Origin of the sequence: Arthrobacter luteolus NBRC 107841 (assembly GCF_001552075.1) — a bacterium.
Classification (GTDB): domain Bacteria; phylum Actinomycetota; class Actinomycetes; order Actinomycetales; family Micrococcaceae; genus Arthrobacter_B; species Arthrobacter_B luteolus.
Genome location: NZ_BCQM01000007.1, coordinates 1 through 114,384, shown reverse-complemented (window position 1 = coordinate 114,384; position 114,384 = coordinate 1). Strand labels below are relative to the sequence as shown.

Sequence of the window (114,384 nt, the reverse complement as noted above, 5' to 3'; positions counted from 1 at the left end):
GGAACAGGCCATCCGGGACCTGTTCGGACTGTCTGCGACCAGCTATTACCAGATCCTCAACGCACTGATCGATACCGAGGCAGCACTCGCCCACGATCCCATGCTGGTAAAACGGCTGCGTAGACTACGTACTACACGCCAGCGCGCGAGGACCGCCCGCCGTATCGGTACAGACGCCTAGGCCGAGCCACAGACCAAGGACAACAACACAACCATGAGCCAATACCCCAGGGACGAGTTCGATAAGGTCCCGGAGACCTCGACGCGGCAAGGTGTCCACCGTGAACGCCTTATTCCCGCACGCTCCAGCGGCATCGGACTGATCATCACCGTTGGTGTCCTTGCTCTCCTCGTCGGACTGGCTGCCTACTTCGTGCTGCCCCGGCTGGGGATCGGCGCTGAGGGAAATGCCACCCCTGCCGCGTCCGACACACCCGCCGCAGAGCAGAGCGAATCCCCGTCCGGTTCCCCCAGCGATTCGCCGTCTCCCAGCCCGTCTTCGTCAGCGCCGTCCGCCTCCCCGTCAGCGACTCCGTCGCCGACCCCCTCGGAACTGGCCGCCGACCGGACGCAGCCGGTGGTCGTCCTCAACGCCAGCGGTATCTCCGGTCTGGGAGCCGGCATCTCTGCCCGGATCGGTGCCGACGGCTGGGTCACCGCGCAGGTCGGAAACTGGGCGGGAACACCCCTGCAGACCTCGATCATCTTCTACAACGGCGAAGCGCAGCGGGCCAACGCGGAGGAACTGTCCGCACTCCTCGGAATCCCCACGCTGAGCGAATCTCCCGAGTTCACCAACGTCACCGTCGTGGCGGGCCCAGGTTTCCAGTAGGCCGCACAGCGGCTGCCCGGCCCATAAGTAAAATCTCGATAACTATCCTCCCGGCCCATGTGTGAAGTTCACGCGTGTGGCTAAAGTAAGGGCCAGCCGCCCGGAATCAGAGACCTGGCCTACCTCGGCCAGGCTCGATCGGGCGGCTGTTCCGGTGGATCAATGGCCGCCGGAACGGAGCCGAAAAAGGGGAGAGAAGCATGGCGCAGGGGATCGTCAAATGGTTTAACGGGGAAAAGGGCTACGGATTCATCACCGTTGACGAGGCCCAGACCGACGTTTTTGTTCACTGGTCAGCGATCCAGTCCGCAGGTTACCGGACGCTGGAAGAGGGTCAGCGGGTGGAATTTGAAATCGGCGAGGGACAGAAGGGTCCGCAGGCCGAAGACGTCAGGACTGTGTAGTTCGATTTCCGGGTGAGAGCCCGGTTCAACAGCAGCGCCGGCAGCCGAACATCGGCCGCCGGCGCTGTTTTGCTGTCTGGCCTGGAGGGTGAGGCTGCACGATTATTCGCGCAGCGGTACTCCGCGGGCATCGGTGCGGAACGTCTGGGCCCCTGCCAGGATCATGATGCCCTCCACGAAACCCCACACTGCGCCGATACCCCAGGTGAACACCGTCACCAGGATCTGGACCACACCAATCGTGGTGTACCCGAGATAGAACCGGTGGACGCCGAAGCCGCCGAGGAAGATCCCCAGCAGTCCGGCGGCCAGCCGGGACTTCGGCGGATCAACCGCGTAGTAGTAGCCGGGAGGGTACTGTCCTTGCGGTGCCTGCTGGTAGTATCCGCCGGGCTGACCCTGCGGGTAAGAGCCCTGCGGGTAGGAGCCCTGCGGCTGGGGTGCCTGCGGGAACGGCGGATGTCCCTGGGTGCCGTATTCGGACTGCGCCTGGGTGCCGTATTCGGACTGCCCCTGGGTGCCGTAGCCGGGCTGTGCCTGCTGGTTCCAGCCGGCGGGCGGCCCCTGCTGCGGGTCCGGTGCACCGTACTCCCCGGGTGCACGGCCGTAGGGAGGTGGGGGAGGAGCAGCACTCGCGCCGTGCGGGGACGGCGCAGGCGATCCGCCGGTGCCATCTCCCCCTTCCTCAGAAGGGCGGTGATTCGGCGGCTGGTTCATGGACATGATCCGTCCTCACGGGGTTCGGGGAAGAGCTGCCGGCCTGCGCGGGCAGGCAGGCTCCGGGGAGCTGCTGCAGAACCAATCTACGCCGCCCGGAGGCCAATCGGGTGAGGCGTCAGGCAGAATGTCCGCGCGTGTTCGCCGCGGGATGGAATTAACACTGAAACCCGGGTCACAAGCCTCCGTGACTGCTTGCACTCAAAGGGCGGGAGTGCTAATTATTGACTTAGCACTCTTACGGGTTGACTGCTAAGTCGCCGGTGTTGAGTGAACCAGCAAGCCACTGGGGTGAGGGGCCGGGACGCACGTAAAGAGATCGTGCGCTTCGCCCCGTCCGTCGCGGGCACCTCAGCCAGGAATGCAACATCCAAGCATGACTGTTCCGGAAGGACGATAGCCGTTATGGCCAAGATCATTGCATTTGACGAAGAGGCACGCCGCGGCCTCGAGCGGGGCCTGAACACCCTCGCCGACGCCGTGAAGGTCACCCTCGGCCCGCGTGGCCGCAACGTCGTACTCGAAAAGAAGTGGGGTGCCCCCACGATCACCAACGACGGCGTTTCCATCGCCAAGGAGATCGAGCTGGACGATCCCTACGAGAAGATCGGCGCCGAGCTGGTCAAGGAAGTTGCCAAGAAGACGGACGACGTCGCAGGCGACGGCACCACCACGGCTACCGTCCTTGCCCAGGCCCTCGTGAAGGAAGGCCTGCGCAACGTTGCTGCCGGCGCCGACCCGCTCGGCCTCAAGCGCGGCATCGAAAAGGCAGTCGCAGCCGTTACGGCTGAACTGCTTGCTTCGGCCAAGGAGATCGAAACCAAGGAGCAGATCGCTGCCACGGCTTCCATCTCCGCCGGCGACCAGCAGATCGGCGACCTGATCGCCGAGGCACTGGACAAGGTTGGCAAGGAAGGCGTCATCACCGTCGAAGAATCCAACACCTTCGGCCTGGAGCTTGAGCTCACCGAGGGTATGCGCTTCGACAAGGGCTACATCTCCGGCTACTTCGTCACCGACGCTGAGCGCCAGGAAGCTGTCCTCGAGGACCCGTACATCCTGATCGTCAACTCCAAGATCTCCAACGTCAAGGACCTCGTTGCCGTCCTCGAAAAGGTCATGCAGTCCGGCAAGCCGCTGCTGATCATTGCCGAAGACGTTGAGGGCGAAGCCCTGGCCACCCTGGTTGTCAACAAGATCCGCGGCACCTTCAAGTCCGTTGCCGTCAAGGCTCCGGGCTTCGGCGACCGCCGCAAGGCACAGCTGGCCGACATCGCCATCCTCACCGGCGGCCAGGTCATCGCCGAGGAAGTTGGCCTCAAGCTCGAGAACGCCACGCTGGACCTGCTGGGCAAGGCACGCAAGGTTGTTGTCACCAAGGACGAGACCACCATCGTTGAGGGTGCCGGCGACGCCGACGAAATCGCAGGCCGCGTCAACCAGATCCGTGCCGAGATCGAGAACTCCGATTCCGACTACGACCGCGAGAAGCTGCAGGAGCGCCTGGCCAAGCTGGCCGGCGGCGTTGCAGTCATCAAGGCCGGTGCGGCAACCGAGGTTGAGCTCAAGGAACGCAAGCACCGCATCGAGGATGCTGTGCGCAACGCCAAGGCAGCAGTCGAGGAAGGCATCGTTGCCGGCGGCGGCGTTGCACTGATCCAGGCTGGCCAGAAGGCATTCGCCAACCTGAAGCTCGAAGGCGACGAAGCAACCGGCGCCAACATCGTCAAGGTTGCCATCGACGCCCCGCTGAAGCAGATCGCCTTCAACGCCGGCCTCGAGCCGGGCGTTGTCGCTGACAAGGTCCGCGGCCTTCCCGAAGGTTTCGGCCTGAACGCGGCCACCGGCGAGTACGAAGACCTGCTGGCAGCCGGCGTCAACGACCCGGTCAAGGTAACCCGCTCTGCACTGCAGAACGCGGCTTCCATTGCCGGCCTGTTCCTGACCACCGAAGCCGTTGTAGCCGACAAGCCTGAGAAGGCTGCGCCGGCAATGGGCGGCGGCGACGAAATGGGCGGCATGGGCGGTATGGGCGGCTTCTAGTCCCCACCCCCGCCGGCGAGAGCCGGTGAGCGTTCCAATCGCTGAGAGGGCGCGGTACCCCGTTGGGTGCCGCGCCCTTTCATGTTCGCTGTACAGCCCCTGAGCGGGCCGTCCTGGGCCGCTCAGCGCATAAAGAGCGCGGTGTTGGCGGCCTCCGTGTCCGCGTACTGGGCCGAGGCGTACGCCAGTGCCTGGTTGATGCTGGCCAGGGACTCCTCCACCCTTGCCTGGGTCGCACGCCAATCGCTGATCAGCAGTTGGAAGTTTGCCGATGCCTGCCCCTGCCAGGATTCACCCAGTGACTGGAGCCCGGCCTGCATAATGTTGACGTCCGCCTGCAAACGGTCGATGGTGCCGCGTACCTCAGCACTCTTGGCCGCCAGGATGTCACTGTCAACGTAGAAACCCGCCATGGAAACCCTCCAGTCCTTTTGGTCCGCCGGGTGCGGTCCTGCTCAGATCCTAGGCCGGGGGCGCTCGGCAGCGCGGAGGCTGTGCGCAGGACTGTGGATCAGCCGCCGGCAGGGGAGCTGTGGAACTGGGTGTGGAGGAGTGCACGTCACCGGCCAGGCACGGATTACTGCTGGTGCGGCGGTTCTTCCCCTGCTGCCGGGTTCCCGTTCGCCGAGGCGCCGGGCTCCGGGCTGCGTGGCACGTCGATGTTCCGGTCCGCGGTCTCTTCCCCGGCGCCGGGCGGGCTGCCCACCTGGCTGTCCGCCGCTGTCCCGCCCGTGCCGCCGTCGTCCTCATGGTCCGGAATGCTGTCCGGCTGCTGGTAGGGGAGCCGGATGGACATGGTGGCGCCGCCGCCCTCCGTCTCCGTCAGCCGCACGGTGCCATCGTGCTGGGCCACCAGGGCTGCAACGATGGCCAGGCCGAGTCCGGTCCCGCCCGTTTCCCGGTAGCGCGAAGAATCGGCCCGGTAGAAACGCTCGAAAACCCTCGCGGCGTCTTCGTCGGAAATACCCGGACCGTGGTCGCGGACTTCCAGCACGGCGTCCATGCGGTCATGGATCACCGGCGCGACGCCGACGGCCACTTCGATGGGTGAGCCGGCCGGCGTGTAGCGCAGGGCATTGGTCATCAGATTGGCCACAACCTGCCGCAGCCGGGCTTCATCGCCCATGGTGGGTGCGCTTCGCGGAGAGCTGCCACCCAGCCCGATAACCTTGATCTCCCGGTCCGGCGCACTGGCCCTGGCATCGAGAGCGGCGTCATTGCCCAGGATCATGAGGTCCACGGGGCGGTATTCCAGCGGACGCTGTTCATCGACCCGGGCCAGCGTCAGGAGGTCCTCGACGAGCTGGCCCATCCGCTTCGCCTCGCTCTCGATCCGGCCCATTGCCGCCTCCACATCCTCGGGTTTCTGCAGCGCCCCATGCCGGTAGAGCTCGGAGAAACCGCGGATGGTGACGAGGGGGGTGCGGAGTTCATGGGATGCGTCCTGGACGAAGCGGCGCATCTTCTGTTCGGACTGGGTCCGGGCGGCGAAGGCGGTTTCGATGTGCGCCAGCATGGCGTTCAGGGAACGTGAGAGCCGGCCGATCTCAGTGGCGGGGTTGCCTACCTCCACGCGCCGGGACAGGTCTCCGGCAGCGATGGCTGCAGCTGTTTTCTCCACCTGGCTGAGGGGGCGGAACTGGCGGGTGACAGCCCAATAGGCAATGCCGGTGGCGCCAAGAGTGCCAAGGAGCCCAACGGAGAAGACCAGCGAGGCTGCTTCGTCCACTGTCTCGGCCACCGAGTCCAGCGGGACGGCAACGGCCACCGAGCCCGGGAAATTGGCAATGTGGAAGACCTGTACCCGCCAGCCTTTGCTGCCCGGGGCGGTGCCCGGCACGTCGAAGCCGCGGCCGTTGATCTCGTCAACGGTTCCCGAATCGATGGTGCCGAGCATAGGGGTGTCGAAGTTGTCCTCGGAGTGGGTCTCCGGGCCGTGCTCGCCGTCCTCGTTGAGGTAGAGGCCGTAGAAACGGAAGAGCGAGGTGTCAGCGGCGGGACCGCCGGAAATGAGGTAGCGGGAGATCGCGGTGGCGTTGTCCTGGATGTCGGCGTCCAGGCGGGTGACGAGGATCTGCCGCAGCACGTAGATGGTGGCCAGGCCGGTGATAGTCACCGTTACGACCATCAGCACGGCCATGATGGCCACCAGCTGTGATCGCAGGGAGGCCGATTTCCAGCGCCGGGTCAACGTTTTAGCGCTTCTCCGTCGTGCGCAGCAGGTAGCCGACGCCGCGCTTGGTCTGGATCAGCGCCGGAGCGTCCGGGCTGCGGTCGATCTTGCGGCGCAGATAGGAGATGTAGGACTCCACGATCGAGGCGTCACCGTTGAAGTCGTACTCCCAGACGTGGTCCAGGATCTGCGCCTTTGAAAGCACGCGGTTGGGATTGAGCATCAAGTAGCGCAGCAGCTTGAACTCGGTGGGGGAGAGGTCGATCGTGACACCGCCGCGGCGTACCTCGTGCGCATCGTCGTCGAGCTCCAGATCTTCCACCCGGATCACCGCGTCATCGTCGTCCAGCGGCTGGGTCCGCCGGAGCACCGCCCGGATCCGGGCGACGACCTCGTCGAGGCTGAAGGGCTTGGTCACGTAGTCGTCGCCGCCGACCGTGAGGCCGGTGACCTTGTCCTCCGTGTCATCCCGCGCGGTCAGAAAAACGACCGGGAAGTGGCGTCCGGCAGCACGCAGCCGGCGCGTCAGGGTGAAACCGTCCATATCAGGCAGCATCACGTCGAGGACGGCCAGGTCCGGGCTGTGCTCATCAACCGCGGCGAGGGCTTCCCTGCCGTTTCCGGCCGCGACGACGTCGAAGCCAGCGAAACGCAGCGACGTTGAGAGCAGCTCGCGGATGTTGGGCTCATCATCGACAACAAGGAGGCGTGCTTCGGGTGCAGACGATTTGTTCACCCGCCTAGTTTCTTACATTTAGCTGGACGTTGTCTGTAGACCGGCCTTAAGCCAGCTGGAAACATCCAATATGACCCTGTGGGGTGAAGCACGGGGTGAAATCCAGTCAAACGGTCTTCTCCCGATGCCCCGGATTGGAAGCATCAGAGGGTAGGACACCCCGGAACTCGGCGTATTGCCGGTCTCCAGTTCCATCGGCAGCAGTTCAGTGGCGGCCGCGGGGCCGTCCTGCCGATGATCACTGGGGGACGGAAAGTTGCTGGGAATTGGGAAACGGCTGGTGGCGGTCGCCGCAGCGGCGCTGGTGCTGGCAGGTTCGGCTGGAACAACGGCGTATGCAGCCGGAATCGGCAGGCCCTTGGCCGCGGTCAGTGCCCAGCTCCCGAACACCGCGGTTGCCCCGGCCAACACCGCCGCCCTTAGCGTGACGGCGGTCAGTGAGTCCACGGCTCCGGTCATTGCAGGTGATTTCGTTGTCAGCAGGTTCACTGTGACGAACACCAGCGCCGAGCGGTTCCAGGCGTATGCGAATATCTTCTGGACGAACGCCCGGTTCTCCTTCGCCGAACCTGTTCAGGGAAACCTGTACCAACTCGACACCAGTCACGTGCATTGGGCGGGGATGCTGGACCCCGGAGCTTCAGTGACGGTGTCCCTTCGCTTCGAGGTCCAGGCAGGATACCCGGCGGGAGCCACGCTCCATGCGGACATGACAGCCACCGCGAACCATTCATCGGGAGCCGCTTGGGTGTCCACATCCACCACGACTCCACTGGCCAGCTTGGCCGCCCGCCTCGACCAAGGGGTGTACCAGGGTGCGACGATGGACCCGGTTGCCGTTGGATCGGTCCGTCCCGGCGATGTGCTGCGGTACCGGGTCAGCTTGCAGAACATAGGTGATTCTGCGTTTGGGAACGGCCATCCAGCCTCGTTCGAAGGCATCACCAGCGGACTGGCTCCCGGCGCAGCGATCAGTGGGGAACCGGTCATTATCCAGGGCGGCGGGAGCCTCTTGCCTGCGGCCGGCGGGTGGAAATGGAGCGGGGCCCTCAACGTGGGTGAGACGGCCGTGGTCGAGTTCAGTGCCGTCGCGGGTTTCCCTTCGCGCGATGCGTCAGGAAACCTGATCCGCAGCGTGCTGGCATCCACCGTGTACTCACGGTCCAGCGGATTCACCATTACTAGTTTTTCCTACGTTGATGCCCCGGAGATTACGGTAGCCAAAGCAGCAGACCGGGCGCGGATTATGCCCGGGGAAACCGCGATGTTCACCTACACCGTGACCAACACCGGAACCTTAGGCCTAAGGGGAGTGAATCTGACTGAAGCCGGCTTCGTCAACGCTTCCGGGGACGCCCTGCAGCTCGACGGGTACGGCAGCACCCCGATCCCCCTCCCGGACCTTGGACCGGGCGAAAGCGCAACCATTTCCGCCGGTTACACGGCCCGGGAAGCTGACGCCGGCAAGGGCGGCATGATCAGCAGCCAAACAACTGCCACTGGTTTCGCCGGCGCCGAACTTGTCACGGGCACGGGGATCTCAGCTCCGGTGCAGGTTCTTCCGAAACCGGCGCCTACACCGACGCCGGAACCGACACCAACGGCGACACCGAAACCGACGCCGGCACCGACGCCTGATCCGACACCGACGCCGGCACCGACGCCTGATCCGACACCGACGCCGGCACCGACGCCTGATCCGACACCGACGCCGGCACCGACGCCTGATCCGACACCAACGGCGACACCGACACCGACGCCGGAACCGACGCCGGACCCTTCACCGACGTCGGACTCGAAACCTGAACCGACGCGGGATCCCAAACCGGCGCCGTCGTCTGCTCCGGCGCTTCCTGCACCGGCGGTGCCACAGCTGCCCGCACCTGCGGCGCCGGCGGCACCTCTGACAGTGCCCACTCAGGTGCTGACACCCGCGCAGTCCACATCAACGCCCGCACCGGCTGCCGCGGCATCCGCTGTGGCTAAGCCGGCCCCGGCAGGGACTGTTCCCGCTGCACCGGCTGCGGTTGCTCAGGGTGCCCGCGGCCCGGCGGCAGATGAGCCGGGCGCCGGGAGTCCTGTCCCCGCGGTCCTGGCCGCAGCAGCCGGCCTGCTGGTGCTGACGGGGGCAGGCTATTTGGTCTACCGCCGGCGCATCGGCGGATAGCGCGGAGACGCTGCTGAAGGACTAGAGCAGGCCTTGGCGGACAGCCTCCGCCAGGGCCTCCTCCCGCCGGGAGACGTCCAGCTTGCGGTAGAGGCTTCGCAGCTGTGATTTCACCGTGTTGGTGGAAACGAAGTTCAGTGCCGCGATTTCCGAGATCGAACCCGTGAGGGCGAGGGCCTCGAGAATGGCCTGCTCCCGTGAGGTGAGGGCCAGCGGCGCCGGGCTGGCCTCCACAACGCCTGCAAACCCTCCCGGCACACCCAGCTCCAGCCCGGCGTCCATGGCAGCAGAACGGACCCGTTTGAGGTCCGGAATGGGGAGCAGGCCGGTGGCCAGGGTCAGGCCGTAGTCCGAGTGCAGTCCCGCCAGCCGGACCAGCACCAGCCGGGAACTGGACGGCTGATCGGCCAGGGTATAGGCAGCGGCTGCCAGAGCGGCGATCTCCGCCTGACCTCGGGGCGTATCGCCGAGGCCCAGCGGAGCCAGCGCTGCCAGGGTCTTGTGCGGCAGGCCGCTGGCCAGCTGGATGTGGGCAAAAAGCAGCGCGGCACTGTCACCGCCCTTGTGCATCCGGTTCACCAGTCCAACAGCTTGGCCCGGACTGCCGACGGCGATCAGCAGGTGCGCCTGCACCGTGTCCAGCATCAGCCGCTCCGCCCGGCCGATGGGCGGCAGATGCTGCAGGCGGGTGAGCAGGCCCTGGAGCCGGCTGAGAGCCTCGGCAGGGCGCCCATCCGCCAGATCCACCAGGGCCTCGCAGCAGCGGATCTGCGGCCACAACTCGCTTGTATCTGCGTCAGCGAGAATGTTCCCCAGCGGTGCCCGCGCGGCAGCGGGGTCCAGGCTTTCGAGCGCCACCATGACTTCGGCCAGCCGCAGGGGTGTTTCCGCGTAGCTGTGCACCGGCTCGCTGCACCAGCCCAGCGCCCGGCTCAGCTCCAGGAACCGGACAGCGCCGGTGATGTCGCCCTCCCGCACCAGCATGCAGGCCGAGAGGCTGTGGTAATAACCTTCGAAGTCGGGCTGGCCCAAGGCAGCGGCCACGGTGGCTGCCTGGCGGAAGGACTCTACTGCTTCGGCATGGTGGCCTGCCCGCCAGAGGGTTATTCCAAGATGCGATACCAGGGCGGATTCGAGCGAACCGATCCGCTCACGTTCCAGGAGCGGCATTTCAGCATAGCTCCGCAGCCCCTGCCTGGCACGGGCCGCTGCTGTCTCCACCTGGCCGCTGAGACGCAGCGCTATCACCTCAACGAATGTCAGCAGCAGCTTTTCCGCGGGTGGCATGGAGCGAAACAGGGTCCGTCCCGCTGCCGCTGCCAAGGCACTGAGTTCCAGGCCCTTGAAACGGCGGAACGCAGACGAACTGTAAAGCACGGCCAAGGCCAGTGCCGGTGCTGGCTGCCGGGAAAGACGGAACAGCGAAATCCGTTCCAGCTCCTGGCGGGTAGCCGTGCTGTGGTGCGTGAAGAGAAGGATGGCGTGGCGCCGCAGCACCTCAGTGACCAGTGCCAGGTCATCAGCACCGATTGCGTGGCGCAGCGCATCGAGCGGCTGATCCTGCGCCAGGAAGAACTCCGCCGCGGTCCGTTCGAGCGTCCGCTGCCGTGCAGGGTCCTGTTTTTCGAGGGCTTTGGCCAGGGCGTCCCGCACCAGCGGCACATATTCGCCGCCGCCGTCGGGGGTACGGCTGAGCAGGCCGGCCATCTCCGCCCGGCGGTGCAGCTCCTCGGTCTCCGGCCCCGGATGGAGGATCTGCGCCAGCTCAGCGGGCAGCGACTCCGGCACGCTCGTGGCGAGCAGGAAGGACCGGGTCTCCGCCGAAACTTCGGGGGGCGAGGACAACCGGAGAATGTCAGCGGAGGCAGCCGCTGCAACGCTCCTGAGCGTACTCCGGGAGGGTGGCGCGCCGCCTGCCTTGATGACCAGCAGCCGCACCCAGAGCGGCGATCCGCCGGTCAGTTCCCAGACGGCCGAGGCGTCCGCCGACAGGGGAGTTCCGGAAAGCGCGGCGGCACACTCCTCCTGCGTCAGGGAGAGTTCCTCCGGGCCGATCACCGCGATGTCCAGGTTGATGGTTCCCCGCTGCCGCTCAAACCGGGTCAGGCTCCGGGTTGACGCGATGATCCGCAGCAGTGGAAAGAAGCGAAGCAGCTCGAGCAGGGCATCCTGGGCCCGCTCATCGGTCACCACATGCAGATCGTCGAGGAACAGCAGGAGCCCGGTCCCCGGGCCGGGGACCAGGGACAGCGAACTGGCAAGGGACTCGCCCGAGGCGAAGGCCGAGGCGGCCTGCTGGCAGCCGGCCGCCTGGACGGCCGAGGCACCGCTGGAAAGCGCGGTCAGCAGCGCGCAGACGAGTCCCATTTCCGTGTGGACGGGATTCTGCCCCGGGGCGGAAACCCGGGAGAGGGAAACCCACGAAGCCGCTTCGGGGTGTGTGGCGGCGTAGCCGGCCAGCAGTTTGGTTTTTCCGGTGCCCGCGGGTCCGCGGACAATGGTCAACGGCGACGCAGCCGCCTCATCCAGCCGGCGAAGGAGCCGTGGGCGGGCCGCGGCATCCGGTCCCGGCCCCGCCGGCCCGGATACGGGTGCAGGGTATGGCTGGTTGGCGATCGCTCTTCCGGTTTCTACGACTGAGTACCGCTGGAACCGGAAAACCCGGTTCAAGGTGCTGAACGGCGGCCCATGGTGGAACGGCTATGGGCCGGATCCGCTCCCGGACTGGAGGCGATCGCTTCTAATCTAGACCGGTTTCCCGATGTCCGCCGCGTCCTGGATGGAATACGCGTAACCTTGCTCCGCGAGGAACCGCTGCCGCTTGGCCGCGAAGTCCTGGTCCAGGGTGTCGCGTGCGACGACGGTGTAGAAGTGCGCTGCCCGGCCGTCGGCCTTGGGGCGCAGCAGGCGCCCCAGCCGCTGTGCTTCCTCCTGGCGTGAGCCGAAGGACCCGGAGACCTGGATGGCCACGGAGGCTTCGGGCAGGTCGATGGAGAAGTTCGCGACTTTGGAAACCACCAGCGTTTTGAGTTCGCCTTCCCGGAAGGCCGCGAACAGCCGCTGCCGTTCCTTGACCGGAGTCTCGCCCTTGATGACCGGGGCATCGAGCCGTTCGGCGAGTTCATCGAGCTGATCGATGTACTGCCCGATCACCAGGATCTGGTCCCCCTCGTGGCGGTGGACCAGCTGTTCAACCACCTTGGACTTGGTTTCCGACGTCGAACACAGCCGGTACTTGTCGCCGTCCTCCGCCATGGCGTAGGCAACCCGCTCGTCCCGGGGCAGGTCCACCCGCACCTCGATGCAGTCGGCGGGCGCAATGTAGCCCTGCGCCTCGATATCCTTCCACGGGGCGTCATAACGCTTGGGCCCGATGAGGGAGAAAACCTCGCCCTCGCGTCCGTCCTCGCGCACCAGGGTAGCGGTCAGGCCGAGGCGGCGGCGGGCCTGCAGGTCAGCGGTCATCCGGAAAATGGGAGCCGGCAGCAGATGGACCTCGTCATAGATGATCAGGCCCCAGTCGTTGGCGTCCAGCAGCTCCAGGTGCGGGTACAACCCGCCGCGCTTGAGCGTCAGCACCTGGTACGTGGCGATCGTGACGGGCCGGACTTCCTTGACCGCGCCGGAATACTCGCCGATCTCGTCTTCGGTCAGGGACGTCCGCTTGAGCAGCTCGTCCTTCCACTGCCGGGCGGAGACGGTGTTCGTGACCAGGATAAGGGTGGTGGTGGAGCTGGTCGCCATGGCCGCAGCCCCCACCAGGGTTTTCCCGGCCCCGCAGGGCAGGACGACGACGCCGGAGCCGCCGGCCCAGAAGTTCTCCGTGGCCAGCTTCTGGTAGGGCCGCAGCGCCCAGCCGTCCTCGTTGAGCAGGATGGGGTGGGGTGTTCCGTCAACGTAGCCGGCGAAGTCCTCCGCAGGCCAGCCGAGCTTGAGCAGCAGCTGCTTCAGCTGGCCGCGCATGGCCGACTGCACCACCACGGTTTCACCGTCGATCCGCGGCCCGAGCAGCGGCTGGATCTTCTTGGCGTGCAGCACTTCTTCCAGCACGGGGTAATCGTTGGTCCGCAGCACCAGTCCGTGCTGCGGGTCCTTCTCCAGGCGCAGCCGGCCGTACCGGGACATCGTGTCCTCGATGTCGATCAGCAGTGAGTGCGGTACCGGGAAGCGGGAGTAGGTCAGCAGCGTGTTCAGCACCTGCTCCGCATCCAGTCCCGCGGCCCGGGCGTTCCACAGGCCCAGCGGTGTCAGCCGGTAGCTGTGGATGTGTTCCGGGGCCCGTTCCAGCTCCGCGAAAGCGGCGATCGCATGGCGCGCTTCCTGGGCTTGTTCGTGGTCCACTTCCAGCAGGATGGTCTTATCACTCTGGACAATCAAAGGTCCGTCAACCATGTGCCGGGCTGCCCTCCACTATTTCCACGTCCATTATCCGATGTATTGACACTACGCGCTCAACGTCGCGCCGCGGATCGAAGACCCGTACCCGGCCTTCGCCCACTGAGAGGGGAACAAAGATCTCCTGCCGCTCATTCCCCTGACTGTCCACCACGCCCATGCGGACTGAACTTTTGGTCCGGATGGCCGTGCGCAGTGTTTCCAGGCCCACAAGCGGCATCGACTCGTCGTTTTTCGGGGCACCGGCGGGACCGCGGCCGCGCAGGGCGGCGAGCTGCGCGTCCAGGTCCGCTTGGGTCAGTTCCCACTGGTTCACCCGGGTGCGGGACGACGACGGCGCGGGCACCGGCGGGCGGGCGTGCGAGCCGTTCGCTTCGCGTGCCCGGCCCTCCATCACCGGGGCGTAGCCCAGGTCCCGGATCGCCAAAGCCAGTTCCTGCGGCGTCGCTGCCGAGGAGATCACCGTCGGTGCAAGCCGGGTCAGGCCGAGGGACGCGGAGCGCGGGTCGGCCATCAGGGCGTTCAGCCCGGTTTCGTCGTCGCTGCGCAGGTAACTCCACGCCGCCCCGATGCGCAGGCGTCCGTGCCGGGCGGCGGTGTCCTCCACCAGGTAGCGCAGCGGCTGGGGGATTTCGGTGGCGGAGTAATGGGCCAGGAATTCCAGGATGGATGCCGCATCCATCTCTGCGTCCAGTGCCCGCCGGATGGAGTCGGCAGAGAAACGGTAGATCGCCGCCGGCCCCTGGCCCTCGGGGGTGGAGATCAGCGCCAGCTGACGGGCTACTGACGGCTCCAGGTAGCCGGGTGCAACTGCGGTGAGGTCAGCCTGCAGCAGGAAGGAGCTGAGCGGTTCCGGCAGGGCTTCGCGCAGGCGGCTGGTGGCCCGCTCGAAATCCGCCGCAGCAACTGCCTCACCGAGTTCGGTCAGGGCTCCGGACCCGATCAGCCCGAGCTGGGCGGCTTCTTTCAGGATCCCGGGAACCAGGCGGGCGAACCGCCGCTGCAGGCGCGGCTGGTGCCAGGTGAGGGCGCTGAGCAGATCCTCGACGTCGAAGGCACCGGAATGCGCGTCCTGGCTGTCGCCGCCGTCCGCGGTGAGCGCCGCGAGCATTTCCAGTGTCCGGCGCCGCACCAGCGGTGCGTCGGGGCGGGAGAGTTCTCCGGCGAGGGCGTTCAGGGATCCTCCGCCGGGCAGCGGTCCGCCCACCAGTGAAGGCGCCCGTTCTGCTTCCAGCCAGGACTCCACCAGGCGGCGCCACTGCTGTTCCCGGTCCAGTGTCAGCCAGTCATTCTGGGCCGTTCCCCACCGGGCGGTGGCTGCGTCGAGGACCAGGAGCCCGGAGAGCGCCGCCAGCTCCAGCAGCCAGGCGGTGGCACCGATGTCCAGCCGGAGGGCTTCCGAGACCCGGCGGACCTCCCGGACCCCGACCCCGCCGGACCGCAGGGTGCCAACCGGAGAAGTGCTCGCCAGGGCCAGCAGCTCGGTGACCAGGCGGAGGGTTTCCGCTACAGCGCCAAACGCTGCATTGTCCCGCAGTGTGTGCGGCACGGGCCGGGGAGTGGGCGCCACGGGTTCCAGCTGGAAATCCGAGACGATCACGTGTCCGCGCGATGCCTGGCCCACCGGCCGGGGAAGTTCAACGTGCAGTGCGTCCAGGGGAACCAGCAGGCCGTGCGCCACGAGCCATTCCACCGGTGTGGGGGAGGGGTTGTCCAGGACGGCCCGGCTGATCGCGGCTTTCTTGGGGATCGTCCCGACCGGGGAGTACTTGAAGCGCCGGAGCAGGTCTTCGGTCTGCGGCGGAGCGTCAGCGATCAGGGCTTCCCAGCCGGCCGGGTCTGAGACCAGATGATGCAGGGAGTGGGCGGCGGTTGCCGGAGTGTCGGCCTTCTCCAGGGGGAGTCCGCGCTCGCGCAGCCCCTCGACGATCCCCACCAGGCGCTGGCCGAACTCCGGCTGCTGGGCAGCCAGGGTGGAATAGGGCCGCCCGAGCCCGGCCGGATATGCACCCAGTGCGTCCCCTAGGACGGAGACGGGCAGATAAAAGCGGCGTCCGGCGTCGGCCTTGGGGGCGCCCGGATGCGGGGTGGCCCGGCGCAGGAGGGCGAGGCTGTGCAGATAGCCCAGGATCGAGTCCAGGGCCTTGATGGTGGAACCTGCAATGGAGGCCTTGAGCCAGGACGCCGTGGTGCTCAGGTGGGAATCTTCGTTGGTGGTCAGATCCAGTGCTTCCAGGACCTGCAGCTGCGGGGCCGTGAGTTTTTCCAGGGCACGTTGTACGCTGATGCGCGTTGATGCACGGGCTGCCAGGGCCTGGAAATCCGGTACCGGAGGCAGTGCCAGATCCGGCCGGGCGGTCAGGAGCTCACGCAGCTGTTCGTCACTGCGCGCTGCAAGGTCTTCAGCCAAGGCTCGGATCGCGGACATCGTCCAATACGTTACCCGAGTGGGACCAAAAACAAACGGGTTAGCCGCGCCGCCGGTGCACGATTGAGTCAATTACCAGCCCGGCCATCAGGAGAAACGCGACGGGCAGGGCGTAGAAAGCTCCGGCAGCGAACCCGGGCCAGATCTCCGCTCCGCGAAGCGCTTCGAGGAGGAGGAGGCCCAGGCTGGCGACACCGGCCACGGCCAGGACAGCGGCTACAACAGTCAAAACCAGCCGCAGCGGGGACCGGCGGGACCGGGGCGGAGTGTCCGCGCCGTTATCAGAGTTTCCAGGCGCGGAATCGGCGGTGCGGCCGGTTGATTTCCCGGAATCGGGCGTGCGGGGTTCCATGGTCTTAAACGCTAGCAGCTAAAATTCCACGCCCACAAAGCTGTGTCCGGGGGCAGGAACCGGGGCAGGGGATATTCTAAAGGGAACAGACTTCACCGTAGTATCTCTGAAGGTGCCCGGCCATTACCGGCGGGATACAGCAGGTTGCCGCAGGCGGGCCTGTGCAGTATTCGGGACGTGCCGTATTAATGTAACCAGTACCGGTGCGGCACGGAGGCACCCCAGTTGCAGTACGGCGAGCAGTAACAACGTGCGGGCGAGCGCGCCGCATCCATTACACAAGAACGAGGTAAGCGAAGTGCCCATCGGCAAGGTCAAGTGGTTCGACACTGGCAAGGGATTCGGTTTCCTGGCCACTGACGACGGCCAGGAAGTTTTCCTGCACGCCTCAGCGCTTCCCTCCGGTGTGACCGAGGTGAAGCCCGGCACCCGCATGGAATTCGGCGTGGCAGACGGCCGCCGCGGCCCGCAGGCGCTCTCCGCCCGGATCCTGGAGGCGCCGCCGTCGGTGGTTAAGGCCACCCGCAAGCCTGCGGATGACATGGCAGTGATTACGGAAGACCTGATTAAGCTGCTGGATGGTATTTCCAATGGCCTGCGCCGCGGCAGGTACCCGGAGAAGAAGCATGCAACGAAGGTCGCCGCGGTTCTGCGGGCCGTAGCCGACGACCTTGACGCCTAGGGGCAGAACCTCCGAGTGAACACCAACGACACGAGCGCTCCAGAAGAACAGCCCGCCAAGTCCGCTGTCCGGAAGGCACCCCGCCGTCCGACGAAGCCGGATGCCGTGCTGGCTGCTGCCATCGAAACGGCACGGGCCGGCCTGCTCGAGGTTGTCCCCGAAGCCCAGATCGGCGACCATATTGGTGCCGTGCCGGAAGCTGACCGGCTGGTAACCCACCGGTTCCAGGCGAACCGTCCCGGCTACCGGGGCTGGCAGTGGTACGCCACTGTGGCCCGCGTTCCCCGCGGGAAGGTGGCCACTGTCTGTGAGGTGGGGCTGCTGCCCTCGGCAGACTCAGTGCTGGCACCTGAATGGGTTCCCTGGTCCGAGCGGATCAGGCCCGAGGATGTCGCCGCTGAGGCCGCCCAGGCCGCAGCTGAGGCTGCCGCCGCCCAGGCCACCGCGGACGCAGCCGCTGAACGTGAGCAGAAACCGGCAGACGGGGAACCTGAACAGGCTGCCGAACCCCAGGCTTCAGTGATGGAGGACGAATAACCGGTGAGTGTTTGGAACACGGTTCATCATCCCGATAGGGAGGAGTGAACCCACATGTTCCGTTCGCTTCACATCTTCAACTACCGCATCTGGTTCCTGGGGGCACTGGTCTCCAATATTGGTACCTGGATGCAGCGCACCGCCCAGGACTGGCTGGTCTACGACATCCTGACCAATCAGGATGCGGCAGCCATGGGCATTGTGATGGCCCTGCAGCTTGGCCCCCAGCTGCTGCTGGCGCCGTGGGCCGGACTCATCGCGGATACCTACGACCGCCGCAGGGTCCTGTTGATCACACAGGTGGCCATGGCCGCCCTCGGAGCGGGGCTTGGCCTGCTGGTGCTTTCCGGCCATGCCCATCTCTGGCATGTCTACGCCTTCGCGCTGGCTCTCGGCATTGTGTCCGCCATCGATGCCCCGGCCCGCCAGAGCTTCGTCTCCGAAGTGGTCAGCGAAGAGAACCTGCCCAACGCCGTCGCGCTTAACAGTGCCTCCTTCAACGGTGCGCGGATGATCGGTCCGGCCGTGGCCGGCCTGCTGACCGTTGCCGTTGGTCCCGGCTGGGTGTTCCTGATCAACACGGTGACATTCGCTGCCATGGTCCTGGCGCTGCTGAAAATGCGGTCCGGAGAACTGCGGATCCTGCCCAAGGCTCCGGCCGGGAAGGGACGGATCCGTGCCGGACTGAAATATGTGCGGTACCGGCCGGACCTGATCATGGTCCTGGTGGCCATTTTCATTGTGGGGACCTTCGGGTTGAACTTCGCCGTGTACATCGCAGCGATGGCCCGCACCGAGTTCGGACAGGACGCCGGGATCTTTGGACTGCTCAACTCGATCATGGCCATTGGTTCGGTCGCCGGAGCACTGCTGTCCGCACGCAGGGACAAACCAAGGCTTCGGTTTATCTTCGGGGCCGCCGGCGCGTTTGGCCTCTCCTGTGCCGTGGCAGCAGTCTCGCCAACGCTGTGGATCTTCGCGCTTTCCCTCATCCCCACCGGGCTTTTTGCCCTCACCCTGATGACCAGCGCGAACGCGTACGTGCAGACGACGACGGCGCCGGTGATGCGCGGACGGGTCATGGCCCTGTACTTCGCCATCTTTATGGGCGGCACCCCGCTGGGCGCCCCAATTGTCGGCTGGGTTTCCAATTCCTTCGGGCCGCGGTGGAGCCTGGGGGTCGCCGCGGCATCCGGACTGATCACCGCCGTGATCGGCCTGGTCTGGGCCTGGCGGTCCCACCACCTGCGGCTGCACTATGACCGCACGGTGCGCCGCCGGCTGGTGGTCACGAGCCGGGAAACAGAACAGGACCCCAAAGCGCAGTAGCGCGTGGGGTCCTGTCCCGGGACATGACCGGTCGGTTCTGCCCGGTGCTTAGCCTGTTTTGAGGCCTAGGAGTGCTCGATCACGTAGTCGATGCAGTTCAGCAGGGCGCTGACATCATCCGGCTCGATCGCCACAAACGTGGCAATGCGCAGCTGGTTGCGGCCGAGCTTGCGGTACGGCTCAACATCAACGACGCCGTTGGCGCGCAGCGTCTTGGCGATTGCCGCGGCGTCGATCGAATCATCAAAGTCGATCGTGGCGATGACATTGGACCGGTCCTGAGGCCGGGTTACGAACGGGGACGCTACCGGCGAGGCCTCGGCCCAGGAGTAGATCCGGCCCGCTGAATCCGCCGTGCGGCCCGCGGCAAAGGACAGACCACCATTTGCATTGAGCCACTGGACCTGGTCATTGAGGGTCACCAGGGTGGCCAGCGCCGGCGTGTTGTACGTCTGGTTGAGACGAGAATTATCGATCGCCGTCTGCAGGTTCAGGAAATCGGGAATCCAGCGGCCGGAGGCATTGATCCGGGCAGCGCGCTCAACCGCGGCGGGGGAGAACATCCCAAGCCACAGGCCGCCGTCGGAGGCAAAGTTCTTCTGCGGCGCGAAGTAATAGACATCCGACTCGGCGAGGTCCACGTCGAGGCCGCCCGCAGCGGAGGTGGCATCAATCAGGACGAGGGAACCGTCATCGGCGCCGGCAACGCGGCGCACCGGTACGGCAACGCCGGTGGAGGTCTCATTCTGGGGCCAGGCATAGACATCCACGCCGGCTTCGGCGCGGGCTTCGGGCCGGGTACCCGGCTCCGCCTTGATGATGCTGGATTCGGCCAGGAAGGGAGCCTTGTTGGTGGCGGCGGCGAACTTGGAGCCGAATTCACCGAAGGACAGGTGCTGTGCCTTGTTCTCCACCAGGCCGAAAGAGGCGATGTCCCAGAACGCTGTTGAACCACCGACGCCCAGGACTACTTCATATCCTTCAGGCGCGGAGAACAGGCTGCTGAGCCCTTCGCGGATGGAGCCAACCAGGTTCCGGACCGGTGCCTGACGGTGGGAGGTACCCAGGAGCTTGGCGCCGGCCGAGGACAGTGCCTCGATCTGCTGGGGGCGCACCTTGGAAGGACCAGCACCGAAACGCCCGTCCTTGGGAAGAAGTTCTGCGGGGATCGTAAGCGTGGCGGTTTCGCCCATTTTTGTTTGCTCCAAGCGGATTGGCAGGGTGCTGTAGATACATCTCTATTCTGCACCTCCGCCCCCTGCCGCCGGTATTTATGAACGGGAGTTGGCATCGGGCCGTGAAAGTGGATAATTGCCCCCGAATTGGTGGCATGGGCTAACGTGGAAACGAACCTGCGGCGCAGTCTGTGCCACCTTGGTTTTCAATCCTTTCTTCCGCACGAATTCTAGGAGCGGCTGGTCATGACGGACCTCATCGACACAACTGAGATGTATCTTCGAACCATCCTTGAGCTCGAAGAGGAGAACATCGTGGCCCTGCGCGCCCGGATTGCCGAGCGCCTGCGCCATTCCGGCCCAACAGTCTCGCAGACCATCGGGCGGATGGAACGGGACGGGCTGGTTGTGGTGTCGGGAACCCGGCAGCTGGAACTGACCGAACTGGGCCGCCGGCGCGCCACGGAGGTAATGCGCAAACACCGCCTTGCCGAACGGCTGCTGGCTGACGTGATTGGGCTGGACTGGGCGTACGTCCACGATGAAGCGTGCCGCTGGGAGCATGTGATGAGTGAGCGCGTCGAGCGCCGGCTCTATGACCTGCTGGGGCAGCCCACGGAGTCGCCGTACGGCAACCCCATCCCGGGCCTGGAAGCGCTGGGCGGAACCACCGCCCTGGCCCCGGCCGCCGGCTACACGGACCTGGTCTCCGCAGTCAGTGCAGCCACCCCCGGGGCGCAGATGAACCTGCTGCGGCTCGCCGAACCGATCCAGGTTGACCCGGAGCTGCTGGCACAGCTGGATGAGGCCGGGCTGCGGCCCGGTGCCACGATCACCGCCGAGGTGGTCGGAGGCTACATTTCCGTCCGTGTTCCCGGGATTGAAGGTGCGCTGGAGCTGCCCACCGAAGTCGCGGCGCACGTGTTTGTCACCGGACCGGCCTAGCCGGTCCGCTGCCGCCGGAACCCGCAGCCATTCACCGGCAGCGGCCGGCGCCGGCTGCGCCGCCGCCTGACCGTCGGTAACGGAATGGTATCTTTTGGCATTTTTCCCCTATAGTGACATCTGACTACAGCAACAACACCGTTCACCGGTCCGACAGCCTAACCCTGCCACTGGACCGCAGGTGCAACCGTTCGCAGGCAGGGGCGGAGGACCCATCAACCGGCAGTGGCAGCACTGCCTTGGGGTGAAGCCTCCGAGCAGCGCAGGAGTATCCGCACAGCAGATACCCCCGTGCGTCGTGGGCCGAGTTCTCTACTCGAATCCGACAGCTAACTTCGCAGGCTTTGTAGAGAGGGAACCACTTGTCGAAGCACACTGCTTCGGGCAGGCGCAGGGCCGAAACCTCGGCCGCTCCACTGCGTCAACGCGCTGCCGCCGGGTCCACGGGCCGGCGCCGCGCTGAACCTGTCCGCCGCCCGCTGGGGGGATCAGCCCAGAAATTTGCCATCACCGCTGCCGCCTCCGGGCTGGTGCTGACCGTTGCGCTTCCGACGACCGCGGCGGCCGTGGATCCCCTGCCGGCACAGGAGCCCGCCGCGGCTCCGGCCCCGGTTTCGGCTGATCCCAACGCCACCGTGGAGTTTGACCGGGCCGCGCTGACCAGCAAATTCGATCCGGATGCGAAACTGCAGGGACTCACTGTCGCCGGTACGGACGTCACGCCGGCAGCCGCGCAGGGCACTCTCGCCACTCCGCTGGACTCCGAACTGGTGCAGACCTCATCCTTCGGATACCGGGTCAGCCCGATCACCGGAGCAGCAGGCGAGCTGCACACCGGGCAGGACTTCGCCGCGGCCTGCGGCACGGAAGTCAGCGCCGCCGCCAGCGGCAAGGTCAAGTCTGCCGGCTGGCATGCCTACGGCGGCGGGAACCGCGTGGTGGTGGACCACGGCAACGGTGTGGAAACCACCTACAACCACCTGTCGGCCATCAGCGTCTCTGTGGGCGACGAAGTCCAGCGCGGGGACCTGGTGGGAGCCAGCGGCACCACGGGTGCCTCCACGGGCTGCCACCTGCATTTTGAAGTACTCGTCAACGGCTCGCCTGTCGACCCTCTCGGCTGGTTGTGACCGCTCCAACACCCTTTCGTGACCTGAGCGTGACATTTCCTTGATGTTGTTATATTCTCGTCACCGTGCCTGATTGGCCAAAGATCAGGCACTCTCAAACAGATCGCCGAGCTCTGCCACCGTTTGAGATCCGTTCGCAAAATCGCATGGCAGAGGCGGGGGAACCAATTTCGGGTTTCGCAAGAAGCCCTAGGGGTTAAGTTGCCGGACTTAGCGGTCCAGCAACCGGGTGACTCCCATCCGAATCCGACAGCTCACCTCGTAGGCATTGGGAGAGGCAAAAACTGTGTCATCAATCAATTCCGGCCGCCATCGTGCTGCCTCGGTTCAATCCAGCCCGCTTACGGCATTCTCCAAGGCCGTAACCGCCAACGCAGGTACCGTCGGCCGCCAGGCCGCCGTCGTCGTCGCAGCTTCCGGCCTTGTTCTGGCCGCTGGCCTGCCGGCACAGGCCGCACCGGTTTCCACCGACCGCCAGGCCCTTGAATCAACTCCCCTCAACGTTGTGACCTCCAACGGGACCGTGACGGTCTCCGAGCAGGCACCCTTCGACCTTCCGGTAGCTCCCCTTGCGGGATCGCTCTCCGGGGCCGAAACCCGCGCACAGATTGCAGCCGCCGAGCTTGCCGCGGCAGAAGAAGCCGCTGCCGCTGTTGCCGCCCAGCAGGAGGCATACGCCGCCCAGCAGGCCGCAGCCGCACCGGCACCGGCCGCCTCCGGCGTCACCACCGCCTCCTCCGCACCGGCAGCAGCTGCTCCCGAAGTCAGCGCCAGCGGCGTTGCTGCGGGCCTGGTTGCCTCCGCTTACTCACAGATCGGCGTGGCGCAGGACTGCACCGCAATGGTCGAGAAGGCCCTGCGCTCCGTCGGCAAGTCCGTTGGTGACCTCGCCCCGAGCCAGTTCTACGCCTTCGGCTCCGTAGTTGGCACCCCGCAGGCCGGCGATCTGGTCATCACCGGCGGGCACGTCGCGATCTACGTCGGAAACGGCCAGGTCATCAGCGGTGGCCTCAACGGTATGAACACCGGCCTCCACTCCCTGTCCGACCTTCCCGGCGCAAGCTTCGTCCGCGTCAGCTGACGCTGCCAGATAAACGGAGCACACCGTCATGACCTCGACAACTGAGCGCGCCCGTCACCGTGCGCCCGTCCAGCGCACCAGCTCGCTGACTGCACTGGCCGACGCCGTCACTTCCAACGCGGGAACGGTGGGCCGCCAGGCCGCCGTCATCGCCGCCGCCTCCGGGCTGGTGCTGAGCACCGGCGTCGCCGCTAATGCTGCGGCGCCGGAACTGTCCCGCGATGTGCAGACCAGCAAGCTGGATCTGTCCTCCATTCCGTTGCAGGTTCCCGCAGATGCCGTAGGCCCCGAGCTCAAGTTCGCTCCGGTCCCGGGCGTTATTGTGGCCGAAGCGCCCGTAGCCGAGACCGTGACCGTGCAGTCGCAGGAAATCAACACCCCTGCAGCTGATGCTCCTGCCCAGGCGGCAACTGCCCAGGCAGCGGCCGCTCCGGCGGCTTCCGCTGCCCCGGCTGCCTCCTCCGGGACTGCCGCCACTATCGCAGCGGCTGCCTACGCCCAGCTCGGTGTGATGCAGGACTGCACCATGCTCGCGACAAACGCGCTGGCAGCAGCAGGGATCAACTTCCACGGATGGCCGGCGGGTTACCTCTCCCTCGGCCGCACCGTGAGTGCGGGTGAAGCGATTCCCGGAGACCTGATCTACTACGCCGACGGCGGCATGGGCATGGCCCACATTGCTGTCTACGTGGGCAACGGGCAGGCCGTCCACGGCGGCTTCTTTGGCAACCAGACGGTTGTAGCACCGGCCGAGCTTGGCTCCGGCGGCGTCTACATCCGCGTAGGCGGCTAGCAGCAAACCCAGAACCTGACACAGTTCGCCAAAGGACCCTCCCCTGTGGGAGGGTCCTTTGTTGTTTCCTGCTGCTACACAGGGGTGCAAAGCATCCGGAGTTTCGCGGCCGATAAATAGCGGGAATCCCCGGTCGCGGCTTACCCTTGCAATGAAGATTCGAAGTACCGCAGTGTGCCGGTGAACTTTTTCTCTCGCCGGGCCCGCGGGCAGGCGAAGAGGAACGTGCATGCGAACGCTGGTTCTGAATGCGGGCTACGAACCGCTGGCAGTTGTCACCTTCCGGCGCGCACTGGTCCTGGTGCTGACCGGGAAAGCGAGCGTGCTGGCCGAGAGCGGTGTGCCCGTGGTCAGCCCGGCCGATGTTTTTGGACGGCCTTCGGTCATCCTGCTCAACCGCTACGTCAACATTCCCTACCGTGCGGAGACCGTTGCCACCCGCAGGGGAGTCCTGCGGCGCGACGGCCATTCCTGTGCGTACTGCGGCAAACAGGCATCCACCGTGGACCACGTGGTAGCCAAATCCCGGGGTGGTGAGGACAGCTGGGAGAACCTGGTCGCGTGCTGCCTGCGCTGCAACAACAACAAGGGGGACAAAACGTTGAACCAGCTCGGCTGGAAGCTGCGCTTCACGCCACGGCCGCCGATCGGTGTCCGCTGGCAGATCCGCGAACTCGAACAGCCGGCGGCGCAATGGAGTCCTTTCCTCGGCGATACGGCTGCCTGATGGCGCCTGCCGCCGCCCAGCCACCCGCCTTCAACGCCATCATCCTTGCCGGCGGGAGGTCCTCGCGGCTGGGCGGAGTGCCCAAGGCCGAACTCCGGATTGACGGACAGAGCCTGCTCGAACGCACGCTGGGCACTGTCCGCCAGGCCCGCAGAGTCGCCATTGCCGGGCCCGCACAGCTGGAAGCTGCCCTGCCCGCCGTACCGCCGCAGTGCTTCTTTGTCCGCGAGGAGCCGGTCTTCGCGGGTCCCGCTGCCGCCGTCGGGGCTGCCGTGACCGCCCTCTACGGAACCGATACCGCCGGGAGCGCTGAGCCTGTCCCTGGTCCCGGCGATCCGGCGCCGCCCTGGACCCTGGTGCTGGCCTGCGACATGCCCGACGCCGGCGGTGCTGTCCGGGCGCTTCTTGCCGAGGCCGCCGGTGAGGCAGGCCAGTCCATCATGGCGAAGGACAGCGGTGGTTCACTGCAGCCCCTGGCCGCCCTGTACCGGACCGGCGACCTGCGCACTGCCGTGGGCGGACAGCCCGGCAGCCTGGAGAATCTATCAATGTTCCGCCTCCTTGCTAGGGTGCAGTGGAGAGAGGTTGCCGTGCCGGAGGGAAGCACCGCTGATGTGGACACCTGGGCTGATGCCGGAAAGTGGGGGATCAGGCCGGGTAACCGCACTGCCTGAGACCCTGCCGGTTCCGCAGCGACGCCCAGGAACAAAAGGAGCCATGATGGGAAGCCAGCAGGAAACACTTGAGGCCTGGACGCAGCAGCTGCTGCGCTCCCTGGAGCTTGAGGGAACAGCAGTCGACATTGACGCCGTCCTGGACCTCGCAGCGGCAGCAGCCCATAACGTTGTCCGTCCGGCGGCGCCGCTGACGACGTTCATCGCAGGCCTCGCCGCCGGTCTGGCGGCGGGCAGCGGACAAGCCGACGAGAACCTCGCCATGCGCGCGGCTATCCGGGCGGCCCAACGGGAATGCGACGCCGCCGCTCCGGAGGCAGGCAAGTGAACGGGCCGGTGCCGGTGATCCTTCCGCTGCAGCCCAACACCTCCTGGGACCAGGCCCGCAAAGCGGCCTACGCAGCCGCCCGTCCGCTGCCGTTTGAGACCGTACCGCTTGCGGAGGCACTGGGACTGACCTTGGCGGTGGATGCCCCCGCTCTCCAGCCGGTTCCGCACTATGCCTCCTCGGCCATGGACGGCTGGGCCGTGGCCGGCCCGCCGCCCTGGAAGATCGTCAGCTCCGAGGAACCCGAGCACGAACGCTGGCAGATCCACAAGGAGTCGGGCCGCCGGCCGCTGCAGCCCGGCGAAGCGGTACCCATCCTCACCGGAGGACTGGTTCCTGCGGGAGGAGAAGCCATCCTGCGTTCAGAACACGGCCAGCTGAGCACGGAGGAACCTGCAACACTGGTCCCGGGGCCCTCGGCCCGGAGCGACGAGCCACGCCCCGGCGAGCACATCCGGCCGGCGGGAGAAGAAGCAGCAGCGGGGGAGACCGTCATTGCTGCCGGAACCGTCCTGAACCCGGCGCATATTGCCTTGGCCGCCGTCTGCGGTCATGACACCCTGCCAGTGCTGCGTGCTCCGCGCGTGTCCCTGCTGCTGACCGGTGATGAAGTGATCGAAGCCGGGCTGCCGGATTCGGGGCAGGTCCGGGACACTTTCGGGCCGCAGATGCCGCAGCTGATCGGCATGCTGGGAGGCCGGGTCGACGCCGTTTGCCGCCTCGCCGACCGGCTGGACGACGTTATTGCCGCGCTCAGCACCGACGCCGTCGACGAAGCATCGCTGGCCATGTCCTCCGGGGACGTACTGGTGACCACCGGCGGCACGGGGACCTCCGCTGCAGACCATCTGCGGCGTGCGCTCAGCGAAGTTGATGCTGAACTGCTGATCGACGGGATCGCGATGCGTCCCGGCCATCCCACTCTGCTGGCCCGCCTGCCCGACGGACGGTTCGTTGTGGCACTGCCAGGGAACCCCCTCGCTGCCATGATGGCCGTGTTCACCGTGCTGCAGCCGCTGCTGGCCGGGCTGCGGGGTGAGGAGTTCCCCCGGGAGCGCCACGTCCTGGCCGGCGTCGACATCGATCCGCTGCCCGGCCGGACCCGGCTGGTTCCGAGCCGGATCCAGGACGGACGCTCCGTACCGTCGCAGTATTACCGTTCGGGGATGCTCCGCGGCCTGGCGGACGCCGACGCTGTGATGGTGATCCCCGAAGCCGGGTGCACCGCGGATGAGACGGTTACCGCGCTTCCCCTGCCATGGCAGGTGCGGCAGGCTCCAGCCGGATAATCACCGACTTGGAGGTGGGGGTGCCGCTGACATCGGCGACGGAGTCCAGCGGCACCAGCACGTTCGCCTCCGGGTAGTAGGCGGCAGCACAGCCGACAGGCGTGCTGTAGGCGACGGCCCGGAAACTCTCGGCCCGGCGCTCTACACCGTCCTCGTACTCCGAGACCATGTCCACCAGGTCTCCGTCCTGCAGGCCGGCCGCAGCCAGGTCTTCGGCGTTGACGAACACAACGCGGCGCCCGCCGTAAATGCCGCGGTAACGGTCGTCCTTGGCGTAGATCGTGGTGTTGTACTGGTCATGTGCACGCAGTGTCTGCAGGATGAGCCTGCCTTCGGGAACCTTCGGGTACTGCAGCTCATTTGCCGTGAAACGGGCCTTGCCGGTGGCCGTGGCGAACTTGCGGCCGTCCCGGGGGCCGTTGGGGAGCACGAATCCTCCGCCGCCGCGCTTGAGCTTGCCTTCGAATCCCTCAAAGCCCGGGATCACGTTTTCGATGTGGCTGCGGATCACCGAGTAGTCAGCCCGGGCGGCGATCCAGTCCAGTTTGGGGGCGTTCGAGCGGAACGGAGCCCGGGTCCCGGTGAAAAGCCGCTCGGAGAGCTCGCACACGATGGCGACCTCCGACCGTACCTGCGGCCCGGGCGGGTCCAGCCTGCCCTGGGAGGCGTGGACCGCGCTCATGGAGTCCTCCACGGTGACCCGCTGGTCGCCGCCGGCCTGGGTGTCCCGGTCCGTGCGGCCAAGTGCCGGCAGGATCAGTGCACGCCGCCCGTGAACCAGGTGTGATTTGTTCAGCTTCGTCGATACCTGCACGGTCAGTGCGGTGTTGCGCAGGGCCTCTTCCGTGACGTCGGAGTCCGGCGTGGCCCGGATGAAGTTCCCGCCCATGGCCATAAACACGCGGACCTTGGAATCCCGCATGGCCCGGATCGCGTTGACGGTGTCAAAACCGTGCCTGCGCGGGGACGCAAAGCCGAACTCGCCGTCGAGCCGGTCATGGAAGGCCTCGGGCATCCGCTCGAAGATGCCCATGGTCCGGTCGCCCTGGACATTGGAATGGCCTCGGACCGGGCAGACACCGGCCCCGGGCCGTCCCATGTTGCCCTGAAGGAGCAGGACGTTGACGACGTCGCGGAGCATGGGCACGGAATGCTTGTGCTGGGTCAGTCCCATGGCCCAGCAGACCACGGTGGACTTCGCGGCAATCATGCGCGCCCCGGCCGACTCGATCTGAGCCCGGGTCAGGCCGCTGGCCTTGCAGATTTCCTCCCAGGACACCTGGCGGATGGCGGCAAGGTACCCGTCCAGTCCGTCGGTGTAGGAGTTGATGAACTGGTGGTCGAAGACGTTGCCGTGCTCTTCCTCCTGCTCCAGCAGGTACTTGCCCAGGCCCTGGAACAGCGCCTGGTCCCCGCCGAGTCGGATCTGCAGGAAGTCGTCAGCGAGCTGGGTGCCGCCGCCGAACCTGGTGCCCAGGAGACCCGATGCCTTCTGCGGGTTGTCGAACCGGAGCAGCCCGGCCTCCGGCAGCGGGTTCACCGCGATGATGGTGGCCCCGTTCTTCTTCGCGCGCTCCAGGGCCGTGAGCATCCGCGGATGGTTGGTGCCGGGATTCTGTCCGGCCACGATGATCAGTTCCGCGCTCTGGACGTCGTCCAGGCTGACGGTGCCCTTGCCGATGCCCAGGGTCTCGGTGAGGGCCGAGCCGGAGGACTCGTGGCACATGTTGGAGCAGTCCGGCAGGTTGTTGGTGCCGATTCCCCGGACCATCAGCTGGTAGAGGAATGCTGCCTCGTTGGAGGTGCGCCCGGAGGTGTAGAACACGGCCTGGTCGGGGGAGTCCATGGCCCCGAGCTCTTCGACGATGAGGTCGTAGGCGTCGTCCCAGGTGACCGGGCGGTAATGCGTGGCGCCGGCGTCGAGCAGCATGGGATGGGTGAGGCGGCCCTGCTGGCCCAGCCAGTAGTCGTCCTTCGCCAGCATGTCCGCTACCGAATGCCGGGCAAAGAACTCCGGCGGAACCCGGCGCTTGGTGGCTTCCTCCGCGACGGCCTTGGCGCCGTTTTCGCAGAATTCCGCGGCGTGCCGCTTGTCGCCCTCCGGCCAGGCGCACCCGGGGCAGTCAAAGCCCTTCTTCTGGTTCACCTGCAGCAGCGTCTGTGCACTGCGCAGCGGCCCCATCTGATCGAAGGAGAGGCGGAGGGAATTGATGACGGCCGGCAGACCGACGGCATGTGTTTTCGGTTCACCGATCCGCAGCTCGGATTCGTCGATTCCATCTTTCGGAGCCTTGCTTGGCACAGCCACCACGTCCTTGTGTAGGAAATCACCTAGTCTGTTGCTAGGGCCAGTCTAGGACTTATCAAGGAGCTATGGCATGGGACGGGTTTCACGGCGTGGCCGCGTCACGCGCTTCCGCACGGATGGCACGGTCAGCCGGCGGGATGACGTATTAGCAGGTGAGGAACCACTGGAGATCCGTTTCGAGGGCCGGTCCTTCACGGTGACCATGCGGACCCCCGGCGACGATTTCGACCTGGTGGCAGGTTTCCTGGTCTCTGAGGGAGTCATCTGGGAGGCCGGGCAGCTCATCAGTCTGCGCTACTGCGCCGGGGTGGACGAGGAAGGGCAGCAGACGTTCAACGTCGTCGACGTCCAGCTGCGCCCCGGGACCCCGCTTCCGGACACCGGCATGGAACGGCACGTCTACACATCGAGTTCCTGCGGCATCTGCGGGACGGCGTCCATTGAGGCAGTCCGTAAGTCTTCGCATTTCGACGTCGCCGAGGACGGCGTCCGGGTTCCGCTTGAGGTGCTGGCCTCACTGCCGGACAAGCTCCGTGACCACCAGGCACTCTTTGAGAAGACCGGCGGCGTGCATGCCGCGGGCTTGTTCAGCGCCGAAGGCGAGCTGCTGTGCCTGCGGGAAGACGTCGGCCGGCACAATGCGGTGGACAAAGTGGTGGGGTGGGCGCTGCGGGCGGGGCTTCTGCCGCTGCGCGGAACCGTGCTCCAGGTATCCGGCAGGGCGTCTTTTGAACTTGTTCAAAAAGCGCAGCTGGCGGGTATTCCCGTCCTCGCAGCCGTCTCGGCGCCCTCGGCACTGTCCGTGGACCTGGCCCGGGATGCCGGGATGACACTCGTGGGCTTCAGTCGCGGGACCTCCCTGAACTGCTACGCCTTCCCGGAGCGCATTGAGGCGAAGTCTTCAGTGACCGCCGGTGCCGGGGCGGACACCTAGCCGCTGGGCAGCAGCACTTCTACGCAGGTGCCCTCGCCCACGGCGGACTTCAGTGTGATCCGCCCGCCATGCTGGTGGATCATGTCCTGGACGATTGCCAGGCCCAGCCCGGTGCCGGGGATAGCCGCAGCCGTCGCGTTGGAAGCCCGGAAGAACCGGCTGAACAGCTTGGGCTGGTCTTCCGCCGGGATGCCGATGCCCGTGTCCTGGACCCGGACACGCACCATTGCGGGTGCACCGTCCGCGCCCGGAACCAGGTCCGCAAGCAGCCGGACCGAGCCGCTGACCGGGGTGAATTTCACCGCGTTGGAGGCCAGGTTCGTGAAGACCCGTTCCAGCTGTTCCCTGTCCCCGTCCAGCCGCAGCCCGGCGTCCTCACAAGCCAGTGAGAGATCGATGCTGCGGCTCGCTGCAGCAGGCGTCAGGGAAGCGATGACCTGTTCCAGCAGATCCTGCAGGACAATTTCCTCCACGTCCAGGCGGACTTCTTCGGCGTCGCTGCGCGAGATGGTGAGCAGATCACCGATGAGGTGGTTGAGCCGGTTGGCGTTGCGTCCCACGATTTCCAGCATCTGTGCGGTCTCAGGGGAGATCCCGCCGCCGGAGCCATCCAGGATCAGGTCCAGGTAGCCGGTGATCGAGGTCAGCGGAGTCCGGAGCTCGTGGTTGATTGTTGCCACGAAGTCAGTTTTCTCCCGGTCAAGCTCCCGCTGCCGGGCCAGGACGGTCCGCTGCGCAGTAATCAGGTGTCCCTGGACCAAACCGTGGGCCAGGTTGCCGCTGACATGCTGGATCAGAGCGAGCTCGGTGGGCGTCCAGATGCGGGCAGCGTTCTCTCCGGCCAGCCAGATGATGCCGAAGGGACGGTCGCCGTGGCCCAGCGGAACGATTACCGATGTGCGCAGCCCTGCAGCCAGGGGTGCCGGATGGAGAATCGGATGGGTGTCACACTCCGGGTCACGGTGGTCCCGCGCCGCAAGCATCTTGCCGCTGTCCCACAGCAGATCGGCAACGGCGGCTGCCTGCTCGGGATCCGGAGCAGGAATGGACGCTGCCGCACCCGGACGGCTCCAGGTGTTCTTCAGCTCCGGCACCCGCTCATCCGGGAAAATGGTCAGCAGAACGTGGTCCGCCCCAAAGGCATCGCCCAGCCCGGAGACCACAGCCTCAGCCATGATGTCCGGGTCGTTCGTGGCGCGTACTGCAGCCGAGATCACCCGTGTTTTTCCGCGCAGGAGGTTGTTGGCTTCCCGGCGCCGGCGCAGAGCCAGTGACTCCGCACGGATCAGCGCAGCCCGGTACGCGAGTTCATTGCCCGTGAGGGGGCTGAGTACAAAATCGGTGATGCCGCGCCGGACCATGTCCTCGACGTCGAGCAGTTCACCGGGCGTGATCAGGATGACCGGAGGCCCGGACCCCTCGGCAGACGGAAGCAGCCACCTGCGCAGATCCGGTCCGGCGGCTTCCACGGCTGCGGTGTCAACGACGGCGAGGACGGGGAACGTGGAATCCGGCCCGCTGCCGGCGGACACCGGACGCAGCTGAGCGAGCGAGAGGGCTTCCTCAACCGCCGCCCGAAGGCCGGAGTCACTGACAGCCACCAGCGCCGGGAGGTCATCGCTGCGGCTGTCCGTGAAGGAGTCCTGGGAGGTCGGCGCCGTAGGCATAGGTGCCTTTCGTTCTGTGTGTCCGGCCGGTTGCGGACCGTTTGCAGTGTATCCCAGCAGAAGCCCGGTTTCCCGTGGTAATGGGCACAGATGACGCGCGTGTCTGCGCCTGGGAATTCGCCGCTGGACCAGGCCGTTATGCCCCGCAGTGGATGGACTGCGCCAGCGCCTAAGCTGGAGGGTGCCGTTACGTAAGGAAACCGTCATATGAGTATGGAAGGCGCGGCCTGGAGTTCCCTCTACAAGATCTCCACCGCCAAAGGATCAGACAACAAGATTTCCCGGGAAACGCTGAAACGGATCCTCGCGTTCGCGTCCCCCTACCGGCGGCAGCTCATCGGGTTCCTGCTGCTCTCCATCGGCGGCGCTTTCCTTGCCGTTGCGACACCGGTTTTAGCCGGTGAGGTTGTTAACGCGATTGTCGCCGGAACCGCGGTGGACAGGGTCCTGTGGCTGGCCGGCCTGATCGCCGTGGTGGCGGTGGCCGACGCCGGTGTTTCCCTGGCGACCCGCTGGTTCTCCTCCCGGATCGGCGAGCAGGTGATCCTGGACCTGCGGACAGCCGTGTTCGACCATGTGCAGCGGATGCCGGTTGCCTTCTTCACCCGCACCCGCACAGGTGCCCTGGTGAGCCGGCTGAATAACGACGTCATTGGGGCGCAGCAGGCGTTCAGCGGAACTCTCTCCGGCGTGGTCAGCAACATCGTGGCGCTGGTTCTGACTCTGATAGTCATGCTCACGACGTCCTGGCAGGTGACCGTACTGGCGATGCTCCTGCTGCCGGTGTTCCTCATTCCGGCACGCCGGATGGGCGGCAAGCTGGCGGCACTGCGCCGGGAAGCGGCGAACCACAACGCTTCCATGGGCTCCCAGATGACCGAGCGGTTCTCCGCTCCGGGGGCCACCCTGGTGAAGCTCTTTGGGCGGCCCGACCAGGAATCCACCGAGTTCGCGGTCCGCGCCGCCCGGGTGCGGGACATCGGCGTGAAGACGGCGATGATGCAGTCCATCTTTGTTACGGCCCTTACCCTGGTCTCCGCCCTCGCGCTGGCGCTGGTGTATGGACTGGGCGGTTACCTGGCCATGACCGGGACACTGAACGCCGGCGACGTCGTGACCCTGGCGCTGCTGCTGACCCGCCTTTACGCACCGCTGACCTCGCTGGCGAACGCGCGGGTAGAGATTATGAGCGCCGTCGTCAGCTTTGAGCGGGTCTTCGAGATCCTGGACCTCAAACCGCTCATCTCGGAAAAGGAACAGCCGGCTGCGGTCCCGGAAGGTCCGCTCGGCGTGGAGTTCAATGACGTGAGGTTCGCCTACCCGACGGCGGACAAGGTCTCCCTTGCCTCCCTGGAGGACGTGGCCGTCCTGGACAGCCGCGGCGGCGAAGATGTGCTGCATGGCATTTCTTTCCGGGTGGAACCCGGGCAGACCGTTGCCCTGGTTGGCAGTTCCGGTGCAGGGAAGTCGACCATCGCCCAGCTGCTCTCGCGGCTGTACGACGTCGACGCCGGTTCCGTCACGTTCTCCGGGACGGATGTCCGGGACCTCAGCTTCGCGGGAATGCGTTCTGCCCTGGGCATGGTCACGCAGGACGGGCACCTCTTCCACGAGAGCATCCGGTCCAACCTGCTGCTTGCTAATCCGGGGGCCAGTGAGCAGGAGATCTGGGATGCCCTGCGCCGGGCACGGCTTGAGCCACTCATCCGGTCGCTGCCGGACGGGCTGGACACCATGGTGGGGGAGCGCGGTTACCGGCTCTCGGGCGGTGAACGCCAGCGCATGACCATTGCGCGCCTGCTCCTGGCCCAGCCACGCATCGTGGTCCTCGATGAAGCCACCGCTGCGCTGGACTCCACCTCGGAAGCAGCCGTCCAAGCTGCCCTGACAGAGGCCCTGCAAGGCCGTACCGCCGTCGTTATTGCCCACCGGCTCTCCACGATCCGCAACGCGGACCGGATCCTGGTGATCGAGGACGGGCGGATCGCCGAACAGGGCACGCACACGCAGCTGCTGGCGCAGGAAGGCCGGTACGCCGAGCTGTACCGCACCCAGTTCGCCGATGGTGACGCTGCCGCTGCCGGCACCGCTGCGGAGCCCGGCGCCTCCGCAGGGGCCACGGCCTAGGACCGGCTGGGCGGCTCTTCGCCGGGAAATGGGCGTGTCCGCCGTCTCGTGCGTTCAGTTTGCATGATCCACACAAATTTTTTATTAATATTTGTAGCGCCGCACCGGTGGGTGATTCCCCCTGCCGCGGTGGTCCTCGTCCTGGGTGCTGAGCCCAGGCGGCCCTGTCGGCGGTGCTGGCGTGGTCGGAGTTTGTCTGCGCGCTCCTGAAGTGAGCGCCCTTTCGAACACGGAGTGACTACATGCCTTCTACCGATACCCGCAATACCCGCAAGAACCGCAATGTCCGTAAGGCCGCTGCCGCTGCCCTCGCTGCCGCAGGTGTAGCAGGCCTGTCCCTCGCTGCCGCTGCTCAGCTGAACCTCGGCACCGGCAGCCTGGGCGCGGGCACCACCGTCGTCGCCAGCTGCCAGGACGAGGGGACGCCGATCGGCGTCAACTTCGAGACCAGCTTCGCGCCGGGACCTGACGCGGGGTACAAGGCGTCCAGCCTCAACCTCACGTCGATCTCCTCAGCCTGCCAGGGCCTGAAGTACAAGGTGACGCTCTCTGATGCTGACGGCACCGCGCTCGGTGCAGAGGCAACCGGGACCGTGTCCGGAACCTCTGTTACCGTTCCGCTGACCGATGTCCCGGCCTCGGAGGTCTCCAACGTTGCGGTTGTCATCCACTCCTAACCGCAGTGTGATGGCCGAACCGTCCTCAGATGATGGGACGACCGCCGGCGTGCCCCGCGCACGCCGGCTTCGGTCATGGTTTACGGGCGCCGTCCTGGCAGCCTTTGTTGCGGGCCTGTTGTACTTCCTCTGGCCGTCCTCCCTCGGAGGATGCAGCACCCTGACGATCGTTTCAGGACACTCCATGGACCCCACCTACGCCACAGGTGACCTCGTATGGTCCCGCTGTGGGGAGCCTTCCGTCGGCGACATCGTTGTGTACAGCCCGGCGGACACCAACGGTGCGCAGGTGATTCACCGGATTGTCGGCGGAGACGCTGAGTCAGGATGGATCCTGCAGGGGGACAACAACGACTTCCTTGACCCGTGGAAGCCGGATAATTCACAAATCGTCGGAATTGCCGCGGTGCACATCCCGCAGCTGGGAAACATCCTCTACAGCTTTGGCAACCCCGGCGTCTGGGGGTCGCTGCTCATTCTCGCCGCAGCGTTCTTCCTGTGGCCCCAGTCCGGCGAGGAAGAGGCCGCCGAAGCCTCCGAGGGTCCGGATTCCGCGGCCAGCCAGGATTCCGCGGCCGGCCAGGATCACGAGGCTAGCCAGGATCACGAGGCAAGGCCGGAGTCCGATGCGGCCCCCGGGACGGAGAAGCTGCCCGCCCTCAGCCTGCCTGCCTCAAACTTGCCCACCTCATAATCTGCCCGCGCAAAGGAAGGAGTCCTGCACTGAACCGTCAGGGGTACCGTAACGCGCCCTCACGGCGTCGACCGCTGTCCGCGGCTGTCCTCCTCGCAGCGCTGGTTCTGCTTTTGGTCCTCGCCGTGCACCCGGGCGCAGCCGCGCAGCTTCCGCTTCTGCCCGGAAGCGTCCCGAGCGCCTCTGTCGCCGAGCGGTGTACGCCAGCAGTCAAGGCGACCAACGGGACCACCACCGCAGGCCAGGCGTCCACGGTGACGGTGTCCGGCCTGGGCACCGCCTGCGCAGGCAAGGAACTCGCCTTGACGTTGTTTGATGAAGACGGTGCCGCGTTGGCGGCCGGCTCCACGGATCTGGCGGCGGATGCCAGCGGCTCGGCAACCGTAGCGGTGCCCGCCTATAACCCGGACGACGTCGCGGGCGTAGCGCTGACCATCGGAACCTGGGGGGTCCCCGGAATCTGGACGTACGAGCCGTCTATCGAGGCTCCGATGGTCAGCTGCACTGTGCTCAATGACCCGACGGGCACCAAAACCTGCGACGTCACCGATGTGCGGGTGGATGCCTGGGGCTATCCGGAACCGGACAACTTCAACTTCTACGCAACCGTCACCTCTCCCTCCGAGGCTGAAGACGTTGAATGGGAACTCACGCTCAATCTGGCGGATCCCGGATACAAGCTGAACGCCAACGTGGCGGACAGCAACAACGGCGTGACCCTGGCCCCGGGCTGGTCCTGCTCAGAGATGCCGCTGGTGAAGCTGCGCGGGCAGGAGAGCGTGAGCACCAAATACGTAGGCGGCGGCAAGACCGTAACGGTGTGGGTGCAGGGTAAGGCAGCGTCCAGCCCCACCAGCGGGGGAAGCCTGTTCAACTGCTCCTGACGCGCCGCTGGCAAGCCGGCCGGCAGCAGGCCGTCCAGCAGGAGCTGGACGGCCGCACAAACAAAAAAGTGCCCCCGGCCGGAATCGAACCGACGACCTGCCCTTTAGGAGAGGGCCGCTCTATCCTACTGAGCTACGGAGGCGTGACTGCCGTTGACGGCAGCGATAAACAGCTTACCTGCTTTCATCAGCGGGTGCGGCGGGCGGTGCGCCGGGGTCCGCCGGGGAGGATCGGCGCGGCAGGGTGGCGGCCATACCTCCCGGCCTAGCTGCGGGACTCCTCTTCCAATGCCTGGAGATGAGTGGTGTAGGCCTGCCGCATCCCGGTAAGGAAACTGTGGATGGTGCGCAGCTCGGCCTCCGAGTAGCGGTCCATGACTTCGCTGGTCAGTGCGCCGAGGGGACCGAAGAAGGCGCCGGCCAGCTGGCGTGCAAGGGCCTCGAAGTGAAGGGTGACCTTGCGCCTGTCCTCGTCCGAGCGGGCCCGGTGGATGTGGCCGATGCGCTCCAGGCGGTCGATGACGGCCGTCGTCGCGCCGGTAGAGGTGCCGAGGAGACTGCTGAGCCGGCCCGCGGTGAGGGGCTCGCCGCGTATTTCCGCCTCCATGATCAGGGTCAGGGCGCGCATATCCGTGGAATTCAGGCCGTGGCTGTGCGCGAAAGCATCAGCGACCTGCTGGCCGTCCAGGCCCATGCCCCGGACGGCATTGACGATTTCCCGCCTCAGCTCGTTTGTGTCCACGGTCCCATAGTAGCTTCACCTTGAAGTATCTCTATTTTGGAGATACTTTATTCTCTAGTTACTTTGCCGAGCCCCCACAGGAGATATCAGATGCATGCAGGGATAGTCCGCTCGGCCAAGGCAGCGTGGGTCACGCTGCTCATTGGCCTGGCGGTGATAGTGGGGCTTTTTTCACTCCCCGTGCAGGAGAACGAGGCTTCCACCGTAGGCGGCCTCACCGACAAGTACCAGACTACGCAGGTGCAGGAACTGCTTGATGAGTTCCCCGACGCCCAGCAGTCCACCGCGCTGATCGTGGTGTCCCGCACCGACGGCGCTGCCATGAACGACGCTGACCGCGCGGCCATTGCTGACATCAGCGCGGCCGCAGCGCAGGCCGGGGTTTCGACGCCGCCGGCACAGGTTCCGCCGATCGTCTCCGACAACGGACTGGTGGCGCTGGTTCCGGTAACCCTCCAGGCAGTGAGCGACGACGGCGACGCCGTAGGTGCCGAAGTGGAGAGCCTGCGTGAAGCGATTTCCGGTGCGGCCCCCGAGGGTATTACAGCGGAGCTGACCGGCGGCGCAGCATTTACTGCCGACCTCGCCGGTGTGTTCTCCGGAGCCAACTTCACGCTGCTGACAGTCACGGCCGCCGTCGTAGCCCTGCTGCTCCTGATCACCTACCGCTCGCCGTGGCTCTGGATGGTGCCGCTGGTGATCGTGGCAGCTGTCGAGCAGCTCGCACTGCGGATGGTGGACTTCCTGGCCCCGGTGTCCGGAATCGAGGTGGACCCCTCCGCCGTCGGCATCACCAGCGTGCTCGTGTTCGGCGCGGCGACCAACTATGCGCTGCTGCTCATTGCCCGCTACCGCGAAGAGCTCCGCGTCCATGAGAGCGTCTTCGAAGCCATGGGCGTTGCCCTGCGCCGCACCCGTGAGGCCATCATCGCCTCCGGCGGCACCGTTATCCTGGCCCTGCTTACCCTGCTCTTTACGGACACCCTGAGCTACCGCGGACTGGGCTTCTCAGCCGCCGTGGGAATCGTCTTCGCCATCCTGAGCGCCCTGTTCCTGCTGCCGGTAGCCCTGGTGCTGCTGGGCCGCAAGCTCTTCTGGCCGTTCGTCCCGAAGGTTGGCGACCCGGCCCGCGAGGGCAAGTTCTGGGGCCGCCTCGGTGAAGCCACCGCCCGCCGCCCAAAGACGATCGCCGGGATCGCCGTCGTCGTCCTGCTGGTGATGGCCTCCGGGCTCTTCAGCGCCAAGATCGGCCTCAGCGAGAACGAGCAGTTCACCGAGAAGCCGCAGGCTGTGACCGCTGCCGAAACCCTGGCCGAAGGTTTCCCCGCCGGCTCAACGTCGCCGGTGATCGTGCTGGTCAACTCGGACAGTGCCGACGCGGCTGCCGCGGAACTTGACGGACTCGACGGCGTCGAAACCGCCACGGTCGCTGCTGAACACAACGGCCTGACCCGGATCGACCTGGTCAGCAGCTACGAAGCCGGCAGCGCGGACGCCAATACCTTCATCGAGGAGCTGCGGACCGATCTGGGCGGGCATCCGGAATATGAGGGAATCGTGGGCGGCGAAGCCGCCGAACGCGTTGACCAGCTCGCGGCAAACACGCATGACGTGACCCTGGTGGTTTCCCTGGTGATCGTGCTGGTCTTCCTGGTGCTGCTGGTCCTGCTGCGCTCCCTGGTTGCCCCGGTACTGCTGGTGGCGTCGGTGCTGCTAACCTTCTTCGCCTCAACCGGCGTGAGCTGGCTGCTGTTCGTGAACGTGCTCGGGTTCCCCGCGCTGGATACCCTGACACTGCTTTACAGCTTCCTGTTCCTGGTCGCGCTCGGCGTGGACTACAACATCTTCCTGGTCACCCGTGCCCGGGAGAACGCAGCCGCACTTGGCACCCGGAAGGGAATGCTCGCGGCGCTGCGCTCCACCGGCGGCGTGATCACCAGCGCCGGAATCCTGCTGGCCGCCGTGTTCGCCGTGCTCGGTGTCCTGCCGCTGGTCACCCTGACCCAGGTGGGCATCACCGTGGCGATCGGCGTCCTGCTGGACACCCTGGTGGTGCGGACCGTCGTGGTGCCGGCCCTAGCCTTTGTCCTGGGGGAGAAGTTCTGGTGGCCGGGGCGTCCGGGAGCTAAAAACCGCAACCACGGACGCCACGAGGCTCAGCCCGAGCAGGACCCAGCGGGCGACCGTGAGCACGCTGGCCAGGCCGGCATCACCGGCTGAGAGTTCGGCGGCGCCCAGGACGTTGTCAATGGCGACGTTCTCCCACAGATCCACGATCGCGAAGAGGATCGGAGCGGTCCACAACACCCAGCGCAGTGCCTTGCGCTGGGTGTTGAGGCCAATGATCAGCAGCCAGGCGAAGCCGAAAATGAGCGGAAACAGCGTTCCCGCCGTTTTATGGACATAGCTGAGCTGGCCGAGGGCATCAGCGTCCAGGGCGGAGCGCAGCGCCGCCAGATGATCCATGCTGTACCCGCCAATCAGCGAGTCAGGCATGGCCAGGCCCCCTGACAGCTGCGTCATCTGGTCAAGCACCAGCAAGTGGTAGTACCAGAACATAAACAGAGCTGTCGCCGCCGCGGCGATCAGGAGCAGATTGGCATTGTTCTTGGCCTGCTGCGGCGTACGCTGCGTCGTTTCGTTGGCGGAGGGCTGAGAGGCGGCAGGGGAAACGGCGTTATCGCCGTGCTTCGCTGCGCGCTGTGCCGGAGTTTTTCCCATACCAACAGTATGGCTGAGGCTGGCTTCGGCATCCCCGGTCCCTTGCAGGGCCGGATAGGGTTGGCAGCATGAGCGCGCCTGCCACCGAATCTGACTTTGCCCTGGCCGCCGGCCTCGTCCGCGAGGCCGGCGAACTGGCCTTCCGGATGCGGCAGGAAGGGGTCACCGGCACGCAGAAAACCTCTGTGTCCGACGTCGTCACGGCAGCGGACCACGCTGCCGAGAAGCTCGTCGTGGACACGCTGCGCCGGCTGCGCCCCGAGGACGGGATCATCGGTGAGGAAGGTGCCAGCCATGCAGGCACCTCCGGCCGGACCTGGGTCATTGATCCGGTGGACGGCACCTACAACTTCCTCTCCGGGTCCACCTACTGGTGCTCCGCGCTTGCCCTTCGTGCTGACACCGCCGAGTTGCCCGACCCTGCTCCGGACGTGCTGCTGGGCGCCATTTACCAGCCGCAGGAGGACAAGCTGTGGCTCGGCGGGCCGGGCCGGGCTGCCACCTTGAACGGAGAGCCGCTGCCCGCGCTCACCGACGCCGGACTGGGGCGGCTCAGTGCCGGCACATATCTGCACCCCACCTGGCTGCAGCGCGGGGAAGTCGCCGGCCCCTGGATTCAGGCGGCGAAGGAAGCGGCCACGATCAGGATGCTCGGCTCCGGTTCCTGCGATCTTGGCTCGGTGGCAACCGGGGCGCTGGGGGCCTGGTTCCAGCACAGCTGCCCGGAGTGGGACTGGCTGCCCGGCAAGGCCATCGTCGAAGCTGCCGGGGGAGCCACCGCCATCCAGGAGGTTCATGGCTTCCGCTGGCACATCGCCGGTCCGGCCACCGCTGTTCGGGAAATCCAGCAGCTGCTGGCCGGGAACTAGGCTCCCGCTCCGGGTGCCTTCGCGCACCCGGAGCGCTCTCCGGGAAAATGTCCGGGGCAGCACCTAGACTTAAACGCACCATGGACTATCTCTTTGATCCGTACTTCTCCACGCCCGGCAAGTCCAAGACCGCCCCTGGGGCAGCCAAGGAGGACACCGCCCACGGCGGCGGCGCCGCCGTTCCCGAAGCCCTCACGCCTGAACCGCCGGCCCACGGCGGCCACTCCGCGCGCTCTCCCCGCGTCGACGAAGCGCGGGCAGCGGACCTGCTGCGCGGGCTGAACCCGCAGCAGGAGGAAGCGGTCAAGCACGCCGGTTCGCCGCTGCTGATCGTTGCCGGCGCCGGGTCCGGCAAGACCCGGGTGCTCAGCCACCGCATTGCCTACCTGATGGCGACCGGCCGGTCCAACCCCGGCCAGATCCTGGCCATCACGTTCACCAACAAGGCCGCCGCGGAGATGCGCGAACGCATCGAATCCCTGGTGGGCGGCGTAGCGAAAACCATGTGGATCTCCACCTTCCACTCCTCCTGCGTGCGGATCCTGCGCCGCGAGGCAAAAGCCGTGGGAATGAACTCCAACTTCTCCATCTACGACTCCGCGGACACGCTGCGGCTGATCACCCTGGTGGCGAAGGGGTTGGACCTGGATCCCAAGCGGTTTGCGCCCAAGGCCATCGCGAACAAGATCTCCGGGCTCAAGAATGAACTGATCGACGACGAGTCCTACGCCTCGAGCGCCAACTATTCGGACCCCTTCGAACAGGCAGTCGCCCAGGTCTACACCGGCTACACCCAGCGCATGCGCCAGGCCAACGCCATGGACTTCGACGACCTCATTGCCCAGACCGTTTATATGTTCCGGGCCTTCCCCGGCGTAGCTGAGTATTACCGGCGCCGCTTCCGCCACATTCTGGTGGACGAGTACCAGGACACCAACCACGCCCAGTACGCCCTGGTGCGCGAACTCGTTGGCGTGCCGGGCGAAGGCAACACACTTGATATTCCGCCGGCCGAACTCACCGTGGTGGGCGATTCCGATCAGTCCATCTATGCCTTCCGCGGCGCGGACGTGCGCAACATTGTGGACTTCGAGAAGGACTACCCCTCCGCCCGCACCATCCTGCTGGAGCAGAACTACCGCTCCACCCAGACCATCCTCACCGCCGCCAACGCGGTGATTTCCCGCAACCCAAACCGGCCGGAGAAAAAGCTCTGGACCGCGGAGGGCGACGGCGCCAAGATCGTTGGCTACGTCGGTGAGAATGAACACGAAGAAGCCAGGTTCATCGCCGAGGAGATCGACCGGCTGCAGGACGAGGAGAACCTGCGCCCGGGCGACGTTGCCATCTTCTACCGCACCAATGCCCAGTCCCGTTCGCTCGAAGACGTGCTGGTGCGGGTAGGCCTGCCGTACAAGGTTGTCGGCGGCACCCGCTTCTACGAACGCAAGGAAATCAAGGACGCGCTGGCCTACCTGCGGGTGCTGGCGAACCAGGACGACGTCGTGAACCTGCGCCGCATCCTCAACGAACCCAAGCGCGGGATCGGCGACCGCGCCGAGTACTCTGTGGCTGCCCTCGCTGAGCGCGAGCGGATCAGTTTTATGGATGCGCTGCGCCGGGCCGAAGAAGCGCCCGGCCTGGCCACCCGCTCGCTGAACTCCGTCAACGGCTTCGTCAAGCTGATCGACGACCTCGCTGAAGTGGCCTCCGGCTCCGGTGCCTCCGCGGCCCTGGAAGCCGTGCTGGAGCAGACCGGCTACCTCGCCCAGCTGCGCTCCAGCGCCGATCCGCAGGACGAGTCCCGGGTGGAGAACCTCGCGGAACTCGTCGCCGTGGTCCGGGAATTTGAACGCGACAACCCCGAAGGAACCCTGTCCGAATTCCTGGAACAGGTATCCCTGGTGGCCGATGCGGACCAGATTCCGGACGCACCCGAAGGATCCGCGGAGGAGGTCGCCGCTGCGGTGGAAGAGTCCCGGCGCCAGGGCGTTGTCACCCTGATGACGCTGCATACCGCCAAGGGGCTGGAGTTCCCGGTGGTGTTCCTGACCGGCATGGAGCAGGGCATCTTCCCGCACCAGCGCTCCGCCACCGACCCGGCCGAGCTGGCCGAGGAACGCCGCCTGGCGTACGTCGGGCTCACCCGGGCCCGCGAACGGCTTTACGTGACGCGCTCGGAAGTGCGCAGTATGTGGGGGCAGAGCCAGTACAACCCGGCCAGCCAGTTCCTGGGCGAGGTTCCCCCGGAACTGATCGAGTGGAAGCGCGAAGGCATGGAGCGGCCGGCCTGGGGCGGCGGAGGCAGCATCACCTCCAGCCGTTACAGCGGTTCGCACTGGGGTGCCGGGGCGCCGTCCTCCCTGGGAGGCGGTACCGGCGGCAACATTTCAGCCGCACCGGTGGCCAAGGCAATGGGCCGTGTGCAGCCGCAGAAGGAAGTTATCTCCGTGGTGGTGGGGGATAACGTCAACCACACTTCGTTCGGCCACGGCACTGTGCTCTCGGTGGAAGGAACCGGGGATAAAACGGTGGCGAAGGTGAAGTTCGACGTTGGCGAAAAGCGCCTGCTGCTGCGCTACGCGCCGCTCACCAAGGAAGGGTGACGGGCCCATTTGGCCATCTGCCGCCATAGCCGAAGGACGCCTTTTTCTACAAACCATAGAACTGTGCGCTTCATCACTAAAGCGGTACTCTGTGAGGGGCCTCCGGCGCCAAGGGACTAAAGTTCCTTTGGAGCAGCCCGGCTTCACGCATCTGCTCCCCGATCAGCTGATCGACTGTAAACCTACTTCGACGTAGAAGGACACTAGCCCGTGGACCTGTTTGAATATCAGGCGCGCGATCTGTTTGAGGCGCACGGTGTACCCGTGCTTGCCGGAATCGTGGCGCACACTCCTGAAGAAGCCAAAGCTGCTGCCGAGAAGATCGGCGGCGTTGTAGTCGTTAAGGCTCAGGTTAAGGTCGGAGGCCGCGGCAAGGCCGGCGGCGTCAAGGTAGCCAAGACCGCTGACGAAGCCTTCGAGCACGCCAGCAACATCCTCGGAATGGACATCAAGGGCCACACCGTCAACAAGGTGATGATTGCCCAGGGTGCCGACATCGCCGAGGAATACTACTTCTCGGTCCTGCTGGACCGCGCAAACCGCAACTACCTGGCCATGTGCTCGGTTGAAGGCGGCATGGAGATCGAGCAGCTGGCAGTGGAGCGTCCCGACGCCCTGGCCCGCGTCGCTGTGGACCCGGCCGTCGGCATCGACCAGGCCAAGGCCGAAGAAATCGTCGACGCAGCAGGCTTCGCACCGGAACTCCGCGAAGGCGTCATCAACGCGATCATCAAGCTCTGGGACGTCTTCGTCAAGGAAGACGCCACCCTGGTTGAGGTCAACCCGCTGGTCAAGACCGGCGCCGGCGACATCGTCGCCCTGGACGGCAAGGTCTCCCTGGACGAGAACGCCGACTTCCGCCAGCCCGGCCACGCCGAGCTCGAGGACAAGGACGCCGCGGACCCGCTGGAAGCCAAGGCCAAGGAAAACGACCTCAACTACGTCAAGCTGGACGGCGAAGTGGGCATCATCGGCAACGGTGCAGGCCTGGTTATGTCCACCCTGGACGTTGTGGCCTACGCCGGCGAAAAGCACGGCAACGTCAAGCCCGCCAACTTCCTGGACATCGGCGGCGGCGCCTCGGCTTCCGTGATGGCAGCCGGACTGGACGTCATCCTGAACGATTCGCAGGTCAAGTCCGTGTTCGTGAACGTCTTCGGTGGCATCACCGCCTGTGACGCCGTGGCAAACGGCATCGTCAAAGCGCTGGAGATCCTCGGCGACGAGGCCAACAAGCCGCTGGTTGTCCGCCTGGACGGCAACAACGTCGAAGAAGGCCGCCGCATCCTGGCCGAGGCCAACCACCCGCTGGTTACCCTCGCCACCACCATGGACAACGGCGCCGACAAGGCTGCCGAGCTCGCCAACGCAGCTCGCTGACCGAGCCGACCCCCAGAAAGAGAATTCACATATGTCTATCTACTTGAACAAGGACTCCAAGGTCATCGTTCAGGGCATCACCGGCGGCGAAGGCACCAAGCACACCGCCCTGATGCTCAAGGCCGGAACCCAGGTTGTCGGTGGCGTGAACGCCCGCAAGGCCGGCACGACCGTGACCCACGGCGACGTCGAACTGCCCGTTTTCGGCACTGTTGCCGAAGCCATCGACAAGACCGAAGCCGATGTTTCGATCGTCTTCGTTCCGCCGGCCTTCACCAAGGACGCGGTGATTGAAGCCATCGACGCCGGCATCGGCCTCGTTGTGGTCATCACCGAAGGTGTTCCGGTCCAGGACTCCGCCGAATTCTGGGCACACGCCCAGTCCAAGGTGGACGCCGACGGCAATCAGGTGACCCGCATCATCGGCCCGAACTGCCCCGGCATCATCACCCCCGGCGAAGCCCTGGTGGGCATCACCCCCGCCAACATCACCGGCAAGGGCCCGATCGGCCTCGTCTCCAAGTCAGGCACCCTGACCTACCAGATGATGTACGAACTCCGGGACCTCGGCTTCTCCACTGCCATCGGCATTGGCGGAGACCCGGTCATCGGCACCACGCACATCGATGCTCTCGCGGCGTTTGAAGCTGACCCCGAGACCAAGGCGATCGTGATGATCGGCGAAATCGGCGGCGACGCAGAAGAGCGTGCCGCAGAGTTCATCAAGGCCAACGTCACCAAGCCGGTTGTTGGCTACGTGGCAGGCTTTACGGCTCCCGAAGGCAAGACCATGGGCCACGCCGGCGCCATCGTCTCCGGTTCCGCTGGAACCGCCCAGGCCAAGAAGGAAGCCCTCGAGGCTGCTGGCGTGAAGGTCGGCAAGACCCCGTCTGAGACCGCTGACCTGCTGCGCGAGGTTTTCGCAGCTCTGTAGGCTCCCTCAAGCACAACCCCCGTGTCCGGATAACTCCGGTGCACGGGGGTTTTGTGCGTCTCACTGTACGAAAGAACACCATGCACCGAACTCCCACCGTCTCCTCCGTACCTGCGGCCGGTCACCGGAATGCGCTCCGCCGGGCAACCTGGATTGCCACCCTGGGCGGCTTCCTCTTCGGCTATGACACCGGGGTGATCAATGGTGCCCTGCCGTACATGCAGGACGATCTGGGTCTGACCCCGTTCACCGAAGGCCTGATCACCTCCAGCCTGCTGTTCGGCGCAGCCTTCGGCGCGCTGGGCGCCGGACAGCTCGCGGACCGGCTCGGCCGGCGGCGGCTGCTGATCATCCTGGCCGGGGTTTTCCTGCTGGGAGCGGTGGGCACCGCCGCGGCTCCCGGTGTCGGGCTGATGGTCCTGGCCCGTGTGGTCCTCGGCCTGGCCGTGGGTGGCGCCTCCGCCGTCGTCCCGATGTTCCTGGCGGAGCTGGCGCCGGCCGCCCGCCGCGGCCAGGTGGTGACCCGGGACCAGCTGATGATCGTCAGCGGGCAGCTGGCGGCGTTCGTCTGTAATGCCGTCATCGGCAACCTCTGGGGCGAGGAAGGCAACGTCTGGCGCTGGATGCTGCTGGTTGCCACCCTGCCGGCCATCGCACTGTGGGTCGGTATGAACTTCGTGCCGGAAAGCCCCCGCTGGCTCGGTTCCAAGGGCCGTTATGCGCAGATGCTTACCGAGCTGCAGCGGATCCGCAGCGCCGAAGACGCTCAGGCGGAGTATGAGGAAGCCAAGGCACTGGCCGGCAGTCTGCCCACCCGCACCGGCCGCTTGAAGGATTTCGCCGAACCCTGGCTGATGCGGGTCCTGCTGATCGGGATGGGACTCTCCATCGTTCAGCAGATCACCGGCGTCAACGCGATCATCTACTACGGCACGCAGATCCTGGCCGACGCCGGCTTCGGCACCGAAGCTGCGCTGACCGCCAACATTGCCAACGGTGTGGTCTCGGTCGGTGCGGCCCTGCTTGGCATCTGGCTGCTCGGCAAGGTGGGGCGCCGGCCCATGCTGCTGACCGGTCTCATCGGTACCTCCAGCACGCTTGCCATCATCGGCGTCGCATCGATCCTGCTGCCGGAGGGTCCGGTCCGCGGTTTCACGGTTCTGTCCATGACCGTGCTGTTCCTGGCTTTCCAGCAGGGCGCTGTTTCCCCGGTGACCTGGCTGATGCTCTCCGAGATTTTCCCGCTGCGGGTCAGGGGGCTGGGCGTGGGGATCTCGGTGTTTGTGCAGTGGATGGCGAATTTTGCCGTCGGCTTCTCCTTCCCCATGCTGATGTCGGCGCTGGGAATCTCCAGCACGTTCTTCATCTTTGTTGCCCTGGGCCTGTGCGCGGCACTTTTTGTGAAGCGGTACCTGCCGGAGACCCGCGGGCTTTCACTGGAGGAAGTCGAGCTTCAGCTGCGCCAGGCCTAGCCCGGAGGAGCATGGGCTGCTGATGTCCAGCAGCTGCCGGTACTCGTTGGCCGAGTACCGCACAGTGCTTCCGGCATAGGCGCCCAGGAAGGTGAAGTCCGTTTCCGGCGGGGCGCCGGGGCCGGGAGTCAGTGCCGAGAGCATTTCGGCTCCGGCGGCCCTGAGAGCCTGCTGGGCCTGGTCTCGGGCGCGTTCCGGAGCAGGAGGAGCCGGTCCGCTGAACTCCGTCGTGAGTTTGTGCCGGCTGGGACCGGTTCCCTCAGCCGGGCAGGGGACGGCGCGGGGGACGGGGGGAGCTGCGTACTCTGTTCCATCCAGGTACGTCCATCCCGGGTCCCCAAGGCTCTCCAGCAGGGCCTTCGCCAGCTCCTGCTGTCCACGGCCGACTTCTGTGGCCGAAAGCTCGGCGCCGCCGGCTGGGGGACCGGCGGCGGGGGCGGCAGGTGGCGGGATTCCGCCTGATCCTGCTGCCAGCACGATCCCTGCGGCAAGTACACACAGGGAGCGCGGATCCGGCCTTCTCATCTGCGGCATTGTGCAGGGGTGAAGGCGTTGTGTCGAGGGTAGGCGGTTACACCGGCCGGACGCAGGGCCGAACCCGGCTCCAGTTACGCCGGCAGAGCGTCCTGGGCAGCCGTTCCTTCGGAACCAGCCGTACGGTTGTCCCCTTGCAGTGCCTCAGCATTTTTCACCTATACGTCCTTGCCAGTGCTCCGGCGTCCGGCCCTAAAGACCGGCATCTCACCGGGGGAGCGGTGGCGTTGTTCCGAATGTCATCCCCATCAGCAACGCTAAGCCGGATTCTGGAATCTGCACATGGGGAGAACTACCCATGTGATTCGCAGAGTTTCTTGCATGCATGCAATTTTGCAGTTGTGAAAAATTCCTCCGGATGACAAAGTAGTTCGGTGAGTCAACAACTTTCCCTCCGTGATCGCAAACGCGCCGAAACCTGGGCGGCGCTGCATGCAGCTGCCGCACGCCGTGCGATCAAGGACGGATTGGAATGTGTGAACGTTGACGTGGTGGCGGAGGAAGCAGGCGTCTCAACCCGCACGTTCTTCAACTACTTCGCCTGCAAGGAAGACGCCGTCCTGGGTCTCCAGGAACCAACGGTGGAACAGACCGCCCTCGGCAGCTTCGATATTGAAGGGGACCTGCTCACGGAAGTGAGCCGGCTCATGCTGGCGGTACTGCGCACCATGCAGGGCGGCGATGACTCCAATGAACTGCGCAGCCAGATTTACCAGGTCTATCCACACCTGCGGCACCGGCGGTATCAGTACATTCTCAAGGTCGAGCAGCTGGTCCTTGATACCGTTCGCGCCCAGCTGGCGGAGTCGCGCCGGTGGAACGAACAGGCGCCGGATTCAGCATGGCAGGGGCACAGCGTCGACGACGTCGCCTTCACCATCGTGCTCGCCGCCAGCACCCGCATGCGCCACGTCATGCAAAAGACCTGGTCCAATCCCACCCACACTCTTCAGTTCGAGGCCCTCGAGGAGGGCCTCGAACTTCTTCGAGACGTTTTCAAGGAAATTTTATGACGCGAACAGCTGCAGCCGCAGCCCCCAAGAACACGGGCAAACAACCCAGCCTCGTGCTCGTTTTCACCGCACTGGTTCTGGCCATGCTCCTCTCGGCTCTGAACCAGACCATCCTGGGCACCGCGCTTCCGACGATTGTCGGGGAGCTCAACGGGGCGAACCTGATGCTCTGGGTGATTACCGCCTTCATCCTGGCCTCCACCGTGATGATGCCCATCTACGGCAAGCTGGGTGATTTGATCGGCCGTAAATACCTGCTGGTGGCTGCGATCCTGATCTTCCTGGCTGGTTCCGTGGTCGGCGCCCTGTCTCCGGACATGACCTGGCTGATCGTCGCCCGGGTCATCCAGGGCCTCGGCGCAGGCGGCCTAATGATCCTCTCCCAGGCGATCATTGCCGACGTCGTTCCGGCGCGTGAGCGCGGCAAGTACATGGGCTGGATGGGCGGCGTGTTCGCTTTTTCCTCGGTGGTGGGACCGCTGATCGGCGGCTGGCTGACCGAGGGGCCGGGCTGGCGCTGGGCGTTCTGGTTCAATATCCCGGTGGGTATCCTGGCCCTGCTTGGCGCCCTGTTCTTCCTCAAGCCGCGGGCCGTCACGTCCCGTCCCCGCATCGATCTCTGGGGCATGGTGTTTATTGCCCTCGCCACGACCGGCCTGGTGCTGGTCAGCAGCTGGGGCGGCAGCACCTACGCCTGGAACGATCCGATCATCCTCGGCCTGATTGCCGGCACAGTGATTGCCTCCGTGATCTTTGTGATGGTGGAGCGCCGCACCGCGGAGCCGATCATCCCGATGGAGCTCTTCCACGACCGCAACTTCAACCTCGCCACGGCCTCCGGCCTGCTCACCTCCGTCGCCATGTTCGGGGCCATCGGCTACCTGCCGACCTACCTCCAGATGGCCACCGGCGCCAGCGCCACGGAAGCCGGAATGCTGATGATCCCCATGATGGGAGCACTGCTCTTCACCTCTGTGCTCTCCGGCTCCCTGGTCTCCAAGACCGGCCGGTATAAATGGATGCCGATTACCGGCTCCGCCATCATGGTGGCGGCACTGTTCCTGATGGGCACCATCAGCGCTGATTCCCCGGTCTGGCAGCTGTGCGCCTACATCGGCATCCTGGGCCTGGGCCTGGGCCTGAACATGCAGATCCTGGTCCTGGTGGTGCAGAACTCGTTCCCGCTGCGCCAGGTGGGTACCGCCACGGCCGCGAACAACTACTTCCGCCAGATCGGCGCGACCCTCGGCTCTGCCGTGGTGGGCAGCCTGTTCGCCCACCGCCTGACGGATCTGCTGGGCGAGCGGCTTCCGGCCGACGCCGCATCGGCGACCGGAGGCGGAAACTCGCTGACGCCCAAACTGGTCCACGAACTGCCGGAGGCGGTCCAGGACATCATTATCAGGTCCTACAACGAGGCACTGATTCCGCTGTTCCTGTTTATGGTGCCGCTTGCAGTCGTGGCCACAATCCTGTGCCTGTTCATCAAGGAGAAGGCACTGGCCACCAGGCTGGAGCCCGAGGTAATGCCGGAGGCGATTGGTGAAGGCAACGTCCTGATCAGCACCGAGGACGAAGGCAACGGCCCCAGCACCACGGAACTGCGCCAGGTCGGGACAACTTCCGCCGGACCCAAAGCGTAGAACCTGATTTCAGCAGCAGGGGGCTGTCCGGCATGGTGCCGGGCAGCCCCCTGCTGCTGTGTCCGCAGCCGGTTCTGTCAGGCGGCTCCGGTCCCAAACAGCAGTCCGAGCGCATAGGTCACGGCGGCGGCGCCAAGGCCGATGGCCAGCTGGCGCAGCCCGCGGCGCACGGGAGAGGCGCCGGAGAGCAAACCAACCACGCTGCCGGTCACCAGCAATGCCAGACCAACGAGGGCGCAGGACAGCGCAACGGCGGCCAGTCCTTCCATGCCGAAGATATACGGCAGCACCGGAATGATGGCGCCTGAGGAGAAGAAGCAGAAGCTTGAGATTGCGGCGCCAAGGCCGGTCCCCACCGTCTCATGCTCTTCGCCTGACTCCTCCTGCTTTTCCGGCTGCAGCGACAGGGACGGATCGCAGTCGCAGTTGTACAGTCCCAGGCGTTCCGCGGCACGGTGTTCCGCCGCCTCCTGGGACATACCCCGGGCGCGGTACACCAGGACAAGTTCGTTGGCATCTATATCCAGAGACTTGGCCGCGGCAAGGGTGATCTGGGTCGGCCGGGAAGCTTCAAGCAGTTCCCGCTGCGAACGGACCGAAACATATTCGCCCGCGCCCATCGACAGCGCACCCGCCAGCAGTCCGGCGAAACCGCTGAAAAGAACAAAGGTGCTGGAAACTCCGGTGGCACCGATCGCCATCACAAGCGCAAGGTTGGAAACCAGACCGTCGTTGGCCCCGAAAACGGCGGCCCGGAAGTTTCCGGAGAGGCGGATGCGCCCGCGCGTCGCCAGCCCACGGACCACTTCCTCATGGATCTGCTCATCAGCGGCCATGGCACTGGTGGCACTGGGCTCGCTGCTGTAAGGCGAGCGGCCCTCGGCGCGCTGGGCCAGGGCCAGGACAAAGACCGAGCCGAAGCGCCGGGCCAGGAGCCCCAGGACCCGGTTGCGCAGGGAGGGGCGGACAGGTTTGTCCGCCTCCGGGCCGAGGAGTTTGCGCCAGTGCTCTTCGTGGCGGCCTTCGGCCTCGGCCAGGGCCAGCAGAATGTCCCGTTCCTCACCGTCACGGCGTTCAGCGAGATAGCGGTAGGTCGCAGCCTCAGCCTGTTCATCGGCGAGGTACTGCCGCCAGCGGCGGCGGTCGGCGGGGCTGGGCCGGGGTTGGCCAGGGGGCAAAGGCCCTGGCACCGGTGGGGTAGTCACTTACGCTCCTGGTCATGGCCGGAGCGGCAGGGGGCTCCGGCCAGCTGTTGGGATACTGGCCGAAGGTCTCGCTCGCCGGGCGCGCTGCACCGCGGTGGACTGCCGGGCTGCTGCTGCAGCCAGTATGTCGACAGGCCTCGGAATCACTGCCAGTTTCAGTACGGCCTGAGCCGTCACTAAAATTGGAATAAGACCGGAGCTACTCCCCTTCAAATTCCCAGTGTAGCGGAGAACCTCCACGCGATTCCCGAGGAGGGCGAACGAACGTTGAGGCGTCTACCTGCCACCCGCGTGCCTGAGCCTGGCCCTGCAGCCGATAGAGTCAATGCCGTGAGTAAAGCTGCCAAAGCACTCTTCGACCACCGCCCCTGGACGCGCCACTACGCCGAGGGCGTGCCGGCGGACCTCTCGCTGCCCGAGGGCTCCCTCGTGGACATGGTTGAGGCCTCAGTCAGCCGCTACGGGTCCAAGCCGGCCCTCCAGTTCTTCGGTGCCACCACGTCCTACCGGGACCTGGGCGAACAGATCCGCCGCGCGGCCGCCGGCCTCAAACGGCTCGGCGTCCGGCAAGGGGACCGGGTTGCCCTGGTGCTGCCCAACTCCCCGCAGCACGTCGTCGCGTTTTACGCTGTGCTTCGCCTGGGCGCGGTGGTGGTGGAACACAATCCCCTCTACACCGACCGGGAACTGCGCCACCAGTTTGAGGATCACGGCGCCACCGTGGCGATCGCCTGGGACAAGGCCGTGGACCGGATCCAGTCGCTTCCCGCGGATATCCCGGTCCGCACAATCGTGTCCGTTGACCTGATCAGCGCGATGCCGACGGTGGCCCAGCTGGCGCTGAAGCTCCCTCTGCCGGCCGCCCGCAAAAGCCGGAAGGCCCTCGCGGCGGAGAAAAAGCCGCGCAGCGCCGGACGCCGGGTCCTGACCTGGAAGAAGCTGCTGGAGCACAGGCCGCTGCCGCGGCGGTACCCCAAGCCCAAGGCCGAAGATCTCGCCGCGATCCAGTACACGTCCGGAACGACGGCGGATCCCAAGGGTGCCATGCTCACCCACGGAAACCTGATGGCTAACGCCGCCCAGGGGCGGGCCTGGATTCCCGGGGTGCGCCCCGGCAAGGAGACCGTCTACGGCGTCCTGCCGATGTTCCATGCTTACGGCCTGACCCTCAGCCTCACCTTCGCCATGAGCATTGGTGCGCGCCTGGTCCTGTTCCCGAAGTTCGACGTCGACCTGGTCCTGAAAGCTGCCCGCAAGACTCCGCCCACCTTCCTGCCGGCGGTCCCGCCGATCTATGACCGGATAGTGGCTGGCGCGGAGAAATCCGGAGTCTCCCTGAAGGGAGTCCGCTTCGCCATTTCGGGTGCCATGAACCTTCCGGCGGCAACGGTCGAAGCGTGGGAGAACGCGACCGGCGGATACCTGATCGAGGGGTATGGCCTGACGGAAACCTCGCCTGTGGCGCTGGGCAACCCCATGGGTCCGAGCCGCAAACCCGGAACTGTGGGAGTGCCGTTCCCGCTCACCGACATCAAAGTGGTCGATCCTGAGGATCCCACCAAAGAGCGGCAGCGGGGAGAGACAGGGGAGCTGCTGATCCGCGGCCCCCAGGTGTTCCAGGGCTATTGGAATAAGCCGGCGGAAACCCGGGCGGCGCTGCTCGACGGCGGCTGGTTCCGGACCGGAGATATCGTCTCGGTTGACGACGACGATTTTGTCACCATCCGGGACCGCATCAAGGAACTGATTATCACGGGCGGATTCAACGTCTCCCCCTCAGAGGTGGAGGAAGCGCTGAAGCGTCACCCCGCCGTTGCAGAAGCAGCGGTGGTGGGCCTCACCCGCACGGGCGGCGGCGAGGAAGTGGTTGCCGCCGTCGTAGCGAAGCCGGATGCTGTCTTTGACCCTGACGAGCTGCGGTCCTTCGTGCGCAACGAACTGGCCGCCTACAAGGTCCCTCGCCGGATCGTGCAGATTCCGGACCTGCCCCGCTCACTGATCGGCAAGGTCCTCCGGCGGCACGTGCGCGAATCGCTGCAGGGCACAGACCCAGATAAGAAGCCCGACAAGGACACCGGCCCTGAGGCCGGATCTGCATCCTAGAACCGGCACCGCAAAACCCGCCTACAAACCCAATGGGGGAAACACACACGATGGACAGCCAGCCTGATTCCGGGCCCAACCTAACCCAGCCGCGCCGCTACTGGGAGGACGGTCTGGGTCATGCCGCGCTGCGGTCAGCCCAGGTGCTGCTGGTGCTGATCCTGGTCAGCCTCGGCGTGTTCGCCCTGACCCGGCTGAGCCTGGTTGTTATTCCCGTGCTGCTGGCCCTGATCCTCGCTGCGGCCATCGCTCCGTTCGTGAACTGGCTGCGGCGCAAGGGCTGGCCCGGGGCACTGGCAACCGGAGTGTCCTTCCTGCTCCTGCTGGGCGTCTTCGGCGGGCTGATCACGGGAATCGTCTTCGCCATCCGCAGCGAATGGTCCACCCTGGTGGACCAGGCAGCTGCCGGCTTCAACCAGCTCTACGAACTCATCCAGAACGGCCCGTTCACCATCGATGCCTCAGCGATCGAGGACGCCCGGGACGCCGTCCTGGACTTCGCAACCTCCAGCGCGGCAGGCAGCGGAGCCATCGCCGGCCTGAGCGCCGCCGGCTCTTTCGCTACAGGGTTTCTGCTGATGGCTGTGGTCCTCTTCTACTTCCTCAAGGACGGGGACCGGATCTGGGCCTTTATGCTGCGCTGGTTCCGCGGCGAACGGCTGGAAAAGGCCAGACTGTCCGGTGCCAGGACCATGGAGGTGCTCGGCAGCTATGTGCGGGGAACCGCGATTGTCGCGGCCGTGGACGCGGTCTGCATTGGTGCTGCACTGTTCATCCTGGGCGTGCCGCTGGCACTGCCGCTCTCCGTGATCGTTTTTGTTGGTTCCTTCATTCCGCTGGTCGGCGCGACGGCAGCCGGAATCCTGGCGGCGCTCATTGCGCTGGTCGCCAACGGTCCGGTTGTGGCACTGATCGTGGTCGTAGTGATTATTGCCGTCAACCAGCTTGAGGGGAACTTCCTCCAGCCGGTGGTGATGGGCAAGACCCTCAGCATTCACGCCCTGGTCATCCTGCTTGCGCTGACTGCCGGTACCATTCTGGCCGGCATCATCGGCGCGATCCTTTCCGTCCCGATCGCCGCCGTCACCTGGGCTGTCATCAAGGTCTGGACCGGGGAGGACACCGGCGATCCCGCCGAACCCGCCGAGGTGGCTGAGACAGCCGACGCCGACGCTTCCCAGTAGAAAAAAGCACCGGGCCCGGACGGGCAGGGGATGATCCGTCCGGACCCGATGCAGCCAGGGGGCCGGGCAGCCGGCGTTTGCTGTAGGGAAACGATTGTTTACCCGTACGCTAGTTGTGTCTGACAGGGATCGTCAAAAGCTGTGAAACACAGCAGCGAACCTGCGACTTGTCCACTGCGCGGGCGACATCTTGGTTACCGGAAATTCTTCCGCGGAGTAGTCCCGGGTATGCTCGCGGAACGGTGAGGAAAGGAGCCCCCAGCCAATGAAGGCACTCTCCGTCGAGCCCAGCAACGCTCCGCTGGCGATCGGATCCCGGATCCGCACGGCACGCCAGGCCCGCCACCTCACCATCGAGCAGGTAGCCGATTCCACCGGCTTGACCAAGGGATTCCTTAGCCGGGTGGAGCGCGACCTCACTTCTCCCTCCGTCGCCTCGCTGGTGACCCTGTGCCAGGTCCTCTCCATCTCGATCGGCGACCTTTTTGTCCCGCCCGAAACCACGCTGGTCCGCTGGCCCGAGGCACCCGGGATCAACCTCGGCGGCGACGGCATCAACGAACGGCTGGTCACACCGCGCACCGAACACCGGGTTCAGGTCATCCGCTCCGAGATAGTGCCCGGCGGTTCGGGGGAGTCGGACCTGTACTCCGTGGACTGCGACGTCGAAGTGCTGCATGTGGCCGAGGGGCGACTGGACCTGGTTTTCACCACCGAAACCATGGCCCTGTCCGCCGGGGACACCGTCACGTTCCCGGGGAAGGAACCGCATTCCTGGCGGAACCCGGATGACAGTTCCCCCGCCGTCGTCATCTGGACACTGGTGAGCCCCGGCACCGCCTAGCCCTCTTCCCTTTCGGCTTTCCGAACGCGCACAGTGGGGCGCATGCACCAGGACCGAGAGCTGACCGAGCGCCGTATCGCCCGCTTCCTGGCCCAGCGCCTGACCCCGTGGATCTGGGCCTCGCCCGTTCCCCTCCAGGCCGAGGCCTGGGTGTGCCCTGGGGAACCCGTTCCGTTCACGACGGCGGCGGCCCAGGAATACCGTCCGTTTCCGCCGGGGAGCCCCTGGGGCCAGCCCTGGCAGACCATCTGGCTCCGGCTCAGCGGCACCGTCCCCGAGGCCCCTCCCGGCTTCGCTGCGGAGGCCGTTATTGATCTGGGATTCAGCACAGACATGCCTGGGTTCCAGGCGGAAGGACTTGTCTACACCGCTGACGGGACCGTGCTCAAGGCGCTGGAATCCACCAATATGGCAGTTGGGCTGCCATTCCCGGCCGGCAGTCCGCTGCAGCTTTACGTGGAGGCCTCCGCGATGCCCAATGTGATCGGGGATTTCAGCTTTCTGCCCACGCCGCTGGGGGATCCGGGGACGGCAGGAACCGAACCGCTGTATGTGTTCCGCCGGGCAGATACGGCGCTCCTGGACGAACAGGTGTGGAACCTGGCGCAGGATTTCACCGTGCTGTGGGGTCTGATGCATGAGCTGCCGCTGGACTCACCCCGCCGGGCCAACCTGCTCCGGGCCATGGAACGCGCAGCCGCTGCCGTTTCCGTCGACGACGTTCCGGGCACTGCGGCCCGGGCCCGGGCGGAGCTGGCCCCGGCGCTCGGCGCACCGGCCGCCGCCAGTGCCCACCTGGTCCACGCCGTCGGCCACGCGCACATCGACAGCGCCTGGCTGTGGCCGGTCCGGGAGACCCGGCGCAAGGTGGCCCGGACCTTCGCCAATGTGCTGGCCCTGATGGACCAGGACCCGGACTTTGTGTTTGCTGCGTCCTCGGCCCAGCAGTACGCCTGGCTGAAGGAAGACCATCCACGGCTTTTTGCCCGGGTAGCCGAACGGGTGGCCGAGGGCCGCTTTGTGCCTGCGGGCGGGATGTGGGTGGAAACGGACACCAATCTCCCGTCGGGGGAATCGCTGGTCCGCCAGTTCACCTTCGGCAAGCGTTTCTTCCTGGAGAACTTCGGCGTCGAGCCGCTGGACGTCTGGCTGCCGGATTCCTTCGGCTACTCCGGGGCGCTGCCGCAGATCGTGCGGGCGGCGGGGTCGAGGTGGTTCCTGACCCAGAAACTCAGCTGGAACGAGTCCGATGTGATGCCGCACCATACCTTCCTCTGGGAAGGGATCGACGGAACCCGGGTGTTCACGCATTTCCCGCCGGTGGATACCTACAACTCCGCTCTGACCGGGCAGGAGCTGGCCCGCGCAGAGCGGCAGTTCCGGGAGAAGGGCGCCACCAACCTGTCCCTGGTGCCCTTCGGCTGGGGCGACGGCGGCGGCGGACCAACCCGCGAAATGCTGGCTGCCGCCCGGCGCACCGCGTCATTGGAAGGATCGCCCCGGGTCCAGCTCTCCAGCCCGCAGCGTTTCTTCGAGGCCGCGGAACAGGATTATGCCGCGCCGCCGGTCTGGTCCGGGGAGATGTACCTGCAGTTCCACCGCGGCACCTACACCTCGCAGGCGCGTACCAAACGGGGCAACCGGCGCAGCGAGTCGCTGCTGCATGAGGCGGAGCTGTGGGCGGCCGCCGCTGCCGTCCAGCGGGGAGAGCCCTACCCCTATGCGGAGCTCGAGGCTGCCTGGCACACCGTGCTGCTGGGCCAGTTCCATGACATTCTGCCCGGGTCTTCCATCGCCTGGGTCTACCAGGATGCCGAGCGGGCCTACGCCGAGGTGGCCGGCGTCCTGGAGCCGATGATCAGCAGGTCCCAGCAGGTGCTGGCCGGAGCGGGAAACGCCACCCTGGTCTTCAACGCCGCACCCGTGCCGCTGGAAGGGACCGCTCCACTGGCTGCCGCGGTGCCCGTATCAGGGCCGGGATCGGGTACGGAGAACGCGGACCTGAGCGAAACCGGCGGCGGCTGGGAACTGTCCTCGCCGTACCTGAAACTGCTGGTGGCTCCCTCCGGTCTGATGACGTCGCTGCGCGGTCCCAGCGGGCGCGAGATGCTGGTGCCGGGCCAGCCCGCGAACCTGTTCCAGCTTTTCCGGGACACCCCCAGCCAATGGGATGCCTGGGACGTTGATGCCGCCGACCGGTCCGGCGTTCTGGCACTGGATCAGGCTGCCTCCGTGCACGCCGAAGGGAACCGTCTCCTGATCCGCCATGAATTCGGGTCTTCCACGATCCAGGAGAGCGTGTCCCTGAGCCCGGACGGACGGGCGGTGGACCTGGAGGTGCGCGTGGACTGGCAGGAACGGCAGAAACTGCTCAAGCTGGGTTTTCCGGCAGCGGTGCTGGCCGACCGGGCTGCATCGGAGATCCAGTTCGGCCACCTCCAGCGCCCCACCCACAGCAATACCTCCTGGGACCACGCCCGCTTCGAAACCCCGGCGCACCGCTGGGTGCATGCGGGGGAAAACGGGATCGGCCTGGCCCTGGCCAACGATTCAACCTACGGCTACGACATCACCCGGATAGGGGACCGCGACGCCGGCACGGGCACGCTGCTGCGGGCCTCCCTGCTGCGGGCACCGCTTTTTCCGGATCCGGGGGCGGACCGCGGGGAGCACGTCCTGCGGTTCGCCCTGCGGCCGGACGCCACAGTGGCGGACGCGGTTGCCGAGGGCTACCGGCTGAACCTGCCGCTGCGGACGGTTTCCGGCGCAGACCCTGCGGGTGTTCCCGCAACGGCCGTGCTCACGCCGTCGAGCGTGCTGGTGGAGACGGTGAAACTGGCCGATGACCGCAGCGGCGACGTGATCCTGCGCCTGTACGAATCACTGGGCGGACACGCGGAGCTATCCTTGACGCCCGGCTTTACCGTCCAGCGGGCAGTGCTGACCGATCTATTGGAACGGCCGGCTGGCCCGTCCGCGGAACTTGCGGCGGAAGGCGGCAGCTATCCGCTGCATTTCAGGCCGTTTGAAGTGAAGACCGTTCGCCTGCACCGGTGAGCCGCTCCAAATAGCCAACCGCGCCGTTAATGTCGGTGCCGGAGGAGCGGTAGCCGATGTAGCCGTCGGGCCGGATGACGATGATTTCCGGACGGCGGGCCGACAGGCCAAGCCGCTCAAACGCCAACCCGCTGGTGTCCTGGATAATGCCGGGGCCGCCGGGCATAAGCCGGCTGCCCACGACCAGGCGCTGCACGCTCAGCAGGCCGCCCAGGGCGGACAGGGCGGAATGCAGCTGCTGCGGCGTGTCTTCCGGCCAGCCCGGACCCGTGAGCAGGACATGGAAACCGGGGGCTGCGACCAGGTCCTGGAGCCGGCGTTCGTGGTCCTGATACTGCACGACGGCGTCCGGCAGCCGGTCCCCGGGCCGCGGGCCCGACGAGAGGAGGGCAGGAAGCCGGTTGGGCCCGGTTTCCGACACGCTGCTGCCGCGGTAGTTGATGCCCAGCTGGGACATCGTGCGGAAGGCGCGGCTGCGCAGGTGTTCGCTGGCTGCGACGACAGGTGCCAGCGCGGGAAGGAGCTTGGTCCGGGGCAGTTTCTTCAGGGCATTGCGGCTGGTGGCCAGCTTGAAGAGCCGGTCGGTGAAGGCCACGATGCCGCGGGCAACCGGGCGGCGTTCAGCCGCGTAGCTGTCGATCAATTCTTCCGACGCCAGGCCGCGGGCGCCGAAGGCCAGCTTCCAGCCCAGGTTCAGGGAATCCTGGATGCCGGTATTCATGCCCTGTCCGCCAACGGGGGAGTGCACGTGAGCCGCGTCGCCGGCCAGGAAGACGGACCCCCACTGGAAGTACTCGGCCATCTGGTGGGACAGTTTGAAGCTGCTGATCCACTTCGGGTCCCGCAGGGTGAGGGCTCCGCCGGAGAACCGGTCGGCGGTTTCCTGAAGGGTCTCCAAGGTGGCGCCGCGGCGGTCGCCGCGGTCCTTGAGGCTGATCATCCGCCAGCTGGCGGGGTGCCCGAGCGGGAAGAGCACCATAAAGCCATCCTCGGTGGGGTAGGCATGCACGGCAGCAGGTTCGGCGCCGTCGATCTCCAGGTCCGCGAGTACAAAGGTGTCCGTGTACCCGGAGCCGCGGAAGTCCATCCCGGCGCGGCGCCGCACGGTGCTGTCCACGCCGTCGGCCCCCACAACGTACCGGGCCCGGATGCGGTCGATGCCGCGGTCCTGGCGCTGCACGCGGGCTTCCATTCCGGCGAACGGGTCCTCGGGGTCAAGCTGTTCGAGGTCCAGGAGCTCCGCGCCGCGTTCCACGCGCACTCCGCGGCTGGCGAGGTAGGAGGAGAGGATGCGTTCGGTATCTGCCTGCGGGAGGAAGAGCAGCTGCTGATGGGCGGAATCTTCGATACCGGTGTCGAAAAGACCGATCGAGACTGTTTCGTCGCCGGGCAGGTGGAGGTGGAGCTGGTGGGCAGGATTGCCGCTGCGCGCCATGGCTTCGCTGATGCCGAAGGGGCGCAGTGCTTCGAGGGTGCGTGGCTGCACGGCCAGGGCCCGGGACTGGGGGGAAGGCGCCTGCCTGCGGTCGATGATCCGGAAGCTGGTGCCGTAGCCGGAGAGCTGGGCGGCCAGGGCCAGCCCAGTCGGTCCCGCACCCACTATCAGGACGTCGACGTCGTAGTTCATTCCATCATTGTTCGCAAAGCTCACCCGGTCCGCCATAGACACAGCCTAGTCTTGACGCCAAGCGGTCTTCCACTTTAGCGTGGCGATAAACATTTGATGCCTATTGGATAACTTTCGGAGCCTGGCCGGATAGCATCTAAGCAGATGCCACCACGGCACCTTCAGAATCAAACAGGAGTGATACTCAGTGGAAAAGAACCAGCCGCGCATTAACGTCAACGGCAAAGTGGGCCCGATCGACGCAGCGCAGATTCCGCGCTACGCAGGGGCAGCCACCTACGCCCGCCTTCCGCGGCTGGACCAGGTAGAGCATGCCGATGTCGCCGTTGTCGGCGTCCCCTTCGACACGGGAGTCTCCTACCGACCCGGCGCCCGGTTCGGCGGCAACCACATCCGCGAAGCCTCCCGCCTGCTGCGCCCCTACAACCCGGCGCAGGACACCTCTCCGTTCGAGAACCTGCAGGTTGCCGACGCCGGTGACCTTGCCGTGAACCCGTTCAACATCAATGAGGCCATCGAAACGATCCAGGCCGGTGCGCTGGAACTGACCGAAGGCGGCACCAAGCTGGTGACCCTCGGCGGCGACCACACCATTGCGCTGCCGCTGCTGCGTGCAGCTGCCGAGCGGGCCGGGGAACCGGTCGCCATGCTGCACTTCGATGCGCACCTGGATACCTGGGACACCTACTTCGGTGCCGAGTACACCCACGGCACCCCGTTCCGCCGGGCGGTGGAGGAAGGGATCCTGGACACTGAGGCCATCTCCCACGTCGGCACCCGCGGGCCGCTCTACGGCAAGAAGGACCTGGAAGACGATAAGCGCTTCGGCTTCGGCATCGTGACCTCCTCCGACGTCTTCCGCCAGGGTGTGGATGAAGTCGTGGCCAAGCTGCGGGACCGGATCGGCAGCCGGCCGCTCTACATCTCGGTGGACATCGACGTGCTGGACCCGGCCCACGCTCCGGGCACCGGAACCCCGGAGGCCGGCGGCATCACCAGCCGGGAACTGCTGGAAATCCTGCGCGGCATGCGCGGCATGAACCTCGTGGGGGCGGACGTGGTGGAAGTTGCCCCGGCCTACGACCACGCGGACATCACCGCTGTGGCCGCGTCCCACGTCGCGTATGACCTGATCACCCTGATGGGGCTCTCCGCATGAGCCAGGTGGCGCCCGGTGCCGCGGTACGCAACGGTGGAGACCTCGTCGTCGAAACCCTGGAAGCGCTGGGCGCCACCACGGTCTTCGGCATCCCGGGCCAGCATGCGCTCGGGCTGTTTGATGCCCTGTCCCGTTCCTCCCTGGAGTTTGTTTCCTCCCGGGTGGAAAACAACGCCGCCTTTGCCGCTGACGGGTTCTCCCGGGCCACCGGCGAAGTCGGCGTCCTCTTCCTCTCCACCGGGCCGGGGGCACTGACGTCGCTGGCCGGGCTGCAGGAGGCCTACGCGACCGGGGTGCCCATGGTTGTGGTGGCGAGCCAGATCCCGATCGAGGGACTCGGCGCCCGCCGCCGCGGCATGCTCCACCAGCTGGATGACCAGAAGGCCTCCGCCGCAAATGTCACCAAGAGCCAGCGCCTGATCCAGCACGCCTCCGGCATCCCCTCGGCCATCCAGGACGCCTGGACGGAAGCGATCTCCTCACCCATGGGACCTGTATGGGTGGAGGTGCCGCAGAACGTGCTGCTCGCGCCCATCGTGGTGCCGGCCGTGGAGGACGCCCTGGCTGAACCGTTCGACAATCCACCGCGCCGCGAACTGGTCACCGAAGCGGTGAAGTGGCTCAGCACGGCCCGCCGCCCGGCGATCATTGCCGGCGGCGGCACCCGCCGCGGCCGCGGCGAGGCACATCTGCTCTCCCTCGCGGAGAAACTCCGGGCACCGGTCATCTGCACCCCCGGCGGCAAGGGCGCCTTCCCCTGGAACCATCCGCTCTCGCTGCAGTCCTGGGTGGAGGACCGGTGGGCCACCGAGCTGCTGGAAGACGCCGACGTCCTGCTGGTCATCGGGTCTTCCCTCGGGGAAGTCACGTCCAACTACTTCACCTTCGCCCCGCGCGGGCGGATCATCCAGATTGACGCCGAACCCCGGGTGCTGGAATCCAACGGTCCGGCCCTGGGTATCCGGGCCGACGCCGGCCAGGCGCTCGCCGCCCTCGACGCCGCGCTCCCGGCCCCGGCCCAGGCGCCGGACTGGCATGGGCAGACGCCTGAAGCGCTGACCGCTGACACCCTGGCGCGCATCACAGCCCGCCTCGATGCCCAGGACCTCAGCCACGAGCGGACGTTCATGGCGGACATCCGGGCTGCCGTGCCTGCCGGCATGCAGACCTTCTGGGACATGACGATCGCCGCCTACTGGGCCTGGAGCTGCTGGGACTCGAAGTCCGGCGGCTTCCACTCCGCCCAGGGAGCCGGCGGCCTGGGCTTCGGCTATCCGGGGGCGATCGGCGCGGCCGTTGGCCTCGGTGAACGGGTGCTCGCCGTTTCCGGTGACGGCTCGGCCATGTACTCCATCGCCGAACTGGCGACCGCACGGCAGCATAATGCCCCGGTTACCTGGCTGATTGTGGACGACGGCGGCTACGGCGTGCTGCGTGAATATATGGTGGATGCGTTCGGCAAGGCCACGGCCACGGAACTGGCCGGCCCCGACTTTGTCCAGCTGGCCGAGTCCTTTGGGATCCCTGCCCGCCGTGCGGAACCGGGGAACGTCCGTCAGGTGCTGGAGGAATCCTTCGCGCAGGAAGGGCCGAACGTCGTCGTGGTGGAAACCCTGCTGCGGCTGTTCGCACCAACGCACCTGGCTCCCTAGGTTTTCGGAGACCTCTCAGCTAGCTGCGATAAAGTTTACTTAGGCAACTACTTGGGAGGTCTCGGTGAACCACAACCCGGCTAGGCGGCGCTCAGCTGCCCGGAAAGGGCTCCAGGCGTGGAATTCCTGATCCTGCTGGTGGGCCTGCTCTTTGGAACCGTGCTGGTGGTGGGCATCGGTGAGCGGATCCGGCTGCCCTACCCCGTGCTGATGCTCATCTTCTCGGCCCTGTTCGCCTTCCTGCCGGTGCTGCCGGAGATCCACATCGACCCGGAACTGATCCTGCCCCTGTTCCTGCCGCCGCTGCTGTATGCGGCCGCACAGCGCAGCTCCTGGTCCGTGTTCCGGCTCCGCTGGCGCTCGCTCGTGCTGCTGGCTGTGGCGCTGGTCGCCGTGACCGTGATCGCCGTGGCGGGTATCTCCTGGGCGCTGGTGCCCGCCATTGGCCTGCCCGCGGCGATTGCCCTGGGCGCCATCGTGGCCCCGCCCGATCCGGTGGCTGTCGAAGCCGTTGCCGGCAAGGTCAACATGCCCCGCCGTCTGGTGACGGTCCTGCAGACCGAGGGCCTGTTCAACGACGCAATCGCAATCGTGATCTTCCAGGCCGCCGTGGCGGCTGCCGTGAGCGGCGGGGACGTCGGCTGGAGCATCATTCCCAGCTTCCTCATCGGCGCGGCCGGTGCCGTGGTGCTGGGCCTGGCGATGGGCTGGCTCGTGGGGGCGCTCAACCGTTTTGTGCCGAATCTCGTGGCCCGCTCCGCGGTGACCCTGGTGGCGCCCTACGCCGTCTACATCCTGGCCGAGGAAGTGCACTTTTCCGGTGTTGTCGCCGTCGTCGTCACCGCCCTGGAACTTGGCCGCCGGGCCAGGCCGCAGGACTCCCAGGAGCGCCTGACCCGCACGGCCTTCTGGGACGTGGTGGAGCTGCTGACCACCGGGGTGGCCTTTGGCCTGGTGGGGATCGAAATGCGTTACGTCATTGAGGATGAAGGCAGCGAGATCTTCAGCTTCATTCCCGGCGTCGCTGCGGTCTGCGCCGCCGTGGTGCTGGTGCGCTTCCTGTGGATGTTCGGAATCTACCGGTTCGGTGGAACGGAAAAGCGCAGCAGCGTGCCTGGATCGCTCAAGGAAGTCCTGGTCCTGACCTGGTGCGGTATGCGGGGCCTGGCCACGCTGGCGCTCGCGCTGGCCCTGCCCGCCACCAACCTCGCCGGCGAGGAGCTGCCGGGCCGGAACTTCATGATCGTGGCGGCCGGGGCTGTCCTGCTGGTCACACTGGTGCTGCCGGGCCTGACCCTGCCGTGGCTGATGCGCAAACTGAAGCTTCCCAGCGACCACAAGGCGATTGAGCGGCAGGAACGGGAGCTGGCCCGGCGCGCCGAACGCACTGCCCTGGAAACCATGAAGCGCTCGACGGCGGCGGATAAGCTGCCGCCCGAACGCCGCGCCGCGCTGGCCCGCCGGATGTCTTCGCTGCACTCGATCCTGGGCGCGGATTCCGAGGATGACCCGCAGAAAATGCTGCAGCTGAAAGCCACCCTGGAAGTGATGGACGCCGTCCAGCGCGAAGCCCTCGCCGCGGCGCGGAAGGAAGTTCTGGCCGCCCGCCGGCAGACCGGCGTGGATCCCGAAGCCGTGGACCGCGTCCTGCGGCGCCTGGACCTGCGGACCGTCACCCTGGATCACGGCCCCCGGTAGGCTGCCCGGTCCTGCCCCGTCCCTGTTCCTGCCTGCCTGCCCGCTGCCGCTATTGCATGGTGAAGCGGCGGGCCACCAGGTCGCCCAGCGGCCTGGCCCGGAAAAGGGCGGCCAGGGCGGCGTTGCGGGCCCGCATGACCGGCCGGGGAAGCGGCCGTCCCAGGGCCATGTTCAGCCGGGCCTGTGCCGACGCAATCCCGGCCGCGCGCCGGCGCCGCCGGTCGAAGCCGGCCAGCTGCGCGTCGATGTCCCCGCCGCGGACCCCTGCGGCCAGGACCGGTGCGAGCTCTGCGGCGTCGAGCCAGCCCAGAGTCAGGCCCTGCCCACCGATCGGACTGACCTCATGGGCGGCATCGCCGGCCAGGACCGTCCGGCCGTGGACCAGCCGTCCAGGCAGAGCCGTGCGGACGGAAAAGGCGCTCAGCATCGAATTCCCGGCCGCGCTTAGCTGCCGGCCGGTGCGTTCCCGGACGATCCTGGCCAGCAGCTTGGCATCGGCGTCCGTCAGCAGGGTGCGGGTATGCGCCACCCAGCGACGGGTACCTGCGGGCAGGGGGAAGGACTCTACGATTCCTTCCGGCTCCAGATACAGCACACCAGTTGGTCCGTCGCCGGTGTTGTCGGGAAAGTCGCCCATCAGATAGTGGTCCCGCAGGGTCCGTTCGGTGACGGCGGCACCCAGCATGCTGCGCACGGGGGAGCGGGCGCCGTCCGCCGCTACCGCAAACGCTGCATGGACGGCGAAACCCGGCTCCTCGCCGTCCTCCCCGTCCCCATCCCCGTCCCCCTTCCCGCCGCTGCCCGCGCCGGTACCAGCGAGGAGGACGGAAGATCCGGTGTCCACCAGTGCCGTTACGGTTCGTCCGCGCAGCAGCACGGTGGGATCCAGGGACTGCAGGCGTTCCTCGAGGATCGTTTCGGTGCGCTCCTGGGGCAGGGCCAGCACATAGGGGTAGGCGGTGGAGGTCCGGGTGAACCGGATCGAAACCAGGCCCCGATCCCGGGTGCGGGCGGCACCCTGCCGGATCTGGACGCCTTCCGCAGCGAGCTGTCCGGTCACTCCGGTGCCTTCCAGGGCCGCCAGCCCGGGCGGATGAATTCCGATGGCCCGGGAATGGCTGCTGCGTTCGGTCCGCCGCTCCAGGACCGTGACCCGCACCCCCTCCTGCACCAGAAGGATTGCCAGGGCCAGGCCCACCGGGCCGCCCCCGACGATGGCGACGTCAACCTTGAGGACCTCTCCGGCGGAGGCCGCGCCGCTCATCGCCCGGCCCGGTACAGGAGCAGGTTCTGCCACGGCCGCTGCCGCCGGGTTTCCCACCCCGCAGGCACCGCGGCCGCCAGCTCGGCGGCCGTGTAACTGCGCCGGATCGAGGTCAGGCCGTCAGCCCGGATGTAGGACCCGTGGAAGAAGGGCAGGGTGCCGGCGGAGAACAGGCCGTACGCCCACGGATTCCGTTCGATGTCGCTGTGCAGCACCAGGCCGCGCGCCAGCAACTGTGAATCTGAGAGCAGGCCGTGGAAGGCCTCCGCATCCAGGTGATGCAACACATGGTTGGAGAGCACAACGTCGAACTCCTGGCCCTCAGCGACCAGCTGCGAGCTGAACGCGGCGCGGAACGTCAGTCCAGGAACGGTTGGCCGGGACGCGGCGTAGGCATGGGCCCGTGGATCCGGATCAATCCCGGTGACCTCCACGGCGAGGCCGTCCTGCCGCGTCCAGCGCGCCAGCGCGCGGGCCAGGTCCCCGCCGCCGGAACCGATGTCCAGGACCCTGCCCCCGCCTTGGCTGGAAAGGACCGGACGCACGTACCGGCGGTAGTTGCGCCGCCACCCGGAGACGACGGCGTTGATCAGCGGGAACTGTGCATACGTGCGTTCCAGCCGGACCGGATCACAGTCCGGCCGGTCCATTTCCTCCACTGCCTCCACCGCCCGGCGGCTCAGGTCCGGCGGGAAAAACGGCGGCGCACCGGCGGCCAACAGCGGCACGGGCCTAGCCCACGGCCGCCGGAACCGGCTCAGCGGCCGAGGCGGTCTGCTGCCCGGCTGCGGGCGCTGTCCCGGGGACCCGGGTGAAGAGCCCGGTTTCGACGGTCAAGCCGGGACCGAAGGCCATGGAGCAGATGCGCTCATTGCCTCCGGTGAAGGGCTGTTCCAGGATGTGCTTGAGCACGAACATCACGGTCGCCGAGCTCATGTTGCCGTAGTTCCGCAGGGTCTCCCGGGCCGGTACCAGCTGCTCCGGGGTGAGCTCCAGTTTGGCTTCCACCTTGTCCAGGATGCTGCGCCCGCCCGGATGGATGGCCCAGTGATCGATTTCGTTGTAGTTCAGCCCCGCCAGGGAGGGGTCCCGGGCGAGCAGCGGCTCCAGCGCGCCGACAATATGGTCGTCGATAATGTGCGGCACGTAGGTGCCCAGCACCATCTCGAAGCCGTAGTCGCCGATGTTCCACGCCATCGATTCCTCCCCGACCGGGGTGAGGATGGTTTCGAAGTGGTCCAGGACGATCGCGGGGCTCTCGCCGGGCAGGTCCCGGGCGGTGATCACGGCCGCAGCGGCGCCGTCGGCAAACAGCGAGGAACCCATGATGCTGTCCGGATCGTTGGAGGAGCGCACGTGCAGTGAGCACAGCTCGGCACTGACCACCAGGACGACGGCGTCCGGGTCGGCGTCGCAGAAGGACTTGGCGGCGCGCATGGCAGGGAACGCGGCATAGCAGCCCATAAAGCCCAGGTGATAGCGCTGCACCGACGGATTCAGGCCCAGGGCGCGGACCAGTTTGTAGTCCGGCCCGGGGTTATAGAAACCCGTGCAGGACACCGTCACCACATGGGTCACGTCCGCCGGCGTGATGCCCGGGCAGTTCTCCACTGCCCTGCGCCCCGCCTCGATAAACAGCTTGGTGGCTTCGACGGCGAAAATGTCATTGCGGGTCTTGGTGCTGGGGATTAGCAGCAGCCCAGTCGCCGGATCATAGAACTGTGGATTCTCAGCCGCAGAGTTGAGGGTCAGCTCCTCCAGGGCCGTTCGCCGGGTATCGATGGCCGCCGAATTGAAGCAGGTGTTCACCAGGCGGGTGCCGAGCCTGGTCAGGCCTGGCTGCGCAGCGAAAACGTCACGGACCTGGTCCTGGACCAGGACAGTCGGAGGGACAGCAGTTTCGAGGGATCTGAGCGTAACTGGCATCCTCCATTCTGAGGGGAAGGTGCGGCAGGACACAATGGTCCGGTCCGGCGGGTTCCGGGGGAAGGCCTCAGGACCTGCACCGATGCGGCCCGGTGTGCATTTGTGCAGATGCGCCTTGCGGTATTGGCAGTTGAGCGGTGTCAGCGCAGGCACCATACTCGTCCTAACTCCGCCGGGCGGGCCTTTTGCCGGGCGGCGGCCGAGCGGCCGAGTGTCAACGTGGACACCAAAGGAGAATGTGGATGAGCACTAATATTCCCAAGCGGCGCGGCGGTGCCAAGGCCCCGGTCCCGGAGGGTCTTCGCAAAGTCGTGGTGGCATCCATGGCCGGGACGGTCGTGGAATGGTACGAATTCTTCCTCTATGCAGCGGCGTCGACCCTGGTCTTCGCACACCTGTTCTTCCCCAATGCAGACACCGAACTCGACGGCATCATCGCGGCCTTCGTGACCTACGCCGTCGGCTTCGTGGCGCGGCCGATCGGCGGCATCGTTTTTGGCCACTTTGGCGACAAGTTCGGCCGCAAGAAACTGCTGCAGCTGAGCATCATCCTGGTGGGCATCTCCACCTTCCTGATGGGCTGCCTGCCCGGCTTCGACCAGATCGGCTACTGGGCGCCTGCCATGCTGGTGGCGCTGCGGTTCGTCCAGGGGTTCGCGGTCGGCGGCGAATGGGGCGGAGCCGTGCTGCTGGTGGCCGAACACAGCCCGGACAAGTCCCGGGGTTTCTGGTCCAGCTGGCCGCAGTCCGCCGTGCCGATGGGGAACCTGCTCGCGACCGGTGTCCTGTTCCTGCTCTCTTCCACGCTGTCCAATGAGGCGTTCCTCGGCTGGGGCTGGCGGGTGGCGTTCTGGCTCTCCGCCGTGATTGTGCTGGTGGGCTATTACATCCGGACCAAGGTTTCGGATGCGCCGATCTTCCTGGAAGCGCAGAAGGAAGTGGAAACCGAGGCCAAGGGCTACGGCGTCCTGGAAGTCTTCCGCCGCTACCCGCGCGGCGTTTTTACCGCCATGGGCCTGCGTTTCGCGGAGAACATTCTGTACTACCTGGTGGTGACGTTCTCCATCACCTACCTGAAGACCGTCGTCGAGACGGACACCTCGCGGATCCTGCTGCTGCTGCTGGTCGCGCACTTTATCCACTTCTGTGCGGTTCCGCTGGCTGGGCGGCTGTCCGATACCCTGGGCCGGCGTCCGGTCTATCTGGCCGGCGCGGTACTGGGGGCCACCTGGGGGTTCTTCGCCTTCCCGATGATGGATACCGGAGATGACCTGGTGATCCTGGCGGCGGTGACGATCGGCCTGCTGTTCCACGCCCTGATGTACGCCGGGCAGCCGTCCATCATGGCTGAAATGTTCCCGACCCGGATGCGGTACTCCGGAGTCTCCCTTGGCTATCAGGTCACCTCGATCGTGGCCGGATCGCTGGCGCCGATCATCGCCACGTCCCTGCTGGCCCGTTACGACTCGTCGGTGCCGGTGGCGCTCTACCTGCTCGGAGCCTGCATTGTCACCGCAATTTCGGTGCTGGTGCTGCGGGAGACCAACGGGGTTTCACTGCACGACGTCGATGCCGCGGACGCCCAGGGAACCGCCGATCTGCTGGCCGCCGCCAAATCCGGCGGCAAAACGTTCACTCAGGAATCTGCCGGCAGTTAAGTAACCGGCGGCTCAGGCCGCCGCCCGTCAGGACGCCAGAAGGTCCTGCCGGGCAGCGGCCTCCGCCTGGATCGCGGCGACCACGGCCTGGACCCGGGCGGAGCGCAGGGCTTCGGGCCGGGCCACCGCCCAGATGGGGAGCCGGCGTTCAAAACCGGCGGGCAGCACCGGAACAAAACCGTCCCGGCCGGCCACCATGAAGTTCGGCAGGAGCCCAACGCCGGCATCCAGGCGGACCGCCTCCACCTGGGCGAAAATGCTGGTGGCCTGAAAACTGGTGCGCGGGACGGGCAGGCCGGTGGACCGGTGCCCAAGCTCCTCCACCAGCAGCGCGGACTCCACATAGGAAACGAAGCAGTGGCTGGCCAGGTCCTCCGGAACCTGCGGCGTTCCATGCCGTTCCAGATAACCCGGCCCGGCATAAAGCCGCAGCACATAGTGGCCCAGCAGGATGGTCTGGGCGGTGCGGACATCGGTGTTCCCCACCACGACTTCCAAATCCACGCCCGAACGGTTTTGGCTGACCTTGCGGGTGGCGGAGAACATTTCCACGCTGATCTTCGGGTGCCTCGCCTGCAGCCCCACCAGCGCCGGTGTCACGATTTCCGCACCGAATCCGTCCACGGTGCTGATCCGCACCACACCGGCCAGGGGATCCGCGTCCCGGGCCAGCACACACTGCAGGCTCCCCAGGCTCTCCTCGATGGCTTCAGCGGCCCGCACCGCCTCCACGCCGAGGCTGGTCAGTTCCCAGCCCCGGGGCGTGCGGGACAGAGTGCGGCCGCCGAGCTGTTTTTCCAAGGCAATGATGCGCCGGGAAATAGTGGTGTGTGTGGTTCCGAGGGTTTCGGCGACGGCGTTGAAGCGGCCCAGCCGGGCCACGGTCAGCAGGATCAGCAGGTCATCCGGGCTGGGCAGGCGGCGTTCGGCGTCCATGGCCGGTCACCTCCTCCGGATCTGGGACACGGCCATCCGCTCTTCCGGCCCGCACCGCGGCCCAGCCTGATGGACCGCCGCGCTGCTGTGCACGGATGCACATGGTGTCTGTGGATTCTGGTCTTGAACGCACCCTAACAGGGTGCAAGTCTGGTTCCGCGGGGACGCGCAGCACAATCCAAGCAGCAGCACTCTAAGCAAAGGAGCTTAGCCATGGCGGAAGTCGGATGGATCGGACTGGGAAACATGGGCGCGCCCATGGCTGCGAACCTGGTCAAGGCCGGGCACAACGTGCGGGGTTTCGACCTCAGCCCCCGGGCGGTGGCCACTGCGGAAGCGGCCGGGGTGCAGGCTGTCGGCAGCATCGCCGAAGCCGTGACCGGTGCGGATGTGGTCTTCACGATGCTGCCCAAGGGTGAGCATTCCCGTGCCGTGTACCTGGAACCGGACGGGATCCTGGCCCACGCCGGAACGCAGACGCTGCTCATCGACTCCTCGACCATCGACGTCGAATCAGCACAGGCCCTGCACGATGCTGCCGCGGCCGGCGGATTCCGGTTTGTGGATGCTCCGGTGTCCGGCGGGATGAGCGGCGCCCAGGCCGGCACCCTGACCTTTATGGTCGGCGGCAGAGATGACGCCGCCGCGGAGGCCGCGGTGTTCATCGAACCAATGGCCGGCAACGTGATTCCCACCGGTGGTCCCACCACGGGGCAGGCCGCGAAAATCTGCAACAACCTGATGCTGTTCATCAACCTGGCTGCCACCGCGGAGGGCGCGGTGCTGGCCGAGCGGCTCGGCCTGGATAAACAGGTTTTCTGGGACATCGCGTCGGTCTCCTCCGGTGACAGCTGGGCGCTGCGGACCTGGTACCCGGTGCCCGGTGTGGTGGAGACCGCGGCGTCGAACAACAATTTTGAACCGACGTTCACCGCCGAGCTGGCCAACAAGGACATCAACCTTGCCCTCGCCGCGGCCCGGGACACGGGCACCCCGCTGGAGATCGGCGAACACGTCCAGCAGCTCTTCGGCCGGCTCATCGACGCCGGCCAGTCCGGCAAGGACTGCTCCATGATCGTCAAACTGGTGGACGGCTCGCTCGCCGCGACACCGGACCAGATCCCCGCGCCGTAGCGGCGCCCAACTGAATCGAGATCCCATGCAGCGCATCCCGCACGTCATCAACGGCAAGCAGATTTCCGAGGCCGAACGCTACGGACCGGTGTTCAATCCGGCCACCGGGGTCCAGGAGAAGGAAGTGGCCCTGGCCTCGGCGGCCCGGGTGGAGGAAGCCATCCAGGCGGCCCGCGAAGCCCTCCCCGGCTGGCGAACCACCTCCCTGGCCCGCCGCACCGGTATCTTCTTCAAGGTCCGTGAACTGCTCACAGCACGGAAGGCCGAACTGGCCGCCATCCTCACCAGCGAACACGGCAAGGTCCTCTCCGACGCGGAAGGCGAGATCACCCGCGGCCTGGAGAACATCGAGTTCGCTTCTGCCCTTGCCCTGACGCTGAAGGGTGAGCGCGCGGAGCAGGTGGCCGCCGGCGTCGACGTCCATTCCATCCGGCAGCCGGTGGGTGTGGTGGCGTGTATTACCCCGTTCAATTTTCCGGCCATGGTGCCGCTGTGGATGATTGGCAGCGCCCTGGCCTGCGGCAATACCGTGCTGCTGAAGCCGAGCGAAAAGGACCCGTCCGCCGCGGTGTTCATCGCCGAACTCTTCGCTGAAGCGGGCCTGCCCGCCGGGGTGCTCAACGTGGTGCACGGAGACAAGGAAGCCGTGGACGTGCTGCTGGAACACCCGGAGGTGAAAGCGGTCAGCTTTGTCGGTTCGACACCGGTGGCGCGGAGCATCTACCGCCGGGCCGCGGAACACGGCAAGCGGGTCCAGGCCCTGGGCGGAGCGAAGAACCACATGGTGGTCCTGCCCGACGCCGACCTGGACATGGCAGCCGACGCCGCCGTCTCCGCAGCCTACGGCTCCGCGGGGGAGCGGTGCATGGCAGTCAGCGTCCTGGTGGCGGTCGGGTCAATTGCCGATGACCTGGTGGAGGCCGTGCGCTCGCGGATGGTGGAGCTGCAGATCGGACCCGGGACCGATCCGGCGTCACAGATGGGTCCGCTGATTACCGCAGAGCACCGGGACAAAGTGGCCTCCTACGTGGCCGGCGCCGCGGAGGAAGGAGCCACCGTAGTGGTGGACGGCCGGGAAGCGTCCTTCGACGGAGACGGCTTCTTCCTGGGCGTGAGCCTGCTGGACCACATCAAGCCGGGCATGAAGGCCTATGACGACGAGATTTTTGGCCCGGTGCTCTCCGTGGTCCGGGTCCCCACCTATGCGGACGCCGTGCAGCTGGTGAATGAGAACCAGTACGGCAACGGCACCGCGATCTTCACGCGCGACGGCGGTGCCGCCCGGGCATTCGAGTTCGACGTCGAAGCGGGAATGGTGGGGGTTAACGTGCCGATTCCGGTGCCGGTGGGATCCTTCTCCTTTGGCGGCTGGAAGGATTCGCTGTTCGGGGACACCCACATGTACGGACCTGATTCCATCCGTTTCTATACCCGCGGAAAGGTGGTAACCACCCGCTGGCCGGACCCGGCGACGTCGGAAATCGACCTCGGCTTCCCACAGGTGTTGTAGGTAAAGCCTGCGTCAGGTTCCGCGGGGCTGCGGCAGCTGCCGGCCAAGGGCCTGCCGCTGCCGCAGGAGGAGCAGCGCGAGCACCGCCTGAACCGCCGCCCCCCAACCCAGCAGCACGAGGGCGCCGGCAGCGCCGGAAGCCACTCCGGCCGGCGGGAACACCAGCAACCCGGCGGCGAGGACGGCGTGTGCCGCGGCCGCCGCCAGCAGGGCAGCAGCCCGCTGCCGGAAGCTGTGCGGTACGGGCGCGGCGCCCAGCACAGCGGCGGTGAACAGGCAGCCCGTGCCGGCCAGGTAGCCCGTAACCAGCCAGTGCACCGGCATGGATTCCTGCATGGCCGTCAACAGGCCGGTGTGGAACATCGTCCACATCCCGGCGACCACCAGCACCGTGGCGGTGCCGGGATGGGAGAGGAACCGGGCGGGCCCGCTGGCCAGGACCCGGCCCAGCCGCCGCGCCGGAAACACGTCCAGGGTCCGCAGCGCCAGCGCCGCGGGCCGGGACACCACCAGCAGGAGCGGTCCCACCATGCCGGCCAGCACATGGGAGAAGGCCAGCGCAGTGAAGTCCCGGTGGGCCCAGCCGGCCAGGGGTTCCAGGAGCGTTCCCAAAATGGCCAGGACACCGGCGATGAAGCACACCAGCCGCCAGGCCGGCCAGCGGCCGGATTTCGCCGAGGCCAGCCCGGCCCAGTAGGCGGCAACCGCGGCGACTGCGGGAATCAGGAACAGGGATTCCGCTGCAAACGCGCCGTGGCTATGCATCGGGGGCCGGGAAACGCGCGGTGGGGGACGGCGTCATACGTGCGAACTTAGCACCGCTGCCGCCGGCCATGTACCCCGTGCCGGTAACCCATGGGTCCCGCACAGGATTGCGCTGTTGACACCTGTTGACACCTGCCGGCGGACGGCAAGGATGGGAAACATGTGGACGGGGAGCCTGGAATTCGATCTGCTGCTGGATGACGTCCACTCGCTCAAGGAAAAACGTTCGGTGGTCCGCCCCCTGGTCGCGGAACTGCACCGCCGGTTTGCCGTGTCTGCCGCCGAGTCCGGACATCTGGACCTGCACCGCCGTGCCGGCGTCGGTATTGCGGTGGTCGCCGCTGACCGTGCGCACGTGGTGGAAGTCCTGGACGCTGCCGAGCGGCTGGTGGCCGGCCGTCCCGAAGTCCAGCTCCTGAGCACCCGCCGCCGTATCCTGGCCGGCGACGACGGCTAGGTCACCGCACCCAGTGGGCAGCCGCACAGACCCGCCTGGCAACCACCCTCCCGGGTATATGCTGTCCGGACGACAGTAAATAATGATCTGAGAAAAGAGCTTTTCCATGCTTTTTGAGAACCAAACAGCACTTGTCACCGCCGCCGGAGCCGGTATTGGCCGGGCCATCGCCCTGCGCCTGGCCGCCGAAGGCGCATCGGTCGTCGTCTCCGACGTCAACGATGAGGCCGGAGCTGAAACCGTTTCGCTGATTGAAGCCGCCAATGGCCGCGCCGTCTACAAGCACGCCAACGTGGCCGATACCGACGAAGTCAACGCGCTGGTCCCGTTCGCGGTCGAGTCTTTCGGGCGGCTGGACCTGGCAGTGAACAATGCGGGGGTTGGGGCCATGCCCAAGCCCGTGCAGGACATCACCGCTGCTGACTGGGACCGCACCATCAACGTGACCCTGCGGGGCACCTTCCTGGCCCTGCAGTCCCAGGTCGCCCACTTCGTGGAGCAGGGGAGCGGGTCAATCGTGAACATCGCTTCCCTGGCCGGCATCAGCGCCACCCCCAACCTGACCCCGTACGGTGCAGCCAAGCACGGGGTGGTGTCCCTGACCCGCAGCGTGGCCAAGGAAAACGCTGAACTGGGGATCCGCATCAACGCGGTGGCACCGGGCGCCATCGAAACCGCTGCGCTGGCGTCGCTGCCGGCCGAAGCGAAGGCCGGCTACGCCGCAGAAATCCCGATGAAGCGCCTGGGCCAGCCGGAAGATATTGCCAACGCCACCGCTTTCCTGCTCTCCGACCAGGCCGCCTTTATTACTGGCGTCGTGCTGCGGGTTGATGGCGGAACCGAAGCCTAGCCATGGCGGCAGCGGATCAGAATGCTGTGCTGATTGAAGTCCTGAACGGGCTTCTGGCGCAATGGACGGCGCCCGGGTTCACCACCGCAGTGGCGGCCCGCGAGGGGGTGGACCTGGATCCGGCGGCGCTGACCCTGCTGTCCATCCTGAACAATGCGGGCGCCCAGCGGCCGTCGGCGCTGAGCGAGCGGATGGTCACCGGAGCGTCCAACATCTCCAAGATCACCGCCCGCCTCGAACAGGCCGGGCTGGTCCACCGCACCCAGGATCCGCTGGATTCGCGGGCCTCGCTGATCGCCTTGACCGAGGCAGGGCAGCAGGCTGGAAAGGCCCTGCGGCGTTCGGGGAGCTCACTCGTTGACCAGCTCTTGGACGGCTGGGACGCCCAGGACCGCAGCGACCTGGTGCGGCTGCTGGTCCGGTTCGAGGCCGAAACCCAACGGGTGGCCGCAGGCCTGCGGGAATCGCCTGGACCGGAACCCCGGGGTCTCTAACCGGCTCCACTCCGGCCGGCGGGTTTCCGCCGGCCGGAGCATCAGCCAGGGCCTAGTAGGCCTTGACCCGCTGCTCCACGACCAGGTGGATCAGGGCAAACGTCTTGTCCTCATCAATCGCCTTCAGCGCCGCTTCGAGCGCGGCCGGCACCTCGGCGTCGTGCTCCACCTTCACGCCAAAACCGCCGAAGGCCTGCGCCATCAGCGCGAACTCCGGGTTCTTCAGCTGCGTTCCGGACACCCGGTCCGGGTAGTGGCGTTCCTGGTGAGTGCGGATGGTGCCGTACTCCTGGTTATCCATCACGATCACCAGGGGAGTGGCGCCATACTGCGCGGCGGTGGCCAGCTCCTGTCCGTTCATCAGGAACTCGCCGTCACCGGCGATCGTCACGACGCGGCGGCCCGGGGCTGCCAGTGAGGCGGCGATGGCGGACGGCACCGAGTAGCCCATGGACCCGTTGCGGGCGCTCAGCATGGATGCGTAGCGCCGGGTGGGGAAGTAGCGGTGCGCCCAGTTGGTATGCTCGCCGGCGCCGAGGGTGATCACGGCGTCCTCCGGCAGCGTCGGCACCAGATGTGCCATCAGCGTGTCCATCCGGGCCTGCCCGCTGGCCGGCTCAGCCGGCGGCAGCGCGGCGAACTTCTCCTGTTCCTGCCGCATCCGTGAGGTCCAGGCCTTCCACTCTTCCTTGACCGGCAGGTCCATCAGCACCAGGTCCCGGATAAACACGTCCGGCTTCGCGACGATCTGGTAGGAGACCGGGCCGGAACGGCCGCGCATGGAAGGGTCGATGGTGACCAGGAAGTTCTTCTTGTCCCAGTCCTGCCGCACCACAAAACCGTCGGTGATCACGTCACCGGGAACGGTGCCCACAAAAACCAGGAGGTCGGTTTCCTCCAGCAGGTCGTAGGTCGGTTTGGGCCTGCCGTAGCCGATCGGGCCCACGTAGGACGGGGAATCGAAGGAAATGGTTCCTTCGCAGCGCCATTCGGCCGCGGCGGGAAGGTGGTGCTCTTCCAGCCAGCGGGTCAGGCTATCCGCGCCCTCCTGGGTCCAGTCGTTGCCGCCGGTGACGAACAGCGGCTTGTCCGCTTCCTTCAGCGCAGTCTGCAGCGCCTTCCAGTCCGTGACGGTCATACCGCCTGGGGCCACCGGAATCGGCGGGTGCAGCGTGGCGTTGATTTCCTTCCGGATCACGTCTTCCGGGAGGCCGACGACGACGGGGCCCGGGCGGCCGCTCATGGCGGCGAAGAACGCTTCGGCCACGATTTCGGACGCGCGTTCGGGATGGTCCAGCACCATCACACGCTTGGCTCCGGTATCAAACCAGGCCTTGATATCGAATTCCTGGAACGCTTCACGGTCCCGGTGCTCGAAGGGGATCAGTCCGACGAAGAGCACCATGGGAGTGGAGTCCTGCCACGCCGTGTGCAGCCCAACGTGTGCGTTCGCGGCCCCGGGTCCGCGGGTGACCATGGCGATTCCGGGCAGCTGGTTCATTTTTCCGTCCGCCTCGGCCATGTAGGCGGCTCCGCCTTCATGGCGGCAGACAACGGTTTCGACCTGGCTTTCATGCAGTCCGTCCAGGACGTCGAGGAAGCTCTCACCCGGAACCACGTACGTGCGCTTCACACCGTGCGCAATGAGGGAATCGACAATGACATGGCCGGCGGTCTTCACCTCCGCCCGTGCTGCAGCGGGGGCTGGTACCGGGGCAATCTGAGTCATCTTCGACCTTTCTCCATTGAAACGTGTCTACTCCGTCCCGGCACCGCGGCGCGGCCGGTCGGCGCATCCCTATGTTCTACCCCATGGCCGGCCCGGTTCCGCAGATCGTGAGCCAATGTGTCAATGACCTCCCAATAATCTGGATTCGACTTCTCCCGGGTTTGGCCGCATCCGGCGCTGATGAGGAACAATTGGGCGGGTGAGTCTCACCGCCGCCCCGCAGCCAGCATCCCAACAGCCCGATCCGGCCTCTCAGGTGCCCATCCGCACCGAGACGGCCGAGCAGCTCCATGCGCAGATCGCCCTCGAACTCGGCGTCGCGCCGTGGCAGGTGCGGGCCGCCGTCGAACTCCTGGACAGCGGGTCAACCGTTCCCTTTATTGCCCGCTACCGCAAGGAAGTGACCGGCACCCTGGACGACGCGCAGCTCCGTGAACTCGATGAGCGGCTCCGGTACCTGCGCGAACTGGCCGAACGCCGCCGGGCCATCCTTGAAGCCATCGAGGCGCAGGGCAAGCTCACTGCGCAGCTGCGCGCGGCGGTCGAGGCCGCGGACACCAAATCGCGGCTTGAGGACATCTACCTGCCGTACAAAACCAAGCGCCGCACCAAGGCACAGATCGCCAGGGAAGCCGGGCTGGAACCGCTGGCCGAGGCCCTGCTGGCCAACCCCGCCCTGGACCCGGAGACCGAAGCCGGCCGGTTCCTGGGCGAAGCCGTCCCCGATGCCGCGGAAGCGCTCGCCGGCGCCCGCGCCATTCTCGTCGAACGCGCCGGCCAGGACGCCGACCTGCTGACCGAGGCCCGGGAAAAGCTGTGGAAGCAGGGACGGTTCCGTTCCTCAGTCCGTCCGGGCAAGGAAACCGAGGGGCAGAAGTACGCCGACTACTTCGACTATTCCCAGGCGCCCTCGGGGATGCCATCGCACCGGGTGCTGGCCCTGCTGCGCGCGGAGAAGGAAGGCATTCTGGAACTGGGGCTGGCCGAGGCGGACCCGGCCGACGCCGAAGCGCTGGCTGCTGCCCGGCAGCGGTTTGAGAATTCGGTGGCCGCGCGCCTCGGAGTAGCGGCCAAGGGCGGTGCCGCGGACGCGTGGCTGCGCCAGACCGTGCAGCTGGCCTGGCGCCGGATCCAGGCGAAGCTCTCCGTCGACCTGCGGGTGCGGCTGTTCCAGGATGCCGAAGCGGAGGCCGTACGGGTCTTCGCGGCCAATCTCCGGGACGTCCTGCTCGCCGCGCCTGCAGGCAACCGTGCCACCCTGGGGCTGGACCCGGGCCTGCGGACCGGGGTTAAGGTCGCCGTGGTGGACGGCACCGGTCAGGTGGTTGCCACGGACACGGTTTATCCGCATGCCCCCGCCCGCAAATGGGATGACGCCCTGGTCCAGCTGGCGAACCTGGTGAAAAAGCACGGGGTGGACCTGGTGGCAGTGGGCAACGGCACCGCGTCCCGGGAAACCGACAAACTGGCGGGTGAACTGATGCGGCTGGTGCCGGAGGCGAACCTGCAGAAACTGGTGGTTTCCGAGGCCGGGGCCTCCGTGTACTCCGCGTCCGCGCTGGCTTCGGCGGAACTGCCGGGCATAGACGTCTCCCTGCGCGGCGCCGTCTCCATCGCCAGGCGGCTGCAGGACCCACTCGCCGAACTCGTGAAAATCGATCCCAAGTCCATTGGTGTCGGCCAGTACCAGCACGACGTCACGGCGGCGAAGCTGGACCGGTCGCTGGATGCGGTGGTCGAGGACTGCGTCAACGCTGTCGGCGTGGACGTCAACACCGCCTCTCCGGCGCTGCTGAGCCGGGTGGCCGGCGTTGGGCCGCTGCTCAGCGAGAACATTGTGGCGCACCGCAATGCCAACGGACCCTTCGCCCGGCGGGCGGACCTGATGAAGGTTCCCCGTCTGGGCTCGAAAGCCTTTGAACAGTGCGCGGGCTTCCTGCGGATCACCGGCGGAACTGAGCCCCTGGATGCCTCCAGCGTGCACCCGGAGTCCTATAAGATCGCGCGCCGGATCCTGGCCGAGGCGAAGGCGGAGATGAGTCCTGCCGGAGCGGAGCTGGCCGGACTGGATCCCTCCGCGTTCGTTGACGAGTCCACCGGGCTGCCGACGGTCCTGGACATCATGTCCGAGCTGCGCAAGCCCGGCCGTGATCCGCGTCCGGCCTTCAAAACAGCCACGTTCTCCGACGGCATCGAAAAGATCGCCGACCTGCGGCCGGGCATGGTGCTCGACGGTGTTGTCACCAACGTGGCCGCCTTCGGTGCATTCGTGGATATCGGTGTCCACCAGGACGGGCTCGTCCACATCTCCGCGATGTCCGCCTCCTTCGTCTCCGACCCGCACGACGTGGTGAAGTCCGGGCAGGTCGTCAAGGTCAAGGTCATGGAGGCAGACCCGGAGCGGCACCGGATTTCCCTCAGCCTGCGGCTCGACGACGACGCTCCGGCGGCCGGCTCCGGCAACGGCTCCGGCCACGGCAGAGGAAACGGCGCTAACGACCGCCGCGGGCCCAAGCCGCCGGCCCGGAATACCCAAACCAAGGGGAACAGCCAGGCCGGCCGGGCTCGGCAAGGCATTAAGCCGAAGGATGCCAAGGCCGGAGCAGCCGCCCGGAAGGTGCCGGCTGCTCCCGCTCCGGATGGAGCGATGGCCGAGGCGCTGCGCCGCGCGGGGTTGGTCTAGGGGTCATTTGTCCTGCCGGGGTCAGTCGTCTTCAGCTTCTTTAGCGTCGGCTGCGTCGGCTGCGTCCGGTTCGTTGAGGGCGTCTTCCGGGCGCCGGCCGTCCTGCCCGGATCCGCCGAGATAGGCTGCGGGAACAGTTCCGGCTGCATGGGTGCCCTGCTCCTCACGGATGTTCTCGGCGTTATGCGTGGGTTCGGTGGTCATTGCGGTCCTTTCGAAGGGGGAGGGGCTAGCGGGCGGCCAGTTGGCCCAGCAGGCTGTCGTCGAAGTGCTCCAGCAGGTCCCGGGGACCGGCAAACACCTCTTTGGCGCCGGCGTCGCGCAGTTCCGCTTCACTGGTGCCGCCGCAGGTCAGGGCCACTGTGGGGATGCCCAATTTCGCGGCGGACTTGATGTCCCACACGGAATCGCCCACGAAAACGGCGTCCCCGGCCGCCATTCCGGCCGCGTCCAGGGCTGCCTGCAGGATGTCCGGCGCCGGTTTGCTCTCGGCGGCGTCGGAGGAACTGGTGGCTTTGGTGATGGCGTCGTCGGCGTCGATCGCTGTACGCAGGGCATCGAGGTCCGGTGCCGAAGCGGAGGAAGCCAGGACGACGGCGAGCCCCCGGCCGGACGTCGCGCGCAGCAGGTCCGCGGCGCCGTCGAACGCCCGGAGCGCGGGCCAGAAGGTGGAGAAAACCGCCCCGTGCGAGGCATCAATCTCTTCTTCCTGCTCAGGGTCAATACCTTCGGCAAGGTGGCCGATGAGTTTGTCCCCGCCCATGCCGATCACCCGGTGGATGTGTGCCATCGGAATGTCATAGTCCAGCCGGCGGAATGCCTGCCACCAGGCCACGGTGTGGAGGTAGTTGGAATCGACCAGGGTGCCGTCGACGTCGAAAAGCACGCCGCGAATCTCAGTCATGCAGGTCCGTCCCCTCTGTTTCGGTGCTGTGGGTTCCTTGAGTCTAGCGAGGCTGCCGAAGCCGTGCCGGGTGGGCCGAGGAACGCGGCCAGCTCGGCTTCAAGCAGGCTGGTGTCGCGCAGCTCGCATTCCCAGACCACCAGGGCCGTCCAGCCGGCCGCGGTCAGTGCTTCCAGCGCAGCGGCATCACGGGCGACGGTCCGTGCGCGTTTAGCCGCCCAGAACTCCGCGTTGGTAGCCGGTGCGCGGGTTCCGGCCGGGCAGGAATGCGTGTGCCAGAAGCAGCCGTTGACAAAAATGACCTTCCTGCGGCCGGCGAAGACCAGGTCCGGTTTGCCGGGGAGGCTCCCGCCGAGGGCAGCCCCGTGGAGCCGGAACCGGTAGCCGGTCCGGTGCAGCATCCGTCTGATCAGCAGCTCCGGTTTGGTGTTCTTGGCCCGGATGCGGGACATGTTCCGGCTGCGCTGCTCCGGAGTGACCGTATCTGCCATGCCGCCAGTCTAGGACCCGGAACGGGTTGCCTGCCGGGGACCGCGTGAATGCGTGAAGTCCTAGCCAGGGTGCAGCAGGCAGGCTTATGTTGGCTGTGGTGACGCCGGTGAGAGGACAGGGGTTCAATGGCCCACATCAGGATTATGGCGACCGGTGGGACCATCGCGTCCCGCACGGGCAAGGACGGAGCAACCTCAGCCGAGCGGGCCGAGGAAGTTGCGGCAGGGCTCTCCGGACGGCACGGCTATTCGGTGCGGGACCTCACGAACGTCAACAGTTTCCAGCTGCGGTTCTCCGATGTCCGGGGCATCGCCGAAGCCGTCCGGGAAGCCGTGGCAGATGAAGGCGTGGACGGCGTTGTCATCACGCACGGCACTGACACCATGGAGGAGACAGCCTTCCTGCTGGACCTGGTCCATGAGTCGCCCAAGCCGGTTGTTTTCACCGGTGCGCAGCGGACGGCGGACAGCGCCGCTGCGGACGGCCCGGCCAACCTGGAGGAAGCCGTCGCCGCGGCAGCAGCTCACCAGCTGCGCGGAGCAGGCGTCCTGATCTCCTTCGCCGGGCAGGTCCTGGCAGCCCGCGGAACCCGCAAAACACACACCATGGCCGCCAACCCGTTCTCCGGCGGGGTTCCGGTGGCCCACTTCATCGCCGGCACGCTTCACGCCACGGCGATGCCCGTCCGTCCGGCCGCGCTGCCGCTGCCCGGTGAGGACTTCGACAACGCCCAGGTGGAGATCATCAACTGTGCCTTGGGGACGACGCCGGACCTGTTCACCTACGCTGTCCGGTCCGGGGCCAACGCCATCGTGCTGGCGGGCACGGGAACAGGAAACGCCGGTGCGGGTTTCGCCGAAGCTGTCCAGGACGCGGTGCGCGGCGGCTGCCCGGTGATCCTGTGCTCCAGGGTTCAGTCAGGGCCGGTGGTTCCCGTCTACGGTGCCGGCGGCGGAGTGGACCTGGTCCGTGCCGGGGCCATTCCCGGGGGAGATCTTGGCCCGGCTCAGGCACGGATGCTGGCAGCCTTGCTGACCTCGCTGCCCGCCACTCAGGACGAGATCCTGCAGGCGCTGACTTCCGGGACGTCCCGCAGCGCAGGCTAATCCCCGGGCCTGGATATCGATCACGCATCTTCGCGGACAGTTCCTCCACAGGGGGTCCAAAAACTCATCAGTCGACTTACCATTAATGGCACTGAAGGTACCCCTTACAAGGAGGTAAGTGATGTCGGGCTACTTTAAGCTGGTTGACGCCCACGACGGCGCATTCCGGATCAAGCTCATTTCCGGCGACGGTGCGCTCATGGCTGTTTCGGCCATGTTCCCAACCAAGGCAGCAGCCGCGGCCGGAATCGAGCAACTGCGCGAAATCGCGGGGACTGGCCCCGTGGTGGACCACAGCAAGGACGCCGACGTGGTAGCGGACGCCAGCAGAAATCCCGGCCGGGCCAAGGCTTCCTAGCGCCAACGCCCGCATCCTAGGAGCAGGGCCTCCTGCTCCCGGAACCGTTGCAGGGACCGGGAGCAGGAGGCCTTTGCTATGCCTGGTCCTCGTCGCCCTCGGCGGCCTCCTGGGAATGCTCGCGGCTGGAGTCCGGCTGGGTGGCCTGGTCGCCTTCCGCCGGGCTTTCGTTGTGGCTGCGGTCTTCATCATGTGGAGTGCTGCTCATGAGTACCTCCCGTGGGGTTGGTCCGTGCCTGGGTTGCAGCCGGCCGGTGCCGGCTCGTTCGCGGAACGGCCCTTGTTGTCCCAGTTTAGGAAGCGCGGCTGCCCGTGGACAGGGGCTCAGGACAGCAGCTTGCGTCCCCGGAAGGGTCTAGGCAGGAGCAAGCCGCGGCCGGTAGCGTGTGCCGGATGCAGCCAATTGACGCAGATGTCATTGTGGTCGGCGCCGGCCTTTCCGGGCTGGCAGCGACCGCTGAACTTATCGACGCCGGGCGCTCCGTCATCCTGGTGGAACAGGAAGGCGAACAGAGCCTGGGCGGCCAGGCCTGGTGGTCCTTCGGCGGATTGTTCTTCGTGGATTCACCCGAACAGCGCCGCCTCCGGGTCAAGGACTCGGTGGAGCTGGCCTGGCAGGACTGGCTGGGAACAGCAGGATTTGACCGGGAGGAAGACTACTGGCCACGCCGCTGGGCGGAAGCCTACGTAAACTTTGCCGCCGGTGAGAAACGCTCCTGGCTGCACCAGATGGGGCATCGCTCCTTTCCAGTGGTTGGATGGGCTGAACGCGGCGGCTACGGCGCCACCGGTCCGGGAAACTCCGTCCCGCGGTTCCACATCACCTGGGGCACCGGCCCCGGGATCACCGCACCGTTTGAAGCCAAGCTCCGCGACGGAATGGACCGCGGCCTGGTGCGCCTGGCCTGCAACCACCGGATGGAGTCGCTCGTGACCAGCGGCGGAGCGGTCACCGGGGTGCGCGGCACCATCCTGGAACGGACGACGACGCCGCGCGGCCGCCCAGCCGTGCGCGGCGCGGAGGGGGAATTCGAATTCTTGGCCGGCGCCGTCGTCGTCACCAGCGGAGGTATCGGCGGCGACCACAGCCTGGTCCGCGCTGCCTGGCCGAAGCGACTGGGCACCCCGCCGGAACGGATGCTCAGCGGAGTCCCCGGACACGTGGACGGCCGCGGCCTGAAAGCGGCGCAGGCCGCCGGCGGACGGATTATCAACCCTGACCGGATGTGGCACTACGTTGAGGGCATCCGTAACTGGGACCCGGTCTGGCCCAATCACGGGATCCGGATTCTTCCGGGCCCTTCCTCACTGTGGCTGGACGCTGCCGGCAACCGGCTGCCCGGCCCGCTGTTTCCCGGGTTCGATACGCTCGGGACGCTGGAGCACCTGCGGGGCACCGGATATGACTACAGCTGGTTCATTCTCAATAAGGCGATTATCCGGAAGGAATTTGCCCTCTCCGGATCTGAACAGAATCCGGACCTGACCGGGAAGTCCGTCCGGGACGTGCTCGGCCGGGCAAGTGCCGGGGTGCCCGGACCGGTGCAGAAGTTCCTGGATCATGGCGAGGACTTCCTCACCGCGGGCACTGTGGAAGAGCTGGTGGCAGCCATGAACTCGCTCGCCAAGTCCTCTACGGAGGGTAACGCGCCAGTGATTTCCGCTGCGCCGGTGCTGGAGCAGCTGCAGGCCAGGGACCGGGAGATCGCGAACCGGTTTACCAAGGACGCCCAAATCACGGCTATCCGTGGTGCCCGCTCCTATCTGGGGGACCGGCTGATCCGCACCGCTGTTCCGCGGCCGATCCTGGAGCCGAAGGACGGCCCGCTGATCGCCGTCCGGCTTTCCGTGCTGACCCGTAAGACGCTGGGCGGACTGGAGACGGATCTGGACTCCCGGGTGCTCAGCAGCGATGGTTCCCCGGTTCCGGGGCTATTCGCTGCGGGGGAGGCGGCCGGGTTCGGAGGCGGCGGGATGCACGGTTACCGATCGCTGGAAGGCACGTTCCTGGGCGGATGCCTTTTCAGTGGCCGCGCCGCCGGCCGGGCGGCCGCACACTGAGGCCGGGTTAAACGACACCGGGGCCGGTACCGAAAATCGGTACCGGCCCCGGTGGGTCCAGGTTAGGCGCCCGGGTTGAAGTTCTTGTACTGGCGGTAGGCCTTGGCGGCTTTGAAGTAGTCCGTGGACGGCTTCAGCCACAGCAGGACAACTGCCGTCACGGGGAGCAGAACACCAAGACCGGTGGTGAGAGCCATCAATCCACCGGCAGCCAGACCGGTGAGGTTGAACAGGGACAAGGCAGCGAACACTGTCGCCACAATCCGGGCCCAGTTGTGGCCCTTACGGATAAACAGGGCCACGAGCACCGAGATGGCCACACTGATGACGGCGAAGAACAGGGTAGTTACCACGGTGGCGGCAATCAGGGCGTCCAGCTGGTCCGCGGAGATGCCGGCAGCAGTCATCGATTCCTGGTAGCCGGTGGAGTTCAGCCAGGCCATGCCGACCGGGATGCTGATGACGCTCAGGACGGCGGCTGCGATCAGCAGCCAGAAACCCAGATCCACCTGCTGGGGCCGGACCGGAGCCGGCGGTGCAGCCGGAGCCTGGTTGCTCGAGTAGGCGTTGTAGCTGTAGTTATTTGCCGGAGGCACTTGCTCGGACATGGTTCCCCTCAGAGTGTCTGCGATGCGGGTACGTGCCGGCGGTTGCAGGGGCCGCCGACGCATGACGAAAGCCAGCTTAGTGAACTATGGTCACTTTGACCTCCCCTGCAAGGCGGATATTCCGGTCTTTTTTGCGCCGGCCGGGCACCTTTCGACCATCCGCCTGCCTCGTACGGACTATGCCAGCGTCCGAAGGGCAGGTCAGCTCTCCAGCCCGGTCAGTTCAACTCGGTGGCAGCCACCACCGGGAAGGTGGGGGTCGTGGATCCGCCGGCCGGCTCCACCGTCAGGGCTACTGCCCCGGCCCGGTCCAGGTCCCCTTCCAGCCAGACGCGGACTTCTCCACCGGAAAAGTGCACGTCCGGGATCGGGGTGCCATCCTCGAGCAGCCACAGCTGGTATTCGCGGCCCTCCCCGGGGGCCGGCAGGCTGCCGGCGATGAACAGGGCGGCGTCCTGCTCTTCGGAAAGGACCAGTGCGGCGGGCTGACCGCTGACATCGATGGGCCGGACGCTGACATCGGCGGCAGACAACAGCCGGTTCTCCCGGCTCTGTTCCTGGGCAGCGGATTGCTCCTGCGCCCGCTGTTCCGATTGCACACCCAGATTCCATCCGGTCAGGGCGATCACGGGGACGAGGACAGCCGCAGCTGCGACGGACAGCAGGCGCCGCCGTCGTTGCCGCCGGTCTGCCAGCGAGGCAACAGTCCCGGAACCAGTCCGGCCGGTCTCCTCTTCTTGGTTGGATGGCGGCTCCTGCCGGGTTCCGTGAACGGCAGCGAGCACTGAAGCGCGCAAGGCCGGGGGCGGGTCTTGGGCCGTTTCGGCAGCCAGCTGCGTAACAGCGTCCTGGTAACCGGCGGTTTCTGCCTGGCACGCGGGACAGTCGGCGAGATGCTGCTCGAACTCTGCCCGTTCTGCTGGTTCCAGCGCATCTACGGCGTACAGGGGTGCAAGATCGTGCGGTGTGTCTGCGGGGTGCTGCTGCTGGTTGTTCACGGCTGTCCCCCCAAAGCTGACCTAAGGTTCTTCAACCCGTCGCGAATCCGGGCTTTCGCGGTCCCCACCGGAATTTCCAGGTGCAGCGCGACCTCCTGGTAGGTGCATCCCTTGTAATAGGCCAGGGCGACGGCTTCACGCTGAAGCGGAGTGAGTGTGCCAAGACCGGCACGCACCTCTTGGACGTCCATTGTCTGCTCCACCTCCTGCCACGTGTGGTCTGACGGCGATGCCGTCCGTCGATTCTCGTACAACTGTTCCCGGTCCCGTTCACGCGCAACTTGGCGGACCCGGTCCACGGCCCGCCGGTGTGCCATGGTGCATAACCATCCCAGCACTGTTCCACGTGAGGGGATGAAACGCGCCGCCTGTTCCCAGGCCATCAGGTAGACCTCCTGGACCACTTCGGCCGCGAGCTCCGGCGAGCGCGTGACCCGCACTGCCAATCCGTACACCTTGGACGACGTGGCATCGTAGAGCGCAGCAAAAGCGGCTTCGTCGCCCTGTTCACTGCGCCGGACCAAATCCGCGAGGTCGTTCCCCAGCGTATCGGAGGGTGAACCGTGTGGTTCCCCCTGTCCTGTCACCGGGTCAGTCATGCGCTCCCACTGCTTATCCCTTCGGCATTTCCACCCCGCACCGGATCACTGGCCGGGCGGCTGTGCTGTGAACTCTGCCATATTCCTGCTGCTCTCACAGTCACTATTCGCCACCGGCTGTGCTGTGGATGGGAGTGACCCGGAATCTTTTTCTGCTGCCCACCCATCCGCAGGACGTTCGCCTCCGAACTGTGGTTGTACACACACCGATGTGCACCCGCCACAACGAAGGAAACCGATTATGAATACGAAGATGCGACTGCTCGCCGTTCCCACGTTGGCCCTGGGTGCCCTGGCACTCTCTGCAGCGCCGGGGATGGCCCACGGGCCGGACTCCTGGTCCGGACAGGCCACCCTCAATACCATGAACAACTCGGGCACCAGCGGCCAGGCCATGGTCGAGGTCCACGGCACCGAAGCAAAAGTCACCGTGAATGTCGCCGGTGCGGCCGAGACGTTTATGGATGGGCCCTTCCCCCATGCCCAGCACATCCACATCGCTGCCCAGGGAGTCTGCCCGGGCCCTGATGCGGACACGGATGGCGACGGCGTCGTCAACACCACCGAAGGCCACCCGTTTTACGGGCACATCGGCACCTCCCTCACCACGGAGGGTGACACCAGCGCGGATTCCGGATTGGCTGTGGAACGGTTCCCTGGCGGTTCCGCCTACTCCTATGAGCGGACGTTCGAGCTGAATCCCGAGACAGCCGCGTCCCTCGAAAGCGGTAAAGCGGTGATCGTGGTCCACGGTGTGGATCCCACGCTGATGCCTGAAGCTGCGGCGGCGAAGATGTCCGACCTGGATCCGTCGCTGCCGGCGGCAGCCACCCTGCCGGCTGCCTGCGGCACGGTCAGCACCTCGCAGATGGGGGCGATGCCCAGCGGCGGGGCCGACACTGGGGCAGAGGTCGGAACCGGAAGCACTGCTGCCACCGGCAGCACTGTGGCCGCTGCAGGCCTGGGGGTTGGCGGTCTGGCCCTCGCCGGCCTGATGATGGCGCGCCGCCGTGCCCGCGGCTGATGCGTTACTGGCTGATTTCGTCTGATCTGTGGCCCAGATTCCCATGACGGCATCCCAGCACGGCCGCCGCGCAGGTCTGATCACCTGCGCGGCGGCTCTCCTCCTGCTGCTCGGTGGGTGCGCCGGCTCCGGCGACGGCGCCGGCAGCACCCCGCCGCCTTCGGCAGTTTCGAGCCAGGCTGCCCCGCAGCTGCCCGCTCCCGCTGCCACCGGGACCGGGGAAGTCCCCCCGGTGTCGGCACCGGTGTCCCTGGCCATTCCGGCAACCGGGACCAGCAGCGAGTTGCTGCGCCTCGGGCTCCGGGGGGACGGAACCCTGGAGGTCCCGCCGGACGGGCCCGGGGCTCCAGCGGGCTGGTACACCGGCTCTCCGGCCCCTGGACAGCTGGGACCGGCTGTCCTGCTGGGGCATGTCAACGCCACCGACGGCGGGCCGGGTGTCTTCGCGGACCTGAGGTCCCTGAAGCCGGGGGATCTGATCGAGATTGCCCGGGAAGACGGGTCGAGCGGGAGGTTCGTTGTTGACCGCGGGGAACAATACGGAAAGGATTCCTTCCCCACCCTCGAGGTCTACGGCAACACCGACGCGGCAGAACTGCGGCTCATCACCTGCGACGGGTATGATCCGGCGACGGGCAACTTCGATGACAACTACGTCGTTTTCGCTACACTGCAGGGCTAGGAAAGGTCCAGGCGGTGCCGCAGGCCCAGGCGGACCGAGGACCATTCGCCCTCCAGGATCGAGAAAACGACGACGTCGCGGCGGGAACCGTCAACCCACAGTTCGTTGCTGCGCAGCACCCCGTCCTGCTTGGCACCCAGCCGGGCAATGGCCGCCCGTGAGGCGTGGTTATGCCAATGCGTGCGGAACTCCACGGCAATGCAGTCCAGATCCTCGAACGCGCGGGTCAGCAGCAGATATTTGGCTTCGGCGTTCACCGCGGTCCGCTGGGCGCCCGCCGCCAGCCAGGTGGAGCCGATTTCCACCCGCCGGTGTTCGGCCTTGATGTTCATGTAGGTGGTCATGCCGCACACCAACCCGGTGTCCAGCCGGCGGATCGCCCAGGGTGCCATGCTCCCGGCCGCCTGCTGGGCGAGCCGGGAATCCACCTCCGCCGCCATGCCCTCGGGCCTGGGGATGCGGGTATACCAAAGGTTCCACAACTCTCCGTCCTTCACGGCATCGATGAGTTCCGGCACATGTTCACGGCTCAGCGGTTCCAGCCGGACTGTGCTGCCCTGCAAGGGGACGGGGGTGGAGTAATCCTGGCGGCAAGCGGTCATAGGCCCATCCTAGGGCGGGAATAACCGGCTGCCCCGCAGGGTTCCCCAAGTAGATGCAATGACATCTACAGTTTGGAATCTAGGAAAGGGGCCGTCATGGCCGAACGCAGGATCGTAGCTCTCTCAGCCGGATTGGGTACGCCTTCCTCAAGCCGCATGCTGGCTGACCAGCTGAGCGCCGCAGCCCGGCAGAGCCTGCAGGATTCGGGGCACCAGGCTTTCGTGACCACCTATGAGCTGCGCGAGTATGCCGTCGAGATAGCCAACGCCATGGTGTCCGGTTTCGCCCCGCCCAACCTGGAAGCGCTCATCAATGAGGTCATCGATGCCGATGCGCTGATCGCGGTGACTCCGGTGTTTACCGCGTCGATGAGCGGCCTCTTTAAGTCCTTCTTTGACGTGATCGACAAGGACGCCCTGGACGGCAAGCCCGTGATGGTGGGTGCCACTGGCGGCAGTGCCCGGCATTCCATGGTCCTGGACTTCGCCCTGCGGCCAATGTTCAGCTACCTGCGCGCGCGCATCACACCCACCGCCGTCTTCGCCGCGCCGGAAGACTGGGGAGCCGGAACCGATGGGTCGGGCAGCCTGGACAGCCGGGTCCGGCGTGCCGGCTCCGAGCTCGTCGCGCTGCTCGGCGACGCACCTGCACCGGCGCCCCGGCAGGACCCGAACGAATCGCTGCCCTTCGAGCAGCTGCTCGCCCAGATCCAGGCGCGCCCGGCGTAGGCGAACTGGCCGGGAGAGGGTTCCGCTAGGCGCCGGAGCGTTCCACCAGCGCAAGCACGCGCGCCGGGCTGGCCGTCCCGCCCACGATTTTCAGCGGCGACACGAGAATCAGGGCGCCTGTCGGAGGCAGCTGCACCAGGTTCTGGAGGAGCGTCACCCCGTACTTGTTGTTGCCCAGCAGGTAATAGTGCACCGGGAACGGGGGATCGAACGCACCGGCGTTTCCGGCGTCGATTCCCACCGTTTCCACACCGAGTCCGGCGATCGGAGTTTCCTCCGCCAGCCACTTCGCGCAGGCTGCGGAAAGCCCCGGGGTGTGGGAGCCGGCGTCGTCAGTATTAAGGAACGCGTCCGGGTCATCGAAGAACTTGTCCCAGCCCGTGCGCAGCAGCATCCAGCCGCCGTCCGGCAGCGCCCCGTGCTGGGCCTCCCAGGCCTGGATGTGCTCCACCTCGACCAGGAAATCCGGATCTGCTGCCGCTTCGGCGCTGAAGTCCAGGACGACGGCGGGACCCACCAGCCGCTGGACCGGGATCTGTGAGACGTCGTCCCCGTCGCGGCCGGTGACCCAGTGCGACGGCGCATCCACGTGCGTGCCGATGTGCTCACCGGTGTGGATGTTGTTGTGTTTCCAGAATGGTCCGGGCTCGTTGAACGCGCTGACCTCTTCCAGCTGAAAGTCGATCAGGTTCACGAACGGGGCCGGGAGCTTCAGGGTGGGAATCCCGGCGCTCAGCGGTGCGGTGAGGTCGATGATTTCCAGTGACCCGCCGTCGAGCGCGGCGAGCAGGGCCGGGAGGACACCGGGTTCGGTGCTGTGGAGACTCATGGGTGCTGGTCCTGTCCAGGGTGGAGGATCGTTTGCCTGAGGATACCGTTCGGGCGCTGCGGGGAAGGTAAAGCGAAGTCACACGAGCGGGTTATGACGGCGGCCCGTTGGAGGGTCCTGCCCGCGGGGTCCTAGAGTTCTTGCTGGAACAGCAATGAAGAACCAGGGCAGGAGCCGCACCGGATGGAGACCATGGATATCGCCGCGCTGGTGGGCCGCACTTTGGCACAGCTGGGGGTAGGACATACCTTCGGCGTGGTGGGCAGCGGGAACTTCCATGTCACGAATGCCCTGCGGGACCACGGTGTGCCGTTTACAGCGGCCCGGCATGAGGGTGGAGCCGCCACGATGGCGGACGCCTATTCCCGTATGTCGGGGCAGGTCAGTGTGCTCACCACCCACCAGGGCTGCGGACTCAGCAACGCTGCGACCGGCATCGGCGAAGCCGCGAAGTCCCGTACCCCGATGATCGTGCTGACCGCGGACACGGCCGGCGCTGCCGTCCGCTCCAATTTCCGGATCGACCAGGATGCCTTCGCCCGCAGTCTCGGTGCCGTCCCGGAGCGGGTGCACTCGGCGCAAAGCGCGCTGGCGGACACCGTCCGCGCCTTCCGTACGGCGCTCAACGAACGCCGCACCGTTGTCCTCAGCCTGCCGCTCGATGTGCAGGCCCAGCCTGCCCCGGAGGGCGTGCCGGAGTTTATCCCGCCGGTGGCCCCGGCGGGACGTATCCGCCCGGATTCCATCCTGGTCCGCGGGATGGCCGACCTGCTGGCCCACGCACAGCGCCCGGTCTTCGTCGCCGGCCGGGGCGCGCGGCAGGCAGGAGCCGAAATCGCGGCGCTCGCCGCCCAGTCCGGAGCGCTGCTGGCCACCTCCGCCGTCGCCAACGGACTCTTCAACGGCGAGGAGTTTAACCTGGGCATCGCCGGAGGATTCTCGACGCCGGAAACCGCCGCGCTGATCAGCGGCGCCGACCTGATTGTTGGCTGGGGCTGCACCCTGAACATGTGGACCATGCGGCACGGGTCCCTGATCAATCCGGAAGCCGCCGTCCTCCAGGTGGATATCGACGGCGCCGCGCTGGGCGCCAACCGGGAAGTCCACCTGGGCGTCACCGGAGACTGCGCTGCAACGGCCGAAGACGTCCTGGCCGAACTGCAGGCCACCGTGCCGGAAGCCGCGGAGAAGTACCGGACGCGCGCCACGGCGGCGCGGATCGCGGCCGGTTCACGCTGGCGCGACGTCCCCGTTCAGGATCTCTCCACCGCCACACAAATTGATCCGCGGGTGCTGAGCCTGGACCTCGATGCCCTGCTCCCGGCGGAGCGGCTGGTGTCGGTGGACTCCGGTAACTTCATGGGTTACCCCTCCACTCATCTTGAGGTGCCGGATGAGTTTGGCTTCTGTTTCACCCAGGCGTTCCAGTCCGTGGGGCTGGGGCTGGCTACGGCGGTCGGGGCGGCCCTGGCGCGCCCCGACCGCCTGCCCGTGCTGGGCACCGGCGACGGCGGCTTTCTGATGGGAATAGCCGAACTGGAAACCGCCGTCCGGCTGCGCCTGCCGTTGGTCGCCATTGTTTACAACGACGCCGCGTACGGCGCCGAGGTGCACCATTTCGGTACGGGGGAGGCGCCGGCGGACCTGGGCACGGTGACTTTCCCGGATACCGACATTGCGGCGATCGCCCGCGGCTACGGTGCCTCCGGAGTTACGGTCCGCAGCCGGGAGGATCTGACTGCGGTCGAGGCGTGGCTGGCCGGCCCCCGGGACGCGCCGCTGGTGATCGACGCGAAGATTGCGTCCGACGGCGGTGCCTGGTGGCTGGCGGAGGCCTTTAAGGGCCATTAGCCGTTCAGCCCACGGTGCGCACCACGGCCTCGACAACGTCCGGCACCTCGGAGCGCACGGCTGCAGCGGTGGGTTCGTCCGCGATTGCAGCGGCGGCATCCTGGGCCTCGCAGCGGGCGCGGTACGCCCGCACCTCGGCGTCACGGCGGGCCTGGTCCCAGCCCAGCGCTTCGGCGGCCAGATCGGCAATCTCCTCGACGGCGTCCAGGCCGTGGTTCGGGGCCTCCCAGGTGAGGCGGGTACGCACGTCGAACAGATCTTCCAGATGCAGGGCGCCCTCATGGGTGCAGCCATGCACGATCTCCGCACGCAGATAGGCCGGGGCGCCCTGCAGCGGGGTGGCCAGCTCGGGCCGCTCGTCCACGAGTTCGGTGATCTCGGAGATGGCCGAGCCGTAGCGGTCCAGCATCCGAACCACCTGCTGTTCGGTCCAGCCGTGCTTCGCACCCAGTGAGGCGGCCTGGCGGGTCAGCGGCAGATAGCCGTCGGCACCGAGCAGCGGGGTCTTGGCCGTGACCGAGGGAAGTTCCTTGGCGCGTTCGCCCAGGGCCAGGTCCACGGCGTCCTCGGCCATGACCCGGTAGGTGGTGAGCTTGCCGCCGGCGATCGCGATCAGGCCCGGCAGGACTTCGGTGACGGTGTGCTCGCGGGAGATCTTGGTGGACTGTTCGTCACCCTTAGTGCCCGGCTGCAGCAGCGGGCGCAGGCCGGCGTACGTGCCAATCACGTCGTCGCGGGTCAACGGCTTGTCCAGCACCACATTGGCGTGCTCGATGACGTAGTCGATGTCCGCGCTCGTGGCCACCGGCGTCGACAGTTCCTGGTGATACGGAGTGTCGGTGGTGCCGATAATCCAGTAGCGCTCCCAGGGAATCACAAACAGCACGGACTTTTCGGTCTGCAGGATCAGCCCTGATTCACCGGAGATCCGCTCGCGCGGCACAATGATGTGAATGCCCTTGGACGCAAGTACCTTCAGGCCGCCGTCGGCGCCGGCCAGGTCCTGGGTTTTTTCGGTCCAGACGCCGGTGGCGGTGATCACAGTCTTGGCGCGGATGGTGCGGTCGCGGCCGGTCTCCAGGTCACGGACGACGGCGCCGGACACCCGGCCGGAGGCATCCTGCGGGAAGGAGACCGCCTTGGCGCGGGTGATGGCCGTGGCGCCCAGACGTGCGGCGGTGCGTACCAGGGTCAGGACCAGACGGGCGTCGTCGACCTTGCCGTCCCAGTACTTGATGGCGCCGACCATAGTGCCTTCCTTGATATCGGGAAAGGCCTCTTTGACACCCTTCATACCAAGGTGACGCTGGATAGGCATGGTGGCGTGCTTGGCGCCGACGTGCGCCAGGGTGTCGTAAAGGCCGATGCCGGCGGCGACGTAGGGGCGCTCCCAGCCGCGGTGGGTGATGGGGTATAGGAAAGGCACAGGCTTGACCAGGTGCGGGGCCAGCGAATCGAGCAGCAGCTCACGCTCGCGCAGCGCCTCCGCTACCAGCTTGAAGTCCAGCTGCTGCAGGTAGCGCAGTCCGCCGTGGACCAGCTTGGAAGACCACTGGGAGGTGCCGCCGGCCCAGTCCTGGGCTTCGACGATGGCGGTGCGCAGGCCGCGGGAGACGGCGTCCAGGGCGATGCCGGCACCGGTCACCCCGCCTCCGACTACAAGGACATCGAGTTCGGGGCCATCAGCGAGCCCGTCCAGGACGGCGTCGCGGTTACCTGTGGAGGGCAGGCGAGTTGACATGTGGAGGCCTTTCGCTTTCGGGCCGGACCTGTAGGTCCGGAGTCTTCGTCGAACCTTAGGCCCCAGCTGGGAGTACGATCAACGTAGATGAACGGACGTGCACAGCCGAGGGAGATGCCATGCACGAAGATGCTGATCTGTACCGGGCAGCAGAGCTTTACTACATCCAGGGCGCGACGATGGAGACGGTCGCGGAACAGTTCAATGTCTCCCGCTCCACCGTCTCGCGGATGCTGCAGGCAGCGCGGGAGCGGGGCATTGTCCGGATCACCCTCTCGGCGCCGGTTGACACGCGCAACGAGCTGGTGCGGACCCTGCGGAAGTCCTTCGGGGTGACCACCTATCTGGCTGCAGCACCGGCTACGGCGTCCAACGCGAAACGGCTGAAGGCCGCCGCCCGGCACGCAGCGGTGCTGATCCATGACTGGTTCACCGACGGGATGACTATGGCTGTCGCCTGGGGCACAACCACGTCGGCAGTCGCGGCTGCGCTCCAGCCGAAGCTCACCCGGGACGCGACCGTAGTACAGATGAACGGCGCGGTGAGCGCCCGGTCGGCGCAGCTGACGGCCTCTCCCGGACTGTTGACGCGGATGGCGGCCTCCTTTGACGCCGCGCTGATCCAGTTTCCTGCCCCTGCCTTCTTCGACGACGAACGGACGAGGGAGCTGATGTGGCAGGAATCCACGGTGCGGCGGGTGCTGGCGGTGCGGGCCGAGGCGGATCTGGCGGTGTTCAGCGTGGGCGCATTCCAAGGGCCCTCGCCCTCGGAGGTGTACAGCGGCGGCTACCTCACGGAGGACGCGTTCCGCGAGTTCGCCACGCATCGGGTGGTGGGCGATGTGTGTACGGTGTTCCTGCGCGAGGACGGCAGCTATGCGGACATCGGCCTGAACCGCCGGGCGTCCGGGCCCACCCCGCAGGAGCTGCGGCAAATTCCCCGCCGGCTCTGCGTAGTCTCGGGCGATCACAAGGTGCCGGGACTGCTCGCAGCGCTGCGGGCCGGCGTGATCACGGACCTGGTGCTCGACGACGGCACGGCCCGCACGCTGACGCGTCACCTGTCCCGGGGCATTAGTCCCGCAGCTCCTCCCGCAGGGGCTTGAGCCCGGCCGGTACCTCCGCGCCGGTGACGGGCGCGAAGCTGCAGGTGAACTCGCCGCGGTAGCCGAAGAGGAAACCAAACAGGGGGTTCCGCACCTGCAGCTGGATCGTGTAGACCTGCCGCTCGTCGTCGTAGGCTTCGTAGAGGTCCGCCGAACCGGTGAGGAACCGGGGAACGGTGAACTGGACCGGCCCCTCGTAGAAGCGCAGCGCGGTGGAGCGCAGATGCAGTGAGCCATCCTCCCGGACAGCAAGCTGCAGGTCGGTGGCCAGGTGCTGGTGGCTGCCGAGGTAATCCACCACGGTGCCGCGGGTTTCGCTGAAGACCATGGTCGCGTCGAAACGGCGCGGTTTGCCCGGGCGCACCTCCAGGGTGCGGGTAAAGGTGACGGTGGGCCGCCCGAACCCGTCTGTGTAGGGATAGTTCTCGATGGTGAACGGGACATTGGTGCCGCGTTCGGGGAAGAGGATGTTCCGGTACGCACCAAACTTCAGGAACGGCACCGTCCACCAGGCACCGCGCCGCACCTCAGCGAACACACCGCTGCCCACGCAGGCGTACCCGGCCGCCGGATCCACACCGAAGCGCCGCTGCAGCATCGGGTGCAGCCGGTCGAAGTCGGCTCCCAGGGCCCGGGCGAACATGGACCGGGCCGCAGTGGACCCGCCGTCCGGAATCATGCCGGTTCCGCCAAGGATGCAAGAGCCGACGGCGCCTGGCCAGCGCTTCGCTCGGGTGGCCTGCGCAGGCAGCGGGCTGCCCGCGGAATACTCCGATGCCGGGGAGCCAGGCCCGCAGCGGCGGCAGCGGTCAGGGCGGCCAGAACGGTTGCCGGCGCCGGCTTCCGAAACACCAGCGTGATGCCCGCGGCCACCGCGCCCAGGCGGAGACCGCCGTCGAGCAGCCAGCGGTTCCGGGTGCGCCGCGGATCCAGCCCCTCTTCGGCCCACAGCCGCAGCCGGTCGAAGCTCCACGCCGTGGCCCAGCCCAGCCCCGGGCGGATGAACGGCTTATCCAGCCAGCTGCCCAGCCGGCCCCAGCCCGGCGCAAAGTCATAGCCCGTGATGAACCGGGTGCCGCCGTCGGCGCCGGAAAGGTAACGCCAGTAGCCGGCGCCCGGACCAATCGGGGACAGCGGATCCTTGGTACTGAACTTCAGGACCGAGGTGGCGGCGCCGCCTGCCCCGGTCCGGCCGCCGAGGGAAACACCGGTCCCGTGAATGGTGCGGAACGGAAGCCGGAATTCGTAGCGGAACTCCTGCGGCGGTCCGTCCGCGACGGGAACGATGGAACTGAACCGAAGGTCCCACCGGGAGTGGAGATCGACCTGCTGCGTCAGCGTCCAGACGGTATCCAGCGGTGCTCGGACAGGTATCTCCACGTAGATCTGCTTCCCCATAGGGGGGAGCCTACCGGGGCCGGGCTGGTTTTAGAGGCCGGGGTTTTTAAAGTCCAGGTGTGTCTGCGTCCATCGTGCCGCGGGGTTCGCTCCAGCCGAGGTTGCCGGCCATCCGCTGCAGCACGCCGACCAGTGCGTCGTATTCCTCCTCGGACACTTCGGAGGTCAGCTGCTCCCGAATGCGTTCGACGGCGCCGCGCAGGTTTTCCAGGCTGCGCGACCCCAGGTCGGTCAGAGCGTACTCACCGTCCTGCACCGCGACCCAGCCGCTTTCGGCGAGCTCATCGATCAGTTCCTTGGAGGTGCCTGCCTCAACCGGAGGGAAGAAGGGACGGAGCTGGTCCGAGAGTTCCTTTTCCGTGGCAGGCCCGTTGGTGAGCATGTTCATCATCTGCCACTGCCGGCGGGTGACGCCGTGTTCCTCGAAGCTCGCACCGTACTGTTCGTCGACCAGCTGATCCACCAGTTTGAGCCAAAAGCCTATGGGACGTTCCTGGGTAGCCATCCCCCCACTGTACAAACCGAACCGGATGCTGGGAATGGCCGGAGCCTCCGGGCGCTGGGGGTTACTGCAGCAGCGAGTGAATGTCCTCGGCGGTCAGCGCGGAACTGAAGACGGCGTCGTCGTCCATGACCGAGGAGAACAGGGCGGCTTTCTGTTCTTTGAGCGCCATGACCTTCTCCTCGATGGTCCCGCGGGCCACCATCCGGTAGACCATCACGGAGCGGGTCTGCCCGATCCGGTGGGTGCGGTCCACGGCCTGCGCTTCCGTGGCCGGGTTCCACCAGGGGTCCAGCAGGAAAACGTAGTCCGCCTCGGTGAGGTTCAGGCCAAAGCCGCCGGCCTTGAGGCTGATGAGGAAGACCGGAGCTTCGCCGTCCTTGAACCCGGAAATTACGTCGGCCCGGTCCCGGGTGGACCCGTCCAGGTACGCGTAGGGGATGCCGGCGGCTTCGAGCCGCTGGGCCGCGAGTTTGAGGAAAGACGTGAACTGGCTGAAAACCAGGGCGCGGTGCCCCTCTGCGGTCACGTCTTCCAGCTGCTCCAGCAGCGCGTCGAGTTTGGCGGAGGGAACCCCCTGGTTCTCCGCGTCCACCAGGGAAGCATCGAGGCTGAGCATACGCAGCAGGGTCAGGGAGCGGAACACGATCATCCGGTTCCGGTCCATGTCCTGGAGCAGGCCCATCAGCTTCTGGCGTTCGCGCTGCAGGTGCGTTTCGTAGATTTTCCGGTGCTTGGGGCTCAGCTCCACTTCCAGGACCTGCTCCTGCTTGGCCGGCAGATCGGAGGCCACGGCTTCCTTGGTCCGGCGCAGCATCAGCGGTTTGATCCGGCGCCGGAGCCGGCCCAGCAGTTCCATGTCCTGGGACTTTTCGATCCGGCGCTGGTACTCGTCGGCGAATTTCCTGGCGGATGGGAACAGCCCCGGTGCCACGATGGCGAACATGGACCACAGTTCCATGAGGTTGTTTTCCATCGGGGTGCCGGTGATCGCGAGCTTGAACGGTGCGGGAAGATCCCGGGCGCACTGGTTGGCCCGGGTGGTGCGGTTCTTCACGAACTGCGCCTCATCCAGGATCAGCCCGTCCCAGTCCTGTGCCCGGTAGGCGGCGAAGTCGAGCCGGAAGATGGCGTAAGACGTCACAACGATGTCCGCGCCGTCGATCAGCTCCGCCAGCTTCCGGCGGGATTTGGTACTGGTATCGGAGACGGCGACAGCCCTCAGGCCGGGGGTGAAGCGGGCTGCTTCGGAGATCCAGTTCGGCACCACGGACGTCGGGGCGACCACCAGGAACGGGCGGCGGGCGGGCTGGCTGGCCTTCAGTGCCTGGTTCTCCAGCGCCTGGTTCTCCCGCGCCCGGGCAATCAGGGCCAGGGTCTGCAGCGTTTTGCCCAGGCCCATGTCATCCGCGAGGACTCCGCCCAGCCCGTGGTCCCAGAGGAAAGCCAGCCAGTTGTAGCCCTGCACCTGGTACGGGCGCAGCTCGGCGTTCAGACCCGCCGGGAGCGGGACCGGTGCCACGGAATCGAGTTCCAGCAGGCCGCTGACCGAGGACTTCCAGGCGGCGGCCTGTTCAGTCTCTTCCGCCAGCTCTTCGAGCTCCGCCCAGAGACCGGCCTGGTACCGGCTGATCGACAGGGCCCCGGTGTCCCATTCCTGCAGGGACTGTGCCTCTTCGATCAGGGCATGGAGCTGCTCAAACTCCGGCCGGTCCAGTGACAGGTAGGTGTTATCCACCAGTTTGATTTTGGTTTTTCCCTTGGCGATGGCCTTGAAAACGTCTGCGAAGGCCACCTGCCGGCCGTCCACGGTGATCATCACCGCAAGGTCGAACCAGTCTCTGCGTTCGGTCTCCACCGTGGTGATCTTCAGCTTCGGCGCTGAGGTCAGTTCGCGGTAGTCGGGCCGCTCGCCCAGGATGTCCACCCGGATGCCGTCGGTTTTCTGCAGCTTCGGAAGGGTGTATTCGCTGAATTCAGCGGTGTCGATCTCCTGCAGAACGGTGTTCCGCGGGGCGGCGCCGAGCACCCGGGTGGCGGTGGTCAGCAGCTCAGCTTCGGCACTGACATCCCGGGCCGCCGGTCCGTTGCCGGCCGGGTGCGCGTCCAGGGTAATCCGGTGGGCATTGGTGCCCTGCCGGTACTCGTATTCCCAAGCCAGAGCGAGGTGATCGTCCGGTTGGAAGGCGGCCGTGAGGACGAGCAGTGGAGGTTCGACCTCCGGGAACTGCACCGATTCGTCGCTGCTGGTCACCGGCAGCACCTGGCGGAGTTTGGGATAGAACTTTTCCAGGAACAGGGCTGTGTCGGCCTGGGGGATGGTCACCGGCGCGTTGCCGGCCAGCAGTGCGCGGTCCTGTTCGGTCAGGGTCCGCGGGCTCGGCGCCAGCAGGATCGTGCCGTTGGCGGATCGGACGTACAGGCCGTGGCTTCCGATAATCCCGGCTGTGTCCAGCGGATAGTGCTGGGCATCGATTTCCAGGCTGGGGAGCAGCTGCAGCGGGGCCGATTCCCCGGCGGCGGTGGCGCGCACATCAAGGGCCAGGATCGCCTCAGAGCCCAGCTGCACCGTGATGTCCTTCTTGGTGCCCACGAATTCCACGCCCAGGCGCTGTGCTTCTTCCAGCAGCTGCCAGAGCAGGGGATTGGCGAAGTCGTCCAGATAGAGCCACGAATCGTTCTGGCCGAAGTAGGTTACCCCGTTGGACCGGTGCAGGGCCGGGAACTGGGAAAACCAGCGGTGCTGCTCCGGGTCGAGTTTCAGCCCGTACGTCTGGTAGGCCAGGTTGGTCCAGGCCAGGTTGTTTTTGACCCAGGCGCCCCGGGCATTGCGCACCACGGGCCGGACTCCCAGCCGCCAGGCCGGTGCCCGGGTGCCGCGCCGCGAAGGCGGCGGACCCCAGACACCGCTGGCGCCGCCGTCGCGCCGGCGCAGTTCGAACTGCAGGCCCAGGGGAGTGTTGTGCCGCGGCTCGCTGCTTGCCGTGCCTTCGAGCAGATGCTGGAGTGTCTCCTGCCAGGCCGGAACCGCGGGAGCCGCCGGGGGGCTGCGCAGTTCCTGCCGGCTGATCAGGTGTTCGGTGTTGCTCTGCAGCGCTGCTGCGGCGACGTGCTTGCAGTCATAACCCACCGGGCAGCTGCAGTGATTGTCCGCCAGACGGAAGTCGCCCTGCCGTTTGGGTTCCAGCACCAGCATGGTGCGGTAGGGCGCATCGGCATGGCCGCGCACCCGGGCACGCAGCACGTTGCCGGGTGCATCCCAGTCCAGGGATTCGACGGCGCCGCCCTTGGCATAGCTTTGCCCCCGCTGGAAAGCGGTGCCGCCGACCACGCGGATGATGTCGGTGACATCGACGAGGGGCATGGTCGCAGGCATGAAATTATCGTCTCACGCAGCGCCGACGCCGCTTCACGAAGACCCAACACCGCAGGTCAGAGAGGTGTGCGTGTCACCGTTTAGCCTTCCGCGACGGGGACAGGTACCATCGCCTGTAACGCGGATCACAATGGCGTGATTCGCGTGCAAGCTATTGAACAAGTTATTGAGTGCAGGCGGAGCGGACGAACTCGTACACCGCGGCCGTAAATTCCCGCGGCGGTTCCAGCCGCACCTGTCCGCGGTAGGGTCCGGCACTGATCTCCAGCGGCAGGCGTGTACCGACCTTGTCCTCGGCCAATGCATGGGCATCGCAGCGCATGGGAACAATGTTCAGCTCCAGCACCGACGGCGCATCGCTGCCGGAAATGACCACCTGCCGCGGCCACGGTTCCCCGGGAGCCTCGGTGATCAGGGTGGTGGTGCCGATTGCCTCCAGAGTCAGGTTTCCGTCCCCGCCGGCTGGGCTGACAGCTATCGAGACAGTTGCGCTCCGGCCGTCTTCGGCGACGCTGAGGTCAGCGGGCAAGGCAAGGACCGCCACTGAGTCCACCGACTGCTGCAGGCAGTCCTGGCCGTGGACCCCCGCCAAGGAGGAGTAAGGGTCGGGAGCCGGCAGGGTGTGTGTGCTGCCGTCGCTGAGGGTGAGCCGCACTGTGGCTGCGGTATCGCCGGAGCTGTCCGTCCCGTCGCCGCAGACTGCGGCCGGCAGCGCGGCCGGCAGGGCAACCCTGCCTCCTGGCCGCACCGTGGTCCCGTCGCCGTCCGCGGACAGCCAGTGTGCCGGAGTGGTGTACCAGGGGGAGTGCAGGGCGGCGGCAGCGATTTCCAGGTCTTCAATCGTGTTGTTCGTGATGACCAGGTTGACGCTGCGCTCGCCGATGCTGAGCCGGCTGACGGTGAGGCTGGCACTGATTTCCGGAGCCTGCGCCTCCGGTGCGGGAGCCGCATCCTGGCGCAGGAGTGCCGGAAGGGTCTGCAGCAGGACTCCCAGGGCGACAGCGAAAATGACCGCTGCGAATACCCGGGTGACCACGGCGTCGTTGAGCCGGTGCGCGGCACGCGCCGCTGCCAGTGACGCGGCCATGGCCGCGGCGGCGAAGCTGAGCGTGAGCGTCCAGTCAATCGACAGACCCTCCAGATGGGCTGCGAAACCGGAGGCCGAGTTGATGCAGATGATGACCAGCGAGGTGCCAACGGCCCGGGACATCGGCACCCGCAGCAGCAGGGTCAGTGCGGGGATGATCAGGAAACCGCCGCCGACACCCAGCAGTCCGGTCAGGAAGCCGACTATCAGGCCCACCGGAATGCCGCGGAGCAGCAGTGCGCTCCAGTTCCGGTGTTCCGTGGAGGTGCCGCTGGCGGTGGCGGCGGAGCCCGCGAGCATGCGGATTCCCGCGAGGATCATGATGCCGGCGAAGATGAGCATCAGCCAGTCCCCGTCCAGCAGGGAGCCGGCGGCGGCTCCGGCCCAGGAGGCGGGGATTCCGGCCAGGCCGATGATCAGGACCAGCGGCCAGCTGACGCCCCTGCGGAGGCGGGGAAGAGCTCCGGCAGCGGAGGCCAGCCCGACGACGATGAGCGACGTGGGCACGGCGTCTTCCGGGCTGAGCCCGACGACGTAGACCAGGGCCGGAACCGTGATGATCGCACCGCCGGCTCCCACCAGGCCCACCACTGCACCAACCACCAGGCCGGCGGCCAGTCCGATCAGCACCATGTCCATGGGGAAACATTCCCAGAACCGCGGCGTGCGGAGAAGATGCATGCCCGAATATACCCCCGGGGGTGTTTTGCATACCCCCATGGGTATATGGGACGGTGGAGCTTCCCCCATTTTGACTCCGAAAGGACCCACCATGACCGCCCATGACCCAGCGGCCGTAACCTCCATTGACGCCCGGACGCTGCGCGCCTGGCTGCAGGACCCTGACGACCTGATCGTCATTGACGTCCGGTTTGCCGCCGAGTTTGAAACCCTCCATATCCGCGGCTCCTACAACGTCCCCCTGCCGCTGCTGGCCGAACACACGGACGACGTCGCGGAGCGGCTCGGCAAGCGGGTGGTGCTCGTCTGCCAGTCGGGAACCCGCGCTGAACAGGCCCGCGCCCGGCTCGGCTCGGCGGGCATCAGCTCTGCCCACGTCCTGACCGGCGGCGTACCGGCTTTCGCTGCCGCCGGCGGCGACGTTGTCCGCGGCCGGCAGCGCTGGGACCTCGAACGGCAGGTCCGGCTGGTAGCGGGATCCGCCGTCGTACTGGGCCTGGCCGGTGGCCGCCTGGTCTCACCCAAGCTGCGGGTGCTCGCGGGCGGTATCGGTGCCGGCCTCACTTTCTCCGCTGCCACCAACTCCTGCGCCATGGGTGCGGCGCTGGCCAGGATGCCGTGGAACAAGGCCGGCTCTGAGCCGACCCGTGAGTCCGCCATTCAGTCGCTGCCCAAGCAGGGCGGACCTGTAGCCTCATGACGCCTTCCCTGGTGCTGGTGCTCAGCCTGTCGCTGCTGATCGGACTTTCGCTTGGCCTGCTGGGCGGCGGCGGCTCGATCCTTACGGTGCCGATCCTGGTCTACGTGGCCGGGTTTGGTGCCAAGGAAGCCATCGCGTCCTCACTGTTCGTGGTGGGGGTGACCTCCGCTGTCAGTGTGATCGGCCATGCCCGCAGCGGCCGCGTGCGCTGGAAGACCGGACTGATCTTCGGTGCGGCAGGCATGGCCGGCGCGTTTGCCGGCGGCCTCCTGGGCAGCCGGATCCCTTCCGTGGTGCTGATGATCGCGTTCTCGCTCATGATGATTGCGACCTCGATCGCGATGCTGCGCGGCCGGCGCAAGACCGGCCCGGACAAGGCGTATTCCGACCTGCCGATCCTGCGCATCCTTGCTGACGGTGCCGTCGTCGGCCTGGTAACCGGCCTGGTTGGCGCCGGCGGCGGCTTCCTGGTGGTGCCTGCCCTGGCACTGCTTGGCGGCATGCCGATGGCGATGGCTGTGGGCACCTCGCTGGTGGTGATCGCGATGAAGTCCTTCGCCGGGCTGGCCGGATACCTGACCACCGTGCAGATCGACTGGAGCATGACCCTGGCCGTCACAGCCATGGCCATTGTCGGATCCCTCATCGGAGCCCGCCTGGTCGGCAGGATTCCGGAAGCCGCCCTGCGGAAGGCCTTTGGCTGGTTTGTTCTGGCCATGGGAACGTTCGTCCTGGTCCAGGAGATCCTGGGCATCTAACCCTCGAACCAGAAAAACCCCGGCCCGCTGAATGCGGACCGGGGTTTTTCTGGCTGTGGCGTTCCCGCTACGAAGCGTGCGCGGCAGCCCAGGCGGGGTAGGCGCCCTCGAGTTCGACGACGTCGTACCCGGCGTTGCGCAGGGCGTTACCGACGATTGAACTGCGCATGCCGCTGGCACAGTACGCCACGATCTTGCCCTCGGATGGCAGCTGCTCGAGGTTCCAGAGGGCGCGTCCGCCGTGCAGCTGGTGTGAGCCGGGGATGCTGCCCGCCTCGTGCTCGGTGCGGGCGCGCACGTCCAGGATCATGGCTGCGTCGAACGAGTCCAGCTCCGTGGCGGAGACAGTGGCGGGGACAGCCTGCGGGAGTCCTGCCAGGCTGGGAACAAAGCCGGCGACGTCGTCAATCCCCACCCGGGCCAGGGCATCGCGGACCTGATGCGCCTGTCCCTGGTCCGCCGCAAGCAGGAGCAGCGGCCGGGTGTCCTCCGAATCGGGATTCACCGCCCAGGCGCCGAAGCTGGCGGTCTTGCCGCCCGCCGGAATGTGCAGGGCGCCCGGAACGGTGCCCGAATGAAGTTCGGGAACGCTGCGGGTATCCACGAAGGTGGCGTTGCCGGCCGCAAGGCGGGCAGCGGCGTCGTCGGCCGTGAGTTCGGCGAGCGGTTCGCGGGGGCCAAGCACTGCCGGACCCTGCCGGTTCTGCTGCTTCATCCGGGCGAAGTAGGCGTGCGCCTCGGGCTGGCCGTCCAGGAGTTCGTTGATGAAACCCTGCTCGTCGCCGGCCGCCAGGTAAGGGCCCCACCAGGCGTAGAGGCGCTCGTAGCCCACGGTGGAGGAGGGGATGGCGCCCAGCGCCTTGCCGCAGGCGCTGCCTGCGCCGTGGCCGGGGTGGACCTGAACGTAGTCCGGCAGAGTGAGGAACTTGTCCCGCAGGCTGGCGAACATCTGCTTGGCACCTTCGAAACGGGTGTCGACGCCGCCGGCGGCTTCGTCCAGCAGGTCCGGGCGGCCCAGGTCGCCGGCGAAGACGAAGTCGCCGGAGAGCAGGTACCCGGCCTGGTCGGTGAACGCGCCGTCGGTCACCAGGTAGGAGAGGTGCTCGGGGGTGTGCCCCGGGGTGTGCAGCGCCTTGATGGTGAGGTTGCCGATCCTGATCGCATCACCGTCGAACAGGCGCTCGCCGTCAAAGCCGTATTGCCAGTCCGTGCCGCCCTCGCCGGAGACATAGATCTGCGCACCGGTGTCCGCAGCGAGTTCACGTGTGCCGGAGAGGTAGTCGGCGTGGATATGGGTTTCCGTGACGGCGGTGATTTTCATGCCGTTTGCGGCTGCGAGGGAGAGGTAAGGGGCGATGTCCCGCCGGGGGTCGACGACGATCGCCTCGCCGCGGCGCTGGCAGCCGATGAAGTAGCTGGCCTGGGCCAGGTCCTCGTCATAGATGCGTTCGATAAGCATGGGATGTCCTCCGTGGGGGTTGGGGATGTCCCTCCACGGTAATACCCCCTGGGGTATAGAATCAAATACCCCAGGGGGTACCCTCATGCTTCAGCTGGGCCGCAGCCTTACCGCAGCCTTACCGCAGCGGATCGAAAGGCCGGATGGCGGCCGGAGTGGAGCCCGTGACAATCTGCTCCGCGAGGAGCTTGCCGGTGGCGGGTCCCAGTACTATTCCCCACATGCCGTGGCCTCCGGCCACGTAAACACCCGGTGCCTTGGTGGCGCCGATTAGCGGCAGCCCGTCCGGGGTGACCGGGCGCGGTCCCACCCAGATGTCCTGCAGCTCAGTAAGGTCCATGTTCTGGAACAGCGGGCGCACCGAAGCGAGGATGGCGTCGATCCGGCCGGTCTGCAGCGGCTCGTCCGGGCCGCGGAATTCCATGGTCCCGGCGATGCGCAGCCTGCCCTGGTAAGGGGTGCAGGCAACGCGGCGGGCCGGGAAGTAGATGGGGAATTCCGCCGGCTGATCCGTGGCCACGCTGAAGGAATAACCGCGGCCGGCCTGCACCAGGGTCTTCACGCCCAGCGGGCGGGCGAGCTTGGGCAGCCACGCGCCGGTGGCGAGGACAACGACGTCGGCGGCAATGGGTTCCTGTGCATAGGTTTCGACGGCGATGCCGGCGGGTCCGTGGCGCAGCGACTGCACCTCGGAGCCGGTGATGATGCGCCCGCCGCGTTCCCGGACCGCTTCGGCGAGGGCTTCGACAAAGGGGCCCGGTTCCAGGAACCGCTGGCCCTCCATGGCGAACACCGATTCCACGTTGGCGGAAAGCTGCGGAACCTTCAGCTGGGCATCCTCGAGCCGCTCCAGCGGAACCTGCTGCCCGGCGGCCTCCACATGGTGGATTTCCTCGACGAACGGCACCGACTGGGCTTCCTTCTCGAAGCCGATGATGAACGGACCCTTGCGGGTCTGCGCCTGGACGCCGGCGCCGGTGAGCTCGTCAAAGCACTCCAGGGCCATCTGGTCGATCGGTGTCAGTGCCGCCATCGCCTTGGCCCAGGCGCCCGGGGTGGCGTGAGCGGCGAAGCGCAGCAGGAAGGACCACAGCTGCGGATCCAGCCGGGCGGGAATGTGCAGCGGGGCTGCGGGGTCCAGCAGTGCCTTCGCCCCGTAGCTCCACAGGGACGGGTCGGAGAGCGGCATCGCCATGCCCGGGGTCAGCCAGCCGGCATTGCCCCAGGATGCACCGGCGCCCACTCCGGAACGGTCCAGGACCGTGACCTGGACGCCCTGTTCCTGGAGGTGCCAGGCGGTGGAAAGCCCCACCATTCCCGCTCCTACGACGACGGCGGTGCGCGGGGCTGTGGCACGGGGATACATGGCGGCTCCTTTTGGATTGGTCTCAGTGATTGAGTTAAGCGCAATCGTCGAATAATCCACATCACAATGGCAATGGTTTTGCAGAAGATTCTCTGTAGGCTCGCGTGCATGACAAATGATTCGACTGCGGCAGAGTTTTCCAGCGCTGGACCGAAGGATCGGCGGGAGCTGGACGCGCTGGACCGAAGGATTCTCGAACTCCTCCAGGCGGATGCCCGGATGCCGAACAATGCCATCGCGGCCGCCGTCGGGATTGCGCCTTCCACCTGCCACGGGCGGATTCGCACCCTGCAGGAAAACGGTGTGATCCGCGGTTTTCATGCGGACGTGGATCCGGCGGCGACCGGCAGGGGACTGCAGGCAATGATTGCCATTCGGCTTCATGCCCACGCCCGGTCCAATCTGGCGACCTTCAAGGACTATCTGGCGCAACTGCCGGGCGTGGAGAGCATTTTCTTTGTGACCGGGGACCGGGATTTCCTGATTCATGTGGCGTTGTCCGATTCGGAAGCCCTGCGGGATCTGGTGGCCCACAACATCAGTGTTCATCCGGAGGTTGCCGGAACCAATACCAGCGTGATCTTCGAGTACGTCTCCGTGCGGCAGCCTGCGGGCTGAGGTCTTTCCCTGTGCTATCTTGGACCTGATAAATCTGATTTATTACTGGCTCAGCCACAACCAAATCAGATGTAATGGAGCGTCTGAGGAGTTTTGCCATGCCGTTGGCGGACAAGCCGTATACCCCACTGGTGGTTATGGGAGTGCAGGGTTGTGGCAAGTCCACAGCGGGCCAGGCTGTTGCCGCCCGCCTGGGACTGCCCTTCCTGGATGGAGATGACCTTCATTCGGTCAGCAACAAACAGAAAATGGCCTCCGGGCATCCCCTCACCGACGCCGACCGCGAACCGTGGCTGCGCGCCATCGGCTGTGAGCTGGCAGCCGGACTGCAGCGGGGAACCGCCACGGTGATCGCCTGCTCCTCCCTGAAGCGCCAGTACCGCGACCTGATCCGCTCCTACGCACCGGAAACCCAGTTCATCCACCTGGATGGATCCCGGGAACTGATCGCGGAGCGGCTTACCCAGCGGGACCACGAATACATGCCCCTCACGCTGCTGGATTCCCAGTTTGCGACCCTTGAACCCCTCGGTGAGGATGAAGCCGGTATCCGGCTGGACATCTCGCTGAGCCTTAACGAAATCGCGGCCGCCGCAGCGGAAGCCTTCGACCCCGCCGGGCACTGAGCCCGGTTTACTCTCTCCACCCTGATAGGACAACGATGACCGATCTTGAGCTCAACTGGACGCTGGGTACTCCCGGCCTCCTGTTGGTCGCCGTGGCAGCCATTGCGCTGCTGCTGGTGCTGATTATGAAGTTCCGCATCCATGCGTTCCTGGCACTGATCACGGTCTCCGTGCTCACCGCCATCGCTACCGGCGTTGGGGCTGCCGACCTGGTCCCGACGCTGCTGAGCGGCTTCTCCTCCACCCTGGGCAGCGTCGCGCTGCTGGTCGGTCTCGGCGCCATGCTGGGCCGCATGCTGGAAGTTTCCGGCGGTGCCGAGGTTCTGACCAACGCCCTGATTAACAAATTCGGCCAGAAGCGGGCCTCGCTGGCCCTCTCCGTGGCCTCGCTGCTGTTCGGCTTCCCGATCTTCTTCGACGCAGGCCTTGTGGTTATGCTGCCGATCATCTTCACCGTTGCCCGCCGGATGGGCGGCTCCCTGCTGACCTACGCCTTCCCCGCCGCGGCCGCATTCTCCGTGATGCATATCTTTGTTCCGCCGCACCCGGGTCCGGTGGCCGCCACCGGCCTCCTAGGCGCCGACGTCGGACTGGTCCTGGTCTTTGGCCTGATCGTCGCGATCCCCACCTGGTACCTGACCGGTTACCTCTTTGGCCACTTCCTGGGCCGTAAGTTCAACATCCCGGTTCCGACCATCCTGGACGCGCCCAAGGGTTCAGCCGAGTCGGAGTTCCGCTCCACTCCGAGCCTGGGCACCATCATCACTCTGCTGCTCCTGCCGTTCGTCCTGATCTTCCTGAACACCGGCCTGAACATGGCCGCCTCGGCCGACCTCGTGTCCCTGGAGGACACCTGGGTGCAGATCCTGCGCACGCTTGGTGAAACCCCGATCGCCCTGCTGATCACCGTGTTCCTGGCCATGTGGCTGCTGGGCCGCCGTCAGGGCAAAAAGGGCACGCTCATCGAGACCGTCGTTGACAGCGCCCTGGGCCCGGTATGTTCCATCATCCTCATCACCGGTGCCGGTGGTATGTTCGGCGGCGTCCTGCGTGCCAGCGGTATCGGCAACGCCATTGCCGACTCGCTCGACGCAATCGGCCTGCCGGTCATCGTTGCCGGCTTCGTGATCGCTGCGATCGTCCGCCTGGCCCAGGGTTCGGCCACCGTGGCCCTGACCACCGCGGCCGCCCTCGTTCAGCCCGTTGTCCTGGACAACCCGGACTTCAACGCGGTGCAGACCGTCGCGATCGTCCTGGCACTGGCCGCCGGCTCGGTCTTCGCCGGCCACGTGAACGACTCCGGCTTCTGGCTGGTGAGCCGCTTCTTCCAGATGGACACCAAGACCACGCTGAAGACGTGGACCGTTGGCCAGGCGCTGATCGGCACCGTCGGCTTCATCTTGGCCCTTGCGATCTACCTGGTCGCATCGAGCGTTTAGCAATGTAGTACGGCCGGGGGCGGCAGCAGCTGCCTCCGGCCGTTTTGGCACCACCGCCCTTTTGGGGCTGGCGGTGCAGGAAAGGAATGCAGCACATGGCTGAGAACATGTTCGATATTTCCGGGCGGATCGCCCTGGTCACCGGCTCGAGCCGGGGGATCGGCAACGCAATTGCCCGCGGCCTCGCCCGCGCCGGCGCGGTTGTGGTCCTCAACGGCCTCGACGCCGAGCGGCTGGAAAACGCCCGCGCGGCAATGGCAGCCGAGTTCGGTGGAGACAGAATCCTCGCCCGCCAGTTCGACGTCACCGATGCGCAAGCAGCGGCCGACGGCGTGGCCTGGGTGGAGCGGGAAGTTGGTCCGCTGTCGATCCTGGTCAACAACGCCGGCGTGCAGCACCGCGTGCCGATGCTGGACCTCGACGTCGCCGATTGGGAGCGCGTGATGCGCACCAATCTGACCAGCGCGTTCCTGGTGGGCCGGGAAGCAGCCCGGCACATGATTCCGCGCGGCGCCGGGAAGATCATCAACATTGCTTCGGTGCAGACCGACCTGGCACGTCCCACCATTGCCCCGTACACCGCCTCCAAGGGTGGAATCCGGAACCTTACCCGTGCGATGACCGCAGAGTGGGCAGGTGAAGGCCTGCAGATCAACGCAATCGCTCCGGGGTACATCCACACGGAAATGACCCAGAACCTGGTCGATGACGAGGCGTTCAACTCGTGGATCCTGGGACGCACGCCGGCTCATCGGTGGGGGACCGTGGAGGACATTGTTGGTCCGGCAATCTGGCTGGCCTCGGACGCTTCCAACTTCATCAACGGTCAGGTCGTCTTTATTGACGGCGGCATAACCACAGTGGTCTGAAAGGCGTAATCATGATTCCGGAAACTGTTCTTGGCGTTGTCGCCCATGGCGCGGGTGACCTGCGGGTCGAGCCGGTTGCTCTGGCTGCCCCGGCGGCCGACGAGGCCGTGGTCGAGGTGGCTTACGGCGGCGTCTGCGGGTCCGACCTGCACTACTGGCAGCACGGCGCCGCGGGTGAGTCCATCCTGAAGGCTCCGATGCTCCTCGGCCACGAGGTGGTGGGCCGGGTGGCCCAGGCTGCGTCCGATGGAACCGGCCCGGCTGTAGGGACCGCCGTGGCCGTGCATCCGGCGACCCCGGGTCCGGGCGACGGCACACGCTATCCCGAGGACCGGCCGAACCTTTCGCCCGGCTGCACCTACCTCGGCAGCGCAGCGCGGTTCCCCCACACCGAAGGCGCCTTTGCCCGGTACGTCAATCTGCCGACGCGGATGCTCCGCGTGCTTCCGGCCGAGCTTCCGATGCGGCGTGCGGCCCTGGTGGAGCCCGCTGCTGTTGCCTGGCACGCTGTTTCCCGGGCCGGCGATGTGCGCGGCAAGCGGGTGCTGGTTATTGGCTCCGGGCCCATCGGTGCGCTGATCACGGCAGTGCTGAAGACCCGCGGCGCCGGTGAGATCATCACAACCGACATGCACGAGCAGCCGCTGGCCACCGCCCGTAAAGTGGGTGCGGACCGCTCCATCCTCGCAACGGATGCCGAAGCTATTGCCTCCGTGGATGCGGACATCTGTTTCGAGTCCTCCGGCAGCTACCGCGGCCTGATGTCCGCCGTCCAGGGGGCTACCCGTGGCGGCCGGGTGGTCATGGTTGGGCTGCTGCCGTCCGGCGAGCAGCCGGCGCTGATCTCCTTGGCCATCACCCGGGAGCTGGAACTGGTTGGCTCCTTCCGCTTCAACGATGAGATTGACGAGGTGATTGCTGCCCTGGCGGACGGGACCCTGCAGATCGATCCCGTTATCACGCATGAATTCGCCGCAGACGATGCCTTGGAAGCGTTCGGGGTAGCCCGGGACGCATCCGTGAGCAGCAAGGTCCTGCTGCGGTTCGGCGGGGCGGAGTAGCTTCGGAGTTGCCCCTGTGAACAGGCGCACCTGGCCATTGGCCTGGTGCGCCTGTTTCTGTTTGTGCTGTCTTGCCTGTTCTGCGCTGCTGTCCTGCTGTGCTGTGCTGCTGTTCTGTTCTGTGCTGCGCGGGGCTCAGTTGCCATCATTGAGACCGGATCCTACGAAGTCATCAAGAGGTTCCCGGTTGATTCGACAGGCAGCCGCGTCGGTCAGATGAATCACGAACCCGGTAATCCAGGACTGGGAGAAGCGGCCCGGTTCTCAGCGGAAGCGCTTACCTTGTCCGGCGGTGTTCCAGGCAGGGGCGGTGCGGCGGAGAGATACGTGTGGCCGGTGGGTGTGACGGTCCGGACTGTGTGGCGTTGGCCCTGGACGGCTGCTGTTTCAGCGGTCCAGCCGGGTGCTTCTTTGGTGTGGTTGCAGGCTTCACAGAGTCCTTGTCCGTTGGTGTAGTTGGTTGGTCCGCCGGCGGAGTGGGGGCGGATGTGGTCGATATGCCGGATGGGTGCATCGCACCACGGCGTGCGGCAGGTTCGGTCCCGGGTACGGATCAATCTGGCCAGTCCGGGCGGGAAGTACCGGGCTTTGGAGTCCATGGCGATCAGTTCACCGGTGGCGGGGTCCAGATAGAGCCGGCGCAGGGTCACACGGGCATGTTCGCGGGCATGTTCGCGGGCATGGCCGCGGATCTGTTCCCGAAGCGGAACCTCGGGTGGGTGCAGGTCCGGGTTGTTTCCGGTGATTGGCGTTCCGGGTCGGCCGGGCTGGCTGGGCTGGCTGGGTTGGCCGGGCTGGCCGGGCTGGCTGGGCTGGCTGGGCTGGCCGGGCGAACTGGGTTGGCCGGGCTGGCCGGGCGAGCTGGGTTGTTCGGACCCGACGTGGTGTTGGGGCGGGCTATGCCGAGGATGCGGGATACCTTCTTCGGACGGGATTTTCTCGGCTGCCGGGTCCGGATCCAGCCCGTGTAGGGCGTCGGTGATGAGGTCCCTGGCCCATTGGCCGGGAACGGTCCCGTAACCGGGGAAGTACGCCGGCTCGTCCTGCGGTGGTGTCGGTAATTTCTCGTCTCTCGTGGCCAGGACTGAGGCGGAAGCAGCCGATGCGGCTGACTCGGGAACGGTCGCTGCTTCCGGGTCGGGCGCTGCTTCCGGATCGGGCGCTGGGGCCGAATCGGGTGGCAGTGCGGAAGCGTGTTCAGGCGCTCGGAAGATCTGGTGTTCGGACACTGGGTCACTGGTTCCTCCGGGAACTGCTATCTCGGACCCGAAGCTGTTGGTGAAGCATGTCTGGTTGAAGAGGGTCCGGTCGGTCATGACGAGCTGGACCTCGACCGGAACCTGGGATGCGGCGGCCTGCCCGGTGATTCGTTCGACGAGGGTGTCGGCCATGATCTGCCCCCGGCCTCGTTCGTCCCCGGAGGAGCGCAAGCTATCAGCGGTCCGGGACAGGGCGGTGAACACGGCTACGCCCTGGGCGACGGGCAGCAGCCCGGTCAGATAGGACATGGTGTCCGGTGCCGGGCGGCAGGACACGTATCTGTCTGCGACGGCTTTGGTGTGCCGGCGCACCTGCGAGGCGGGATCGATGGCCTGGGTGAGGGACCGGATCCTGGCTATGAGTTTGCGGTCTCCGACCCCTTCCAATGCGGCAGGGTTCCCGCAGATCAGGGCATCGATTCGGCGGCGGTCGTCCACCTCGAGGCAGGCGGTTTCCCGGACCAGAAGGGTGGCGCGCCATTCGCTGAGGACTCCGGTGGATAAGGCGTGGAGAGTGTGGGGCATTTCGTGGACCAGGGCCTTGCCAAGGCCGAGGTGCCGGCCCCCGCGGTGGGGTGAGTCTCTTCGGGCCAGTGCGATCTGCGCTCCAACACCGCGCCCAAGCTGGGCCGGCGGGATCCCGGCCCTGGCCCGGGCCAGCCGCTGAGAGGCATCAAACGCAGCCGCTGCGCGTGCCTGCGCTGCGGCTGCCGCAGACTTCAACTCTTCCAAGACCCGAGTCAGGTCAATTAGTTCGGAATCGTTGAAAAGGACAGCGTCCAAGTCACTGTCCTCTAAACGGCTAATCCATTCACGGACTTCGACGACTCGGTCGTGGCCTGCCCGTTGGAGGGACGGGTGGGTCGCTTTCTGGTCCGAGAACGGACTCGCCTTTGCGTGTTCCGAGAGAACGTCCGTGGACTTAGGGTGAACACCCTTCGACTCAGGGAGAAAGGGACGGCTCGCCGGCATATGGCGTTTCGGGCGTGGCATGGGCATCTCGGAACCCGCCCAATGAGTTCCGCCGTGTGGTGCCGCTTCCATCTCCAACATGGTCAAAGACTAGAAACCACTAGCCGTCCCCGGGACAGTGGAGGGTCCAACTGTGGATAAGAATCCTTGCCTCCGGTGGGGACCGGCACCTGTGGAGGAGAAGAATCGGGCCGCGTCGCCGGTTACTGCTTCGGTGGTGCCGGGCTCCGCTCCGACTCTGCCGGTCCACATCGTCCCGACGGTGCTCCGCCGCCGTTGGCGCCGCTGCCCCGCTACGGTCGGCTCCGCGCCGCCGCCATCGCCCGCTTCGCTCCGTCCCGCCCCGCTTCGCGCCGCGCCGCTTCGCTCCGTCCCGCCCCGCTTCGCGCCGCGCCGCGTCGCCCGGCTCCGCGTCGCCGCGCCGCCCGCGCTCCACGGCCGCCGCC

Annotated in this window: 97 protein-coding genes, 1 tRNA gene, 1 pseudogene and 2 riboswitches (1 of these 101 only partly in view); of the genes and pseudogenes, 58 read left to right on the top strand and 41 right to left on the bottom strand. The window is 66.5% G+C overall.

Going from position 1 to position 114,384, the window contains the following annotated elements; genetic code table 11:
* The 3 genes from AL3_RS13320 to AL3_RS13310 form a co-directional block, all read left to right on the top strand.
* Positions 1–181: the 3' portion of a DUF3263 domain-containing protein gene (locus tag AL3_RS13320; RefSeq protein WP_066302012.1), read on the top strand. 128 nt of this gene lie to the left of the window's left edge; only the last 181 of its 309 coding nucleotides appear in the window; its start codon lies beyond the left edge, outside the window; the stop codon is at positions 179–181.
* A 33-nt stretch (positions 182–214) separates the two neighbouring features.
* On the top strand, positions 215–832 hold the full coding sequence (locus tag AL3_RS13315) for a LytR C-terminal domain-containing protein (RefSeq protein WP_066301807.1): 618 nt from the start codon (positions 215–217) through the stop codon (positions 830–832).
* A 200-nt stretch (positions 833–1,032) separates the two neighbouring features.
* A complete protein-coding gene (locus tag AL3_RS13310; protein WP_066301805.1) occupies positions 1,033–1,236 on the top strand; it encodes a cold-shock protein in 204 nt (67 codons plus the stop codon).
* 102 nt (positions 1,237–1,338) lie between these two features.
* On the opposite strand, the gene AL3_RS13305 is transcribed toward AL3_RS13310, so the two are convergent.
* Entirely contained in the window at positions 1,339–1,959 is a 621-nt protein-coding gene (locus AL3_RS13305; protein WP_066301802.1) for a TM2 domain-containing protein, read from the bottom strand.
* Positions 1,960–2,358: 399 nt separating this feature from the next.
* Here AL3_RS13305 and groL point away from each other — a divergent pair, with 399 nt between their 5' ends.
* Complete coding sequence (groL, locus tag AL3_RS13300; protein ID WP_066301801.1) at positions 2,359–3,996, top strand: chaperonin GroEL; 1,638 nt, start codon at positions 2,359–2,361, stop codon at positions 3,994–3,996.
* A 122-nt stretch (positions 3,997–4,118) separates the two neighbouring features.
* Here the strand turns inward: groL and AL3_RS13295 are convergent, their stop codons facing one another.
* The 3 genes from AL3_RS13295 to AL3_RS13285 all read right to left on the bottom strand — a co-directional run bounded on the left by AL3_RS13295 (position 4,119) and on the right by AL3_RS13285 (position 6,905).
* Positions 4,119–4,409: a WXG100 family type VII secretion target gene (locus AL3_RS13295; protein WP_066301800.1), complete on the bottom strand. Its 291-nt coding sequence runs from the start codon at positions 4,407–4,409 to the stop codon at positions 4,119–4,121.
* A gap of 164 nt (positions 4,410–4,573) precedes the next feature.
* Positions 4,574–6,136, bottom strand: a complete 1,563-nt coding sequence (locus AL3_RS13290) for a sensor histidine kinase (RefSeq protein ID WP_083521747.1) — start codon at positions 6,134–6,136, stop codon at positions 4,574–4,576.
* Positions 6,137–6,191: 55 nt separating this feature from the next.
* The gene (locus AL3_RS13285; protein WP_066301796.1) at positions 6,192–6,905 is read right to left on the bottom strand and encodes a response regulator transcription factor; all 714 of its coding nucleotides are present in this window, start codon (positions 6,903–6,905) and stop codon (positions 6,192–6,194) included.
* A gap of 280 nt (positions 6,906–7,185) precedes the next feature.
* On the opposite strand from AL3_RS13285, the gene AL3_RS13280 reads away from it, so the two are divergent.
* Positions 7,186–9,072: a CLIPPER-2 domain-containing protein gene (locus tag AL3_RS13280; protein WP_151724043.1), complete on the top strand. Its 1,887-nt coding sequence runs from the start codon at positions 7,186–7,188 to the stop codon at positions 9,070–9,072.
* A gap of 21 nt (positions 9,073–9,093) precedes the next feature.
* Here AL3_RS13280 and AL3_RS13275 read toward each other — a convergent pair whose 3' ends face one another.
* From AL3_RS13275 to AL3_RS13260, 4 genes are all read right to left on the bottom strand, one after another.
* Positions 9,094–11,577, bottom strand: coding sequence for a winged helix-turn-helix domain-containing protein (locus AL3_RS13275; RefSeq protein WP_066301790.1), 2,484 nt, complete (start codon positions 11,575–11,577; stop codon positions 9,094–9,096).
* Between the two features lie 240 nt (positions 11,578–11,817).
* On the bottom strand, positions 11,818–13,464 hold the full coding sequence (locus AL3_RS13270; RefSeq protein WP_066301788.1) for a DNA repair helicase XPB: 1,647 nt from the start codon (positions 13,462–13,464) through the stop codon (positions 11,818–11,820).
* Complete coding sequence (locus AL3_RS13265; protein ID WP_066301784.1) at positions 13,457–15,895, bottom strand: helicase-associated domain-containing protein; 2,439 nt, start codon at positions 15,893–15,895, stop codon at positions 13,457–13,459. The genes AL3_RS13270 and AL3_RS13265 overlap by 8 nt, the downstream gene beginning before the upstream one ends.
* Positions 15,896–15,935: 40 nt before the next feature.
* Positions 15,936–16,247 (bottom strand): hypothetical protein, encoded by a 312-nt coding sequence (locus AL3_RS13260; protein ID WP_066301782.1) that lies wholly within the window; start codon positions 16,245–16,247, stop codon positions 15,936–15,938.
* A gap of 298 nt (positions 16,248–16,545) precedes the next feature.
* On the opposite strand from AL3_RS13260, the gene AL3_RS13255 reads away from it, so the two are divergent.
* The 3 genes from AL3_RS13255 to AL3_RS13245 are packed head-to-tail and all read left to right on the top strand — an operon-like array spanning position 16,546 to position 18,795.
* Positions 16,546–16,929, top strand: coding sequence for a cold-shock protein (locus AL3_RS13255; RefSeq protein ID WP_066301780.1), 384 nt, complete (start codon positions 16,546–16,548; stop codon positions 16,927–16,929).
* Between the two features lie 15 nt (positions 16,930–16,944).
* On the top strand, positions 16,945–17,466 hold the full coding sequence (locus AL3_RS13250; RefSeq protein WP_066301772.1) for a DUF3027 domain-containing protein: 522 nt from the start codon (positions 16,945–16,947) through the stop codon (positions 17,464–17,466).
* A 54-nt stretch (positions 17,467–17,520) separates the two neighbouring features.
* Positions 17,521–18,795, top strand: a complete 1,275-nt coding sequence (locus tag AL3_RS13245; protein WP_066301769.1) for an MFS transporter — start codon at positions 17,521–17,523, stop codon at positions 18,793–18,795.
* Positions 18,796–18,860: 65 nt separating this feature from the next.
* Here AL3_RS13245 and serC read toward each other — a convergent pair whose 3' ends face one another.
* Complete coding sequence (gene serC / locus AL3_RS13240) at positions 18,861–19,988, bottom strand: phosphoserine transaminase (RefSeq protein ID WP_066301767.1); 1,128 nt, start codon at positions 19,986–19,988, stop codon at positions 18,861–18,863.
* Between the two features lie 228 nt (positions 19,989–20,216).
* On the opposite strand from serC, the gene AL3_RS13235 reads away from it, so the two are divergent.
* The 8 genes from AL3_RS13235 (at position 20,217) to AL3_RS13200 (ending at position 26,937) form a co-directional block, all read left to right on the top strand.
* Positions 20,217–20,915 carry an iron-dependent transcriptional repressor DtxR gene (locus AL3_RS13235; protein ID WP_066301764.1) on the top strand — a complete coding sequence of 233 codons (699 nt, stop codon included), beginning with the start codon at positions 20,217–20,219 and terminating at the stop codon, positions 20,913–20,915.
* Positions 20,916–21,090: 175 nt separating this feature from the next.
* Positions 21,091–21,274: riboswitch (cyclic di-AMP (ydaO/yuaA leader) on the top strand.
* A 3-nt stretch (positions 21,275–21,277) separates the two neighbouring features.
* On the top strand, positions 21,278–22,045 hold the full coding sequence (locus AL3_RS13230) for a M23 family metallopeptidase (protein WP_083521727.1): 768 nt from the start codon (positions 21,278–21,280) through the stop codon (positions 22,043–22,045).
* A 125-nt stretch (positions 22,046–22,170) separates the two neighbouring features.
* Positions 22,171–22,327, top strand: a riboswitch (cyclic di-AMP (ydaO/yuaA leader).
* 4 nt (positions 22,328–22,331) lie between these two features.
* Positions 22,332–23,126 (top strand): NlpC/P60 family protein, encoded by a 795-nt coding sequence (locus AL3_RS13225; RefSeq protein WP_066301761.1) that lies wholly within the window; start codon positions 22,332–22,334, stop codon positions 23,124–23,126.
* 28 nt (positions 23,127–23,154) lie between these two features.
* Entirely contained in the window at positions 23,155–23,919 is a 765-nt protein-coding gene (locus tag AL3_RS13220) for an NlpC/P60 family protein (RefSeq protein WP_066301758.1), read from the top strand.
* Positions 23,920–24,148: 229 nt separating this feature from the next.
* Positions 24,149–24,646: an HNH endonuclease gene (locus AL3_RS13215; protein ID WP_066301755.1), complete on the top strand. Its 498-nt coding sequence runs from the start codon at positions 24,149–24,151 to the stop codon at positions 24,644–24,646.
* Positions 24,646–25,320 carry a molybdenum cofactor guanylyltransferase gene (gene mobA / locus AL3_RS13210; protein WP_066301753.1) on the top strand — a complete coding sequence of 225 codons (675 nt, stop codon included), beginning with the start codon at positions 24,646–24,648 and terminating at the stop codon, positions 25,318–25,320. Before AL3_RS13215 ends, mobA begins: the two co-directional genes overlap by 1 nt.
* A gap of 43 nt (positions 25,321–25,363) precedes the next feature.
* Positions 25,364–25,648 carry a DUF6457 domain-containing protein gene (locus AL3_RS18990; RefSeq protein ID WP_246168688.1) on the top strand — a complete coding sequence of 95 codons (285 nt, stop codon included), beginning with the start codon at positions 25,364–25,366 and terminating at the stop codon, positions 25,646–25,648.
* A complete protein-coding gene (locus tag AL3_RS13200; protein WP_066301750.1) occupies positions 25,645–26,937 on the top strand; it encodes a molybdopterin molybdotransferase MoeA in 1,293 nt (430 codons plus the stop codon). Before AL3_RS18990 ends, AL3_RS13200 begins: the two co-directional genes overlap by 4 nt.
* Here AL3_RS13200 and AL3_RS13195 read toward each other — a convergent pair.
* Positions 26,888–29,239, bottom strand: a complete 2,352-nt coding sequence (locus AL3_RS13195; RefSeq protein ID WP_066302004.1) for an FdhF/YdeP family oxidoreductase — start codon at positions 29,237–29,239, stop codon at positions 26,888–26,890. The genes AL3_RS13200 and AL3_RS13195 overlap by 50 nt on opposite strands.
* A 76-nt stretch (positions 29,240–29,315) precedes the next feature.
* Between AL3_RS13195 and fdhD the strand changes: the two genes are divergently transcribed.
* On the top strand, positions 29,316–30,179 hold the full coding sequence (gene fdhD / locus AL3_RS13190) for a formate dehydrogenase accessory sulfurtransferase FdhD (RefSeq protein ID WP_066301749.1): 864 nt from the start codon (positions 29,316–29,318) through the stop codon (positions 30,177–30,179).
* Here the strand turns inward: fdhD and AL3_RS13185 are convergent.
* Positions 30,176–31,846: a GAF domain-containing sensor histidine kinase gene (locus tag AL3_RS13185; protein ID WP_066301748.1), complete on the bottom strand. Its 1,671-nt coding sequence runs from the start codon at positions 31,844–31,846 to the stop codon at positions 30,176–30,178. The two genes, fdhD and AL3_RS13185, sit on opposite strands and share 4 nt — an antisense overlap.
* 207 nt (positions 31,847–32,053) lie before the next feature.
* Between AL3_RS13185 and AL3_RS13180 the strand changes: the two genes are divergently transcribed.
* The 4 genes from AL3_RS13180 to AL3_RS13165 all read left to right on the top strand — a co-directional run bounded on the left by AL3_RS13180 (position 32,054) and on the right by AL3_RS13165 (position 36,228).
* Positions 32,054–33,973, top strand: a complete 1,920-nt coding sequence (locus AL3_RS13180; protein ID WP_066301747.1) for an ABC transporter ATP-binding protein — start codon at positions 32,054–32,056, stop codon at positions 33,971–33,973.
* 242 nt (positions 33,974–34,215) lie between these two features.
* Positions 34,216–34,650, top strand: a complete 435-nt coding sequence (locus tag AL3_RS13175) for a hypothetical protein (RefSeq protein WP_066301744.1) — start codon at positions 34,216–34,218, stop codon at positions 34,648–34,650.
* Between the two features lie 49 nt (positions 34,651–34,699).
* The gene (locus tag AL3_RS13170) at positions 34,700–35,344 is read left to right on the top strand and encodes a S24/S26 family peptidase (RefSeq protein WP_161599355.1); all 645 of its coding nucleotides are present in this window, start codon (positions 34,700–34,702) and stop codon (positions 35,342–35,344) included.
* Between the two features lie 254 nt (positions 35,345–35,598).
* Positions 35,599–36,228, top strand: a complete 630-nt coding sequence (locus AL3_RS13165) for a hypothetical protein (protein WP_169795754.1) — start codon at positions 35,599–35,601, stop codon at positions 36,226–36,228.
* Between the two features lie 69 nt (positions 36,229–36,297).
* On the opposite strand, the gene AL3_RS13160 is transcribed toward AL3_RS13165, so the two are convergent.
* Positions 36,298–36,371: transfer RNA gene (locus AL3_RS13160), tRNA-Arg, on the bottom strand.
* A 122-nt stretch (positions 36,372–36,493) separates the two neighbouring features.
* Positions 36,494–36,970, bottom strand: coding sequence for a MarR family winged helix-turn-helix transcriptional regulator (locus tag AL3_RS13155; RefSeq protein ID WP_066301732.1), 477 nt, complete (start codon positions 36,968–36,970; stop codon positions 36,494–36,496).
* A 90-nt stretch (positions 36,971–37,060) separates the two neighbouring features.
* Here AL3_RS13155 and AL3_RS13150 point away from each other — a divergent pair.
* Positions 37,061–39,022: pseudogene (locus tag AL3_RS13150) on the top strand (MMPL family transporter); the annotation flags it as partial.
* A gap of 24 nt (positions 39,023–39,046) precedes the next feature.
* Here AL3_RS13150 and AL3_RS18125 read toward each other — a convergent pair.
* Entirely contained in the window at positions 39,047–39,691 is a 645-nt protein-coding gene (locus tag AL3_RS18125; protein ID WP_246168687.1) for a hypothetical protein, read from the bottom strand.
* Between the two features lie 68 nt (positions 39,692–39,759).
* Between AL3_RS18125 and AL3_RS13145 the strand changes: the two genes are divergently transcribed.
* From AL3_RS13145 to AL3_RS13125, 5 genes are all read left to right on the top strand, one after another.
* On the top strand, positions 39,760–40,560 hold the full coding sequence (locus AL3_RS13145; RefSeq protein ID WP_066301727.1) for an inositol monophosphatase family protein: 801 nt from the start codon (positions 39,760–39,762) through the stop codon (positions 40,558–40,560).
* Positions 40,561–40,640: 80 nt separating this feature from the next.
* A complete protein-coding gene (pcrA, locus tag AL3_RS13140; protein WP_066301725.1) occupies positions 40,641–43,166 on the top strand; it encodes a DNA helicase PcrA in 2,526 nt (841 codons plus the stop codon).
* Between the two features lie 210 nt (positions 43,167–43,376).
* On the top strand, positions 43,377–44,546 hold the full coding sequence (gene sucC / locus AL3_RS13135; protein WP_066301721.1) for an ADP-forming succinate--CoA ligase subunit beta: 1,170 nt from the start codon (positions 43,377–43,379) through the stop codon (positions 44,544–44,546).
* A gap of 31 nt (positions 44,547–44,577) precedes the next feature.
* Entirely contained in the window at positions 44,578–45,480 is a 903-nt protein-coding gene (gene sucD / locus AL3_RS13130; protein ID WP_066301718.1) for a succinate--CoA ligase subunit alpha, read from the top strand.
* 80 nt (positions 45,481–45,560) lie between these two features.
* Entirely contained in the window at positions 45,561–46,952 is a 1,392-nt protein-coding gene (locus AL3_RS13125; RefSeq protein ID WP_066301715.1) for a sugar porter family MFS transporter, read from the top strand.
* Here AL3_RS13125 and AL3_RS13120 read toward each other — a convergent pair.
* Positions 46,914–47,477 (bottom strand): NADH-quinone oxidoreductase subunit E, encoded by a 564-nt coding sequence (locus AL3_RS13120; RefSeq protein ID WP_151724041.1) that lies wholly within the window; start codon positions 47,475–47,477, stop codon positions 46,914–46,916. The genes AL3_RS13125 and AL3_RS13120 overlap by 39 nt on opposite strands.
* A gap of 383 nt (positions 47,478–47,860) precedes the next feature.
* Between AL3_RS13120 and AL3_RS13115 the strand changes: the two genes are divergently transcribed.
* Positions 47,861–48,499, top strand: coding sequence for a TetR/AcrR family transcriptional regulator (locus tag AL3_RS13115; RefSeq protein WP_083521723.1), 639 nt, complete (start codon positions 47,861–47,863; stop codon positions 48,497–48,499).
* Entirely contained in the window at positions 48,496–50,142 is a 1,647-nt protein-coding gene (locus AL3_RS13110; protein ID WP_066301705.1) for an MDR family MFS transporter, read from the top strand. Before AL3_RS13115 ends, AL3_RS13110 begins: the two co-directional genes overlap by 4 nt.
* A 77-nt stretch (positions 50,143–50,219) precedes the next feature.
* Here the strand turns inward: AL3_RS13110 and AL3_RS13105 are convergent, their stop codons facing one another.
* Positions 50,220–51,347, bottom strand: a complete 1,128-nt coding sequence (locus AL3_RS13105) for a VIT1/CCC1 transporter family protein (protein ID WP_066301702.1) — start codon at positions 51,345–51,347, stop codon at positions 50,220–50,222.
* A 330-nt stretch (positions 51,348–51,677) separates the two neighbouring features.
* Here AL3_RS13105 and AL3_RS13100 point away from each other — a divergent pair, with 330 nt between their 5' ends.
* From AL3_RS13100 to AL3_RS13085, 4 genes are all read left to right on the top strand, one after another.
* Positions 51,678–53,450 carry a long-chain-fatty-acid--CoA ligase gene (locus AL3_RS13100; protein WP_066301699.1) on the top strand — a complete coding sequence of 591 codons (1,773 nt, stop codon included), beginning with the start codon at positions 51,678–51,680 and terminating at the stop codon, positions 53,448–53,450.
* Positions 53,451–53,500: 50 nt separating this feature from the next.
* The gene (locus AL3_RS13095; protein WP_066301697.1) at positions 53,501–54,634 is read left to right on the top strand and encodes an AI-2E family transporter; all 1,134 of its coding nucleotides are present in this window, start codon (positions 53,501–53,503) and stop codon (positions 54,632–54,634) included.
* Between the two features lie 265 nt (positions 54,635–54,899).
* Complete coding sequence (locus tag AL3_RS13090; protein ID WP_066301696.1) at positions 54,900–55,478, top strand: helix-turn-helix domain-containing protein; 579 nt, start codon at positions 54,900–54,902, stop codon at positions 55,476–55,478.
* 42 nt (positions 55,479–55,520) lie between these two features.
* Positions 55,521–58,535 (top strand): alpha-mannosidase, encoded by a 3,015-nt coding sequence (locus tag AL3_RS13085; RefSeq protein WP_066301695.1) that lies wholly within the window; start codon positions 55,521–55,523, stop codon positions 58,533–58,535.
* Here the strand turns inward: AL3_RS13085 and AL3_RS13080 are convergent.
* Entirely contained in the window at positions 58,495–60,198 is a 1,704-nt protein-coding gene (locus AL3_RS13080) for an FAD-dependent monooxygenase (RefSeq protein ID WP_066301694.1), read from the bottom strand. The genes AL3_RS13085 and AL3_RS13080 overlap by 41 nt on opposite strands.
* Before the next feature lie 151 nt (positions 60,199–60,349).
* Between AL3_RS13080 and speB the strand changes: the two genes are divergently transcribed.
* From speB to AL3_RS13065, 3 genes are all read left to right on the top strand, one after another.
* Positions 60,350–61,321: an agmatinase gene (gene speB / locus AL3_RS13075; protein WP_066301691.1), complete on the top strand. Its 972-nt coding sequence runs from the start codon at positions 60,350–60,352 to the stop codon at positions 61,319–61,321.
* Positions 61,318–62,973, top strand: a complete 1,656-nt coding sequence (locus AL3_RS13070) for a thiamine pyrophosphate-binding protein (RefSeq protein ID WP_066301688.1) — start codon at positions 61,318–61,320, stop codon at positions 62,971–62,973. Before speB ends, AL3_RS13070 begins: the two co-directional genes overlap by 4 nt.
* 117 nt (positions 62,974–63,090) lie before the next feature.
* Positions 63,091–64,671 (top strand): Na+/H+ antiporter, encoded by a 1,581-nt coding sequence (locus AL3_RS13065; RefSeq protein ID WP_066301686.1) that lies wholly within the window; start codon positions 63,091–63,093, stop codon positions 64,669–64,671.
* Between the two features lie 49 nt (positions 64,672–64,720).
* Here the strand turns inward: AL3_RS13065 and AL3_RS13060 are convergent, their stop codons facing one another.
* The 3 genes from AL3_RS13060 to AL3_RS13050 are packed head-to-tail and all read right to left on the bottom strand — an operon-like array spanning position 64,721 to position 67,861.
* Positions 64,721–65,968, bottom strand: coding sequence for an FAD-dependent oxidoreductase (locus tag AL3_RS13060; protein ID WP_246168686.1), 1,248 nt, complete (start codon positions 65,966–65,968; stop codon positions 64,721–64,723).
* A complete protein-coding gene (locus AL3_RS13055; RefSeq protein ID WP_246168685.1) occupies positions 65,932–66,663 on the bottom strand; it encodes a class I SAM-dependent methyltransferase in 732 nt (243 codons plus the stop codon). The genes AL3_RS13060 and AL3_RS13055 overlap by 37 nt, the downstream gene beginning before the upstream one ends.
* Before the next feature lie 4 nt (positions 66,664–66,667).
* Positions 66,668–67,861 (bottom strand): type III polyketide synthase, encoded by a 1,194-nt coding sequence (locus AL3_RS13050; protein ID WP_066301999.1) that lies wholly within the window; start codon positions 67,859–67,861, stop codon positions 66,668–66,670.
* A gap of 242 nt (positions 67,862–68,103) precedes the next feature.
* Between AL3_RS13050 and AL3_RS13045 the strand changes: the two genes are divergently transcribed.
* Positions 68,104–69,519: an MFS transporter gene (locus AL3_RS13045; RefSeq protein WP_066301681.1), complete on the top strand. Its 1,416-nt coding sequence runs from the start codon at positions 68,104–68,106 to the stop codon at positions 69,517–69,519.
* A gap of 27 nt (positions 69,520–69,546) precedes the next feature.
* Here the strand turns inward: AL3_RS13045 and AL3_RS13040 are convergent, their stop codons facing one another.
* Positions 69,547–70,455 (bottom strand): LysR family transcriptional regulator, encoded by a 909-nt coding sequence (locus AL3_RS13040; RefSeq protein WP_066301678.1) that lies wholly within the window; start codon positions 70,453–70,455, stop codon positions 69,547–69,549.
* A gap of 213 nt (positions 70,456–70,668) precedes the next feature.
* Between AL3_RS13040 and mmsB the strand changes: the two genes are divergently transcribed.
* Positions 70,669–71,589 (top strand): 3-hydroxyisobutyrate dehydrogenase, encoded by a 921-nt coding sequence (gene mmsB, locus AL3_RS13035; protein ID WP_066301671.1) that lies wholly within the window; start codon positions 70,669–70,671, stop codon positions 71,587–71,589.
* 25 nt (positions 71,590–71,614) lie between these two features.
* Complete coding sequence (locus AL3_RS13030; protein WP_066301667.1) at positions 71,615–73,099, top strand: CoA-acylating methylmalonate-semialdehyde dehydrogenase; 1,485 nt, start codon at positions 71,615–71,617, stop codon at positions 73,097–73,099.
* A 12-nt stretch (positions 73,100–73,111) separates the two neighbouring features.
* Here the strand turns inward: AL3_RS13030 and AL3_RS13025 are convergent, their stop codons facing one another.
* Complete coding sequence (locus AL3_RS13025) at positions 73,112–73,864, bottom strand: cytochrome c oxidase assembly protein (protein WP_066301664.1); 753 nt, start codon at positions 73,862–73,864, stop codon at positions 73,112–73,114.
* A gap of 160 nt (positions 73,865–74,024) precedes the next feature.
* On the opposite strand from AL3_RS13025, the gene AL3_RS13020 reads away from it, so the two are divergent.
* From AL3_RS13020 to AL3_RS13010, 3 genes are all read left to right on the top strand, one after another.
* On the top strand, positions 74,025–74,321 hold the full coding sequence (locus tag AL3_RS13020; RefSeq protein ID WP_066301661.1) for a DUF503 domain-containing protein: 297 nt from the start codon (positions 74,025–74,027) through the stop codon (positions 74,319–74,321).
* A gap of 106 nt (positions 74,322–74,427) precedes the next feature.
* Positions 74,428–75,171: an SDR family NAD(P)-dependent oxidoreductase gene (locus tag AL3_RS13015; RefSeq protein ID WP_066301658.1), complete on the top strand. Its 744-nt coding sequence runs from the start codon at positions 74,428–74,430 to the stop codon at positions 75,169–75,171.
* 2 nt (positions 75,172–75,173) lie between these two features.
* A complete protein-coding gene (locus tag AL3_RS13010; RefSeq protein WP_066301653.1) occupies positions 75,174–75,665 on the top strand; it encodes a MarR family winged helix-turn-helix transcriptional regulator in 492 nt (163 codons plus the stop codon).
* A gap of 52 nt (positions 75,666–75,717) precedes the next feature.
* On the opposite strand, the gene AL3_RS13005 is transcribed toward AL3_RS13010, so the two are convergent.
* Entirely contained in the window at positions 75,718–77,394 is a 1,677-nt protein-coding gene (locus AL3_RS13005) for a thiamine pyrophosphate-dependent enzyme (RefSeq protein WP_066301651.1), read from the bottom strand.
* 256 nt (positions 77,395–77,650) lie between these two features.
* On the opposite strand from AL3_RS13005, the gene AL3_RS13000 reads away from it, so the two are divergent.
* Entirely contained in the window at positions 77,651–80,077 is a 2,427-nt protein-coding gene (locus AL3_RS13000) for a Tex family protein (RefSeq protein ID WP_066301996.1), read from the top strand.
* A gap of 21 nt (positions 80,078–80,098) precedes the next feature.
* Here the strand turns inward: AL3_RS13000 and AL3_RS12995 are convergent, their stop codons facing one another.
* Genes AL3_RS12995 through AL3_RS12985 form a run of 3 tightly spaced genes read right to left on the bottom strand, consistent with a single transcriptional unit; the run spans position 80,099 to position 81,472 of the window.
* Complete coding sequence (locus AL3_RS12995; RefSeq protein WP_066301649.1) at positions 80,099–80,281, bottom strand: hypothetical protein; 183 nt, start codon at positions 80,279–80,281, stop codon at positions 80,099–80,101.
* A 25-nt stretch (positions 80,282–80,306) separates the two neighbouring features.
* Positions 80,307–80,981, bottom strand: coding sequence for an HAD family hydrolase (locus AL3_RS12990; RefSeq protein ID WP_066301644.1), 675 nt, complete (start codon positions 80,979–80,981; stop codon positions 80,307–80,309).
* Positions 80,978–81,472, bottom strand: coding sequence for a very short patch repair endonuclease (locus AL3_RS12985; RefSeq protein ID WP_066301642.1), 495 nt, complete (start codon positions 81,470–81,472; stop codon positions 80,978–80,980). The genes AL3_RS12990 and AL3_RS12985 overlap by 4 nt, the downstream gene beginning before the upstream one ends.
* Before the next feature lie 126 nt (positions 81,473–81,598).
* Between AL3_RS12985 and AL3_RS12980 the strand changes: the two genes are divergently transcribed.
* Both AL3_RS12980 and AL3_RS12975 read left to right on the top strand, forming a co-directional pair.
* The gene (locus AL3_RS12980) at positions 81,599–82,579 is read left to right on the top strand and encodes an asparaginase (RefSeq protein WP_066301640.1); all 981 of its coding nucleotides are present in this window, start codon (positions 81,599–81,601) and stop codon (positions 82,577–82,579) included.
* A gap of 121 nt (positions 82,580–82,700) precedes the next feature.
* A complete protein-coding gene (locus AL3_RS12975) occupies positions 82,701–82,937 on the top strand; it encodes a YegP family protein (RefSeq protein WP_066301638.1) in 237 nt (78 codons plus the stop codon).
* A 76-nt stretch (positions 82,938–83,013) separates the two neighbouring features.
* Here the strand turns inward: AL3_RS12975 and AL3_RS18985 are convergent, their stop codons facing one another.
* Positions 83,014–83,145, bottom strand: coding sequence for a hypothetical protein (locus AL3_RS18985; RefSeq protein ID WP_255220899.1), 132 nt, complete (start codon positions 83,143–83,145; stop codon positions 83,014–83,016).
* 185 nt (positions 83,146–83,330) lie between these two features.
* On the opposite strand from AL3_RS18985, the gene AL3_RS12970 reads away from it, so the two are divergent.
* Positions 83,331–84,998 carry an FAD-binding dehydrogenase gene (locus AL3_RS12970; protein WP_066301631.1) on the top strand — a complete coding sequence of 556 codons (1,668 nt, stop codon included), beginning with the start codon at positions 83,331–83,333 and terminating at the stop codon, positions 84,996–84,998.
* Positions 84,999–85,060: 62 nt separating this feature from the next.
* Here AL3_RS12970 and AL3_RS12965 read toward each other — a convergent pair whose 3' ends face one another.
* The 3 genes from AL3_RS12965 to AL3_RS12955 all read right to left on the bottom strand — a co-directional run bounded on the left by AL3_RS12965 (position 85,061) and on the right by AL3_RS12955 (position 87,203).
* Positions 85,061–85,606 carry a hypothetical protein gene (locus AL3_RS12965; protein ID WP_066301628.1) on the bottom strand — a complete coding sequence of 182 codons (546 nt, stop codon included), beginning with the start codon at positions 85,604–85,606 and terminating at the stop codon, positions 85,061–85,063.
* 218 nt (positions 85,607–85,824) lie between these two features.
* Positions 85,825–86,604: an anti-sigma factor gene (locus AL3_RS12960; RefSeq protein WP_066301626.1), complete on the bottom strand. Its 780-nt coding sequence runs from the start codon at positions 86,602–86,604 to the stop codon at positions 85,825–85,827.
* Positions 86,601–87,203, bottom strand: a complete 603-nt coding sequence (locus AL3_RS12955) for a sigma-70 family RNA polymerase sigma factor (protein ID WP_083521721.1) — start codon at positions 87,201–87,203, stop codon at positions 86,601–86,603. Before AL3_RS12955 ends, AL3_RS12960 begins: the two co-directional genes overlap by 4 nt.
* Positions 87,204–87,444: 241 nt before the next feature.
* Here AL3_RS12955 and AL3_RS12950 point away from each other — a divergent pair, with 241 nt between their 5' ends.
* Both AL3_RS12950 and AL3_RS12945 read left to right on the top strand, forming a co-directional pair.
* Positions 87,445–88,227 carry a hypothetical protein gene (locus AL3_RS12950; RefSeq protein ID WP_246168684.1) on the top strand — a complete coding sequence of 261 codons (783 nt, stop codon included), beginning with the start codon at positions 87,445–87,447 and terminating at the stop codon, positions 88,225–88,227.
* Positions 88,228–88,270: 43 nt separating this feature from the next.
* Positions 88,271–88,909, top strand: a complete 639-nt coding sequence (locus tag AL3_RS12945; protein ID WP_066301986.1) for a class F sortase — start codon at positions 88,271–88,273, stop codon at positions 88,907–88,909.
* On the opposite strand, the gene AL3_RS12940 is transcribed toward AL3_RS12945, so the two are convergent.
* Entirely contained in the window at positions 88,906–89,511 is a 606-nt protein-coding gene (locus tag AL3_RS12940; RefSeq protein ID WP_066301624.1) for a GNAT family N-acetyltransferase, read from the bottom strand. The genes AL3_RS12945 and AL3_RS12940 overlap by 4 nt on opposite strands.
* A gap of 96 nt (positions 89,512–89,607) precedes the next feature.
* Between AL3_RS12940 and AL3_RS12935 the strand changes: the two genes are divergently transcribed.
* Complete coding sequence (locus AL3_RS12935; RefSeq protein ID WP_066301622.1) at positions 89,608–90,240, top strand: FMN reductase; 633 nt, start codon at positions 89,608–89,610, stop codon at positions 90,238–90,240.
* A 25-nt stretch (positions 90,241–90,265) separates the two neighbouring features.
* On the opposite strand, the gene AL3_RS12930 is transcribed toward AL3_RS12935, so the two are convergent.
* Positions 90,266–91,069 carry a cyclase family protein gene (locus AL3_RS12930; RefSeq protein ID WP_066301616.1) on the bottom strand — a complete coding sequence of 268 codons (804 nt, stop codon included), beginning with the start codon at positions 91,067–91,069 and terminating at the stop codon, positions 90,266–90,268.
* 192 nt (positions 91,070–91,261) lie between these two features.
* Between AL3_RS12930 and AL3_RS12925 the strand changes: the two genes are divergently transcribed.
* On the top strand, positions 91,262–92,920 hold the full coding sequence (locus AL3_RS12925; protein WP_066301984.1) for a thiamine pyrophosphate-binding protein: 1,659 nt from the start codon (positions 91,262–91,264) through the stop codon (positions 92,918–92,920).
* Between the two features lie 4 nt (positions 92,921–92,924).
* On the opposite strand, the gene AL3_RS12920 is transcribed toward AL3_RS12925, so the two are convergent.
* On the bottom strand, positions 92,925–94,661 hold the full coding sequence (locus AL3_RS12920) for a glycerol-3-phosphate dehydrogenase/oxidase (RefSeq protein WP_066301611.1): 1,737 nt from the start codon (positions 94,659–94,661) through the stop codon (positions 92,925–92,927).
* Positions 94,662–94,780: 119 nt separating this feature from the next.
* Here AL3_RS12920 and AL3_RS12915 point away from each other — a divergent pair, with 119 nt between their 5' ends.
* Positions 94,781–95,767: a sugar-binding transcriptional regulator gene (locus tag AL3_RS12915; RefSeq protein WP_066301602.1), complete on the top strand. Its 987-nt coding sequence runs from the start codon at positions 94,781–94,783 to the stop codon at positions 95,765–95,767.
* On the opposite strand, the gene AL3_RS12910 is transcribed toward AL3_RS12915, so the two are convergent.
* The 5 genes from AL3_RS12910 to AL3_RS18120 form a co-directional block, all read right to left on the bottom strand.
* Positions 95,736–96,446 (bottom strand): DUF4166 domain-containing protein, encoded by a 711-nt coding sequence (locus AL3_RS12910; protein ID WP_066301600.1) that lies wholly within the window; start codon positions 96,444–96,446, stop codon positions 95,736–95,738. The genes AL3_RS12915 and AL3_RS12910 overlap by 32 nt on opposite strands.
* Entirely contained in the window at positions 96,443–97,165 is a 723-nt protein-coding gene (locus AL3_RS12905) for a hypothetical protein (protein WP_066301597.1), read from the bottom strand. The genes AL3_RS12910 and AL3_RS12905 overlap by 4 nt, the downstream gene beginning before the upstream one ends.
* A 46-nt stretch (positions 97,166–97,211) precedes the next feature.
* The gene (locus tag AL3_RS12900) at positions 97,212–97,670 is read right to left on the bottom strand and encodes a MarR family winged helix-turn-helix transcriptional regulator (protein WP_066301588.1); all 459 of its coding nucleotides are present in this window, start codon (positions 97,668–97,670) and stop codon (positions 97,212–97,214) included.
* Between the two features lie 61 nt (positions 97,671–97,731).
* Complete coding sequence (locus AL3_RS12895) at positions 97,732–101,043, bottom strand: DEAD/DEAH box helicase (RefSeq protein ID WP_066301586.1); 3,312 nt, start codon at positions 101,041–101,043, stop codon at positions 97,732–97,734.
* A gap of 163 nt (positions 101,044–101,206) precedes the next feature.
* Complete coding sequence (locus tag AL3_RS18120; RefSeq protein WP_246168683.1) at positions 101,207–102,769, bottom strand: sulfite exporter TauE/SafE family protein; 1,563 nt, start codon at positions 102,767–102,769, stop codon at positions 101,207–101,209.
* A gap of 133 nt (positions 102,770–102,902) precedes the next feature.
* Here AL3_RS18120 and AL3_RS12885 point away from each other — a divergent pair, with 133 nt between their 5' ends.
* A complete protein-coding gene (locus AL3_RS12885; RefSeq protein ID WP_066301584.1) occupies positions 102,903–103,511 on the top strand; it encodes a rhodanese-like domain-containing protein in 609 nt (202 codons plus the stop codon).
* Complete coding sequence (locus tag AL3_RS12880; protein WP_083521720.1) at positions 103,508–104,269, top strand: sulfite exporter TauE/SafE family protein; 762 nt, start codon at positions 103,508–103,510, stop codon at positions 104,267–104,269. The genes AL3_RS12885 and AL3_RS12880 overlap by 4 nt, the downstream gene beginning before the upstream one ends.
* Before the next feature lie 67 nt (positions 104,270–104,336).
* Here AL3_RS12880 and AL3_RS12875 read toward each other — a convergent pair whose 3' ends face one another.
* Positions 104,337–105,728: an MBL fold metallo-hydrolase gene (locus tag AL3_RS12875; protein WP_066301582.1), complete on the bottom strand. Its 1,392-nt coding sequence runs from the start codon at positions 105,726–105,728 to the stop codon at positions 104,337–104,339.
* 118 nt (positions 105,729–105,846) lie between these two features.
* A complete protein-coding gene (locus AL3_RS12870; RefSeq protein WP_066301574.1) occupies positions 105,847–107,094 on the bottom strand; it encodes an NAD(P)/FAD-dependent oxidoreductase in 1,248 nt (415 codons plus the stop codon).
* A 108-nt stretch (positions 107,095–107,202) separates the two neighbouring features.
* On the opposite strand from AL3_RS12870, the gene AL3_RS12865 reads away from it, so the two are divergent.
* From AL3_RS12865 to AL3_RS12845, 5 genes are all read left to right on the top strand, one after another.
* Positions 107,203–107,712 (top strand): Lrp/AsnC family transcriptional regulator, encoded by a 510-nt coding sequence (locus tag AL3_RS12865; RefSeq protein ID WP_066301571.1) that lies wholly within the window; start codon positions 107,203–107,205, stop codon positions 107,710–107,712.
* Between the two features lie 98 nt (positions 107,713–107,810).
* The gene (locus tag AL3_RS12860; RefSeq protein WP_066301569.1) at positions 107,811–108,338 is read left to right on the top strand and encodes a gluconokinase; all 528 of its coding nucleotides are present in this window, start codon (positions 107,811–107,813) and stop codon (positions 108,336–108,338) included.
* Between the two features lie 35 nt (positions 108,339–108,373).
* The gene (locus AL3_RS12855; protein ID WP_066301566.1) at positions 108,374–109,777 is read left to right on the top strand and encodes a GntP family permease; all 1,404 of its coding nucleotides are present in this window, start codon (positions 108,374–108,376) and stop codon (positions 109,775–109,777) included.
* Positions 109,778–109,872: 95 nt separating this feature from the next.
* Positions 109,873–110,646, top strand: coding sequence for an SDR family oxidoreductase (locus AL3_RS12850; RefSeq protein ID WP_066301981.1), 774 nt, complete (start codon positions 109,873–109,875; stop codon positions 110,644–110,646).
* Between the two features lie 11 nt (positions 110,647–110,657).
* Positions 110,658–111,707, top strand: coding sequence for an L-idonate 5-dehydrogenase (locus AL3_RS12845; protein WP_066301562.1), 1,050 nt, complete (start codon positions 110,658–110,660; stop codon positions 111,705–111,707).
* A 221-nt stretch (positions 111,708–111,928) separates the two neighbouring features.
* On the opposite strand, the gene AL3_RS18980 is transcribed toward AL3_RS12845, so the two are convergent.
* The gene (locus AL3_RS18980; protein ID WP_066301560.1) at positions 111,929–113,749 is read right to left on the bottom strand and encodes an HNH endonuclease; all 1,821 of its coding nucleotides are present in this window, start codon (positions 113,747–113,749) and stop codon (positions 111,929–111,931) included.
* Positions 113,750–114,384: the final 635 nt, after the last annotated feature.

Coding starts and splice junctions, on each gene's coding strand:
- AL3_RS13315 (WP_066301807.1), top strand. CDS start 215: ATGAGCCAATACCCCAGGGACGAGTTCGATAAGGTCCCGGAGACCTCG.
- AL3_RS13310 (WP_066301805.1), top strand. CDS start 1,033: ATGGCGCAGGGGATCGTCAAATGGTTTAACGGGGAAAAGGGCTACGGA.
- AL3_RS13305 (WP_066301802.1), bottom strand. CDS start 1,959: ATGTCCATGAACCAGCCGCCGAATCACCGCCCTTCTGAGGAAGGGGGA.
- groL (WP_066301801.1), top strand. CDS start 2,359: ATGGCCAAGATCATTGCATTTGACGAAGAGGCACGCCGCGGCCTCGAG.
- AL3_RS13295 (WP_066301800.1), bottom strand. CDS start 4,409: ATGGCGGGTTTCTACGTTGACAGTGACATCCTGGCGGCCAAGAGTGCT.
- AL3_RS13290 (WP_083521747.1), bottom strand. CDS start 6,136: ATGGCCGTGCTGATGGTCGTAACGGTGACTATCACCGGCCTGGCCACC.
- AL3_RS13270 (WP_066301788.1), bottom strand. CDS start 13,464: ATGGTTGACGGACCTTTGATTGTCCAGAGTGATAAGACCATCCTGCTG.
- AL3_RS13265 (WP_066301784.1), bottom strand. CDS start 15,895: ATGTCCGCGATCCGAGCCTTGGCTGAAGACCTTGCAGCGCGCAGTGAC.
- AL3_RS13260 (WP_066301782.1), bottom strand. CDS start 16,247: ATGGAACCCCGCACGCCCGATTCCGGGAAATCAACCGGCCGCACCGCC.
- AL3_RS13245 (WP_066301769.1), top strand. CDS start 17,521: ATGTTCCGTTCGCTTCACATCTTCAACTACCGCATCTGGTTCCTGGGG.
- serC (WP_066301767.1), bottom strand. CDS start 19,988: ATGGGCGAAACCGCCACGCTTACGATCCCCGCAGAACTTCTTCCCAAG.
- AL3_RS13235 (WP_066301764.1), top strand. CDS start 20,217: ATGACGGACCTCATCGACACAACTGAGATGTATCTTCGAACCATCCTT.
- AL3_RS13220 (WP_066301758.1), top strand. CDS start 23,155: ATGACCTCGACAACTGAGCGCGCCCGTCACCGTGCGCCCGTCCAGCGC.
- AL3_RS13215 (WP_066301755.1), top strand. CDS start 24,149: ATGCGAACGCTGGTTCTGAATGCGGGCTACGAACCGCTGGCAGTTGTC.
- mobA (WP_066301753.1), top strand. CDS start 24,646: ATGGCGCCTGCCGCCGCCCAGCCACCCGCCTTCAACGCCATCATCCTT.
- AL3_RS18990 (WP_246168688.1), top strand. CDS start 25,364: ATGATGGGAAGCCAGCAGGAAACACTTGAGGCCTGGACGCAGCAGCTG.
- fdhD (WP_066301749.1), top strand. CDS start 29,316: ATGGGACGGGTTTCACGGCGTGGCCGCGTCACGCGCTTCCGCACGGAT.
- AL3_RS13185 (WP_066301748.1), bottom strand. CDS start 31,846: ATGCCTACGGCGCCGACCTCCCAGGACTCCTTCACGGACAGCCGCAGC.
- AL3_RS13180 (WP_066301747.1), top strand. CDS start 32,054: ATGAGTATGGAAGGCGCGGCCTGGAGTTCCCTCTACAAGATCTCCACC.
- AL3_RS13175 (WP_066301744.1), top strand. CDS start 34,216: ATGCCTTCTACCGATACCCGCAATACCCGCAAGAACCGCAATGTCCGT.
- AL3_RS18125 (WP_246168687.1), bottom strand. CDS start 39,691: ATGGGAAAAACTCCGGCACAGCGCGCAGCGAAGCACGGCGATAACGCC.
- AL3_RS13145 (WP_066301727.1), top strand. CDS start 39,760: ATGAGCGCGCCTGCCACCGAATCTGACTTTGCCCTGGCCGCCGGCCTC.
- pcrA (WP_066301725.1), top strand. CDS start 40,641: ATGGACTATCTCTTTGATCCGTACTTCTCCACGCCCGGCAAGTCCAAG.
- sucD (WP_066301718.1), top strand. CDS start 44,578: ATGTCTATCTACTTGAACAAGGACTCCAAGGTCATCGTTCAGGGCATC.
- AL3_RS13125 (WP_066301715.1), top strand. CDS start 45,561: ATGCACCGAACTCCCACCGTCTCCTCCGTACCTGCGGCCGGTCACCGG.
- AL3_RS13120 (WP_151724041.1), bottom strand. CDS start 47,477: ATGAGAAGGCCGGATCCGCGCTCCCTGTGTGTACTTGCCGCAGGGATC.
- AL3_RS13110 (WP_066301705.1), top strand. CDS start 48,496: ATGACGCGAACAGCTGCAGCCGCAGCCCCCAAGAACACGGGCAAACAA.
- AL3_RS13095 (WP_066301697.1), top strand. CDS start 53,501: ATGGACAGCCAGCCTGATTCCGGGCCCAACCTAACCCAGCCGCGCCGC.
- AL3_RS13090 (WP_066301696.1), top strand. CDS start 54,900: ATGAAGGCACTCTCCGTCGAGCCCAGCAACGCTCCGCTGGCGATCGGA.
- AL3_RS13085 (WP_066301695.1), top strand. CDS start 55,521: ATGCACCAGGACCGAGAGCTGACCGAGCGCCGTATCGCCCGCTTCCTG.
- AL3_RS13080 (WP_066301694.1), bottom strand. CDS start 60,198: ATGGCGGACCGGGTGAGCTTTGCGAACAATGATGGAATGAACTACGAC.
- AL3_RS13070 (WP_066301688.1), top strand. CDS start 61,318: ATGAGCCAGGTGGCGCCCGGTGCCGCGGTACGCAACGGTGGAGACCTC.
- AL3_RS13050 (WP_066301999.1), bottom strand. CDS start 67,861: ATGCCAGTTACGCTCAGATCCCTCGAAACTGCTGTCCCTCCGACTGTC.
- AL3_RS13045 (WP_066301681.1), top strand. CDS start 68,104: ATGAGCACTAATATTCCCAAGCGGCGCGGCGGTGCCAAGGCCCCGGTC.
- AL3_RS13040 (WP_066301678.1), bottom strand. CDS start 70,455: ATGGACGCCGAACGCCGCCTGCCCAGCCCGGATGACCTGCTGATCCTG.
- mmsB (WP_066301671.1), top strand. CDS start 70,669: ATGGCGGAAGTCGGATGGATCGGACTGGGAAACATGGGCGCGCCCATG.
- AL3_RS13030 (WP_066301667.1), top strand. CDS start 71,615: ATGCAGCGCATCCCGCACGTCATCAACGGCAAGCAGATTTCCGAGGCC.
- AL3_RS13025 (WP_066301664.1), bottom strand. CDS start 73,864: ATGCATAGCCACGGCGCGTTTGCAGCGGAATCCCTGTTCCTGATTCCC.
- AL3_RS13020 (WP_066301661.1), top strand. CDS start 74,025: ATGTGGACGGGGAGCCTGGAATTCGATCTGCTGCTGGATGACGTCCAC.
- AL3_RS13015 (WP_066301658.1), top strand. CDS start 74,428: ATGCTTTTTGAGAACCAAACAGCACTTGTCACCGCCGCCGGAGCCGGT.
- AL3_RS13010 (WP_066301653.1), top strand. CDS start 75,174: ATGGCGGCAGCGGATCAGAATGCTGTGCTGATTGAAGTCCTGAACGGG.
- AL3_RS13005 (WP_066301651.1), bottom strand. CDS start 77,394: ATGACTCAGATTGCCCCGGTACCAGCCCCCGCTGCAGCACGGGCGGAG.
- AL3_RS12995 (WP_066301649.1), bottom strand. CDS start 80,281: ATGACCACCGAACCCACGCATAACGCCGAGAACATCCGTGAGGAGCAG.
- AL3_RS12990 (WP_066301644.1), bottom strand. CDS start 80,981: ATGACTGAGATTCGCGGCGTGCTTTTCGACGTCGACGGCACCCTGGTC.
- AL3_RS12985 (WP_066301642.1), bottom strand. CDS start 81,472: ATGGCAGATACGGTCACTCCGGAGCAGCGCAGCCGGAACATGTCCCGC.
- AL3_RS12980 (WP_066301640.1), top strand. CDS start 81,599: ATGGCCCACATCAGGATTATGGCGACCGGTGGGACCATCGCGTCCCGC.
- AL3_RS12975 (WP_066301638.1), top strand. CDS start 82,701: ATGTCGGGCTACTTTAAGCTGGTTGACGCCCACGACGGCGCATTCCGG.
- AL3_RS18985 (WP_255220899.1), bottom strand. CDS start 83,145: ATGAGCAGCACTCCACATGATGAAGACCGCAGCCACAACGAAAGCCCG.
- AL3_RS12970 (WP_066301631.1), top strand. CDS start 83,331: ATGCAGCCAATTGACGCAGATGTCATTGTGGTCGGCGCCGGCCTTTCC.
- AL3_RS12965 (WP_066301628.1), bottom strand. CDS start 85,606: ATGTCCGAGCAAGTGCCTCCGGCAAATAACTACAGCTACAACGCCTAC.
- AL3_RS12955 (WP_083521721.1), bottom strand. CDS start 87,203: ATGACTGACCCGGTGACAGGACAGGGGGAACCACACGGTTCACCCTCC.
- AL3_RS12950 (WP_246168684.1), top strand. CDS start 87,445: ATGAATACGAAGATGCGACTGCTCGCCGTTCCCACGTTGGCCCTGGGT.
- AL3_RS12945 (WP_066301986.1), top strand. CDS start 88,271: ATGACGGCATCCCAGCACGGCCGCCGCGCAGGTCTGATCACCTGCGCG.
- AL3_RS12940 (WP_066301624.1), bottom strand. CDS start 89,511: ATGACCGCTTGCCGCCAGGATTACTCCACCCCCGTCCCCTTGCAGGGC.
- AL3_RS12935 (WP_066301622.1), top strand. CDS start 89,608: ATGGCCGAACGCAGGATCGTAGCTCTCTCAGCCGGATTGGGTACGCCT.
- AL3_RS12930 (WP_066301616.1), bottom strand. CDS start 91,069: ATGAGTCTCCACAGCACCGAACCCGGTGTCCTCCCGGCCCTGCTCGCC.
- AL3_RS12925 (WP_066301984.1), top strand. CDS start 91,262: ATGGATATCGCCGCGCTGGTGGGCCGCACTTTGGCACAGCTGGGGGTA.
- AL3_RS12920 (WP_066301611.1), bottom strand. CDS start 94,661: ATGTCAACTCGCCTGCCCTCCACAGGTAACCGCGACGCCGTCCTGGAC.
- AL3_RS12915 (WP_066301602.1), top strand. CDS start 94,781: ATGCACGAAGATGCTGATCTGTACCGGGCAGCAGAGCTTTACTACATC.
- AL3_RS12910 (WP_066301600.1), bottom strand. CDS start 96,446: ATGATTCCGGACGGCGGGTCCACTGCGGCCCGGTCCATGTTCGCCCGG.
- AL3_RS12905 (WP_066301597.1), bottom strand. CDS start 97,165: ATGGGGAAGCAGATCTACGTGGAGATACCTGTCCGAGCACCGCTGGAT.
- AL3_RS12900 (WP_066301588.1), bottom strand. CDS start 97,670: ATGGCTACCCAGGAACGTCCCATAGGCTTTTGGCTCAAACTGGTGGAT.
- AL3_RS12895 (WP_066301586.1), bottom strand. CDS start 101,043: ATGCCTGCGACCATGCCCCTCGTCGATGTCACCGACATCATCCGCGTG.
- AL3_RS18120 (WP_246168683.1), bottom strand. CDS start 102,769: ATGGACATGGTGCTGATCGGACTGGCCGCCGGCCTGGTGGTTGGTGCA.
- AL3_RS12885 (WP_066301584.1), top strand. CDS start 102,903: ATGACCGCCCATGACCCAGCGGCCGTAACCTCCATTGACGCCCGGACG.
- AL3_RS12880 (WP_083521720.1), top strand. CDS start 103,508: ATGACGCCTTCCCTGGTGCTGGTGCTCAGCCTGTCGCTGCTGATCGGA.
- AL3_RS12875 (WP_066301582.1), bottom strand. CDS start 105,728: ATGCTTATCGAACGCATCTATGACGAGGACCTGGCCCAGGCCAGCTAC.
- AL3_RS12870 (WP_066301574.1), bottom strand. CDS start 107,094: ATGTATCCCCGTGCCACAGCCCCGCGCACCGCCGTCGTCGTAGGAGCG.
- AL3_RS12865 (WP_066301571.1), top strand. CDS start 107,203: ATGACAAATGATTCGACTGCGGCAGAGTTTTCCAGCGCTGGACCGAAG.
- AL3_RS12860 (WP_066301569.1), top strand. CDS start 107,811: ATGCCGTTGGCGGACAAGCCGTATACCCCACTGGTGGTTATGGGAGTG.
- AL3_RS12855 (WP_066301566.1), top strand. CDS start 108,374: ATGACCGATCTTGAGCTCAACTGGACGCTGGGTACTCCCGGCCTCCTG.
- AL3_RS12850 (WP_066301981.1), top strand. CDS start 109,873: ATGGCTGAGAACATGTTCGATATTTCCGGGCGGATCGCCCTGGTCACC.
- AL3_RS12845 (WP_066301562.1), top strand. CDS start 110,658: ATGATTCCGGAAACTGTTCTTGGCGTTGTCGCCCATGGCGCGGGTGAC.